Genomic DNA, 113,743 nt, shown 5'->3' with positions numbered 1-113,743 from the left:
TGCAACCTGGTGTGGCAGCTTATTTCGCTCTACCTGATGTTCTTTTACACCGACGTGATGGGCTTACCGGCTTACTACGTTGGGCTGATGTTCCTCGTCACCCGCCTGGTCGACGGCGTCGCCGACGTGCTGATGGGGCTGGTGATTGATAATACCTCCACCCGCTGGGGGCGCTGCCGCCCCTATTTGCTGATTGGCGCGGTGCCGTTTGGCCTGCTGTGCATTCTGGCCTTCTACGTGCCGGATTTTGGCACCACCGGCAAGCTGGTTTACGCCTTTGTGACCTACCTGTGCCTATCGTTTCTGTATACGCTGGTCAATATCCCGTTCTGCGCGATGCTACCATTCCTGACCAACGACTCCGGCGAACGCACCACGCTCTCGACCGTGCGTATTTTGCTCGGTTCCCTCGGCGCCACCCTCGTCGCCGTCGCCACCCTGCCGCTGGTGAGTGCGTTGGGTAACGGTAACCAGGCGCACGGTTTCTTCTACACGGCGATCGTGTTCGGCGTGATTGCCACCTTCTTCCTGCTGGTGAGCTTTCGCAACGTGAAAGAGAGCATCAGCATTACCCAGGAGCGCATGACCCTCAAGCGCGCGTGGACCAGCCTGCGTTCCAACCGCCCGTGGTTTGTTTTCGCCATCAACATCTTTCTGATGTGGGGCGCATTTTTCTTCCAGACCGGCGCGCTGGTGTACTTCTTCCACTATTACGTCGGCAACGTAGAGCTGACGGCGGTGGTCGCCGGTATTTCCACCTTCGTGCCGCTGCTGGGCACGCTGACGGTGCCCATGCTCGCGAAGCGGATGAAAAAACGCCACGTCTATCTGGTGGCGAGCGCCATCAATCTGCTGGGGATGGGGGTGATGATTGTTGCCGGGGCCAACAGCTGGGGGCTGGTTATCGGCGCGGTGATCCTGTCGCTGGGCGCGGGACAGCGCACGGCGATTTACTTCTCGATGCAGGCCGACCCGGTGGACTACGGCGTATGGAAAACCGGGATTAATACCGCCGGTATTCTCACCTCGATCAATGGTTTCCTCGGTAAAGTCGCCATGGCGGGCGCGGGGGCGATTATTGGCGTCCTGCTCTCTTCCAGCGGCTACGTTGCTAACGAGGTGCAAAGCAACAGCGCGATGCTGGCGATTAAGGCCTGCTACCTGTATATCCCGGCCTTGTTGATCGTCGCTTCCATGATCTGCATCGGCCGTTTCTATCGGCTGGATGACGATTACGAGCGCATTCGCGCCGACCTGGATGCCGGGCGCGGCGCGCCGGCAGAGGCTCCCGCGGTGGCGATCGCCAAAACCGCGTAATCGCACCGCAGTAGCCCGGCCATCGGGCTACTGCCTCATCACATGCTGTAGCCCGATTTTTTAATCAGCTTATCCATCTGCGGCGCAATCTCGCTCTCCCACACCTGCTGCCAGTCGCTCTCCTGCACCTGATTCAGGGCGACGCTGACCGAGCGGTCTTTGGTATTCAGATGGCGAATCAGCACTTCGGTGATGTCCGCGGCCAGCGCGGTTTTCTGTTCATCGCTCAGCTCGCGGGGAAAACATTTAATATCAACGTGTGGCATCGGCAGGACTCCTTATAGTTGGAACCCTAAAGCTACCACATTCAGGCCGGGTCTATCGTCATTTCGTGCGCTAAAACAGCGGCTTGCTGCCCCCTTATCATCGGTTGCATATAAATCATCGGCGATTAAACTAAAAAAATCCCTCTGGAACTATGAACCAGATTCATCAATGGTCACTCCCTATGCTTAAAGACAATATCAACGATCTGATCTCCTTTATGGTCGTCGCGCGCGAACGTAGCTTTACCCGCGCGGCGGCGCAGCTGGGCGTGTCGCAGTCGGCGCTGAGCCACGCGATGCGTAATCTGGAGAGCCGCCTCGACGTCCGCCTGCTGACCCGCACCACGCGCAACGTCGCCCCGACCGAGGCGGGCGAAATGCTCTACCAGCGCCTCAGCCCGCATCTGCAGGAAATTGAGCAGGAGATTTCAGCGCTGCGCGATACCCGCGACCGCCCGGCGGGCAATATTCGCCTGACGGCCGGTGAGCATGCGATGAATACGGTGATCTGGCCGCGCATTAAGCCGTTTATGCAGCAGTATCCGGAAATCAACATTGAAGTGACCGTCGACAACGCCCTAACCGATATCGTTGACGAACGTTTTGACGCCGGTGTGCGGCTGGGGGAACAGGTGGCGCGCGATATGATTGCGGTGCGCATCGCCCCGGACATGCGGATGGCGGTGGTCGGTTCACCGGCCTATTTCACCCGCTACGGCATTCCGCAAACGCCGCACGATTTGCAGCAGCATCGCTGCATCAATATGCGCCTGCCGACCAAAGGCGGGCTGTACGCGTGGGAGTTTGAACAACACGGTGAGCCGCTACAGGTGCGCGTCGAGGGGCAACTGACGCTAAACTGCCTGCCGCAGCGTATTGAAGCCGCCGAAGCCGGTTTGGGGCTGGCCTACGTGCCGGATGACACCATCGCCGACAGCGTGGCCGCCGGGCGCTTACAGCAGGTGCTCACCGACTGGTGCGTACCGTTTGCCGGCTACTATCTTTACTACCCCAGCCGCCGCCAGCACACCACCGCCTTTGCGCTGCTGGTTGATGCGCTGCGCTACGCCTTGCCCGGCAAGACGACGGGCTAAATGGCTGACTTTGGCTGGAGGTTTTCATCAAACTCCAGCCGCTTTCTGTTGGGTTCCGCGGCGGTCAGCGGCTGCACCTCAGCCAGCGTCTTCTGGCAGCGTTCAACCAGCACCTGATATTCGCGGGTGCCCTGCTTTTTCCATGCCAGCTCCTGCTCGGTTAAGGCGCGAATGGCTTTTGCCGGGCTGCCGACAATCAGATGATTAGCGGGCATTTCCGCTCGCGCTTTGACGAACGCCGACGCCCCGACGATGCTGTTCTCACCGATGGTCGCGCCGTCAATGATCACCGCGCTCATTCCGACCAGCGCGTTACGGCCAATCACGCAGCCGTGCAGAATCGCCCCGTGGCCGATATGACCGTCCTCTTCCACTACCGTGTCCTGGCCGGGAAAGCCGTGCATCACGCAGTTATCCTGAATGTTGGCCCCGTCTTTAACCACGATGCGGCCAAAATCGCCGCGCAGGCTGGCATTCGGCCCCACGTAAACCCCTTTACCGAGGATCACATCGCCGATCAGCACGGCGGTGGGGTGAACGTAGCTTTCGCTCGGTACAACCGGGATCATCCCATCAATCTGATAAATCGGCATTTTAGCTCCTGTTACGCGTCCGTTAGCCCACCGAAGCGTTGATAGTAGAGCGGCCCCGGCGCGGGCAGTTCACCCACCGAGCTTTCGCCTTTTTCACTGACGAAAGCCTGCGCGCCGGGCGCAACGCGTTGATAAATATTGATACACAGCTGGCGCGCCGTCTGCCCCAGCCAGTGCGCGGGCAGCAGTTCTTCCGGCAGCAGCGGATCCTTCAGCACCACGCGGCGGTAAAAGTGAATCAGCAGCAGACGGATCTGGAAGCAGCGCTCCGGCGTTAACGCCTCCGCTTCGGCATCGCGTAATAGCGGCAGCAGCGGGCGGAACAGCGTGATAAACGCCTCGTACATGGCGTTCTGTTCAGTCAGATGCCAGCACTCCTCCACCCGCTCGCGCAGCGCGGCGCGGGAAAGCGCCAGCGGCGAATGCGCTTCAAAGAAGATGACGTTTTCCGCCACGCCCGCTTCGTGCAGCAGCGACTGTACGTCCGCCAGCTTTTGCGACGGCGAGGCCAGCAGGCTCGGTGCCAGCACGCCAAAACCTTGCCATAACAGCTGCTTTTTGACCTCGTTGAGGGTGTTTTTCTCCAGCCCTTCGGAAAGCAGCAGCAGCCAGGTGCCGTCCCACTCCGGGGCGCTGGCGCGATAGATTTTGCTCTCAGCGCGCCGCGTCAGGCGCAGCCCTTTATCGCTGAGACGGTAGAAACTGCGACGGCCAATGCGCACCACGTCCAGCCACTCTTCTTTGTTGAGGCGAAACAGCGCGGTACGCACAAAGCGTTCGCCGAACCCCAGCCCTTCCAGCAGCGCCGCGACGCTGCCGAGCCAGACTTCTCCGCCGCGCTGGGATAAACAGTCGCCGTACAGCGAGGCGATCAGCGAAGTGCCGCTGATGGGCATCGCCGTCACCGCCTGCTGAATAAAACTATCGAGTTTTTCCATATGATTCATACTGTTGTTATTTTTGTCCTTTTTGAATCATAGCACAGGAATCATGCCGGGACATGGCAGGATCGGGTAGCCCGGCCGAACGTAGTGACGCCGGGGTTTTGCACGGAACCGTCCCGGCGTCACTACGCTCGGCCGGGCTACATTTGCTTAGCCGTTGGCGGCCGCTTTACGCAGGTCAAACACGCGGCACGCCTTGCCTTCCGAGCGCGGAATGCTGCCGCAGTTGACGATGCTGACGTCGGTAGAAATGCCGACCATCGACTTAATGCGGTGGCGCAGATGATGGCAAATCTGGCAGCGCTGCTCGTGGCTTAACACCAGACTACTCTCTTTCAGCTCTACGCGAACGGAAAGTGAATCAAGATGCCCACGGCGGTCGACCTCCAGCTGATAATGCGGGGCCAGATGTTCAATCTTGAGGATCTCTTCTTCCAGCTGCGATGGGAAGACGTTAACGCCGCGAATAATCAGCATATCGTCGCTGCGGCCGCTGATGCGGTCCATGCGTCGCATGGTGCGCGCGGTGCCCGGCAGCAGTCGCGTCAGGTCGCGAGTGCGGTAGCGGATCACCGGCAGCGCTTCTTTGGTCAGCGTGGTAAACAGCAGTTCGCCGTGCTCGCCGTCGGCGAGCGGCGTACCGTCGTTCGGGTTGACCACTTCCGGGAAGAAATGGTCTTCCCAGATGGTCGGGCCGTCGCCGGTTTCAATGCATTCCATCGCCACGCCCGGCCCCATCACTTCCGACAGGCCGTAGATATCCAGCGCGGTAATGCCGAGGCGGCGTTCGATCTCCGCGCGCATGCCGCTGGTCCACGGTTCCGCGCCGAATACGCCGGTACGCAACGAACAGCCGCGCGCGTCGCCGCCCATCTGGCGCTCCAGCTCTTCAATCAGATTCAGGCAGTAGGACGGCGTCACCATGATCATATCGGGCTTAAAATCGCGGATCAGCTGCGCCTGTTTTTCAGTCTGGCCGCCGGACATCGGGATCACCGTCGCGCCTAAACGTTCCGCACCGTAGTGCGCGCCGAGGCCGCCGGTGAACAGGCCGTAACCGTAGGCGACGTGGATTTTGTCTTTCGCCGTACCGCCTGCGGCGCGCAGCGAACGGGCGACAATATTAGCCCAGGTATCGATATCATTTTGCGTATAGCCGACGACCGTCGGCTTGCCGGTGGTGCCGGACGACGCATGAATACGCACCACCTGCTCCATCGGCACCGCAAAGGTGTCGAACGGATAGTTGTCACGCAGGTCCTGCTTGGTGGTGCACGGGAACTTGCTCAGATCGCTCAGTTCACGAAAATCATCCGGATGCACGCCCGCCGCGTCGAACTTGCGGCGGTACATCGGTACATTCTGGTAGGCGTGCTGTAACGTCCACTTCAGGCGCGCGGTTTGCAGAGCCTGTAATTCGTCACGCGATGCAGTTTCAATCGGATCTAATGTTGTTGTTGTCATGTTGTAGGGCACTCGCAGGTCAATTAGCTCACACACGCTCGAGGATCAGGGCAATGCCCTGACCCACGCCAATACACATCGTACACAGCGCATAACGTCCATTGCGTCGTTCTAGCTCCAGCGTCGCCGCCAGCGCCAGCCGCGCGCCGCTCATCCCCAACGGGTGGCCTAAGGCGATGGCGCCGCCGTTCGGGTTCACATGGTCGGCGTCATCCGCCAGCCCCAGCTGTCTCAGCACGCCCAGCGCCTGGGCGGCAAAGGCTTCGTTCAGTTCGATAACGTCCATATCGTTAATATTCAGCCCGGCGCGCTCCAGCACTTTGCGCACCGCCGGAACCGGCCCCAGTCCCATGTATTTCGGCTCAACGCCCGCCGTGGCCATGGCGACGATGCGGGCGCGCGGCGTTAAGCCCTGCGCCCGCGCCTGCTGTTCGCTGGCGATAATCAGCGCCGCAGCGCCGTCGTTCACGCCGGAGGCATTACCGGCGGTCACCACGCCATGCTTGCGGAACGGCGTCTTCAGCGCGGCCAGCTGCGCCAGCGTGGTGTCCGCACGCGGATGTTCATCATCGCGCACCGCGCTGACCGCGCCCTTTTTACCGATAATCTGCACCGGCACGATTTCCTGCGCCAGAATGCCGTCGCGCTGGGCTTTGGCCGTGCGCTGCTGGCTGCGCCAGGCAAAAGCATCCTGATCGGCACGGCCGATATTTAACAATTTAGCTACATTCTCCGCCGTTTCCGGCATGCTGTCTGTGCCAAATTGTTGCTGCATGAGCGGGTTCACAAAACGCCAGCCGATGGTGGTATCAAACATCTCCGCCTGACGCTGGAACGGCGCGGTCGCTTTGCCCATCACAAACGGCGCGCGGGACATCGACTCTACGCCGCCGGCGATCAGCAAATCCGCGTCGCCGGCTTTAATCGCCCGCGCGGCAAAGCCAATCGCGTCCAGCCCGGAACCACACAGGCGGTTAATAGTGGTGCCGGAAACGCCGTGCGGATAGCCCGCCAGCAATGTTGCCATATGCGCCACGTTGCGGTTATCTTCCCCGGCCTGGTTGGCGCAGCCGAAGATCACATCATCGATACAGTCGGGGTCCAGCTGCGGGTTGCGGCACAGCAGTTCGCGCAGCGGGATCGCCGCCAGATCGTCGGCGCGTACGCCCGACAGCGCGCCGCCGTAGCGGCCAATCGGGGTACGAATTCCGTCACAAATAAAGGCGTCACGCATTAGAGTTCTCCTGTGATCGTGCCGCCGATGCGGTGCGATTTGCCGCGAAACAGGGCCACGATTTTTTGCTGCTGGTTGATAATTTCAATGTCATAGACGCCGGTCAGCTTGCCCTGCTGTTTCACCCGCGCGGTGGCGGTCAGCAGCTCACCGACAAAGGCGGGACGCAGGAAATCGATACTGGCGGCAGAAGCCACCGCCGCCAGCCCCTGGCTGTTACAGGCATAGGCGAATGCGGTATCGGCGAGCGAAAACAGCTGTCCGCCGTGGCAGGTTTGATGGCCGTTCAACATATTCGGTGACACGGCCATGGTCATCTGCGCGTAACCCTCATCCATTTCGACAATCCGGATACCCAGCGTTTTCGCGCAGGTATCGTTCTCGTACATGGCGCGAGCGTTGCGCCAGGCTTGATTACTCATGACGTATCTCCAGTAATGCTTTTTCGCGCAGCAGCGCGCTCGGGCGATAGCGTTCTTCGCCGTAATACCGTTGCAGGTTTTCCAGCAGGCGCAGCACCCGCCGCCAGCCGAGCGACTCGCCCCAGGCAATCGGGCCGTGCGGGTAGTTGACGCCCAGACGCATAGCGGTATCGATATCGTCCGCGCTGGCGACGCCTTTTTGCACCGCGTCCAGCGCTTCATTGGCCAGCATTGCCACCGTGCGCCATACCAGCAGGCCCGGGTAATCGGCGATATGCAGCACTTTCTTGCCCTGCTGCTGGAAGTCGTACACCGCTTTATCGGTCGCCGATGGCGGATTGGTAGCGGCGCTAGCCAGCACTACCGTATCGCCCGCCGCATAGTCATAGACCACGACCGGGCGCTGGTACTGCATGCTTAAGGCCAGCGCGGTTTCGCCGGTGGTTTCCAGCAGCAGCACCTCGTCCAGTTCGGTGACAACGTCACGCTTAATATTCTTTGCAGCAGATTGTGCTGATACCGCAGCCAACGCCAGCTCCGGCGGTGCTTCAACAGGCCAGCGATAGATGCCGTGACCGCTCTTCTTACCCAGACGCCCGGCGAGGGCCAGCTCCTGTTGCAGCAGCGACGGTAGAAAACGGCGGTCCTGCCAGAAGGCGTTAAACACCGAACAGGTGACGGCAAAGTTGACGTCCTGGCCAATCAGATCGGTCAGCGCCAGCGGCCCCATCGGGAAGCCGCCGCCGTCGCGCAGCGCCGCGTCTATCACTTCCGCGGGCGCCACCTGCTCTTCCAGCGCGCGCCAGGCTTCGGCGTAGTACGGTCGCGCCACGCGGTTGACGATAAACCCCGGCGTGGAACGGCAACGCACCGGCTGTTTGCCCCAGTGGCTGACGCACTGGCAAAGTTGCTCCACCACTTCGCTGGAGGTGGCAAGGCCGCTCACCACTTCCACCAGTTTCATCACCGGCGCAGGGTTAAAGAAGTGCAGACCCGCCACCCGTTCCGGGTGTTTAATGCCCGCCGCAATCGCAGTAATCGAGATAGACGAGGTGTTGCTGGTCAGCAGCGTCGACGGCGCACAAATCTCTGCCAGCTCGCTGAACAGCGCCTTTTTTATCTCCAGACGCTCGGATGCGGCTTCAATCACCAGCTGTGCTTCGGCCAGATGGTTTAATTCCGTGGCCGGTACAATACGCGCCAGCAGCGCCTGCGCCTGTTCGGCGCTCATTTTGCCGCGGCTGACGCGGCCTGCCAGGCGCTGGACAATACCATCGATGGCGCGGGCGATCGCGGTACTGGAAATGTCATACAGCAGCACCGTATGTCCGGCGCTGGCCGCCACTTCGACGATCCCGGCGCCCATCGTGCCGCCGCCAATCACCGCGACGGTGTGAAGAGTTTGCGTCATGGTTATTTCCCGCTGAACTGAGGTGGACGTTTGGCGAGGAAGGCGCTGACGCCTTCGCGATAGTCGTCGCTGCGCCCGGCCATACGCTGGTAGTCGCGCTCCAGCTCAAGCTGCTGATCCAGGCTGTTCGTTTCGGCCAGCTGCAACGCTTTCTTAATCAGCCCCAGGCCAAAGGTCGGCTGGCTGGCAAAATGACGCGCCATCGCCCGCGCGGTGTCCTGCAACTCGGCGTCCTCTACCGCCTGCCAGATCAGGCCCCACTGCGCGGCCTGCTCGGCGCTGAGATTGTCGCCCAGCATCAGCAGCCCCACGGCGCGGGCGCGAGTGGTCACCCGGGGTAACACCCAGCTGCCGCCGCAGTCCGGCACCAGGCCGAGCTTGCTGAATGCCATCACAAATTTGGCCGAACGCGCGGCCAGCACGATGTCGCAGCCCAGCGCCAGCGTAGCGCCCGCGCCCGCCGCGACGCCGTTCACCGCGCAGATAACCGGCTTTGGCAGCGCGGCTAAGCGGCGCACCAGCGGGTTGTAAAAGCGTTCTACCGACACCCCTAAATCCGGTGCGGGGCCGCTCGGGTCGACGTTACGGTCGTTCAAATCCTGCCCGGCGCAAAACCCGCGTCCGGCCCCGGTTACCAGCAGACAACGAATGGTATCGTCGCGTTCCGCCTGCTTCAGGCAGTCGGCCAGCTGCTGATGCATCAGGTCGTTAAAGCTATTCAGCCGTTCCGGGCGGTTCAGGGTGATCGTCATCACGCCCTGTTCAACTTCACTGAGAATGAATGCGTCCACGATTAGCGTCCTTTGAATTCAGGCGTACGTTTTTGTAAAAAGGCCGCAATGCCTTCACGACGATCGTCAGTGCCGCTGAGCAGCGTAAACAGCTGACGCTCCTGCACCAGACCGGCCTGCAGCCCCACTTCTTGCGCCGCGCGTAACGACTGTTTCGCCGCCCGCAGCGCCAGCGGCGAGTGGCGGGCGATAGTCGCCGCCAGCTTCAGCGCGTATTCATCGGAGAGGTTCGCCGGGTGAATGTCACTGACCAGCCCGGCCTGCTGCGCGCGTTCGGCGTCAATGCTTTCACCGCTCAGCACCATACGGCTGGCCAGCGCTTTCCCCACGCTGCGGATCAGGCGCTGGGTGCCGCCCGCCCCCGGCATGGTGCCGAGGGTGATTTCCGGCAGGCCAAAGCGGGCGTTATCCCCGGCAATCACCAGGTCGCACAGCAGCGCCAGTTCACAGCCCGCGCCGAGCGCATAGCCGTTGACCACCGCCATCAGCGGCTTATTGAAGGCATCGATCCGCGCCCACAGACGCGGCCGAATATCATCAAAGGTGGCGGGTAAATCGTTACCTGCCATTTCGTTAAGATCGGCACCGCCGGCAAAATAGCGGGGGTTACCGCTGATAACGCAGACGCTGACCGTCGCGTCCGCCGCCGCGCTTTCCAGCGCCTCGGCAATCTGCGTCAGCAGGGCATTATTTAAGGCGTTACGTGCCTGCGGGCGGTTCAGCGTCAGCTGCAACACGCGGTCGTGACGGGTAATCAGCAGTTCGCTCATGCCATCCCCCGGGCGTCAAAATCGACCACGACGTCGCCGCTGGTCGGCAGCGCCTGGCAGCTGAGCACGTAACCCGCCGCCACTTCGTCGGCCTCAAGGCTGTAGTTGGCGGCCATCGCCACATCGCCGCGCACCACTTTGCATTTGCAGGTCGCGCACACGCCGCCCTTGCAGGCGAACGGCAGGTCAGCGCCCTGACGCAGTGCGGCATCGAGAATGCTGTCATCTTCGGCGCTGAGCGCAATCAGGCGATCGCGACCGTCCTGGCGGATGGTCACCGTGCGGCCCTCCGCCTGTACGCCGGTAGCGCGTTTCACGCTGCTGCCCGGGGTGTTGAAGCGCTCAAGGTGAATGGATTTCTCCGGCACGCCCAGCTCGCGCAGCGCGATTTCCGCGTCGTCCATCATCGCCGACGGGCCGCAGATAAAGGCGTCGTCAAAGCGGCTGAAATCCAACAGGTGTGCCGACAGCGCGCGCAGCTTGTCGCCGTCGATGCGCCCTTGCAGCAGATCGCTGTCCATCGACTCCTAGCTGAACAGATGCACCACCTGTAAACGCTGCGGGTAGCGATCTTTCAGGTCGGCCAGCGCCTGGCGGAACATCATGCTATGACTGCTGCGGTTGCCGTAGATCAGCGTGAAGCGGCTGGCCTGTTCGGTGGCCAGCGTGGCTTCGATAATCGCCATCATCGGGGTAATCCCGGAACCGGCAGCAATCGCCAGATAGTGCGCTTCGCGCCCGGCCTGCGGCTGATAGCCGAAGTGGCCCTGCGGCACCATCACCTCAAGTTCCATGCCCTGCTGGATATCGCGCTGGGCATAGCGGGAGAAGCGGCCGCCGTCGATGGCTTTCACCGCCACGCTGATTTCGGACGGCGAGCGGCTGCGGCAGATGGAATAACAGCGGCGCAGTTCCTCCCCGCCAATGCGGGTTTTTAGCGTCAGGTGCTGGCCCGGGCGGAAGGCGTACGCGTTACGCAGGCCGTCGGGAATGGCAAAGGTGATGGTGACCGCATCGCGGGTTTCCGCCTCGACGTTCGCCACGGTAAGCGAATGAAATGTTGTCATCGCGACCTCACATACATTTAAAGTAATCCAAGGGTTCACGGCAGCTTTCGCAGCGGTACAGCGCTGTGCAGGCCGTGGAGCCGAATTCGCTAATCAGCGAGGTGTGGGCACTGCCGCAGCGCGGGCAGAGCACATCTTTCGGCATTTCGCCCGCGTGGCAAGCGTGGGCCTGCGGTGGGCTGATGCCGTACTGCCGCAGACGCTCGCGGGCGTCCGGCCTCATCCAGTCGGTGGTCCAGGGCGGGTCGAGCTGCAGCACAATGTGCACCGGCATGTAGCCATGCTCGACCATCACCGCGCGAATTTCCCCCAGCAGATGCTCGGTCGCCGGGCAGCCGGAGTACGTCGGCGTAAAGCCAATCACCCAGCCGTCGCCGTGACGCTCAACGCAGCGCACCATGCCGAGGTCGGTAATGGTCAGTACCGGCACTTCCGGGTCAGGGATCGCGCTCAGTAATTCCCAGACGGTATGCACCTCCGGGGGCGCGATGGCGGTGAGTCGTTGCATAGCCACCTCCGATTACCACTGCTGGCCGGGATACGACCGCTGTAAATACTGCATCTCCGCCAGCATCGGGCCGAGATGTTCGCTGTGCAGCCCCTGCTTGCCGCCACGACGAAACGCCGCTTCTTCCGGGATCGTCAGGCCGGAATCCAGCAGCGCGGTATGCACCGTGGCCTGCCATTCGGCCTGAAGTTCGCGCGGGTCGACGGCAATGCCCTGCTCGCTCAGGCTGATTTCCAGCTCGTCGGCCAGGAACAGCTCGCCGGTGTAGCGCCACAGGGTATCGACCGCCTGCTGCATCCGCTGGGCGGAAAGCGCGGTGCCGTTGCCCAGACGCTCCAGCCAGCCGCGGCTAAACCGCTGGTGATAGCGCACCTCTTTCAGCCCTTTGGCGGCAATCGCGGCCAGCTGCGCATCGCGGCTGTTCACCAGCCGGCTGAACAGCGCCACGTGCCAGACATCGATAAAAAACTGGCGGGCGATGGTATCGGCAAAGTTACCGTTGGGCTGTTCGACCAGCAGCAGGTTGCTGAACTGGCGTTCGTCGCGGCCAAAGGCCAGCGTGTCTTCGTCACCGCTGCCGTTAAGCTCGGCGGCGTAGCTGAGGAAATTGCGCGCCTGGCCCAGCAGGTCAAGGCCGATATTGGCCAGCGCCAGATCGATCTCCAGCTCCGGCGCGTGGACGCACCAGGCGCCTAAACGCTGGGCCAGCACCAGGCCGTTATCGCCAAGGCGCAGCGCGTATGCGGCAACGGGATTTAGATTGTTCATCGTTGCCTCACATATGTTCCATGCCGTCAGGCACGGTGTAGAACGTCGGGTGACGGTAGACTTTGCTTTCGGCGGGGTCGAAAAACGCCCCGCGCTCTTCCGGCTGAGAAGCCACGATTTCGCTCGCCTTCACTACCCAGAGGGAGCAGCCTTCGCTGCGGCGGGTGTAGGCGTCGCGCGCGTTTTCCAGCGCCATCTGGTCATCGGCGGCGTGCAGGCTGCCCACATGACGGTGCGACAAACCCTGCTTGCTGCGGACAAACACTTCGTATAACGGCCAGTACGTTTTGCTCATCTTTTTTCTCCTCAGGCGGCATCGCGAGCGCGTTGTTTTTCGGCATGAGCCAGCGCGGCTTCGCGCACCCATGCCCCCTCTTCCCAGGCTTTACGCTTGGCGCCCAGACGTTCGTGGTTACAGATGCCGCGCCCGTTGATCACCTCATTAAGCTCCTGCCAGTCAATTTCGCCGTAGCGATAGTGCCCGGTGGCTTCATCAAATTGCAGGTCGGCGTCCGGCACGTTCATGCCCAGGATCTCAACCTGCGGGACGGTGTTGTCGACGAAGCGCTGGCGCAGTTCGTCGTTGGAGTGCAGTTTGATCTTCCACGCCATGCTGCGGGCGCTGTTCGGCGACTGGTCGTCGCTCGGCCCAAACATCATCAGCGCCGGCCACCAGAAGCGGTTAATCGCGTCCTGCAGCATCTGACGCTGTTCTTCACTCCCCGCCGCCAGCGCCATGCAGGCTTCAAAGCCCTGCCGCTGATGGAAACTCTCTTCTTTGCAGATTTTGACCATCGCCCGGGCATACGGGCCGTAGGAAGTCCGGCACAGCGCCACCTGGTTAACGATCGCCGCGCCGTCGACCAGCCAGCCGATAACGCCGATATCCGCCCAGCTGAGCGTCGGATAGTTAAAGATCGAGGAGTACTTCATCTGCCCGTCGAGCATCTTCTGGTAGATATCTTCGCGAGCGCAGCCGAGGGTTTCCGCCGCGCTGTAGAGGTACAGACCGTGCCCGGCTTCGTCCTGCACCTTGGCCAGCAGAATCGCTTTACGGCGAAGCGTCGGTGCGCGGGTGATCCAGTTGCCTTCCGGCAGCATGCCGACGATTTCCGAGTGCGCGTGCTGGCCAATCTGGCGGATGAGCGTTTTGCGGTAGGCATCCGGCATCCAGTCCTGCGGCTCAATGGCGGTTTCCTGCGCAATGCGCTGGTCAAAGCGTTGTTCTTCTGTCACGTCATCACCTTATGATTCCGATAAATTCAACAAATCAATTTTTGTGAATCATTTTGTTTTGTAAAAGTTACATCTTAGTTAAATAAAACCACAAATTTTGTTTGTGAATTCTGTGATGTGCACCGCAAAGCCTTTTGGTTTATTTAGATAAAACAGCAACATAATCAATACCCGCACAGTGCCCACGATTGCATTGTTAACAAATTATTAAATTCGGGCTTGCAATTCGTGATTCATAAAAGAACTATTAAAGGCGTGATTACGTAACATATCTGGAGAATAACCATGCAGCAGTTAGCCAGCTATTTGTCCGGCACCTGGCAAACCGGCCGGGGCCGCGCCCGCCCCCTTCACCACGCCATCAGCGGCGAACCGCTGTGGGAAGTGACCAGCGAGGGGCTGGATATGGCGCAGGCGCGCCGCTACGCGATTGAGCACGGCGGCAAGGCGTTACAGGCGATGACCTTTATTGAACGCAGCGCAATGCTGAAAGCCGTCGCCAGATATCTGATGGAACTCAAGGAGGATTTCTATGCCATCTCCGCCGAGACGGGCGCCACGCGCGGCGACAGCTGGGTGGATATCGAAGGCGGTATCGGCACCCTCTTCACCTACGCCAGCCTGGGTGGGCGCGAGCTGCCGGACGACACCCTGTGGCCGGAAGATGAACTGATCCCGCTATCCAAACAGGGCGGCTTTGCGGCGCGTCACCTGTTGACCTCTAAATCCGGCGTTGCGGTGCACATTAACGCCTTTAACTTCCCCTGCTGGGGGATGTTAGAAAAGCTGGCGCCAACCTGGCTTGCCGGGATGCCTGCCATTATCAAACCGGCCACCGCCACCGCTCAGCTGACCCAGGCGATGGTGAAAGCGATTATCGACAGCGGGCTGGTGCCAGACGGCGCAATCAGCCTGATTTGCGGCGGCGCGGGCGACCTGCTCGACCACCTCGACAGCCAGGATGTGGTGACCTTTACCGGCTCGGCGCATACCGGGCAACAGCTGCGCGTGCACCCGAATCTGGTGGCCAAATCGGTGCCCTTCACCATGGAAGCGGACTCGCTGAACTGCTGCGTACTGGGCGACGATGTCACTGCAGAACAGCCGGAATTTGCGCTGTTTATTCGCGAAGTGGTGCGCGAAATGACCACCAAGGCCGGGCAGAAATGCACCGCCATTCGCCGCATTATCGTGCCGCAGGCGCAGGTGAAAGCGGTGAGCGAAGCGCTGATTGCCCGTCTGCAAAAGGTGGTGGTTGGCGACCCGGCGCAGGAAGGCGTGAAGATGGGCGCGCTGGTGAACCGCGAGCAGCGTCAGGACGTGCAGGATAACGTCGATCGTCTGGTGGCGGCAGGATGCGAAGTGCTGCTGGGCGGGAAAGCCGATCTTCACGCCGCCGGCGCGTTCTTCCCGCCCACGCTGCTGTTCTGCCCGCAGCCGGACGAAATCGCGGCGGTACATGCTATTGAAGCCTTCGGCCCGGTAGCGACGCTGATGCCGTATCAGGACCGCGAACACGCGATGGCGCTGGCCCGCGCGGGTGAAGGCAGCCTGGCCGGTACGCTGGTGACCGCCAGCGGCGAGCTGGCGCGGGCGTTTATCCTCGGCGCGGCCCGTGCCCACGGGCGAATTCAGGTGTTGAATGAAGAGTCGTCGGTCGAATCCACCGGCCACGGCTCCCCGCTGCCGCAGCTGGTGCACGGCGGCCCGGGACGCGCGGGCGGCGGCGAAGAGCTCGGCGGCCTGCGCGCCGTGAAGCACTATATGCAGCGCACTGCCGTTCAGGGCAGCCCGACCATGCTCGCCGCGATTGGCCAGCAGTGGGTACGCGGCGCGCGAGTGGCGGAAGATCGCGTTCACCCGTTCCGTAAATATTTTGAAGAGATCCAGCCCGGCGACAGCCTGCTGACGCCACGCCGCACGTTAACCGAAGCGGACATCGTCAACTTTGCCTGCCTGAGCGGCGACCACTTCTACGCCCATATGGACAAAATTGCCGCCGCCGACTCGATCTTCGGCGAGCGCGTGGTGCACGGCTACTTCCTGATTTCCGCGGCGGCGGGCCTGTTCGTCGATGCGGGCGTCGGCCCGGTGATTGCCAACTACGGCATGGAAAACCTGCGCTTTATCGAACCGGTGAAACCGGGCGATACCATCCAGGTGCGTCTGACCTGCAAGCGTAAAACCGTCAAGCGCCAGCGCAATGCCGACGAGAAAGCCACCGGAGTGGTGGAATGGGCGGTAGAGATTTTCAACCAGCATCAGCAGGCGGTAGCGCTGTACTCCATTCTGACGCTGGTTGCCCGCCAGCAGAGCGATTTCCCCGCGTAATTGCCTACCACCGACAACAGCCGCCAATGCCTCTACGGAGGCATTTTTTGTCACTGGCAAAACTGACAAACAACCTGGCAAGCGCAAGCAAACGTCCGGTGACCAACGGCTGTTAGGTTAAGAGACTAAAGCCGCACGGCACACCATAACGATAAGATGAGGTCACAATGGCAAAAGGCTCGATTCGTTCAAACCCTAAAACAGCGCTGGCGCTGGCTGTCGCCCTGCTGTGCGCCTGGCAAGCTCCGGTATTGGCCCACGGCGGCGAAGCGCACATGGTGCCGATGGACAAAACGTTGCAGGAGTTTGGCGCTGACGTTCAGTGGGATGATTACGCCCGGATGTACACGCTGATCAAAGACGGCGCGTTCGTGAAGGTTAAGCCGGGCGCAAAAACCGCCATCGTGAACGGTAAGACGCTGAATCTGCAGGTGCCGGTGGTGATGAAAAACGGAAAAGCCTGGGTTTCCGATACCTTTATCAACGACGTCTTCCAGTCGGGCCTCGACCAGACGTTCCAGGTGGAGAAAGCTCCCCACCCGCTGAACTCCCTCTCCTCGGCGGAGATCGGCGAAGCGGTAACCATTGTAAAATCCGCACCGGAGTTCCAGCCCAATACCCGTTTCACCGAAATCTCGCTGCACGAACCGGATAAAAAAGCGGTCTGGGACTTTGCGCTGCACGGTACGGCGGTGAACGCACCGCGCACCGCCGACGTTGTCATGCTGGACGGCAAGCACATCGTCGAAGCCGTGGTCGACCTGCAGAACAAAAAAATTCTCTCCTGGACGCCGATTAAAGACGCTCACGGCATGGTGCTGCTCGACGATTTCGCCAGCGTGCAGAACATTATCAACGCCAGTAGCGAATTTGCCGACGTGCTGAAAAAACACGGTATTAAAGACACCAGCAAAGTGATTACCACCCCGCTGACCGTGGGCTATTTCGACGGCAAAGATGGTCTGACGCAGGATGCCCGCCTGCTGAAAGTGGTGAGCTACCTCGATGTCGGCGACGGCAACTACTGGGCGCATCCGATTGAAAACGTGGTGGCCGTGGTCGACCTTGAGCAGAAAAAAATCATCAAGATTGAAGAAGGCCCGGTGATCCCCGCGCCGATGGTGCCACGTCCGTTCGATGGCCGCGACCGCGTTGCGAAAGCGATGAACCCGCTGGAGATCATCGAGCCGGAAGGCAAAAACTACACCATTACCGGCGATAGGATTCACTGGCAGAACTGGGATTTCCACCTGCGGCTGAACTCCCGCGTGGGGCCGATTCTGTCCACCGTGACCTATAACGACAATGGCAAAAAACGTCAGGTTATGTATGAAGGATCGCTCGGCGGGATGATCGTTCCTTACGGCGACCCGGACGTTGGCTGGTACTTCAAGGCCTATCTGGATTCCGGTGACTACGGCATGGGTACGCTCACCTCGCCCATCGCCCGGGGTAAAGACGCGCCAAACAACGCCGTGCTGCTGGATGAAACCATCGCCGACTATACCGGTACGCCAACCACCATCCCGCGCGCGATCGCCATTTTCGAACGCTACGCCGGGCCAGAATATAAACACCAGGAGATGGGCCAGCCCAACGTCAGCACCGAACGCCGCGAACTGGTGGTGCGCTGGATCAGTACCGTGGGTAACTACGATTACCTCTTCGATTGGGTATTCCACGAAAACGGCACCATCGGCATCGACGCCGGAGCGACCGGGATTGAAGCGGTGAAAGGCGTGAAAGCGAAGACCATGCACGACCCGAGCGCCAAAGACGATACCCGTTACGGTACGCTGATCGACCATAATATCGTCGGCACCACCCACCAGCATATTTACAACTTCCGTCTCGACCTGGACGTCGACGGTGAAAATAACACCCTGGTGGCGATGGACCCGGAAGTGAAGCCAAACACCGCGGGTGGCCCGCGCACCAGTACCATGCAGGTGAACCAGTATACGATTGAATCTGAACAGCAAGCGGCGCAGAAATTCGACCCGGGCACCATACGTCTGCTGAGCAACACCAGCAAAGAAAACCGCATGGGGAATCCAGTTTCTTATCAGATTATCCCGTATGCAGGCGGCACTCACCCGGCGGCGACGGGTGCGAAATTCGCGCCAGATGAGTGGATCTACCATCGTCTGAGCTTTATGGATAAGCAGCTGTGGGTCACCCGCTACCATCAGCAAGAGCGCTATCCGGAAGGCAAATACCCGAACCGCTCCGTGCACGACACCGGGCTGGGGGCGTATGCGAAAGATGACGAATCGCTCAGCAACCAGGACGACGTGGTGTGGATCACCACCGGCACTACCCACGTGGCGCGCGCCGAGGAGTGGCCGATTATGCCCACTGAATGGGCGCACGCGCTGCTGAAGCCGTGGAACTTCTTTGACGAAACGCCGACGCTGGGCGAGAAGAAAAAGTAAACCATCAGGTGAAAGCGGCCTCTGAAACGGGGCCGCTATTTCGCTCGGCGGCGTTTAGCTGAGGCAGGAAATATACTTTTCACCACAGCGACGCACAATCTGGTCGGCATTTTCCACGATGTCTCTGCCTTTAAACGCGCCATACAGTTGCCTGAATTTCACGCCGTTCAGGCGCTGGACCATGGCGCTGACCGTGGCGGCGGGCAGCGGAAGCAGGTTGGGATAGCTCCACATAAACGACACACCGCGAGCGCCGGGGGTAACCTGCACAATATCGCCGGAAAGGATCGCGCCATCCTCTTTCGCCCAGTGCAGCACGCAGCCGCCGGCAAAGTGGCCGCCAAGGCGGATGACGCGCACATCACGCATCAGTTCAACGGTATCGCCGTCCCAGAATGTGATCCACGGGCTGTCGCGCATGACCCATTCCCGGTCATCAGCATGCAGGTAAATCGGCGCGTTAAAAGCGTCAGCCCAATCCTGCATGGTGGTGTAGTAATGCGGATGCGAAATAGCAATGGCCTTTAGCCCTCCGAGCGCGGCGATGAGCGTTCGGGTGGCATCATCCAGCGTGGCGATGCAATCCCACAGTATGTTGCCCTGCGGAGTACGAACAAGAAACGCGCGCTGATCGATGCCAAACCCCGGCACCGTGCGGAGGCTGAAGAGATCGCGACCATGCTGTTCCCAGGTGTTGGTATGCGACGCGCAAACCGCGTCAAACTCGACCCATTCCTGCCCGCTCGCCGGGACATACTGGCGTTCATCCTCACAAATTTTGCAGCACGGCGGATGCCTGCCGCTGACGTCGTAGGAGGTTCCGCAGGTTTTGCATAATACGATCATCACGATTGCCCCGTTTATCTCGCCAATGAATGAACGGCCCTTTAGAACTGATAACTGTAGTTCACGCTGGCAAACCACAGGTAGGGATTATCATAGCTACCCTTGAATGGCTCTGGCGACTGCACATGTGAAGACTGCATATGCAGGTAGGAGACGGCGAAGCCGATGTTGCTCTGCGGGGTCATCTGATACTGCGCGCCGGTGGCAAAGCGCCATTCATCACCGGTCGGCAAGGAGAGCGAGACATCGCTCTGTGATTGATAGATGGAACTGTCGAACGCGACGCCTGCATTCAGTCGCCACTGCTCGGTCGGGCGATATTGCACGCCGAGCGCCGTATGCCAGGAGTCTTTTAATCGGTTTGTCTTGTCGGCGTCGCGCCCGGCAACGGCAATCTGCGGGCTGCCAAACTGGCTCCAGTCCTGCCAGCCAAGATCGCCCATCACCGACCACTGTTTATTGATATCGTGTACCAGGCTCAACATAATTTGCTGAGGCGCGTTCACCTGCGCCGAAATGGGCAGGTCGTATTCGATATTGGCTAAATTCGGGAAGCGGGCTTTACCATCGATATTAAAGTCGTATTCGGTTTTACTGGTCCAGGCAATACCCGCGCGGGTCTGATCGGTCAGGTCCATCAGCAAACCCAGACGATAGCTGAGCGCCCAGTCGTGATCCATCTCTTTTTCATCGTTGCCATCCACGTTACGGGTCAGCGACAGAAAGCCATAGTTCACATTCACGGAGCCGCCAACCGATACACGATCGTTCAGCTTATAAGCCAGAGAGGGGCTTAAGGTCATAGCCACCATGGTGCTTTTTTTAATCAGCCGGTCGCCCGCCCAATGACCGAAATCGATACCCAGTCCATAGTTTCCATACATGCCAATACCGGCATAGAGGTCATCATTTAATTTCTGCGCGTAAAAGGCGCTACCATTGGGAATAAAACCCATGATATCGCCAGGACTCTGGCGGCCTGAGTCATTATCCAGTTGATAGGAAATGTCGCCGTCCATCGCCTGCAGGCCACCGGTAAACATGTGGTCAGGCAGTCGGGTCATCCCTGCCGGGTTAGTGACGATTGTCGAAGCGTCCTGCGCACGGGCGGCCTGGCCAGCACCTGCCAGCGCGGTATCCTCGGTCGCCATTTCATAGAAATACAGCCCGCTTGCCTGAGTCGTTACGGGAAGGCATATCGCCAGGCAAAACAATGTCGATTTTTTCATGTGTCCTCTACCGGTTATCGGCAATTAAAGCGTTTTTTTCCCATCTGACGGGGCTGCGGGATCGGCATACCAGTTCTCTTTCGCGACCATCACGCTGCCTTCAGGCTGCATAACAAAGTTCGGCGACATGATCTGCACGTTAAATTCATTGAAAACATCCTGAATATTACTGTGCAGCTCGTTGCGCGCGACGGCCAGTGACTGCTCCGGTAACAGCCTGACCTGAAGTTCATAGGCGATGTACCAGTCCATCAGCTCCAGCTGACGCACCACGGGCGGGCGCGTCAGGTCAACACACCCTGCTCGCTTGGCCGCCAGCTCAAGCATGGCGTGAACCTGCCGCCAGGGGGTGTCGTAGCCGATGGTGACGCTGACGGTTAAATTGACGCTACCATCGTTATTTTGTGCGCTGAGATTGGTGATCTTGCCGCTGACCACCACGGCGTTAGGCACGGTGACCACGTAGTTTTCACGGGTAATAATTTTGGTGGCGAGCATACCAATTTCGCTGACTTTGCCTTCATTATCCGCCACGCGAATAACGTCTCCTTTGCGCAGCGCGCGGGAATAAATGAGGACCAGGCCGCTCATCGCATGGTTCATCACCCCCGCCGACCCCAGCGTTAACATCAGGCCAAAGAAGACGCTGATACCCTTAAACGCCAGTGAATTTGCCCCGGGTAAAAACGGGTAAGCGGCGGACAGCGCAAATAACCACACCATCACCGAAATCAATTTGCGGGTCGCGCCAACCGTTTCGGGATGCAGGCCGGGAAACTGCAAGCGCCCCGCCTCAACCTGATTCAGCACCATCTTAAGCAGCTTGAGAATAAAGGCGGTGATGAGGAAAATAATCAACACAATCAGCAGGCCGGGTAACGACGAAACGATGGATAAAGCAATCTGACGCACCACGCGCAGCGACCAGTCACCCAACGACGTTGCCCAGACGCGAGTCCAGGGGAACAGGCCAAAGGCCCAGCTCAACCATGCATAAAAGGCCAAAACAGCGAGAATAATCATCAGCAGAGCGAATAATCGAGCCTCCACAACGCCGATATAGCGACGCCAGCTTTGTGGGATTTTGCTGCGATGTTCCACCACGCGGCGACGGAAATAGCGATTTACCCAGCGGTAAGCGCGCCATGTGCCGTAGAAAAAACCGGCTAAAACCAGCAATCCCGCCAGCGTTTTAATAGCGGAAAGCGCCAGCCAGCCGGTGTCATACTGATCGCGAAGCGCTGCGCGCTGCGTTTCCATGCGCGCCAGCACGCGCTGCACGGCCTGATCCAGGGTGAGATCGTCGCCCTCATCCAGATCGCCCTGGGTCAGCAACATAACCGGTTTACCATTCATCACGATCAGTCGGCCCTGCTGGTTATAGCGCGTCACGGGAATGATTTTTAGCGGCTCACTGACATCCGCCTTTGTGAAGCCGCGCAAGGTATTTCGAATACGTAAAACCCGCTCTTCCGGCGTGGTGAGGCCAAATTTCGCCTGCAGCATGACCATCGGTTGATGGAAGATATAAACCGTACGGGCTCGCTCGGCGTCGGTGGGTTCCTGACGGGGTTCTGCGGCAAGAGAATAAAACGAGATAATCGATAACATTGTCGAGATAATTGCGAGCACAAGCTTGTTCATACCCACCACCGAGTAATGTGAAATTATCATTATTATTCAAGCAACCAGTCGATCGGCAGATCCTGTATTTTCTGAGCATAGACCAGCGATTCACATCTGCAATCTCTTCCCGTGAGCGTAGCCGCCATTGCTCAACGTCCTGTCTGGCGCTATCCGATGCCCTCGCCGAAAAAAACGCATGATATCGTCAAATAATGCATGCGCAAGATTTCAGGGATTTATAAATAAATAATTATAAAGATTACATTTTTGCAGATTTGACTATTCTTATTACCGTCGTCACGACCGAGAGCGGAATATCATCAAGACCACAGACTCCCACGTTTTTCATCACCAGCTCAACGTTACGCTGTGGCGAAGTTCAGTGCGTTCGCAGCGCCCGCTTTTTTAGCTGCAACACAGCCCCAGAATTGATATACTGGATATAATCACAGTGCAAGGGGCAAATAATGGCCGTTGAAATAAAATACGTTGTCGTAAGAAAAGGTGAAGAGAAAATGACATTTGCCAGTAAGAAAGAGGCTGACGCTCACGACAGGCTGCTCGACATGGCAGAAGCGTTCACCGATTTACTGCTGCAAAGCGGAATGTCGATGGATGAAAACCAGGCGGAGGATCTTGGGCTTTACCTGGCCGAGCAAAAAGTAACCGTGCAGCATATTTTACGCACCAGCAAGCTCCCGGAACGCGATTCCGCAACCACAGCCGACGTTCCAGAGCCTGATACGGCTGGCAGTAAAAAAATCAAAGCCGTGAAAGCGGCCTGAATTCCAGATAGCCGTAAGCAGAAAACTGCTCGCGGCTTTTTTTGCCCGTAGATTTTTGTAACCGCTTTATATTATTACGGCACAATATTGCGTACTTAGAACACCCTACCACACACGCAAGAACCCGCTTAGTTGCCTGATGGCGTGTTCTCAGCTAGTAACGCACGCACACCGACTTGGTTTCGCACCAGTCGTTCAGCCAGTCCGGTCCGAAATCACGCCCGGTTCCCGACTGCTTCATGCCGCCAAACGGCAGGTTGGCATCAATCAACGTATGGCTGTTGACCCATACCGTACCGGCCTGCAGTCGGTCGGTATAGCTCAGCGCCTGGGTCAGATCGCGGGTCCAGACGCTGGCGGTGAGGCCAAAGTCGCTGTCGTTGGCCAGCCGCAGGGCCTCTTCGCCGTCGCTGACGCGCACCAGATTCACCACCGGGCCAAACACCTCTTCGCGGGTTAAGCGTAGCTTAGGGTCTGGGTTGATGACCAGCGTCGGCGGAATGTAGAAACCCTGCGCATCCGGGCCGACGTTGCCGCTAATCAGCTCCGCATTGTGCTGGCGAGCCTCGTCCAGATAGGCCGCCACTTTCGCGCAGTGTGCCTGAGACACCACCGGGTTAATCTGCGTGGTTTCGAGCATCCCCGGCCCCACCTGAAGCGATTTCACCGCCTGCTCAAAGCCGCTGGCCAGCGTGTCGAACAGCGGTGCTTCAATATAGATCCGCGAACTGGCCGCGCACACCTGCCCCTGGTTAAGGAAACTGCCGGTCATCAGCCCTTCAATTACCCACGCCGGGTCGGCGTCTTTCAGCACGATCGCTGGGTTTTTACCGCCCAGCTCCAGCGTCACGCGAGTCAGACGGTCGGCGGCAACGCGGGCAATCTGTTTGCCGGTAGCGGTAGAGCCGGTGAAGCTCACCTTCGCCACCTGCGGGTGTGCCGTTAACGCCGCACCGCACTCCGCGCCGCTGCCGGTCACGACGTTGAAGACCCCTTCCGGCACGCCCGCCTCCACGGCCAGCTCGGCCACCCGCAGCAGGGTCAGCGGCGTGGTTTCGGACGGTTTAATCACGATGGAGCAACCGGCGGCCAGCGCAGGCATCACCTTCCACATGCCGATCATCAGCGGGAAGTTCCACGGCACGATCCCCGCGACCACGCCGACCGGTTCCTTTTTAGTCCACGCCTGATAGCGCGCGCCCTGCGGGAACGGTATCGACACCTCGAGGGTGCGGCCGCTGACCTTGGTGGTCAGCCCTGCGGTGTAGCGCATCCAGTTCAGAGTACAGCCCACTTCGAAAGCGCGGGAAATGTTAATCGATTTGCCCTGCTCCAGCGTTTCCAGCTGGGCCAGCTCTTCGCCATGTCGCTCCACCAGGTCGGCAAAGCGCAGCAGAATACGTTCGCGCTCGGCAGGCGCGCGTCCGGCCCAGCAGCGAGAGACAAACGCGCGCCAGGCGGACATCACCGCGCGGTCGACGTCCGCCGCGTTAGCATCGGCGGTAGACGCAATCGCCCTGCCGGTGGCCGGATCCCAGACGGTGAGACGTTTTTCACTCTGCGCCGCCTGCTGCGCGCCATCAATAAACAGGCCATGCTGACGGTCTAAAAACTGCTGCACGCTGGCGAGCAGCGCAACCTGTGCTGAGGACATATCGTCTCCTTATTCTTCGCGGTGAGTCACTTCAGTCTACGGCGGGTCTGGGGAAGCCGCTTTTGTCTCTGTGACATTCGCTGTTGCGGCTGTGACAGATGCCGCAATTAAGCAGATTGGGTGAGCAGAAGTGTGTTGCAGGTAATAGTTCTTTCGTATATTCCCGCTCCCGGCCTTGTGCAAAGAAACATAAATGCAACAATAACCACACATTTTGATTGCAGAGATGGCGTATGGCGGCGGTAAACGGCGGTGAGAAATACCATGACTGGCTGGCGAAGATTAACCAGGTCTGCGGGCAGTTTGCCGCGCGACCGCTGGAGGGCGATTTCCACGGCGAAATTGATACCAGCTATGCGGGTAGCCTGAAGCTCAGCACCGTCACCACCGGGAACGTTAATCTGTACCGCACGCGCGAGGAAATTCGCAGCGATAACGATGCCTGGTTCTATACCGTCTTTCAGCTCTCCGGCGAGGTCAGTATTGAGCAGGACGAGCGTCAGGTACGGCTACAAAGCGGCGATATGACGCTGATTGACGCCTCGCGCCCGTGTTCACTTCTGTGGCAGCAAACGTCGCGTCAGGTCTCGCTACTGCTTCCCCGCCAGCTGTTGGAAAACCAGCTGCGCGGCAGCGCAATTCGCATCGCCACCCGCCTGGAGCGTTCACTGCCGATGGTGCAGCTCAGCCAGCGTCTGCTGCACGAGAGCATGAGCAGCCCGCAGCTTTCGGCGAGCGAAAGCGAAGCGGCCCTTGACGCGATGGTCTGTCTGCTGCGCCCGATGCTGCATCAACAGGATGCCCAGCCGTCGCGGCGCGAAAAGCAGTATCAAAAAATCATGGTATTGATCGACGAGGCGATCCAGGAAGAATATCTGCGCCCGGAATGGCTGGCCAGCGAAACGGGGATGTCGGTCAGGAGCCTGTACCGACTGTTTGCCGATAAAGGTCTGGTGGTGGCGCAGTACATCAAAAATCGCCGTTTAGATCTCTGCGCCCAGGCGCTGCTGAACGCGCGCGACGATGAAAAGCTTGCCGGAATCGGCTATCGCTGGGGGTTCAGCGACCACAGCCACTTCTCTACCGCCTTCAAGCAGCGGTTCGGCATGTCACCGGGCGAGTATCGTAAGCGCGGCCGCTGAGTCGGCGTAATCAGTTATCTTCAACCAGCTGTGCGACGTCGTTGCTGTTGATTTCACGCGCGTTGCCGTCCTGATCGGTATAGCTGGTCATGCCGGTCTCTTTATCCAGCTGCGGTTTACCGTGGGTCACAATCGTTTGCCCGCTTTTGGTGGTCATCACGTAATTGGTGGTGCAGCCCGCCAGCGCCAGTACCATCAGACCTGCACACAGAGCGTATAAAGACTTTTTCATGGTTTCTCCGTTGATTGTCCCCACGCAAAGTGGGTTTAAGTGCGAGCATTGTAGGCCGGGCGGCGCGAAATGGAATCAGCGGGATGTAACAGAAGGTATATTAAGGCGTTACGGGAGGCGTCGAGCGCCTCCCGTGGCGGAGATTACAGCGCAATACGGATCACGTCATCCGGTGCCGTCGCCTCTTTCTGACGGGTAGACTCCTGCTTCACGCTGACAAACAGCGTTTTGCCGTCGGCGGACAGCGCCAGGCTGTTCGGGAAGGTCGGGGTCTGAATGGTTTTAGTCACCTTATACTCTTTCGCGTCGATGACCGTCACGGTACCCGCTTTACGCTGGGTCACGTAGACTTCGTTACGCGCCGGGTTGAACAGCACCGCCAGCGCTTCTTTGGTATCGACCTTCGACAGCACCTTACCGTCCTTCAGGCTCACCACCAGCAGCTCAGGCTGTTTCGAGTCGGTAATGAACGCGCGCTGGCCGGCAGTATCCAGGCTCAGGTTAATATAGAAGTGCTCTTTACCGTCGTCCTGCAATTTCTGACGGTTGATGATTTTGTTGCTCGCGGTATCAATGGTCACCAGCTCACCGTCGGCGTTGGTGACGTACAGACGCTGTTTCTCTGCGTCAACCGCCAGCCCGGTGCCGAAGCTGCCGGTGCCTTCAATGGTGGTTTTCAGCGCAATTTTATCGCCATCAACCACCCACACGGCGCTGCCGTCTTTACCGATGCCGGTAATATAAACGGTATTGGTCTTCTCGTTGACCGCCAGCTGGCGCGGCTGCAGCGGTTTTACCGTTTCACTACGCTGGCGTCCGTCCAGCACCAGGCGCCCTTTCACGTCGCCGGTTTTGGCATCAATCGCGGTGACCGCGCCGTTGATGGTATTGCCGAACCACAGAGTCTGCGTCTGCGCATTCAGCGTCGCGCCAAACGGTTTGAGATCGTTATGGATCGTTTGGGTCACTTCCAGCGTAGTGGGGTCCAGTCGATACACGACGCCGCCCTTATCGGTTTTACGACTCTGTGAGGTGGCCAGCCAGAGCGCATTTTCCTGCTGGCTGTAGGCCATTTCATATGCCCCTTTACCGACCGCTTTGCGCAGCATTTCATCTGCGGCCTGCGCGCTAAAGCTACCCGCCAGCAGTAAAGCACTCAACAACAGAGAACGGCGCAGGCGCGGTGCGGACAATTGACGTAATGACATGACGACTCCCTTTGATGAACTTAATTGTTTCTGCTCACATGGCTTCTGCCTTCGCAGCGTCATGGCGCTACGTTTTGTAGATGCGAATAGTAATCATTAATTCATGTAAAGTGGAGCTTTTCTTTCTCCGGCCAGCCAAATAGTTTCGATTATCTCACCTGAAATTAACCATTTATGCTGCTAAAGTTTTCAATATATTTACAAAAGTATTACTCTATTCAGGTCTGTTCCATTTGGTACATTTTGCGAGTTTTTCATGAAAATCATTTCCGTGCGCTCGGCGACGCTGCCTATGCTGCTGTTGCCGCTGGCTTTTTCTCCGTTTTCCTCGGCCGCCGACGAACAAACGTTGATTGTGACCGCCGCTCCTCAGACCGTTTCCGAACTGGATACCCCCGCCGCGGTAAGCGTGGTTAACGGCGAGGAGATGCGCCACGCCGCGCCGCGCGTCAATTTGTCGGAGTCGCTCGGCGCAGTTCCGGGTTTACAAATTCAGAACCGCCAGAACTACGCTCAGGATCTGCAGCTGTCGATTCGCGGTTTTGGTTCACGTTCGACCTATGGCGTGCGCGGCATCCGTATGTACGTTGACGGCATCCCTTCCACCATGCCGGATGGCCAGGGCCAAACGTCGAACATTGATATCGGCAGCGTGGACCATATTGACGTGCTGCGCGGCCCCTTCTCCGCGCTGTATGGAAACTCGTCCGGCGGCGTGGTTAACGTCACCACCGAAAGCGGCAAACAGCCCACCACCCTGGAGGCCAGCAGCTACTACGGCAGCTACGGCACCTGGCACTATGGCATGAAGGCCAGCGGCGCGGTCGGCGACGGCACCCACGCGGGCGACGTGGATTACACCGTGTCGACGAATCGATTCATCACCAGCGGCTATCGCGATCACAGCGCGGCGCGTAAGAACCTCGCCAACGCGAAACTCGGCGTGCGGATCAACGACGTCAGCAAGCTAACCCTGCTGTTTAACAGCGTTGACATCAAAGCCAACGACCCGGGCGGCCTGGATTACGATGAACTGCATCAGCACCGCGAGCAGTCGCCGCGCGGCGAGCAGTACAACACGCGTAAAAGCGTGAAGCAGACCCAGGCCGGCCTGCGCTATGAGCGCCAGCTGAGTGAACAGGACGATCTGAGCGTGATGATGTACGCCGGTGAGCGCCAGACCACCCAGTACCAGTCAATCCCGCGCGCGCCGCAGCTGAACCCGACCCACGCGGGCGGCGTGATCGATCTCGATCGTCACTATCAGGGTATTGATACCCGCTGGACCCATCGCGGCGAACTGCTGGTACCGGTGAGCTTCACCACCGGGCTGAACTACGAAAACATGAGCGAGAAGCGCCGCGGTTACGAAAACTTCAGGATGGACGGCACGACGCCGGTGTATGGCGAGAAAGGCAACCTGCGCCGCAACGAACGCAACCTGATGTGGAACGTTGACCCCTACCTGCAAACCCAGTGGCAGCTAACGGAGAAGCTCACTCTTGATGCAGGCATACGCTACAGCTCCGTCTGGTTTGACTCCAACGACCATTACGTTACCGCGAAAAACGGCGACGATAGCGGCGACGCCAGCTACCACAAATGGTTACCGGCTGGATCGTTAAAGTACGCGGTCACCGACGCGTGGAACGTCTATCTCTCGGCCGGTCGCGGCTTTGAAACCCCGACCATCAACGAGCTGTCCTACCGTTCCGACAACCGCAGCGGCCTGAACTTTGCCCTGCAACCGTCGACCAACGACACGGTGGAAATCGGTAGCAAAACGCGCATTGGCAATGGCCTGCTAACCGCAGCGCTATTCCAGACCGATACCGATAATGAGATTGTCACCGACAGCAGCAGCGGCGGGCGCACCAGCTACAAAAACGCGGGCAAAACCCGTCGTCAGGGGGCTGAACTGTCTTTAGATCAGCAGCTTGCTGAGAACTGGCGCGCCAAAGCGGCCTGGACCTGGCTTGATGCCACCTACCGCACCAACGTCTGCGATGACGCCAGCTGTAACGGCAATCGGATCCCGGGAATTGCCCGCAATATGGGCTTTGCCTCGCTGGGCTATGAGCCGGAAAGCGGCTGGTATGCCGGGGCCGACGTGCGCTACATGAGCGATATCATGGCCAACGATGAGAACACCGCCCGCGCGCCGTCGTGGACGGTCGTCGGCGTGAACACCGGCTACAAATTCGATATCGGTAACTGGAATCTCGATGTCTTTGGTCGCGTTGACAACCTGTTCGACCGCCAGTATGTCGGTTCCGTTATCGTTAACGAGTCCAACGGCCGTTATTACGAACCGGCGCCGGGACGTAACTACGGCGTTGGCGTAAATATTGCGTGGCGTTTTGAATAAAAAGTCCGCACGTTTCCGGGGAAACCCGGAAACGTATTTATCGTTTCATCGTTAGTAGCGGTACTGGCGCTGTAAAACCCCCATTGATTCATCAACAATCTGCGACATCACGGTATAACTGGTTGCTGATTCTTTTTTCTCCAGCACCGAAAGTAATTGTTGATATAAATTTTCTTGCTGAATCGATTCTGTCGCATTCAAATATAAATAATGGAAACTGGGGCCCACGCGAACCCATAAATGTTCGATCATAATCATTAATGTGGGCATTTCCGCGTATTCATATATTCGAAAACGAAACTGATAGTTTGCTTTCAGCATTTGGGTGATATCGCCGCTCGCCTTCGCCTCACAGAATAATGTAAACAGGCGATGAAGTTCACGTAACTTTTCTGTGGTTATGTTTTCGGATGCCTCGGCGGTCGCCATTCCTTCAAGACTTTTGCGTATCTTCGTTATTTCCTGATAGTCTGAATCGGTTAACGCCGGAACCAAAAACGCCTGCGCCGGTGCCGCCCGTAGCGCGCCACAGGAAACCAGCCGCAGCAACGCTTCGCGTACTGGCGTAATGCTGATGCCCTGATTCACGGCAATTTCACGCGTCACTAATCGTGCGCCGGGTTTTAATGCGCCGACGATAAGTGCATTCTTGATATTATTCTCAACTTGTTGTGTCAAACTGATACGTTGTGCTTTAGCAAAATCCAGCATGTTTTTTTATAACCCCACGAATAATTGGCCCAGAGCCAATTATAATTAATAGCTGGGGTTTTCTATTTTTGGAAAAAAAATACAACATATATTTTCAAAGCGTTTCTGAAACAGGGCTACAAATAACGGAGAGCGCTTCACCAGATGGCGCTATTAAAGCGCCAAAGGCAATCGCATCAGGATAACGGAAGGTTAAGGCGGACAACCAGATAAACACAAATGTGACCGCTATCGTTAATAAACCGGCAGTCGTTGGGCGGCCCGAGTTCCAGACAGTCACCGGCCTGCATACGGTGCGCGGTTTCCCCTTCCATAAACAGCAGTTCCCCCTGCTGCACCCAGATAAGCTGACGCGCCATGGCATAAGCCGACGCGGGCATCGGAATATCGCTGCCCGCAGGCAGTTCAATCTGGACCAAATCCACCGGCAGCTCGCCGCGCGGCGAGACGTGACGCCGCAGATAGTGGCTTTGCGGGTCGTGCCAGACGGGTTGGTCCGCGAAGCGCAGCAGTTTGCCTTCCTGAATCTCGGCGCGGGCAATCAGCGTTGACATGCTGATGCTGAACGCGCCGGAAAGCCGCGCCAGCAGCGCCGCCGTGGGGCTACTTTCGCCGCGCTCAATCTTGTGGATCATCGCTCTCGACACGCCGGCGCGTTCGGCTAAATCGCTCAGCGACCAGCCCCGCGATTCACGCTCAATGCGAATTCTTGCACCGATCCGTTGATTTAAGTTGTCTTCAATAGTATTCATATCGTTATACTATAGTGAACAACACACAGGGTGCAACTATGGCTATTCGTTTTGCGACAAAAGAAGACTGCGCCGCGATTGCGGTCATTTATAATCACGCCGTGCTGCACACGGCGGCTATCTGGAACGATAAAACCGTCGATACCGACAACCGTATTGCCTGGTTTGAAGCTCGTCAGCTTGGCCACTTTCCGGTGCTGGTGAGTGAAGAAGACGGCGTGATTACAGGCTACGCGTCCTACGGCGACTGGCGCGCGTTTGACGGCTTTCGCCATACCGTTGAACACTCGGTCTACGTGCACCCCGACCATCAGGGCAAGGGTCTGGGCAATATCCTGCTCGGCAGGCTGATTGAAGAAGCAAAGTGCCGCGGCAAACATGTGATGGTGGCGGGCATTGAGTCGCAAAACCATGCTTCCCTGCATCTGCATGCAAAACACGGATTTGTCACCACCGGGCAAATGCCGCAGGTCGGCACCAAATTTGGCCGCTGGCTGGATTTGACCTTTATGCAGCTGCAGCTGGATAACCGCAGCGACCCGGACGGTAGCGCATGAATCAATCCCTCACGCTGACGTTTCTGGTCGCCGCGGGGATTGGCCTGGTTATCCAGAACACGCTGATGGTGCGAATCACTCAGTCGGCCTCGACGATCCTGGTGGCGATGCTGCTGAACTCGCTGGTTGGGATCGTGCTGTTTGTCAGTATTCTGCTGATCAAATACGGCCTGTCGGGCATCAACGAACTGGTGTCTACCATCAAGTGGTGGACGCTGATCCCCGGCCTGCTGGGCTCGTTCTTCGTCTTTGCCAGCATCAGCGGCTATCAGTACGTGGGGGCAGCGACCACCATCGCCGTCCTGGTCGCCAGCCAGCTGATTGGCGGGCTGGTAATGGACGTCATGAGAAGCCATGGCATCCCCTGGCGAGCGCTGGTTGGGCCGGTATGCGGGGCGGTGATGCTGATTATCGGGGCGTGGCTGGTGGCGCGGAGACAGTTCTGAACCAGCCTGGCCGGGCTACGCGTCATCGCAGCCCGGCCAGATCGGTTTACAGAATGGTTCCACCCTGGGTGAGCTGTTCCTTGCGCGCTTCTTCCTGTTCACGATGGTGCTGACCGTGATGGGAAATCGTCACCCGCAAACGCTGCTGCTGAGTAAAACGATCTTCACGGCTCAGGTCCGCATCGTCGCTCAGCTCCACCAGCAGCTCATTCATGTGCGTAATCACGTTCCCTTCAATCGCGGCGTCAACGCGCGCGATAACCTCATCCAGATGTGACATACCTGCTCCTTAATTAATTTTCACCTTCGAGAAATCGCTGCCCATCAGGCTCACGCTGTAGCCGGTGACGTTACTGCGCGTGGCGTAAAACGTTTTGCCGTTCGCCAGCGCAATCCACGGTACCTGCTGTCCTGCGCCTGGCCGTAGAGCGCGGCACGTTTGGCCGGGTCGCTCACCACCAGCGCCTTTTTCACCAGACCATCATACTCTTTATTACACCAGCGCGCGGCGTTGGAGCCGGTTTTAATGCTGTCGCAGCCCAGCAGCGTATTGGCAAAGTTATCCGGGTCGCCGTTGTCCGACATCCAGCCATACAGCGCGCTATCGTGTTCCCCTTTACGGATACCGGAGAGATATTCACCCCACTCATAGGTCACGATTTTGGCCCGCACGCCCACTTTGGCCCAGTCGTTCTGGATCATTTCCGCAATCCGTCGTGAATTCGGGTTATACGGACGCTGCACCGGCATCGACCACAGCGTCACATCCACGCCCTTCTCCAGCCCCGCCTGCTTCAGCAGCGCTTTGGCTTTTTCCGGGTCATAGCCGTAATCTTTCAGCGCTTTATCAAAGCCCATCATATTCGGCGGAATCGGCGATTTTGCCACCGTCCCGGAGCCCATAAACACCGCATTGACGATCGCCAGCTTGTCGGTGGCGTAGTTCAGCGCCTGGCGCACCAGTACGTTATCAAACGGTTTTTTCTCGGTGTTAAACGCCAGATAGCCGACGTTCAGCGCTTCTACCGAATGTAGCGCCAGATCGTGATTTTTTTTAATCACCTCAAACTGTACCGGCGACGGTGCCGGGATAATCTGGCATTCGTTGGTTTGCAGCTTCGCCAGACGCGTTTCGACGTTTGGCGTGATGGCGAAGATCAGATGCTTCGTCGGCACCGGGCCGTCCCAGTAGTTTGGGTTTGCGAGGTAGCGGATCTGAGAATCGGCTTTATATTGCTGAAGCACGTACGGCCCGGTGCCGATTGGCCAGTTATCCACGTTCTCCGGCGTGCCCTTTTTCATCATCGCATCGGCGTATTCCGCCGACAGAATCGAGGCGAAATCCATCCCCCAGTCGGCGAGGAATGCGGCATTCGGCTCGCTCAACTCAAACTGCACGTGGTAGTCATCGACCTTTTTCACCGATTTAATCAGCTTATCAAGGCCGACATCGTGGAAATACTCGTAATTCCCCTGCGAAACCTTATGGTAAGGGTGATCGCTATCCTTCTGCCGCAGTACGGAGAAGATCACGTCATCGGCGTTAAAGTCGCGGGTCGGGGTAAAGAACTTGTTGCTGTTGAACTTCACGCCCTGACGCAGCGTGAAAGTATAGGTCAAACCGTCCGGCGAAATCGTCCAGTCGGTCGCCAGTGAGGGGATCGGCGTATTTTTAACCGGATCGAAGTTGATCAGCCGGTTATACAGCGTTTGCGAACTGGCGACAAAGGTCGGGCCGGAGCTGGCGATTTGCGGGTTGAAGGACTCCGGTGACGCCTCGGAGCAGTAGACGAGCGTGTCAGTGTTTGCCGCCCAGGCGGCGCTTGCCGGTAACAGCGCGCTGAGCGCCAGCGCGAGGAGCGTTTTCCCTGTGGTCATGGTGATTAGCCTTTCGATTTTATTATAAGGATGTCCGTGCTCATCAGAGCACGGCCGCCGATAACTGGCAAATAACCAATTAACATAAATAATGCTATCAACATCAATATATTAAGCTCAGAGCACCTCTTCCATCACCCAGACGCTCACGCTACCGCCATGGCAGGTAAAGGTCGCGCAGCCCTGGTCATCGGTCTCAACGACTTCTTCACGGTTATTGAGAAAATCCTTCCAGCGTTTATGGCCGTAGTTTTCCCCAAGCGTCACCGTTTTCTCCCCCTCGTCCCCGTTCGACAGTACCACCACGCAGCCGGGCATTTCATCGGTGCCGCTGCGGCTAAACGCGATGCAGTTAGGATGATCGAACCATAGCGTCTGTACCCCGTGGGCAAAACGCTGGCGGGCATCGATCAGCTCATGCAGCTGCGCGATGACCGGCATGTCGATGACATAGGTTTCGCCATCGCCGCCGTTATCCTCATAGTGCGCGCCAAACAGGTCAGGATAAAACACCGAAGGCACGCCGTTTTCACGCAGCAGGATCAGCGCATAGGCCAGCGGTTTAAACCAGGCTTCAACCGGCGCTTCCAGCGCCTGCAGCGGCTGAGTATCGTGATTAGCCACCAGCGTCACCGCATGAAACGGATCCACTTCAACCAGGGTACCGGTGAAAATCTGGCTCATATCGTAATCACGCCCCATACGCGACGCTTCATGGAAGTGCATTTGCAGCGGCGCATCGAACAGCATCGTTTGCCCCGCAACCTGGTCGATATACTGCTGCAATTTATCCACTTCATGGGACCAGTATTCCGCCACAATAAACAGCGGCCGGGGCGCAACGTCCTGTACGTGCTCAATCCACTCTTTATAGAACCACGCGGGAATGTGCTTGACCGCATCAAGACGAAAACCATCGCAGTGGGTTTGCTCAAGCATCCAGCGCGCCCAGTATTTGAGTTCTTCGGTGACCGCGTGATTGCGAAAATCGATGTTCTCCCCCATCAGATAGTCAAAATTGCCCATTTCATCATCGACCTGATCGTTCCAGCCTTCGCCGGTATAGTCATTAACGATTTTGAAAATGCCGTCTTCGTCAGGCGACTCGATGTGGTCAATACCGCTAAAACATTTGTAGTCCCAGATAAACTGCGAATATTTCCCCGCGCGGGCCGGAAAGGTGTAGCGCGTCCACGCCTCGCACTCGACGATCTCCTCATTAATCTGCGTGCGATCGTCCGCATTCACGCGCTGCACGCGGATACGCTCTTTTTCGTCAGCCCCCATTTTGTGGTTCACCACCACGTCCATCAGCACGGCAATGTCGTGCTGCTGTAGGGCATCAACGGCGGCCAGTAGCTGCGACTTATCGCCATATTTGGTGGCGACTGACCCTTTCTGATCAAATTCCCCCAGGTCAAAAAGGTCGTAACTGTCATAGCCGACGGAATATCCCCCGGACGCACCTTTACTGGCGGGGGGTAACCAGACCATATTGATGCCGATTTCCTGCAAATTCGGCGCCAGGGCTGAGACTTCCGGCCACAGTTCACCGCCGGTTGGGTAATACCAGTGAAAACACTGTAATAAGGTGGGGTTGCGCATACCCGTTCTCCATGTGAGGCGACATAAAAACTATAGTGGGAAATAAACGCAGCGCGAGATTCTGATAAGGGCTGGCTGGCGATAAAAGCGATTTACTCAGGGTTTGAGCATAAGATTTAGCTTAAGTAAAAACATTCAATGCCACGAGAATTACCCTATTTACCCCTCTCTTTCACCGTTTGTTGCATTCTGCTTTGCGTAAAGTAATGCCGTGAAGAAGTCTATGGGACAGGAACGTGGCAAAAACTCTTTTACGCAGCGGAAGTCTTGATGACTTTCAGGCCGTAGGCGGCGGCGGGCAAACCGTATTTCATTCTGCGCTTCAGGTGCGCGAAACCCTGCGCTTACGTAAGCAGAGCGCGCTGGTCGACTGCCTGGCGATACCGCAGCTCAATGATGAAGGTGACCGGGTAGACTGGTATTCGCCGATTGATGGCGCCGCCATCAGCTGGAAAGCGGCGGATGAACGCCTGCGCACGCGTGCGCTGCACTACTTAGAAGGTTTGCAGGACAGCGCGCGCACGCTCAGCAAAAAATGCCTGCAATCGGAGAAAACCGCGCAGCAGCTGTTTGGCGCGCTGCTGGAAAAAGCGCTGCAGTTTCCCGGGGAAAACCATCTGTTTCTGGTCAACGGCAAACCGGTTATCAGCTTCTGGGGCTTCGTAAGCCTCAATGAAAGCGCGCGGGAAGACGTTTTTGACTGCCTGCGCTACGTTGAGCAACCGCAGCCGGAGGCGCTACCGATAACCGTTCTCCCGGAGGTTGAAGAGCCCGAGCCGGTCGCCATCGCCTTTAGCGAGGCCGATGCGCCGCTCATCTCAGCGCAGGAACCCCTGCTCAACGCCGCGACGCTGCCAGCAGAAGAACCTGATACACCGCCTGCCCCTGCTGAACCCGCACCCCAGCCAGCGGCGAGCAAAAATCATCGCCCGCGCTGGCTGTGGGGGCTGCCGATTGTCGCCGCCCTCGCCGCCGTGGCGGTCGCCGTTCCAGTGATGATTCCCTCAACTCAGGCCGAGTCCGAACCGCAGGTACAGACCACCGAAGTACCAGCGCAGTCGCCCGCTCCGGCAATGCCGAGCCTGATTGCCGCTCTGCCGCTGCATCAGGCCAGCATCAAAGCGGAGCCAGCGGTAGTCAAAGAAGAACAAAAACCGGTGGTGATTGCCGCCATCCCAAAAGATGCGCTGGTGATGGATGCGGGCCAGATGCGTGCAGGGACCACGCGTTTTCTCAACGGCAGCTGGCGCGCAATCATGGATATCAGCGACGCTCACTCCGGCAAAGCGCCGATCCTGCGCTATCAGATCCAGAACAATAAAGGCTCCGTACGGCTGGTGCGCGAGGGCAATATCGTCTGCAAAGCGACGGTCTTCTCCGGCCTGCATCAAAACGGCGAACTGATGATCAAAAGTCGCGGTCATGCCCAGTGCAGCGACGGCGCGCGTTATCCGCTGCCGGAAATCAGCTGTAAACCGGGCGACAGCAACGTTGCCGTCTGCACCGCACGCTTTGACGCCAGAACGGTGGTGCCGCTGACCTTTAAGAAGACGGGAGCCTAGTCATGCTGGTTACTCTTTGCGATTACAAACAGAGCGTGACGCTGATTGCCAACAGCGGCGTCCAGTTCCTCGATTTTGGCCTCAGCCCGCAGGAGTCGCTGCAAAACGGCCGCTTCGTGCGTAAAACCGCCAACGGCCCGCTGCTGCGGCTGGATTATGACGTCGTCAATCAGCGCTACACCCTGCCCGGCGAGACCGGCCACGCGCCTGAAGTGGTGAAGCCGGAATCGACGCTGGCCTTACAGCACTCCCTCACCCTGTTAGACGGCATCTGGCTACCGCTGCCGTTCCTGCGCTTTAACCCGCCGCGCACCTTCGTTGAAGGGCCAGATAACTGGGCGCGAGTGCAGATCCGTCGCCTGGCCGAACCGGACAGCGCGGGCAATACTCACCGCATCACCCTGGCGTTCGATAGCCAGATTGGCGGCGATGATACCAACCTCCTATCACCGGTTGCGGGCGATCTGCTCAACGGCACCCGCTTTGCGCTAGCGTGGCGCGACGATGAGATCGGCGATTTCCTCGACCAGACGTGGATTGACGGCTGGCTGCGCGAAGTGTTCCAGCAGAGCGTCGCCGCCCATGAAGCGCGCAGCGAACGCGATGTCGCGCAGGCGCTGCGCAGCTTTGAGTACCAGGGCCACTGGCTGAACATCCTGGCGCTGCTGGGTGAACAGCTGACGGTGCCGGAAATTAAAATCGTCACCGCCACCCTCAGCACCCCGGCAATTCCGGTGGATTTGATCCTCGACGTCGGCAACACCCACACCTGCGGCGTGATCGTTGAAGATCACGGCGACGCGAACGACGGCTTACGCCAGACCGCCGAGCTTCAGGTGCGTTCGCTCAGCGAACCGCAGTACCTCAACGAGCCGCTGTTCACCAGCCGCGTCGAGTTCTCGGAGTCCCGCTTTGGGAAACAGCACTTCTCGGTTGAAAGCGGCCGCGAAGATGCCTTTATCTGGCCATCGCTGGTCCGCGTTGGCGATGAAGCCCGTAAGCTGGCAATGCAGCGTTCCGGCACCGAGGGCTACAGCGGGATTTCCAGCCCACGCCGCTATCTGTGGGATGAAACCCCAGCCGTTCAGGACTGGCGCTTTAGCCAGATGAATGGCAAAACCCAGCGCGAACCGCTGGCGACCGCCTTCCCGCTGATGAACCTGATGAACGACGAAGGCCAGCCGCTGTTTACCCTTCCGCCGGATGAGCGGATGCCGGTTTTCTCGCCGCAGTACAGCCGCAGCACCCTGATGACCCATATGCTGTGCGAGCTGCTGTCACAGGCGATCGGGCAGATTAACAGCGTCGCCACGCGCCTGCGCCTCGGCTTCCCCGCGTCGCCGCGCCAGCTGCGGACGCTGATACTCACCCTGCCGTCAGCCATGCCGAAGCAGGAACGCGAAATCTTCCGCCGCCGGATGTTCGAAGCCATCGCGCTGGTGTGGAAAGCCATGGGCTGGCATCCGCAGGATGACGATTTTGCCAGCGTCCGGGTGCAGGAAAAATGCATCGTTCCCATCCCCAAAATTCATATGGAGTGGGACGAAGCCAGCTGCGGCCAGCTGGTGTGGCTGTACAACGAAGCGATCTCCCATTTCTCCGGGCAAACCGAGGCGCTGTTCGCGGCGATGGCGCGACCGGATCGCCCGCCGGAGCCGGGCATGACGGCGGGCCGCGCGCTGCGTGTCGCCTCGCTGGATCTCGGCGGCGGCACCACCGACATGGCTATCGCCCAGTATCAGCTTGACGATGGCATGGGCGGCAACGTCAAAATCACCCCGCAGCTGCTGTTCCGTGAAGGATTTAAAATTGCCGGTGACGACGTGCTGCTGGATATTATCCAGCGCTGCGTCCTGCCCGCGCTGCAAACCCAGCTGCAAAAAGCCGGCGTTGCCGACGCCCAGGCGCTGATGGCGACGCTGTTCGGCGACTCCGGCAGGCTGGATACGCTGGCGGTATTGCGGCAGCAAACCACGCTTCAGCTGTTTATGCCCATCGGGCACGCCATTCTGGCGGCCTGGGAGCAAAGCGATGTGCAGGATCCGCTGGCCGGGCTGCACGCTACCTTCGGTGAGCTGCTGAGCCAGGCGCCGACCCGCAACGTGATGAACTATGTCGGCCAGGCCGTGGAGCATGCGTTGCCTGCCGGCAGCGCGCCGTTCGACCTACTGGACGTACCGCTGGAAGTGAATTTCAGCCGCTTACGGGAAGCGATGCTGGCCGGAGAATTTACCCTCGCCGGGCCGCTGCACGCGCTGTGTGAAGCGATCTCGCACTATGCCTGCGACGTGCTGCTGATTACCGGGCGTCCCGGCTGCCTGCCGGGCGTTCAGGCGCTGATCCGCCACCTTCAGCCGGTGCCGGTGAACCGTATGGTCTGGCTCGATAAATATCACGTGCATGAATGGTATCCGTTCAGCCAGCAGGGGCGCATCGGCAACCCCAAATCCACCGCCGCCGTCGGGGCGATGCTGTGCAGCCTGGCGCTGGACCTGCGTCTGCCGCACTTTAACTTTAAGGCCGCCGATATCGGTGCCTACTCCACCGTGCGCTATCTGGGCGTGCTGGATAAAACCGTCAACACCCTGCGTGACGAGAATATCTGGTATCACGACCTCGATCTCGACAAGCCCGGCGCGAAGCTGGACGCCCGCCTGCACTTCCCGCTGCGCGGTAACGTCACCCTCGGTTTCCGCCAGCTGGCGAATACCCGCTGGCCCGCCACGCCGCTGTATACGCTGAGCATCAACTCGCCGGAGCTGGCGAAAGCCATTGCCGGCGACGGCGTACTGCAGGTTCGCCTGAAGCTCGAAGGCGGCAGCCGCCACGAAGCGCCGCAGTCCTTTATGCTCAGCGACGCCTGGCTACAGGACGGCACGCCGGTCTCGCCGGATGCCCTGACCCTGAAGCTCAATACCCTGGCCGACCGCCGCCACAGCGGCAGCCACTACTGGATCGACAGCGGGAGCGTATTTCTGAAATGACCACTTTAGCCGCAGTAATCGACTGGCTCGCTGCCGCCCGACAAACCCATCCCGCGCTGGATGACGATGCCGATGCGCTGCTGATACGCCTGCTGGCGCTGGAAGCCCAGCAACATGCGCAGCAGGATACCTGCGCCCAGCGCGCCAGTATTGCGCTGTTCGGCCACTCTCAGGCCTCTAAAGCTCACCTGCTGCGCACCCTGTGCGGCAACGGCGACGGTCGTCTGACGGTGCAGACCGGCAGCAAAACGCTGGACTACTTCAGCCATATCAACCCCGGCCACGCCCTCACCCAGATGGCGGTGCGTTTCAGCCGCGAACAGCCGACGCCGGATGATGCCTTCCCGCTGCGGCTGGCGCTGATCGACGAAGCCGAGCTGGTCCAGCTGTTTATCGCCCATGCCGGGCAGAAAAGCACTATTCGCCCACCGGATAGCCGCCTGATAGCCTCTCGTCTGCGCGGCTGGCAGAGCCTGCGACAACCGCAGCCGGTGCCGGGAATCACGGCAGCAGAAGTGGCCGCTATCGCCCGTTTCTGGCGCGATACCCTGCCCACGGCCTACCAGACGATCGATGATGAGTTATGGTACCAGTTTGCCCACCTGCTGCCGTCACTGGATCTGACCGCTCGCGCTCGCGCGTGGTCGTTGCTGTGGGGCGAACAGCAGGAATTAACCCAGCGCTGGCTGACGCTGGCGCATACTCTGCATCAGTTGGGTAACCGCCGGGAAGTCATGGCACCGCTCAGCCTGCTGGTAGATGCCTTTACCCTGCCGATGGATGCCTTCCTGACGCCGGGTGGCGAGAGCGATGACGCGGTGCTGGTTCACCCGCTCACCGCCGACGGCTATCAGAACGCGGTCAGCGTGCCGGTAGCGACGCTGGCGCTGCTGGCCGTCGAACTGGTGCTGAACGTGGAGCAAGGCGTGCTCGACAACGTGGACATCGTTGATATTCCCGTGCCGCCGTTAACCGATGACGCCCCGCTGTGGGCCAGCAAATGCCGCTGGCTGCTGGAATACTATCGCCAGCATCGTCAGCCGGACATCCTGCTGGCCTGTAACGCCACCGCCCAGCGTGCCGCCATTCCCGCCACCGCCAAAGCGCTGCTGCGCTGGGTTAACGAAACCCAACCCAGCCAGGAGGACAAGCTGCCGGGGCTGATATGGGCGATTACGCCAGAGGACGATCGCTTCGTGCACAAGCGTCATTTTGATGAGGCTATCCAACAGCTGGTTGGCAAACCGGGCCAGCGCTGGGGCACGTTACAGGCGCTGGACCACAGCAGCCTGCAGCGGCTGATCGAATGGCTATCGCAGGCGACCCAGCCCGCGCTACGCCAGCGCCGCTTTACCGCGATGGCAAACGGCCATCAGCAGCAGCTGGTTAATCTGTGCCAGCCGCTGCTGGATGACACCACGCCCGACGCGACGCAGGCTGAAGCGATGATTCGCGAAATGCAAACTCATGCTTCACGCCACGGTGAGTTACTGGAGAGTCTGCTGCCCGCGCTGCCCGCGTTCGATGCTTTGTGTCAGGTGCAGCAGCAGCGAGAAGAAAAAGCCAGCGGGCTGTTCAACGAGGCGGTGGATCTGTTCGCCGCGCCAGAAACCGTCAGCCCGACGACGCCGTCGTATCAGGACCGGGGTTCGCAGGTTTACGCCATGTGGTGTAAACATCTGCGCCAGTGGAGCCGCCAGCCGCACCCGCTACTAACGGCGGACACCCAGCAGCGGCTGACGCTGGCACTGCTCGCCGCCAGCCAGCGACAAAGGCTGGCGCAGCAGCTACGCCACGCCTGCGCGGAGCATCAGGCCGGTGCCGCGCAGCTGCGGGCGATCGTCGGTAACTTTATTCACTGGCTGGGCTATGCTGAGCTGCCCGCCAGCCAGCGTCCGGCCAGCCGCATTGCGAAAGGCTGCGCGATATTCGCCCTCGACGCGGCAGCTTCCGGCACTCGCCTGACCCAGCTGGGTGAACAGCCGGTACACGCCGCGACCCGCTATGTGTACGACTGGCTGGTCGCGCTGTATGCCCGCAGCACCGAACCGGGCGAGACGGTCAATCTTCTCCAGCTTAGCGAAAGCACACAGCGCGAGCTGCGCGCGCGGCTGGCGTAACCCTCGGCGGCACAAGGATGTGAACCGCTTTCAAAAGCTGAAAAAAAGCGTGCGAAATCTGCATCATGCATATCCAGCGCACTTGCGCCTCTCTACACTCAGAGCGTTACCCGAGTCGGTAAGAGGTTTCCATGACGATCACCTGTCCCCTGTTTATTAACGGCGAAGCGTGCGCCGCGCAAGGAAATGCGACCTTTACGCGCCACCATCCACAGCATCAGACTGCCGCCAGCACGGCGCCCGCAGCCACCCTCGCCGACGCCACGCACGCCGCCGATGCCGCCGCCGCGGCGTTTCCCGGCTGGCGCGATACGCCACCCGGTGAGCGACGCCGTCTGCTGCTTGCAGCCGCCGAACAGCTTGAACAGCGCAGCGAGCCGTTTATCGCCGCCATGAATGCCGAAACCGGCGCCACGCCGCACTGGGCGGGGTTTAACGTGCACCTTGGCGCAGAGATTCTGCGTGAAGCAGCGGCGTTAACCACCCAGATTGAAGGCCAGGTGATTCCTTCCAATATTCCGGGCAATCTGGCGATGGCGACGCGTCAGGGCGCAGGCGTGGTGCTGGGGATGGCGCCGTGGAACGCGCCGATCATTCTGGCGGTTCGCGCCATTGCCACCCCGCTCGCCTGCGGCAATACGGTGATCCTGAAAGGATCCGAACTGTCGCCAGCCACTCAGGGGCTGATTATTGAGTCACTGGCCGCGGCCGGGTTCCCGGCGGGCGTCGTCAACTATCTGACCTGCGCGCCGCAGGATGCGCCAGCGTTTGTTGAAACGCTGATCGCCCATCCGGGCGTCAGACGCATCAACTTTACCGGTTCCACGCCGGTGGGACGCATTATCGCCCAGACCTGCGCGAAATACCTGAAGCCGGTGGTGCTGGAGTTGGGCGGGAAAGCGCCGCTGCTGGTGCTGGACGACGCCGATATTCCCCAGGCAGCCGCAGGAGCCACTTTTGGCGCGTTCGCCAACGCCGGGCAGATCTGTATGTCGACTGAACGCATTATCGTGCAGGAGACCATTGCCGAACCGTTTATTGCCGCACTGGTGAAGCGCGTGAAAGCCCTGCCTGACGGACTCCTCGGCTCGGTGGTAGAGATGAAAACCGTCGAGCGCTGCAATGCGCTGATTGACGATGCGCTGGCGAAAGGCGCGGCGCTGCTGACCGGCGGCAAGGCCGACTCCACGCGGATGACAGCGACGCTGCTCGACGGCGTGACGCCCGCGATGCGTATCTGGAATGAAGAGTCATTTGGGCCGGTCAAAGCGGTCATTCGCGCCCGCGACGAGCAGGACGCGGTGCGCATCGCCAATGACAGCGCCTACGGTCTGTCGTCGGCGGTGTACAGCCGGGATACCGCCCGCGCGTGGAACGTGGCGCAAAATCTGCAAACCGGGATCTGCCACATCAACGGCCCCACGGTGCACGACGAAGCACAGATGCCCTTCGGCGGCACCAAAGATTCGGGATATGGCCGCTTCGGCGGACGCGCGGGTATTCATGAGTTCACCGAGCTACGCTGGATAACGATGCAGACGCAGCCGAGAGAACTGCCGTTTTAGCCCGCCGGTAAGCCGGAGAACCTTCCGGCTTACGCTGCTTATCACCGCTCCCAGCGCGTTTGCCACTCCCACAGGCGGTTGGTATTCACATCATTCAACTGCCGCGACGCGCTCGCGTTGCCCTTAAATGGCCGGGTGGTGGTGGCCGCCGCGCCCCACGGCGACAGGCTATCGTAGCCGCTGTCGACGGTGCTGTTCACAATCAGCACCTGGCCGTTGGCGGTCTTGCCCGGTAGATAACCGGTTTTGCCAGCACCCTGATCCCACGCCCGACCCAGTTTGGCTTTAAAGGTGCCTTTATAGCCATCGTCGGTGGTAAACCGGCTGTTGATCACCAGGAACCCATAAGGGTTGTCCGGCAGCGTATTGGGGGCTAGCACGTAGGCTTCCGGCGATTTGCGGCTGGAGACGGTATGGAAATGGACGCCGTCAAACACCGCGTTGGCGCGGCCGAAGACATAGTCAACGTCGCCTTCGATATAGCTATCCTGCACGTAAACGCGATTAATGCGATCGGTCAGCGCATCGTTGCGGCGGTTGCTGACGTTGAGATACAGCGTATCCTGGCGGCCCAGCAGGCGGACGTTTTGCAGCTGGACGCGGTCGCCGTCGGTGCGCAGCGCCACGCCCTGATGGGTGCCGCCGTCCACCGTATCGAGCAGACTGTTAGCAATGGTTAAATTGACCAGCTGGAGATCGTTACTCTGCGACCAGAATACCGCCGCACAGTTGGTGCCAATCAGCGCCGTGGTTTTCCCGGCGCACAGCGCGTACTGATAATACGCTGGTGAAGTCGGCGGATAGTGGTCGGCATTCACCGTCTGACGGTATTTCGCCGGGCTGAACTGTGAGTCCAGCGCCAGCTCAATACGTACCTCTTCAGGCGCTTTCCCCGCGCCAAAAATGGTTATCGGCGGCGCATCGTCGGGAATGTACACCGTGCCGGTATAGACGCCCGGTTCAATACGGATGTACAGCCGTTCGTGGCCCGTGTGCTGGGCCAGCGCCGCGTCAATCGCCTGCTGAACGCGGGTGTACGGCGCACCGCTTGGCGCCACGCGCCACGGGGTATCAACGTCAGTTAAGGCAATAGAGGGCGGCTGCCATGCCCCCAGCGGCTGGCTGAGCAGCCCGCCCTGAGCAAAATAGTTTTCGGTGGTATACGGCGCAGCTTCCTGCGCCGTCAGCAGTGGTCTTGTCGCCGTGCCTGTTGACTCGGCGGTGGCGCAGCCCTGTAGCACCAGCGGCATACAGAGCAGCGTCGTCATGCCCAGATAAGGTATTTTTGACATCGGTTCTCCATTAACAACGTTAAATAGAAACTGAGAACCGATAATAATGGAACGCTATTTTATTTTAATCTCGCGCGATCACGCTTTCTCACATCAGAAAAGCGCGCATCAATTCAACCCCATGGAAACGTCCTGCCCGGGTTGAAGTTATCGCGCCTGTTCAGCGTCCAGCTCATCAAAAACCTGCTGTGCCAGATGCATCGTGGCGTTTGCCGCCGGCAGACCACAATACAGCGCCGAATGCATAATCAGCTCCTTCAGCTCATCGCGCGTCACGCCGTTGTTAAACGCCGCGCGCAGATGCATTTTCAGCTCGGCCTCGCGGTTAAGCGCAATCAGCATGGCGATGGTGATCATGCTGCGGGTGTGGTGGTCCAGCCCTGGACGGGTCCAGGTTTCCCCCCAGGCGTAGCGGGTAATGAAATCCTGAAACTCTTCGTTCAGCGGCGTTAATTTTTGCAGCGTTCGATCCACGTGGGTATCGCCAAGCACCTTGCGGCGCACCGCCATACCTTCCTGATAACGTTGTTTATCTTCCATTACGCCTCCAGGAAAAATGCGAGCAGCGCCGCGGTAAACTCGTCGCTGGCTTCAACGTTCGACAAATGCGAGGCCGGTAAATCCACCTGCAAAGATCCGTCGATCTGCTGATGTAAATAATCCGCGTCGGCGACCGTGGTCACCGGGTCGTACTCACCGGCGATGATCAACATCGGTACGCTAATCGCCGCCACTTCACCGCGCAGGTCGGCCGCCGCCAGCGCTTCACAGCATTCGGCATAACCTTCAGCGTCCGAGGTGGCCAGCTGATGACACAGCTGTTCAACCTCTGCCGGCTGATGCTGGCGGAAATCCGGGGTAAACCAGCGGTCCGCCGCCCCGGCGGCCACCACGCCCATCCCCTCTGCCCGCACGGTGCGCGCCCGCGACAGCCAGTTGGCCTGCTCGCCGATCCGCGCGGCGGTGTTGGCCACCGCAACGGCGGTAACGCGTTCTGGCGCAAAGCGCGCGAGCCACAGGCCGGTCAGCCCGCCCATCGAAATGCCGCAGAAAAAGGCGCGTTGAATGTTCAGATGGTCGAGGAGCGTAATCACGTCCTCACCCAATTGTGACAACGTCACCTTTCCGCGTTTTTGCGTTTGCCCGTGGCCATGCGTGTCGTAGCGCAGCACGCGGAAGCGTTCAGTCAGCGCAGGTATCTGCGCGTCCCACATGGCGTGAGTCGTGCCAAGCGAGTTGGAGAGCACCAGCACCGGTGCCGTTTCTGGTCCTTCAAGGCGATAATGGATGTTCATTTCCCTGCTCCTGATAGCGCGCCAGAACCTGGCGCACAAAGTGGTCGGCGCTGCCGAGTGCGGTCGCGGGATCCAGCAGCTGCGTAAGTTGCGCGGAAGAAAGGTGCTGGCTTACCAGCGGGTCCTTTTCCAGCAACGGTTGTAGCGGGCAACCCAGCGCAATTGCCCGATGACAGATTTTCTCTACCTGATGGTGCGCATCGGCTTTGCCAATAAAAGCCGCCAGGGCCTGAGTCACCGACTCGGCCATAATCAGCCCGTGCGTGATATCCAGATCGGCGCGCATTTTTGTCGCATTAACCTGCATACCGCGCAGCAGATATTCACTGTTCTCCAGCACGCCGCCGGCCAGCATCACCAGCTCCGGCAGCGTTTCCCATTCCGTCTGCCAGCCTCCCAGCGCGCGTTCATGCTGCTGAATCTGCGCGCCGTACAGCGTCGCCATCAGCCCCGGAATACGCTGTACGGCGGCCAGAATGGCCGCGCAGCTCACCGGGTTACGCTTATGCGGCATGGCGGAGGAACCGCCCCGGCCTTCGGCAATCGGTTCGCTGACTTCAGCCACTTCGGTCTGCATCAGCAGCGAAAAATCGTTGGCGAATTTCCCCAGCGTGCCGCTAAGACCGGCAAACCAGCTGGCAACCTCAATAATGCGGTCACGCTGGCTGTGCCAGGGGGTATCGGGCAGTGAAAGGTTGAGGGTTTCGGCCAGCCGCTGCGCCACGTCGGGGCCGTAATTTTTCAGCGAGGCCAGCGTGCCAGCCGCACCGCCAAACTGAAGAGCCAGCACGCGCGGGCGCAGCTGGTCCAGCCGTTCCTGCCAGCGCAACAGCGCGTCGAGGGTGCCGGCCAGCTTCAGGCCAAAAGTAATGGGGAGCGCATGCTGCATCCAGGTCCGGCCCGGCATCAACGTCTGTTGATAACGCGCCGTTTGCTCGGCCAGCACCTGCGTGAGGCGGCGAAGCCGGGTTTGCGTCTCGTCCAGCGCCTTGCGCAGCTGTAACACCAGCCCGGTATCGATCGCGTCCTGGCTGGTTGCCCCCCAGTGGACATAGCGCGCGGCGTCCGCATCCTGTGTTTTCACGCGCTGGGTCAGCTGTTTAACCAGCGGAATGGCCAGATTCCCGGCGTTGGCCGCCGCGTTCGCCAGCGCCGGGAAATCCAGCGACTGGGCGTGACAGGCAGCGGCGATCGGCGCTACCGCAGAATCGGGGATCACCCCACACTGCGCCTGGGCGGCGGCCAGCGCCGCCTCAAAGTCCAGCATCCCCTGCACCGTTTGCTCGTCGCTGAAAAAATCCGTCAGCGCCTGGGTACGCAATAGCGGGGTCAACAAACTCATTCCAGCTCCTTATACGCGTTCAATAATCAGCGCGATCCCCTGGCCGACGCCGATACACATCGTGCACAGCGCATACCGCCCGCCGGTACGGCGCAGCTGGTAGGCGGCGGTCATCGCCAGTCGCCCACCGGAAGCCCCCAGCGGATGGCCCAGCGCGATCGCCCCGCCGTGCGGGTTAACGTGAGCGGCGTCGTCCGGCAGACCTAAATCGCGCAGCACCGCCAGCGCCTGCGCGGCGAAAGCTTCATTCAACTCGATGACGTCCATCTGCGCCAGCGTTAAACCCGTCTGCGCCAGGACTTTTCGTACCGCCGGGGCCGGGCCGAAGCCCATAATCCGCGGCGCTACGCCTGCGGTTGCCACGCCGACGACGCGAGCCAGCGGCTGTAGGTCATTCTGCACCATCGCCTGTTCGTTAGCCAACAGCAGCGCGCAGGCGCCATCGTTGACGCCGGACGCATTCCCGGCGGTCACGGTGGCATCCGGGCGCACCACCCCTTTTAGCTTCGCCAGCGCCTCAAGCGAGGTGCTGCGCGGGTGTTCATCCTGGCTAAAGCACAAAGGTTCGCCTTTGCGTTGCGGGATCCACACCGGGATCAGCTCATCGTTAAACGCGCCGCTGGCCTGCGCCTGGGCGGTACGCAGCTGGCTACGCAGCGCGAAGGCATCCTGATCGGCGCGGGAAATGGCGAAATCCGTCGCCACGTTTTCCGCCGTCTCCGGCATCGAATCCACGCCGTACAGCGCTTTCATTTGCGCGTTAATAAAGCGCCAGCCGATGGTGGTGTCTTCCATCTTCATTGCGCGGCTGAACGCGCTTTCCGCCTTGCCCATCACGAACGGCGCGCGCGACATGCTCTCAACGCCGCCCGCAATCATCAGCTGGGTTTCACCGCTTTTAATGGCCCGCGCCGCCACGCCGATGGCGTCGAGGCTGGAGCCGCAAAGGCGGTTAACCGTGCTGCCCGGCACCGTTTCCGGCAGCCCGGCCAACAGCAGCGCCATCCGCGCGACGTTGCGGTTATCTTCACCGGCCTGGTTGGCACAGCCGTAAATCACATCGTCAATACGCGCCGGGTCCAGCCCGCGATTGCGCTCCAGCAGCGCCTTCAGCGGCAGTGCCGCCAGGTCGTCGGCGCGAACGTCAGCCAGAGTACCACCAAAACGACCGAACGGTGTGCGTGCCGCGTCGCAGATAAATGCTTGATTCATCGTCATTCCTTAAGCGGTTTCCGCGACCGCGTCGTAAGTCAGGGTCACAGGCGTAATACGCTGTAATTCATCGAAGGAGATACCGTTGAAAATTTCACGCACCACCGGGCCGCTGGCGGTGATATCAATGACGGCAAGATCGGTATAAATGCGACTGACGCAGCCGACGCCGGTGAGCGGATAGGTGCAGTGTTCAACTAACTTACATTCGCCGTCGCGGGTCAGGTGATCCATCATCACAAATACCTGACGCGCGCCGACGGCCAGATCCATCGCTCCACCCACGGCGGGAATCGAATCCGGTGCGCCGGTGCTCCAGTTGGCAAGGTCGCCGGCGGCTGACACCTGGTAGGCTCCCAGCACGCAAATATCGAGATGCCCGCCGCGCATCATGGCGAAGGAGTCGCCGTGGTGGAAATAGCAGCCGCCCTGCAGCAGGGTTACGTACTCTTTACCGGCGTTAATCAGCTCTGGGTCTTCGTCCCCCGGCTGCGGTTTCGGCCCCATCCCCAGCAGGCCGTTTTCGCTGTGCAGAAATACTTCTTTGTCCGACGGAAGATAGTTGGCGATGCGGGTCGGCAGGCCAATGCCCAGATTGACGTAGGCCCCTTCCGGGATATCCTGCGCCACGCGTTTGGCCATATCGTCACGAGAGAGTTTTTGCATTATCGGCTCCTTAAGCGCGCTGTGCCTGAGCGGTGAAAGATCCCTGTGCGAACACGCGCTGCACAAAGATGCCTGGCGTGACGACATTTTCCGGGTCCAGTTCGCCCAGCGCCACCATGCTGGCGGCTTCCGCGATGGTGGTTTTCGCCGCCGTCGCCATGATCGGGCCAAAGTTACGCGCGGCTTTGCGATACACCAGGTTGCCCCAGCGGTCGGCCTGATGGGCCTTAATCAGAGCAAAATCGGCGCTAATCGGGTATTCGAGCACGTAGTGGCGACCGTCGATTTCGCGGGTTTCTTTGCCTTCCGCCAGCGGCGTGCCGTAGCCCGTCGGGGTGAAAATAGCGCCAAGCCCCGCGCCTGCGGCCTGAATGCGGGCGGCCAGGTTCCCCTGCGGGACCAGCTCCAGCTCCACTTTGCCGCGGCGATACAGGTCGTCGAAAATCTGCGAGTCGACCTGGCGAGGAAATGAGCAGATCATTTTGCGTACGCGCCCGGCTTTCAGCAGCGCCGCGAGGCCGATTTCACCGTTCCCAGCGTTGTTATTGATAATGGTCAGCTCGCGCGCGCCCTGTTCAATCAACGCGTCGATCAGCAGCGTCGGCTGCCCGGCAGGTCCGAAACCGCCGATCATAATGGTCGCCCCATCGTGGATACCCGCGACGGCATCCGCCAGCGTCGGCACACTTTTATCAATCATCAGGTTGCTCCTCGTTGTGCGGCTATCGCACTAATATTCGTTGTTCGCACAAAATGTGACCCGCTTAACGATGTCGGTCAAGGGCGATAATCGAAATATGGTGCGATAATCGAACATCGTGTATGTTTAGGCTAAGAATGTGATCGGCGGCATAATCGGAGAGAAAAATGGAGAAACATCCAGACGATATTTTGACGGGCGATAGCGACCCGTTTAAAGGCGACCCTAACTTTATGGCTTCGCTGGCGCGCGGGCTGGAGGTGATTCAGGCCTTCACGCCGCAGCGCCGAACGCTGTCGATTTCACAAATCAGCCAGAAAACCGGTATCCCGCGCGCGGCGGTGCGCCGCTGCCTGTATACCCTTGGCAAGCTGGGGTTTGTCTACGCCGAAGACGGTAAGAATTTTCAGCTGCGCCCGCGCATTTTGTCTCTGGGGCACGCCTGGCTGGCCTCTACGCCGCTGGCGCGCGCGGCGCAGCCGGTACTGAAGCATTTAAGCGATATGCTCAATGAGTCGTGCTCGATAGCCACCCTCGACGGTGACGATATCCTGTATATCGCCCGCGCGTCCAGCTCGCGCATCATGACCATCGATCTGGACATCGGCAGCCGTCTGCCCGCGTGGTCAACCTCGATGGGCCGCGTGCTGCTGAGCTATCAACCGGAAGAAAAGCTGAACGATATGCTGGCGCGCATCACCATGATTCGCTACACCCCGCAGACCATTTCGTCAGTCAGCAAACTGCGCAGCGAGCTGAAGGCGGTGCGCCAACAGGGTTATGCGTTAAACGATCAGGAGCTGGAGATGGGGCTGCGTTCGCTGGCGGTACCGCTGTTTAATACGCAGGGCCAGGTTGAGGCGGCGCTGAACGTCGGCGTCCATGCCGGACAGGTGTCGGCCAGCGATCTGCTCGAGCGGGTGCTGCCCGAGCTGCAAAAAGCCGCGTCAGAGCTGACGCTTCTGCTGCGCTAGCGGCTGCGCTTGGCGTGACGCTCCCAGTTCTCCTGCTTCGCCGCCGCTGATTTACGCAGCGCCACATAGCATGCGCCGCTGCCGCCATGATGCGGCAGCGCGCTACAGAAGGCCTGAACTTCGTCGAATTCGGTTAACCAACGGGCAAGGTAGCTGCGAATAATATTGGCGTGCGAGCCGTCTTCTTTGCCTTTACCGTGAACGATCAGGACATTACGCAAATTATCCTGCTCGGCCTGAAGAATGAAGGCGAACAGGCGCTGGCGGCACTGCTCAACCGTCTGTTGCCGTAGCTCAAGGCTGGCCTGCTGGCTGTACTTCCCCTGCCGCAGTTTATCGAGAACGCCGGTCTGTAGTCCCTCGCGCTTATATTCCAGCGGGGTAGCCAGCGGGATGATGTCGAGGAAACCGGTGGTGAGAAAATTATCCAGCTGCAGCGTATCAATCTGCTGGCGGGAACGGGAGTTACGCGCTGGCTGCCAGTGAACATCACTGTGCTGCTTCAGCGGCTGGACATCCTCCATGGCGTCAAGAAACAGCGTTTTGTCATCAGGATTCATGAGAACTCCCCCTTATTACAAAGGCGGATACTATAGCCGCCCGGCGATGCTGGCTCAACGCTTTTCCCTTTCCACCAAAACGGTCGGCACGCAAAATTGACAACGCCGCAATATATTTTTTCAGCTTATAATTTAACCGAAACTTAAACATTATAAATCCCCAATTAATGATGGGAAGCTATTCAGAATACGTGAAATAAATCACCAAGAATTATCTGGAAAATAAATACAGAACCGTTATAAATAGTATTACCCGCTGTGCGGAGCAAAATGTGGGAAACGGTATGGACACACCTGTGTGGTTGCTGCGGGGTCTGGCGATGTCGACAGACCCCGATTTTTATTCTGCGACAGCCTGGGCTTCTCTTTATCCTGCCGCTAAATGAATGACTTCCCCGCTGCGTTTACCCGGATATATTCTTGCCAATTGTTGATCCTATTATTCGTTTTTACCGCAAGACAGTAACGATTATAAATACACCTCAGGTTTTATAAGGTTATACATCTGAGGTATAGAGTCGCCCGCCGCTCGCATGCTATGGTGTCAAACAGGAATAATTTGCGTGAACATATATAGAGAGTGCGCATGCTGACTTTGCTGGAAGATAAAATTGCCACGCCGCTCGGGCCGCTGTGGATTCTGTGTGATGAAAACTTTCATTTACGCGCCGTTGAGTGGGAAGAACACAGCGACCGTATGGAGCAATTGCTGGATATCCATTACCGGGCGGAAGGCTATACCCGCGTGACGTCGCGCAATCCTGGCGGCCTGAGCCAACAGCTGGCGAACTATTTTGACGGCGATCTGGCGATTATTGAATCACTGCCAACGGCCACTGCCGGTACGCCATTCCAGCGCGAAGTCTGGCAAACTTTGCGCACCATACCCTGCGGTCAGGTGATGCACTACGGGCAGCTTGCCGAACAGCTTGGCCGGCCAGGCGCCGCACGCGCGGTCGGTGCCGCTAACGGTTCTAATCCGGTGAGCATCGTGGTGCCCTGCCATCGCGTGATTGGTCGTAACGGCACCATGACCGGTTACGCCGGTGGCGTGCAGCGTAAAGAGTGGCTTTTGCGGCACGAAGGTTATCTGCTGCTTTGATTTTCTGTGCCCTTTACAGCGGCGTCAGGCGCTTTTCCGCATAAACGCGCCTGAAAATTTATAAGCTATATCAATTAGATATATCTCAATTCTTGCTATCCCGTTTTAATCTTGGGTGAATACGCGCGTCGAGACTTACCTGCTCACCAAAAAGATGTTAAAATTGACCAATATCAATTACGGCTTGAGCAAACCTATGATCCCGGAAAAGAGAATTATACGACGCATTCAGTCTGGCGGTTGCGCGATCCATTGTCAGGATTGCAGCATCAGCCAGCTTTGCATCCCGTTCACTCTTAATGAGCATGAGCTTGATCAGCTGGATAATATTATCGAGCGCAAAAAGCCCATCCAGAAAGGGCAAACGTTATTCAAAGCCGGCGATGAACTGAAGTCTCTGTATGCGATCCGTTCCGGCACCATTAAGAGCTACACCATTACCGAGCAAGGCGATGAGCAGATCACCGGCTTCCACCTGGCGGGCGATTTAGTTGGCTTCGACGCCATCGGCACCGGGCATCACCCGAGCTTCGCTCAGGCGCTGGAAACCTCTATGGTTTGTGAAATCCCGTTTGAGACCCTTGACGATCTCTCCGGCAAAATGCCAAACCTGCGCCAGCAGATGATGCGTCTGATGAGCGGTGAGATCAAAGGCGATCAGGACATGATCCTGCTGCTGTCGAAGAAAAACGCGGAAGAGCGTCTGGCGGCCTTCATCTATAACCTGTCGCGCCGCTTTGCCCAGCGTGGTTTTTCACCGCGTGAATTCCGTCTCACCATGACTCGTGGCGATATCGGCAACTATCTGGGGCTGACGGTAGAAACCATCAGCCGACTGTTAGGCCGTTTCCAGAAAAGCGGTATGCTGGCGGTGAAAGGCAAATACATCACTATCGAAAACAGCGATGCGCTGGCGATCCTCGCGGGCCATACCCGTAACGTTGCCTGAGTCACGTTTCCGTAGTGAGTAGAAACCCCGGCATGCCGGGGTTTTTTATTATGTGGATTTAGTCAAATACGCCGTTAATCACCGAGGTAACGATCGCCGTACTTAGCGCAATCAGCACCAGATTATCGCCAATCACCTGCCATTCGTAACCCGGATAATACGGCAACTGGTTCAGCATCGAGCCGGGAACCGTTTTCTTTGCAATACCCGGCGGCAGCGGCTTGCCGCGCGCCAGATTTTTGGCGATGCCCGGCGGTAATGATTTATAGCCGGTCAGACCATAGTTGACGGCAAGCTGCCTGGCCGTGGCGTAGCTAATGTCGCGGTCGACGTGGTCAGGTTTGCCGTAATTTTTGCGCGATGACGAGCCGTGATCCTTATCCTGGCCCTTATCCCACTGCTGGCTATTGCCTTTGTTACTATTGCTACTGTGATTGCTATTGCCGTGATTACCGTTACCTTTACCATGCCCGTTGCCAGGATCGGCCAGCGCAGGCGTAGCGCAGAGCGACAACGCAACAACGGCAGCAACCGTTTTTAAGAGTGAAGTACGCTGAGACATCGTCATTTCCTTGTGTACGGGGGAACCTACCAGAAATCTATATCATTCTGTGCAAAAGAACCTACGCAATAAATCTGAATTTATCGAACTTCCGCGCTGCCTGGCATAAGGTTAATTTATCCTGTTTATTGATCTTGCGAAGGTTCGCCCCTGTTTCAATCCCGCTATATGAGTTATCTTTTACTTACAAACTGTGGTTACAGCTGTAAGGAGACCCTGTATGGCCAGATATCAAAATATGCTCGTGGCGATCGACCCGAACCAGGACGACCAGCCTGCGCTACGACGCGCTGTGTATCTTCATCAACGGATTGGCGGCCGCATTAAAGCCTTTTTGCCGATCTATGACTTTTCCTATGAAATGACCACCCTTCTGTCTCCTGATGAGCGCACCGCAATGCGCCAGGGCGTAATTAGCCAGCGCACCGCATGGATCCGCGAGCAGGCGAAATACTACCTGGAAGCCGGCGTTCCACTGGAGATCAAAGTGGTATGGCATAACCGTCCGTTCGAAGCCATCATCCAGGAGGTCATCAGCGGCGGTCACGATTTGCTTCTGAAAATGGCCCACCAGCACGACAAGCTGGAGTCGGTGATTTTCACCCCTACCGACTGGCACCTGCTGCGTAAATGCCCCTGTCCGGTATGGATGGTTAAAGACCAGCCGTGGCCGGAAGGCGGTAAGGCGCTGGTAGCCGTCAATCTCGCCAGCGAGGAAGAGTACCACAACGCGCTGAACGAAAAGCTGGTTCAGGAGACCATCGAACTGGCCGAGCAGGTCAACCATACCGAAGTACACCTGGTCGGTGCCTACCCGGTCACGCCAATCAATATCGCTATTGAACTGCCTGATTTCGACCCTAGCGTCTACAACGACGCGATTCGCGGTCAGCACCTGCTGGCGATGAAGTCGCTGAGGCAAAAATTTGGCATCGATGAGAAGTTCACCCACGTCGAGAAAGGGCTACCTGAAGAGGTGATTCCGGATCTGGCGGCCCATCTGGATGCCGGTATCGTGGTGCTGGGCACCATCGGCCGCACCGGTATTTCGGCGGCGTTCCTGGGGAATACCGCGGAACAGGTCATTGACCATCTGCGCTGTGACCTGCTTGCCATCAAGCCGCACGACTACCAGACTCCGGTTGAGATGGACGACGACGAAGACGATTAAGCGGTGCAGTAATGCGAAAAACCGGCCAGTGGCCGGTTTTTTTATATCCTGTGGTGATGTTCACCGGAAATCTCTCAATGGAGCCCTAGTCGCCAGGCAAAATCGATCTCTTCTTTGAGTTCAATGGCCGAAAGCGCCATCAGGTCAGCGAATTCCAGCTCAAGCTGCTTAACGCGTTTCAGGTACTGTGCGGGGGTTAAAGATGTGGTTTCGCGACGAAGATATTCGATGGCCAGTTGTGCAGGCGTTAACAAGGTATCCATAATTTCCTCTGTAGGTTTGGACGACGTAGAGCAGTATAACACCTTTTACTGCGCAATTTTTGACCAAAGGCAATCATGAACCAAATAAAAGGCCGCAATCTCTCGCGAAGATGGCGGCCTTAATTTTTCGCGCGGTAATTACAGCGCTTTCAGAATGGCGTCCACGCTGGCTTTCGCGTCGCCGAACAGCATCTGCGTATTTTCTTTAAAGAACAGCGGGTTCTGTACCCCGGCATAGCCGGTATTCATGGAGCGTTTAAAGACGATAACGTTTTGCGCCTTCCACACTTCCAGCACAGGCATCCCGGCGATCGGGCTCTTCGGATCGTCCTGCGCGGCCGGGTTAACGGTGTCGTTCGCGCCGATAACTAGTACGGTATCGGTGTCGGCGAAGTCGTCGTTAATTTCGTCCATCTCCAGCACGATGTCGTAAGGCACCTTCGCCTCCGCCAGCAGTACGTTCATGTGGCCCGGCAGACGCCCGGCAACCGGGTGAATACCAAAGCGTACTTTGATCCCGCGCGCGCGCAGCTTCTCGGTGATTTCGGCCACCGGATACTGCGCCTGCGCCACCGCCATGCCATAACCCGGAGTGATAATAACCGAGTGGGAGTTTTTCAGCATTTCAGCGGTTTCTTCCGCGTTAATCTCGCGGTGTTCGCCCACTTCTTCATCACTACCGGTAGAAGAACCGTCGGTACCAAAACCACCGGCAATAACGCTAAAGAACGAACGGTTCATCGCTTTACACATAATGTAAGACAGGATTGCACCGGAAGAACCCACCAGCGCACCGGTAACGATCAGCAGGTCGTTGCTGAGCATAAAGCCCGCCGCCGCCGCCGCCCAACCGGAGTAGGAGTTCAGCATGGAGACCACAACCGGCATGTCCGCCCCGCCGATGGACGCCACCAGATGCCAGCCGAAAGCCAGCGCGATAACGGTCATCACCAGCAGGCACAGCACCTGGGTGCCTACGCTGTCGGTGCGCACGAAGGCCACCATCAGCAGGAACGAGACCACCAGCGCCGCCAGGTTCAGCTTATGGCGGTTCGGCAGCATCAGCGGCTTAGAGGACATCTTGCCGCACAGCTTGCCGAACGCCACGATAGAGCCGGTAAAGGTGACCGCACCGATGAAGATACCGAGGAACACTTCGGTCAGGTGAATATTGACCAGAATCTGTTCCATGCCAGTTTCATGCTGCAGGTAGCTGTTGAAGCCCACCAGCACCGCGGCCAGACCGACAAAGCTGTGCAGCACCGCCACCAGCTCCGGCATTTCGGTCATTTCAACTTTCTTCGCCAGACGGATACCGATCGCCCCGCCGATGATCATCGCCAGCAGGATCCACGCCACGTTGCTGGTATCCGGCCCGAAGATGGTCGCGATCAGGGCAATCGCCATACCGGCAATGCCGTAGTAGTTGCCCTGCTGCGAGGTCTCGTGTTTGGAAAGCCCGGCCAGGCTGAAAATAAACAGGATTGCGGCAACAATGTATGCAGCTGTAACTAATCCTCCAGACATTTGTTACCCCTTATCCTTTGCGGAACATTTTCAGCATGCGCTGAGTGACGGTGAAACCACCAAAAATATTAATGCTGGCGATCAGTACCGCGATAAAACTCAGGAAGCTTACCCAGCCACCGTGGCCAATCTGCAGGAGCGCGCCGACCACAATAATCCCCGAAATGGCGTTAGTGACCGACATCAGCGGCGTGTGCAGCGCATGCGACACGTTCCACACCACGTAATAACCCACCACGCAGGAGAGCGCGAAAACGGTAAAGTGGCCAAGGAACTCTTTCGGCGCGACGCTGGCCAGCCAGCCAAACAGAATGATGACCAGCGCGATCAGCGCGTATTTACGCCACGGCGATGCCGGTTTCTCCGGCTCTTGTGGCGCGGGCGCGGCTTTCGGTGCGGCCTGCGGTTGTGCGGACACTTGAATCGGCGGCGCCGGCCAGGTGACTTCCCCTTCACGGATCACGGTTACGCCGCGCACTACCACGTCGTCGAAATCGATAGTGATGTTGCCGTCTTTCTCTTTGCACAGCAGCTTCAGCAGGTTCACCAGGTTGGTGCCGTACAGTTGAGAAGACTGCGTCGGGAGGCGTCCGGCCAGGTCGGTATAGCCGATAACCTTCACGCCGTTTGGCGTGATGAAGATTTCATTCGGTACGGTGTATTCGCAGTTGCCGCCGTTCTGTGCGGCCAGGTCGACGATCACGCTGCCTGGGGTCATAGAATCGACCATTTCACGGGTGATCAGCTTCGGCGCCGGTTTACCAGGAATCAGCGCGGTGGTGACGATGATGTCGACCTCTTTCGCCTGCGCGGCGAACAGGGCCATTTCCGCAGCGATAAACGCCTCGGACATCACTTTGGCGTAGCCGTCTCCGCTGCCGGCTTCTTCTTTGAAGTCCAGCTCGAGGAATTCGGCGCCCATGCTCTGCACCTGCTCTTTGACTTCCGGGCGGGTGTCAAAGGCTCGCACGATGGCGCCAAGGCTATTGGCCGCGCCGATAGCGGCAAGACCCGCTACCCCTGCGCCAATCACCATCACTTTCGCCGGTGGAACTTTACCCGCCGCGGTGATTTGACCGGTAAAGAAACGCCCAAACTCGTGTGCAGCTTCAACAATCGCGCGATAGCCGGCAATGTTGGCCATCGAGCTTAACGCATCCAGCGACTGTGCGCGGGAGATACGCGGCACGGAGTCCATGGCCATGACGTTAATTTTACGCTCGGCCAGTTTTGCCATCAGCTCGGCGTTTTGCGCCGGCCAGATGAAGCTAATCAGCGTGGTGCCGGGATTCAGCAGCGCAATCTCTTCATCCAGCGGTGCGTTCACCTTGAGGATAACGTCGGATTGCCAGATAGCATCACCGGAGACAATCTCAGCCCCGGCCTGCACAAAGGCTTCGTCATCAAAACTGGCTAGTTTTCCTGCACCACTTTCAATGGCCACGCTAAAACCGAGCTTCAGCAGCTGCTCAACCGTTTTCGGCGTTGCTGCAACTCGCGTTTCCTGGGCCCACCTCTCTTTTGGTACACCAATACGCATAACTATTCCCTTATATCGGTTCTTATTTGATGGTTTGCCGTTTTGTCAGTTTGTCGCGGATAACTCGTAAGTGACCTAACAGGCGAACAACCTGAATAAATAAAACAGTAACAAACTGACTATAACCTACTGAAAATACCGATTGTGATCTAGCGCCGAAAAACACTATTTTTGCATTAAATGCCAAATACGGAGTTCCGGCCGCTACAAATAGCGATATTTGCCCCGATTTGAGTAGCGAGCCTCATAATTCGCTTCTTCTCCGAGGGAAAACATGATTTTTCGCGGGCGAGATAATGCGGTTAACATTCCATTAACTTAAAAAAGTCATATGCTTGACCGCTTTTTCCGGTCAAGCGCCCGTTTTTTCAACATATCAGGAAAAGTTATCCAAAACCGTCACCGGGTTCGCATCTGAAGTTAAAAATGACGCAGACAGTAGCGTCATTTCAATGCCATAATCAGACGTTTTCCCATTAACTACATGACCCGAATTTGGTTTGCGCAAGGCGAAGGATTATTTTTATGAAGCTTAAGAACACCCTCCTCGTGTCCGCCATGCTGTCTGCCGCGGCAATGTCCGCTCATGCAGCCACCGAGCTGACCCCGGAGCAAGCGTCCGCACTGAAGCCCTATGACCGCGTGGTGATCACCGGTCGCTATACCGCCATTGGCGATGCGGTCAACGCCATGTCCCGTAAAGCGGACAAAGAAGGCGCAGCCTCTTTCTATGTAGTCGATACCTCTGACTACGGCAACAGCGGCAACTGGCGCGTCACGGCTGACCTCTATAAAGAAGATGCGCCAAAAGCCGACGCACCGAAAAACCGTGTTATCAACGGCGTGATGGAGCTGCCGAAAGACCAGGCCGTCATGCTGGTTCCTTACGATACCGTCACCGTGCAGGGCTTCTACCGCAGCCAGCCGGAAGTGAACGACGCCATTACTAAGGCAGCCAAAGCCAAAGGCGCGGCCTCCTTCTTTATCGTCCGTCAGGTCGATGCGAACGACGGTGGCAACCAGCGTATTACCGCCTACATCTATAAAGCCGATGCGGAAAAACGCGTTCTGCAAAGCCCGGACGCCATCCCGGCAGATTCGGAAGCGGGCCGTAAACTGCTTGCCGAAGGTGGCGAAGCGGCGAAAAAAGTGGAAATTCCGGGCGTCGCCACCACCGCAGCAGCGGGTTCCGGCACCGGTGTGGGCCTGTTCTTTGAAACCCAGTCCTCTAAAGGCGGCCGTTACAGCGTCACGTTGCCGGACGGCACCAAAGTTGAAGAGCTGAATAAAGTCACCGCGGCGCAGATGATTCCGTTCGACAGCGTCAAGTTCACCGGTAACTATGGCAACATGACCGAAGTCTCTTACCAGGTGGCGAAACGCGCCGCGAAGAAAGGCGCGAAGTACTACCACATTACTCGCCAGTGGCAGGAGCGCGGCGGTAACGTCACCATCAGCGCAGACCTGTACAAGTAAGCAACAGCAAAAGGCGGCCCAGGCCGCCTTTTTTATGCATTTCCCTCATACATTCTTGCATGTATGCATCGCTCTCCGTAAAATCGCCGCCTTCAGCGCAATCCTCCATTTTTATGCGATTTCGCCAAATAAATATTCTGGTTCTTCTCCTTCCACGACAGGATTCACATGGAAAAGAAATTAGGGCTGAGCGCCCTGACCGCTTTGGTTCTGAGCTCGATGCTTGGCGCGGGCGTTTTTAGTCTGCCGCAAAACATGGCCGAGGTCGCCAGCCCCGCAGCGCTGCTCATCGGATGGGCCATTACCGGCGTTGGCATCCTGTTTTTAGCGATCGCCATGCTGGTGCTGACGCGCATTCGCCCCGACCTCGACGGCGGTATTTTTACCTACGCGCGCGAAGGATTTGGCGAACTGGTTGGTTTCTGTTCCGCATGGGGCTACTGGCTGTGCGCGGTGATTGCCAACGTCTCCTATCTGGTGATTGTCTTTTCCGCGCTGAGTTTCTTTACCGATACCCCTGAACTGCGTCTGTTCGGCGACGGTAACACCTGGCAATCCATTGTCGGGGCCTCGGTGCTGCTGTGGGTGGTCCATTTCCTTGTGCTGCGTGGCGTACAAACGGCCGCCAGCATCAACCTGGCCGCGACGCTGGCCAAGCTGGTGCCGCTGGGGCTGTTTATCGTGCTGGCGGCAATCGCCTTTGAAAGCGACACCTTTACCCTTGATTTCCACGGGTTCGATCTTGGCGTGCCGGTATGGGAACAGGTGAAAAACACCATGCTGATCACGCTGTGGGTCTTTATCGGCGTAGAAGGAGCGGTGGTGGTGTCGGCGCGCGCGCGCAATAAAAAAGACGTGGGCCGCGCCACGCTGCTGGCGGTAGTCTCGGCGCTGGCGGTCTATCTGCTGGTCACGCTGCTGTCGATGGGCGTGGTCGCGCGTCCTGAGCTTGCGGAAATGCGCAACCCGTCGATGGCCGGTCTGATGGTCCGGATGATGGGTTCCTGGGGCGAAATTGTCATTGCCGCTGGGCTGATTATCTCCGTTTGCGGCGCCTATCTGAGCTGGACGATTATGGCTGCGGAAGTGCCGCTGCTGGCCGCCACGCATAAAGCGTTCCCGCGCATCTTCGCCCGTCAGAACGCCAATAACGCACCTTCCGCCTCGCTGTGGTTAACCAACCTCAGCGTGCAGGCCAGCCTGGTGTTAATCTGGCTGACCGGCTCCGATTACAACACGTTACTGACCATTGCCTCCGAAATGATCCTCGTGCCGTACTTCCTCGTCGGGGCGTTTCTGCTGAAGGTGGCGCGCCGTCCGCTGCATAAAGTGATTGGTATCGGTGCCTGTATTTATGGCTTATGGTTATTATATGCGTCCGGCCCGATGCACCTGCTGCTGTCGGTGGTGCTGTATGCCCCGGGCCTGTTAGTCTTTCTCTATGCGCGCCGCACGCATCAGGATAATATCCTGCTCAAGCGGCGCGAATTAGCCTTAATTGGCCTACTTCTGGTTGCCGCCGTACCGGCAACGTGGATGTTGATGGGGTAACGTGCGAAGCCCCATCGCTGTAAACTTATGGAGATAACGATGGGAAACTTGCTATCACGCCCCGTTCTGATAACCGGTGGAGGCCGCCGCATCGGCCTCGCCCTTGCCCACCATTTTCTCACCCAGCAGCAGCCGGTCATCTTAAGCTACCGCACCCACTACCCAGCCATCGACGTGATGCAGCGGGCCGGTGCGGTATGTCTCCAGGCCGATTTCTCCAGCGATGAAGGCATTGATGCTTTTGCTGACGCGGTGAAATCGCACTGCACCGGGCTACGCGCCATCATCCATAACGCCAGCGGCTGGCAGGCGGAAAGCCCATCTACGCCGCTGAGCCAGGTGCTCAACGCCATGCTGCAAATTCACGTGCATGCGCCCTACCTGCTGAACCACGCGCTGGAGGGACTGCTGCGCGGCCACGGGCACGCCGCAAGCGACATTATTCATTTCACGGATTACGTGGTGGAACGCGGCAGCGATAAACATATTGCCTATGCCGCCAGTAAAGCGGCGCTGGACAACATGACCCGCTCTTTCGCCCGCAAGCTGGCGCCCGAGGTGAAGGTGAACGCTATCGCCCCGGCGCTGGTGCTGTTTAACGACGGTGACGATGCCGAATATCGGCAAAAGGCGCTGAATAAGTCGCTGATGAAAATCGCCGGCGGCGAGAAAGAGATTATCGACCTGGTCGATTATATTCTCGGCAGCTGCTATGTTACCGGCCGCACCTTCGCCGTCGACGGCGGGCGGCCGCTGGTTTAGCGCTTAGTGAAAGCGCCCCCACAGGAAAATCAGCAGCCAGGCGCTCACGCCCCAACAGGCCACGGCGCCGGCTAACGCCAGCGGTAGCCGCATCATCCCCGTGAAGTACCACAGCGACAGCAGGTAGAAAAAATAGGGAATAATCGACCACATGCCGAAAACGATGGTCGCCCGTAGCGCTTCGGTGCCCCGCTCGCTGGCCACAATATAGTGCGCAATCAGCGCAAAGGTAGGAAACAGCGGGATCAGCCCGGCAATCGCATAATTTTTGGTTTTTGCCAGGATGCCAATCAGCACCACCACCAGCGCCCCAAGCAGCGCCTTAATTAACAACCCCATCTTATTATTCACCAATAAACAACATGTTGGTCCAGCATAGCGGATGTGGTTGTCTTTATGAACGAAAATTCAGAAGCGTGCTCGCAATAAAAGCAGCATAAAAAGGGGCGTAGGGGAAAAGGTTGTAGAATTCGCGGCAAGCCGGCTTTGCCGGTGAGGCGCAGTGTTGCGGGGGCTTGATCCCCGGCGGCGTTGTTGCTGGGTAAAAGAAAACCCCCGCACATTGTTGGCGTTAACCGGGCAACATAAGGGGGCAGTTCTTGAAACCCCAACAGTTCAAGAATAGCCGTGAACCGTTGCCATTGCAACAGAAGGCGGCTATATGACGCTGATGCAGTTTGCCGTTATTTTCTGGCACGATCTGGCCGCTCCCGTCATCGCTGGCGTGATGGTCAGCCCGATCGTGAGCCACTGGCGTAGCTGGAAATAATCGCTGGATGGGCGTCATTACCGCCGCGGTGGCGGCATGCGCCCGAACGAGGCCGCAGGGTTCAGGCCCTGCGGCCTTTTTTGTGGCAGCAAACCCGCGCGCGGTGTATCGTAGCCGTTTTGTCAGCCAGTGCGTAGAGTCATGAATAAGATCGTTTATGTAGAGGATGATCCGGACGTAGGTGCGCTGATCGCCGCCTACCTAGGTAAGCATGATATGGACGTCGTGGTTGAGCCTCGCGGCGATAACGCCGAGGCGACAATTGCCCGAGAAAAACCGGACCTGGTGCTGCTGGATATTATGCTGCCGGGAAAAGATGGCATGACATTGTGCCGCGATCTGCGCGGCCAATGGGCTGGCCCCATCGTGCTGCTCACTTCATTGGATAGCGACATGAACCATATTCTATCGCTGGAAATGGGTGCGAACGACTACATCCTCAAAACCACCCCGCCTGCCGTGCTGCTGGCGCGCCTGCGACTGCATCTGCGCCAGAATCCGGGGACCGGAAGCCAGTCGGCCACGGCACAGCCGGCCCTGACGCCGCATAAGGCTATTCGTTTCGGCACGCTGGCGATCGACCCGGTGAACCGCCAGGTGCTGCTAAACGGAGAAAGCATTGCCCTGTCCACCGCCGATTTCGATCTGCTGTGGGAGCTGGCGACGCATGCGGGGCAAATTATGGACCGCGACGCACTGTTGAAAAACCTGCGCGGAGTAAGCTATGACGGGATGGATCGCAGCGTGGACGTCGCCATTTCGCGGCTGCGTAAGAAGCTTCAGGACAGCGCCACCGAGCCCTACCGCATTAAGACCGTGCGTAACAAAGGTTATCTGTTCGCCCCGCACGCCTGGGAATAACCAACAGCATTTTATGCTGGTTTAAAAAATATAACCCTCGAGAATGGCGTCACCAGCAGGCTAAAAAACAGCGTATTTATACTGCCATCAGGCTGATATTTCGCCTAATGGCAGCATTATCTAAAATCAGACCCTCTTCAACTGCAGATCGGCGGTATTCACCCCGTCAGCAAAACCATTTTCCAGCAGCGCGAGGGTCACGCGGTAGACCTCCTCTGCGCTAATGCTGGCGCTATCGAGCGGAAAGCTCAGCACCGCGTCGCGAATCACCGTCATGGAAAGCCCCAGATCGGCCCCCATTCGTACCGTCGAGTTAACGCAGTAGCCAGCCACCGCGCCAATCACCGCCACTTCGTGAATATCGGCCCGCTGTAGCCAGCCGTGAAGCTCGGTAGAGCTGAACGCCGATGAGGTCGTTTTGATAAACACCACTTCATCCGCCTGCGCTTCAAACCCGATGACCGGCTGAAATTGGGCGCTATCGCGATGGAGCGGCGAGTCTGGCTCAAGGGTTTCGTGACGGACGTGCAACACCGGTTTTCCCGCCGCGCGAAACGCCGCGATCGCCGTACGCATATTGTCGATGCTGTTGGTAGGGAAATATGTCATTCCGCGTTCGATGCGTTCAGGAACAAAACCCTGCATGTCGATAATCAGTAAAGCCTGCATAGCACCCTCATCCGGCCAGAAAAGAAACAAATTACACTGCGCGTGCAATGATAACAACCTGCTGATTTTAAGGTGTGAGAAGGATAATTCAGGGCGGGGTGCAAAACGGCGTTAGGGCGCCTCAGTTTCCTGTATGCTGAGGCGCGTTTATTTATACGCTGTGCTGATAGCGGGCTTCAAAACGGCTGGATTCCCTTTTATCCAGCTTCATGAAATAGAACGTAACAAGAAACAGCCCCACCATAAATGGTATTTCATAGAGCTCTTCCATCAGGTCTGCATAGTGCGGATCGCGAACAAACAGCGGCGCCAGAAAACGGTGATGTTCAACGGTGTCAGAAATTAAAAACGTGATCGCCGTAACCGCCATCAACCACACCGGCTTTGGCATTTCTTTAATACGTCGGGCGATATCTTTGCGTAACGCCGATGACAATAAAGACAGCAGCAGGCCGCCCACCAGAACCACAGAAATTACTCTAAAGATGATATGCGGGGCCTCGGGGAAATAAACACGCCCCCAACTGGTGCTACGCCCTAACAAGACCAACCACCACAATACTGCCCACAGCCAGAACTGTTTCTCCCCCGCCGTTCTTTCCAGCGGCTTAATATACCAGGCGGTAAACAACGCGCCGAACAGCAGCCACAGCGCCTGCCCGTTTTCAATATCAGCCACCAGCGCACCGTTATACAGCGGAATATGCCAATCGGCCGCCAGCGGGAACAGTGCCGAGAGGATGACCAAAGCCACTACGGGCAGCGTCAAATGCGTATCAAATTTCATAATCGCCATTTAGGTTAAGAATCTACTGACGATAGTAAAATTTAAAATTAACGTTTCATTAGCATCAAATGCGATCTTCTTAAGGTTATCTTAATATTCGCATCTTTCGCGAAAAAAGACGGCATGATGCTGGTTTTTCTAGCGCAGCAGCACCTTGCCGACCAGATACGTGGTGGCCTGCCCGCCAATATACACGCGCCCACCTTCTAGCCGGCAGCGTAAATCCCCACCTCGTTCTGCACCCTGATGGGCCAGCATCCGTGTTTTTTGCAGTTTTTCCGCCCAGTAGGGAATCAGCATGCTATGCGTAGAGCCGGTGACCGGGTCTTCCGGTACCGCGTCACCAGGACAGAATACGCGGCTGACAAAATCATATTCCCCATCACCGGGCGCGGTAACGCAAACCATTTTTCCCAACGGGATCATCGCGTTGATATCAGGTTGTAGCGCCGCTATCTGTTGCTGATTGTCCATCACCACCAGATAATCACGTGCAAGGCGTACCTCCCTGAAGGCGGTGATGCCTAAGGCTTCCAGCAACAGTGGCGGCGGTGTTACCGGCTCAGCGTGCCATGCGGGAAAATCCAGCGTCATCCATTCACCGCTGCGCGTTACCGTTAGCGGGCCAACGAAGCGGGTCGCAAAATGAATAATGCTGCCCGCGTAATTAAGATGTTCAAAAATGACGTGCGCGGCGGCGAGAGTGGCATGACCGCACAGGTTGATTTCGCCCAGAGAGGTAAACCAGCGCAGCTCAAAACCATTATCTTTAACGATAAAAAAAGCGGTTTCTGACTGATTATGCTGCTTCGCCATTTTTAATAGCGTCTCATCTGGCAACCACTCTTCCAGAGGGCAGACCGCCGCAGCATTACCACCGAACGTGGTACAACTGAAAGCATCCACCAGATAAAAATCAATTTCTTGCATTAAATCACACCTATCCTTTTTCTCGGTAAAACCAGCACCTGCATCACAGGTGCTGTTATAACCTCAATGAGGTATTTAAATTCTATTAAGCAGAATATTAAGCATCCGCCGTAAGGGCTCCGCCGCGCCCCATAACAGCTGGTCGCCAACCGTCAACACAGAGTATATGGGTTCACCGTTGAGCGCCATTTTCTTATAGCGCCCGATACCGACCTGAAGCGAGCCACTAATATTAGCAGGGGTCAACTGATTAACCGTGTCCTGCTTATTATTCGGCACATAATTAACCCACGGGTGCGAGTCCGTCACCAACCGCGCAAATTCTTCCTCACTCACTTCACGTTTGAGTTTTAGCGTAATTGCGGCACTATGGCACCGAATAACGCCAACCCGGATGCATAAGCCATTAACCGGAATGGTTCCCTGCGGAAGCCCCAGAATTTTATTTGTTTCGGCTTCGCCCTTCCATTCTTCCCGGCTATTACCATCGTTTAAGTCACTATCGATCCAGGGAATAATACTGCCCATTAACGGCGCGCCGAAGCTGTCCGTTGGCATACCCGGGCTGCGAATCAGCTCGCTGACCTTATCGACTAATGGCAGCACCGACCCGGAATGCTCCAGTTCCGCATCGGATAAATGCCTGCTGATATAGGCACTTTGGGCGATCAGTTCCCGAACCTGCTTTGCACCCGCCCCGGATGCGGACTGGTAGGTCATCACGCTCATCCATTCGATGAGATCGGCTTTTATCAAACCGGCCAGCCCCATCAGGCTTAAGGTAATAGAACAATTCCCACCAACATAAAGTTTAACGCCATCGTTTATCGCGCGGTCGATATTCTCACGATTAACCGGGTCGAGAATAATACAAGCGCGGTCATCCATCCGTAGCGCGGAGGCAGCATCGATCCAGTACCCATTCCAGCCATGTTCAATTAACGCAGGGTACATTGCTTTCGTATAATCTCCGCCCTGACAGGTTATGATAATATCCATCCCGGCCAGGGCTTCAATGGAATACGCATCTTTCAGTATAAAGCGAGTACCATCGATAACGGGCCCGACCTCACCCGCGCTTGAGGTACTAAAAAAGCTGGCAGTAATATGATGAAAATCCGCTTCATCGATCATCCGCTGAAGCAAAACAGAACCCACCATCCCACGCCAACCAATAATGCCAACCTGCTTCATTTTTTAACCTTATTTACGTTACAGAGATGTTAATGCTGGTAATAAGTTATATCCAGTCAACGGCTCGCTGTCATCAAAAAACATCACCAGTAGCGCTATAATTAGAATGTTTAATAACGGGTTAGCGAAAGTAATGGGTTATCCCCCAGCCGGCATAAAATAATAAAAGACAGAGCGATTAAAAAACGTTCGCTTTATTTTTATACTCTGCCGTGATTATCTTCAGCCCAGGCGGCAGGCAAAATCAGACATCAGAATGCGAAAAGGGTTTATGCGGTATACTCTGCCAGGAGACGTGCGCTGGGCGGCAGCGCTAAACCGCCGCTCACCTCGGACATCAGCGGGTACCATGGTGATCAGCACAAAAAGGCATTAGCTAACATATTGAAAGTTCGGTGGTTTTAAATGAAAAAGCTGTTTGTGCAGTTTTACCTGTTGCTGTTTGTCTGCTTTCTGGTCATGACCATGCTGGTCGGGCTGGTCTACAAATTTACCGCCGAGCGCGCGGGCCGTCAGTCGCTTGATGATCTGATGAAAAGCTCGCTGTATTTGATGCGCAGTGAGCTGCGCGAAATTCCGCCGTGCAACTGGAGTAAAACGCTCAACGAGCTGGATCTGAATCTGTCGTTCGACCTGCGTATTGAGCCACTCAGCAAATTCCAGCTGGGTGATAGCGCCATGCAGCACCTGCGCGCAGGCGATATCGTCGCACTTGACGATGAATATACCTTTATTCAGCGCATTCCTCGCAGCCACTATGTATTGGCCGTAGGGCCGATCCCCTATCTCTACTTTATGCACGAGATGCGCCTGCTGGATATTGCGCTGATGGCGTTTATCGCCATTTCGCTGGCCTTCCCGGTGTTTATCTGGATGCGCCCGCACTGGCAGGACATGCTGCGTCTGGAGAACGCCGCCCAGCGCTTCGGCGATGGGCATCTCGGTGAGCGTATCCACTTTGACAGCCTATCGAGCTTTGAACGGCTGGGCGTCGCGTTTAACCAGATGGCCGATAATATCAACGCGCTGATCGCCAGCAAAAAGCAGCTGATCGACGGCATTGCGCATGAGCTACGTACGCCGCTGGTGCGCTTACGCTACCGGCTGGAGATGAGCGAGAATCTGACCGCGGCCGAATCGCAGGCGCTGAATCGCGAAATCGGCCAGCTTGAAGCGCTGATTGAAGAACTGCTAACCTACGCCCGCCTCGATCGCCCGCAAACCGAGCTGTCGCTTACCACGCCCGACCTCCCCGGCTGGATTGCCGCGCACGTTGAAGATGTGCAGGCGGTGAACCCGCAGCGCGACATCACGCTGAATCAGCTGACGCCCGGCGACTATGGCGCGCTGGATATGCGCTTGATGGAGCGCGTGCTTGATAACCTGATTAATAACGCGATGCGCTACAGCCAGACGAAAATCCAGGTGAGCCTGACGCGGAACGGCAGCCTGGCCTGCCTGGAAGTTGAGGATGATGGTCCCGGCATCGCGGCCGACGAACGCGAGCGCGTTTTCGAGCCGTTTGTGCGCCTTGACCCCAGCCGCGACCGTGCCACGGGCGGCTGCGGCCTCGGCCTGGCGATCGTCCACTCCATCGCCACCGCGATGGGCGGCCACGCAAGCTGCGACACCAGCCCGCTGGGCGGCGCGCGTTTCCGCTTGCAGTGGCCCATCTACCACCACATCTCCCTGCCCGCGGCTAGCTGACCGCGGTTTGCACGGTGCCGCATCCTGGCTTATAGTGTGAAGACAAAGTATGTTGTAACTAAAAAGGCAGGGCAATCACTATGACCAGCTACGATCTTGTTGAACGGTTAACCGATACCTTTCGCCAGCTTGAACGCCACCTCGCCGAGCTGCGTAATGAGCTTTCGGCATGTCGGCTGCTCACGGCGCGCATTTTCGTGCTGCCGGAGGTGCGTAAAGAATCCGAGCATGCCCCGCTATCGCAGATTCAGGTGGAGCAACACCTCGGGCAAACGGCCTTCGCCATGGCGCTTCAACACTTCAGCCACCTGTTTATCCAGCAGCAGTCGGAAAACCGCAGCAGTAAGGCGGCGGTGCGTCTGCCCGGCGCGATCTGTCTCCAGGCCAGCAGCGAGCAGCACGACGCGGTAAACGCGCGCGTACAGCAGATTAACTGTTTGAAGGCAGAACTGGAGCAGATCATCACCGTGGATTCCGGCCTGCCGCCGGTGGCCCGCTTTGAGTGGGTGCATCGCTATATTCCCGGGCTAATTACGCTCAACGCCTACCGCTCGCTCGCCCTGCTCTCCGACCCCAGCACCATCCGTTTTGGCTGGGCCAATAAGCATATTATCAAAAACCTGACCCGCGACGAGGTGCTGGCACAGCTGGAAAAAAGCCTGAAATCGCCCCGCGCCGTGCCGCCCTGGACCCGTGAGCAGTGGCAGGCGCGTCTGGAGCGCGAGTATCAGGATATTGCCGCCCTGCCGCAGCAGGCCAGGCTGAAGATTAAGCGCCCGGTGAAGGTACAGCCGATTGCCCGCGTATGGTACGCGGGCGAACAAAAGCAGGTGCAGTATGCCTGCCCCAGCCCGCTGATCGCCATCGTCTCCGGGCGCGACGGCGTCAGCGTGCCGGATCTCGGCGAGCTGCTGAACTACGATGCCGATAACGTCCAGTATCGGCATAAACCGCAGGCGCAGCCGCTACGCTTGATTATCCCGCGCCTGCACCTGTGGCTGGCCACGGATTAAGCCTTGCCCGGCAGGCTGCCGACCATCTCCTGCGGGCGCACCCAACGGTCGAACTCTTCGGCGCTGAGATAGCCTAACGCCAGCGCCGCGTTTTTCAACGTCAGCCCCTCTTTGTGCGCTTTTTTGGCAATTTCAGCCGCCTTATCGTAGCCGATATGGGTATTGAGCGCGGTCACCAGCATCAACGATTCGTTAAGCAACTGGTCGATGCGGGCGCGGTTCGGCTCGATACCTACCGCGCAGTGCTCGCTGAAGCTTTCCATCCCGTCCGCCAGCAGACGCACCGATTGCAGGACGTTATGAATAATCATCGGCCGGTACACGTTCAGCTCAAAGTTGCCCGACGCCCCCCCCATATTTACCGCCACATCGTTGCCCATCACCTGACAGCAGAGCATGGTCATGGCCTCACACTGGGTTGGGTTAACCTTCCCCGGCATGATCGATGAGCCGGGTTCGTTTTCCGGAATCGACAACTCGCCGATTCCGCAGCGCGGGCCGGAGGCCAGCCAGCGCACATCGTTGGCGATTTTCATCAGCGACGCCGCCAGACCTTTCAACACACCGTGGGCATGCACCAGCGCATCGCAAGTGGCCAACGCTTCAAACTTGTTCGGCGCGGTAACAAACGGTTGGCGGGTCAGCGTTGCCAGCTCTTGCGCCACCCGCACCGCATATTCCGGATGCGTATTCAGCCCGGTCCCCACCGCCGTACCGCCCAGCGCCAGCTCGCTCAAATGCGGCAGACTCTGTTCCAGATGGCGGCGATTATGTTCCAGCATCGCCACCCAGCCGGAAAACTCCTGGCCCAAAGTAAGCGGCGTGGCATCCTGAAGATGGGTGCGGCCGATTTTGACAATATCGCCAAAACGCTCAGACTTCTCACGCAGCGTTTTCTGTAACACCGCCAACTGCGGCAGCAAATGCTCGCGCAGCGCGATCACCGCCGCCACGTGCATCGCCGTCGGGAACACATCGTTAGAGCTTTGGCTTTTGTTGACGTCGTCGTTGGGGTGCACTAATCGCGACATCCCGCGCTCGCCGCCCAACAGCTCGCTGGCGCGGTTGGCCAGCACTTCGTTCATGTTCATGTTGCTCTGCGTGCCCGACCCGGTTTGCCAGATCGCCAGCGGGAACTCATCCGGGTGCTGGTTGTTCAGCACCTCATCCGCCGCCGCAATAATGGCGCCGGCTTTGTCGGCCTTCAGCAGGCCTAAATCCTGGTTTACCTTAGCCGCCGCGCGCTTGGTCAGCGCCAGGGCATGGATCAGCGAAAGCGGCATTTTCTCGGTGGAGATACGAAAATGCTCGAGGGAGCGCTGGGTTTGCGCCCCCCACAGTTTATCGGCTGGCACCTCGATAGGCCCCATAGAATCGCTTTCGCGGCGTGACGTTGTCATTACTTTCTCCTTGAATTCAAAGTGATTGTGAACTGACAGTGCTCAGGCAGGCTAAGATAAGTATGGTGCAAATAAAAACCGCCCCGAAGGGCGGTAAAAGATTACTTCACGCAGCGGGCGCACTGTGACGCCTGAATCTGCTGGAAGAAGTCGTTTCCTTTGTCATCCACCAGGATGAACGCCGGGAAGTCTTCCACTTCAATTTTCCAGATAGCTTCCATCCCCAGCTCCGGGTACTCAACGCACTCGAGGCTCTTGATGCTGCTTTGCGCCAGCACCGCCGCCGGGCCGCCGATGCTGCCGAGGTAGAAACCGCCGTGCTTGTGGCAAGCGTCGGTCACCTGCTGGCTACGGTTGCCTTTTGCCAGCATGATCATGCTGCCGCCTTCCGACTGCAGCTGATCGACGTAGGAGTCCATACGCCCTGCGGTGGTCGGGCCGAGGGAGCCAGAGGCATAACCTTCCGGAGTCTTCGCCGGGCCCGCGTAGTAGATCGGGTGATCTTTAATGTACTGCGGCAGGCCTTCGCCTTTGTCCATCCGCTCTTTCAGCTTGGCGTGGGCAATGTCGCGCCCGACGATGATCGTGCCGCTGAGCGACAGACGCGTCGAGACCGGATACTGCGACAGCTGTTTGAGGATCTCGCTCATCGGACGATTGAGGTCAACCTTCACCGCTTCACCTTCACCGGCTTTACGCAGCGATTCCGGGATATATTTACCCGGGTTGCTCTCCAGCTTCTCGATCCAGATACCGTGGCGGTTAATTTTGGCCTTGATGTTACGGTCGGCCGAGCAGGAAACGCCCATCCCCACCGGGCAGGACGCGCCGTGACGCGGCAGGCGCACCACGCGAATATCGTGGGCGAAGTATTTACCGCCAAACTGTGCGCCAAGCCCCAGGTTCTGCGCCTCTTCCAGCAGTTCCTTTTCCAGCTGGACATCACGGAACGCCTGACCGTGCTCGTTACCTTCGGTCGGCAACCCATCATAGTATTTGGTCGAGGCCAGCTTGACGGTTTTCAGCGTGGCTTCAGCGGACGTGCCGCCAATCACAAACGCAATGTGGTACGGCGGACAGGCCGCGGTGCCCAGGGTACGCATCTTCTCCACCAGGTAGTTTTTCAGCTTCGCCGGGGTGATCAGCGCCTTGGTTTCCTGGTACAGATAGGTTTTGTTCGCCGAGCCGCCACCTTTCGCGATGCACAGGAATTTGTATTCATCGCCGTCCACGCTGTAAAGGTCAATCTGCGCCGGCAGGTTGGTGCCGGTGTTGACCTCTTTGTACATATCCAGCGGGGCGTTCTGCGAATAGCGCAGGTTGTCTTCGATAAAGGTGTCGTAGACGCCGCGCGCCAGCGCCGCTTCATCGCCGCCGCCGGTCCAGACGCGCTGGCCCTTCTTGCCCATAATAATGGCGGTGCCGGTGTCCTGGCAGGTGGGCAGAATGCCTTTTGCCGCGATGTCGGAGTTACGCAGGAACTGCAGTGCCACGTACTTGTCGTTTTCGCTGGCTTCCGGGTCGTTCAGGATGTCGGCCACCTGCTGCTGGTGCGCGGGGCGGAGCATAAAGGAGGCGTCGTGGAAGGCATGTTTGGCGAGAAGCGTCAGCGCTTGCGGGGCAACTTTGAGGACTTCCTGCCCTTCAAATTCTGCGACGGAAACGTAGTCGTTACTCAACAGATAATATTCGGTTTCGTCCTTTTTTAACGGAAAAGGATCCTGATAATAAAAAGGTTTATTCGACATTGTGCTCTCACTTACTGCTTTGATGATGTGGTGAAGGGCAGTCTATCCATTTGCCCAGGTTAAAAGCGAGTTACCCTATCGTACACAATTTTTTAACAAAAACTGAGACTAGTACGACTTTTTATTTCTTGAGGATACGACAGCGCATTTTTTTGCTTTAATACGTCGCAAAGAATCCACATTGAAACAGGGCTTGATAATGCAAAAACTCATCAACTCAGTGCAAAACTATGCCTGGGGCAGCAAAACTGCGTTAACGGAACTCTACGGAATGGCCAATCCTGACGGTCTGCCCATGGCGGAACTGTGGATGGGCGCGCACCCGAAAAGCAGCTCAAAGATAACCGATAGCGAAGGATCCGTACATTCACTGCGTGAGGTAATTGATGCCGACAAGGTCGCGCTGCTGGGCGAAAACGTCGCCGCGCGTTTTGGCGAGCTCCCTTACCTGTTCAAGGTGCTTTGCGCCGCGCAGCCGCTCTCTATTCAGGTGCATCCGAGCAAAACGGCCGCGGAAGTCGGTTTTGCCAAAGAAAACGCGGCGGGTATCCCGCTGGACGCGGCCGAGCGTAACTACAAAGATCCGAATCACAAGCCGGAGCTGGTTTTTGCCCTGACGCCGTTCCTGGCAATGAACGCCTTCCGCGAGTTCGCTGACATCGCGGCGCTGCTCGCGCCGGTGGCCGACGCCAGTCCGCTGATCGGCCAGTTTATCGCCGAGCCGACCAGCGAACGCCTCAGCGCCCTCTTCGCCGGGCTGCTGAATATGCAGGGCGAAGAAAAAGCCCACGCTCTGCGCGTGCTGCGAAGCGCGCTGGAAACTCAGCAAGGCGACGCCTGGGAAGCTATCCGCCTGATTGCCGAGTTCTATCCGGACGATAGCGGCCTGTTCTCCCCGCTGCTGCTGAACATCGTGAAGCTGAACCCGGGCGATGCAATGTTCCTGTTCGCCGAAACCCCGCACGCCTATCTGCGCGGCACCGGTCTGGAAGTGATGGCCAACTCCGACAACGTGCTGCGCGCGGGCCTGACGCCGAAATACATTGATATCCCGGAACTGGTCGCCAACGTGAAATTCACCGCCAAACCGGCCAACGAACTGCTCACCCAGCCCGCACAGCGCGGCGCCGAGCTGGATTTCCCGATCCCGGTCGATGATTTTGCCTTCTCCCTGCACGACCTGGCCGCTGAAGAGGCCAGCCTCGCCCAGGACGGCGCGGCCATTGTCTTCTGCGTCGACGGCGAGTCGGTGCTGAGCAAAAACGACCAGCGTCTGGTGCTAAAACCGGGTGAATCTGCGTTCGTGGCCGCCAATGAGTCGCCTGTGCAGGTGAGCGGCAGCGGCCGTTTAGCGCGTGTATATAATAAGTTAAAGTAAATACTGAAGTTTGTGGACAGGCTTGCTACTCTTTGACATAGCCTTATGACTTAACTAGGCGGCCTTATCGCCTGGTTTCATTTTTATGGACAAATACGATGAAAAAAACGCGGGTTGCTGCAGGTGTCATTGTCGCTTTAGGGGTTATCTGGACAGCGGGATCCTGGTACACGGGTAAACAGCTTGAATCACGTATCGCCGAAATGGTGGCGCAGGCCAACGCGCAGCTGAAGCTGAACGCGCCGGAAGCGGGCCTTGAACTGAGCTACCAGGATTACCAGCGCGGCGTGTTCAGCAGCCAGCTGAAAATGGTCGTCAAACCGCTGGCCGGGGCGCAAAACTCATGGCTGAAGCCGGGCCAGAGCGTGCTGCTGGACGAAAACGTCAGCCACGGTCCTTTCCCGCTGGCGTCGCTGAAATCCTTCAACCTGGTCCCGGCGATGGCATCGGTTAACACGGTGCTGGTTAACAATGACGTCACCAAACCGCTGTTTGATATCGCCAAAGGGCAGTCGCCGTTTGATATCAACACCCGTATTAGCTACAACGGCGATACCGCCTCCGCCATCTCGCTTAAGCCGCTGGATTACGAAAAAGAGACCGATAAGGTGACCTTTAGCGGCGGTGAGTTCCTGCTCTCTGCCGACAGCCAGGGCAGCCTGGTGTCACTGACCGGTGAAGCGAAAAGCGGCCAGGTGAACGCGGTGAACGAATACGATCAGAAAGTGCAGTTCACTTTCAACGATCTGAAAACCGACGGTTCCAGCAAGCTCACCACCTTTGATGAGCGCATCGGTGACCAGAACCTGAGCGTCGAGCGACTCGCCATTGCCGTGGAAGGAAAAGAGCTGGCTGAACTGAACGGTATGCGTATTGCCGGTAAGTCCGAGCTGACCGCCGACGGCAAAAAGATCAACAGCCAGTTAGACTACACGCTCAACAGCCTGAAGCTGCAAAATAAAGATTTCGGCAGCGGCCAGCTGACGCTGAAAGTTGACGGCATTGACGGCGTGGCGATGCACCAGTTCAGCCAGCAGTATCAGGCGAAAACGCAAGCGCTGATGGCACAGCCGGATCTGGCACAGAATCCGGAAGTCTACCAGCAGAAAGCGGTGGATGCCCTGTTCAGCTCGCTGCCGCTGTTGCTGAAAGGCGACCCTGTTGTGACACTGTCACCGCTGAGCTGGAAAAACGCGAAAGGCGAAAGTTCGCTGAACCTGTCGCTGGCGCTGAAAGATCCGGCGCAGGCCACCGGCGAAGCGCAGACGCTGGCGCAGCAGGTTGACCGCGGCGTGAAGTCGCTGGACGCGAAGCTCGTCATTCCGACCGACATGGCCACCGAACTGATGACTCAGGTCGCCCAGCTGGAAGGTTATCAGCAGGATGAAGCGGCTAAACTGGCCAAACAGCAGGTACAGGGGCTGGCGGCGATGGGCCAGATGTTCCGCCTCACCACCACGCAGGATGACGCTATCACCAGCAGCCTGCAGTACGCCGCAGGTCAGGTCACGCTGAACGGGCAGAAAATGCCGCTAGAGGATTTCGTCGGTATGTTCGGGATCCCTACGCTGGCCGATCCGGAAGCACCGGCTATCGTACCGGCACCGTAATCGTCAGTCATTCTCGCAAATGACAAGCCCCTCGATGAGGGGCTTTTTGTTATTTCCGCGCCACCAGCCGCGGCGGCATAATCAGATTCCGCGCCGCCCCCTGACCGGTATCAATACGCTGTAAAATACGCTCGGCCACGCTGTGGCCCATTTCCCGCGCGGGGGTAGTGACCCAGGTCAGCGGGACGTCGTCCAGCGCCGCTTCCGGCACGTCCGCAAATGCCGCCAGCGCCACGCGCTGTTCAAAATAGCTCTCGACGCTGTCTTCCCCGCTCTGCCTACCCGCGCGCATCAGGCCGAACCACGCCCCCATGGCTATCACGCTGTTGTAGCACAGCACCGCCGAAATGGTCGGGTTATGGCGCAGCAGGCCGGTAATGGCTTCCGCCGCCTGTTTCTGGCTGGACTCGCACTCCAGCACCCAATCGCTGTGAAACGGCAGGCCGTACTTGATGAGCGTGGCGCAGTAGCCGCCTACCCGCTCCGCGCGCGTCAGCGACGAACTTTGCCCGCCTAGCCAGGCAATACGCTGATGACCGCGACGAATCAGATGCTCGGTCACCAGTTGGGCGGCCTGCATATTGTCCGGGCGAATAATATCCACCTCGTCGAGATAGCTTGCGCGCGAGGCAAACACCAGCGGCGTGCCGGTTTCCGTCGCCTTCGCCCGTAGCTCCGCCGCCCGATCGACCGAACCGGCAATGACTACGCCGTCGACCCCCTGTGAGACCAGGGCATCGAAGCGCTGGAGCATCTGCTCGCCGCGTTTGCCGCCCTGGGTGAGAAAGACCATTTTGCCCTGTGACTCCAGCGCCGCGGTCATGCCCGCCGTAAGCTCCGCATAAAACGGCGATGAGAGGTCGCCGACAATCAGGCCAATCACTCCCGTTTGCCCACCGCGCAACGACACCGCCTGGCGGTTACGCACAAATCCCAGCTGATCAATCGCCTGATACACCCGCTCGCCCGTTGCCGACGAGATTCGCCCCTTGCCGCTCAGGACCAGCGAGACGGTGCTGACAGAGACGCCTGCCGCCAGCGCAACATCGTTAATGGTGACTTTCTTTGCAATCGCCATAGCTCCTGCGCGACTCCTTCTGCTTACGAGATAAAACGTTTTATCAATGGATATACTTTATAAACTGTATTATCACTTGCTTTTGTGATTTGTTTCTCACTAAAAAATGGTAAAACGTTTTATCTTCCTGTCCCGTGATTCAAAGAAACCCTTTTTTCAGGATAAGGAGTCGTTTCATGACGGCAAAAACCGCACCCAAAGTCACCCTCTGGGAGTTCTTCCAGCAGCTTGGCAAAACCTTTATGCTGCCGGTTGCGCTGCTCTCCTTCTGTGGGATTATGCTCGGCATCGGCAGCTCATTAAGCAGCCATGACGTCATTACGCTGCTGCCCTGGCTCGATACGCCGTTCCTGCAGGCGCTCTTTATCTGGATGAGTAAAGTCGGTTCGTTCGCCTTTAGCTTCCTGCCGGTGATGTTCTGTATCGCCATCCCACTGGGGCTGGCCCGCGATAATAAAGGCGTTGCCGCCTTCGCCGGTTTCGTCGGCTACGCGGTCATGAACCTGGCCGTTAACTTCTGGCTGACGGCGAAAGGCATTCTGCCCACCACCGACGCGGCGATTCTGAAAGCCAATAACATTCAGAATATTATCGGCATTCAATCTATCGACACCGGGATCCTCGGCGCGGTCATCTGCGGGATCATCGTGTGGATGCTGCATGAACGCTTCCACACCATCCGTCTGCCGGACGCGCTGGCCTTCTTCGGCGGCACCCGCTTCGTGCCGATTATCACCACCGTCGTACTGGGCCTGGTCGGTCTGGCAATTCCGCTGGTGTGGCCGATTTTCGCCATGGGCATCAACGCGCTGGGTCACGTGATCAACAGCGCCGGCGACTTTGGCCCGATGATTTTTGGTACCGGCGAACGCCTGCTGCTGCCGTTCGGTCTGCACCATATTCTGGTGGCGCTGATTCGCTTTACCGAAGCGGGCGGCACCATGGACGTCTGCGGTCACAGCGTCAGCGGCGCGCTGACTATTTTCCAGGCGCAGCTGAGCTGCCCGACGACGCACGGCTTCTCCGAAAGCGCGACGCGCTTCCTGTCACAGGGCAAAATGCCGGCCTTCCTCGGCGGCATGCCGGGCGCCGCGCTGGCGATGTACCACTGTGCGCGTCCAGAGAACCGTCATAAAATTAAAGGGCTGCTGATTTCCGGCGTTATCGCCTGCGTGGTCGGCGGCACCACCGAACCGCTGGAATTCCTGTTCCTGTTCGTGGCGCCGGTGCTGTACGTCATTCACGCGCTGCTGACCGGTCTGGGCTTCACCATGATGGCGATTCTGGGCGTCACCATCGGCAACACCGACGGCAATATCATCGACTTCGTGGTGTTCGGTATCCTGCACGGTCTGTCTACCAAGTGGTATCTGGTACCGGTGGTTGCGGCGGTCTGGTTTGCCGTGTACTACGCGATTTTCCGCTTCGCTATCGTGCGCTTTAACATCAAAACCCCGGGTCGCGATATCGACACCGCGCCGGCCGCGGAGCAGGCCACAAGCGGTGTGACCGGTAAATCTGGCTACAACGTGCCGGCAATCCTGGCGGCACTGGGCGGCGCAGAGAACATCGTTTCACTCGACAACTGCATCACGCGCCTGCGTCTGTCGGTCAGCGATATGGATAAAGTGGATGTCGACACGCTGAAGGCTAACCGTGCCATTGGCGTCGTTAAACTCAATCAGCACAACCTGCAGGTGGTGATTGGCCCGCAGGTACAGTCGGTTAAGGATGAAATGTCGGTACTGATGAATACCGTACAGGCGTAAACCATTTTGCCCCCGTTCGTAACGGGGGCAAACTATCTCACCTCTTCTCTTCGTTAGGATCCTCACATGTTTGATTTCTCAACGGTGATTGACCGGCATGGTACCTGGTGCACGCAGTGGGATTATGTTGCCGACCGTTTCGGCGACGCCGATCTGCTGCCGTTTACCATTTCGGATATGGACTTCGCCACCGCACCCTGCATTCTTGATGCCCTGAGCACGCGTTTATCCCACGGCGTATTTGGCTACAGCCGCTGGAAGAACGACCAGTTTCTTCCCGCCATCGCCCACTGGTACGCCCATCGCTTCCACAGCGCCATCAACACCGAGAGCATCGTTTACGGGCCGTCGGTTATCTACATGGTTGCCGAGATGATCCGCCAATGGTCCAACCCCGGCGACGGTATCGTGGTTCACACTCCGGCCTATGACGCGTTCTTTAAAACGATTGAAGGCAACCAGCGTCAGGTCGTCGGCGTTGCGCTGGAGAAACAGGACGGTGAATGGTTCTGTGATATGACGAAGCTGGAGGCCGCGCTGGCTCAGCCGCATAACCGCGTGCTGTTACTGTGCAGCCCACAGAACCCGACCGGTAAAGTGTGGACGCGCGAAGAGCTACAGACCATGGCCGCCCTGTGTGCGAAGCATGATGTACGGGTGATTAGCGATGAGATCCATATGGACATGACCTGGGGCGAGCATCAGCACATTCCGTGGTGCGACGTGGCGCAAGGGCCGTGGGCGCTGTTCACTTCGGGCTCTAAAAGTTTCAATATTCCCGCCTTTACCGGCGCATATGGGTTGATTGATGACGAAGGCGCGCGCAACGATTACCTCAACGCGCTTAAAAGCCGCGACGGGCTCTCTTCCCCGTCGGTACCGGCGCTGGTCGCCCATATTGCCGCCTATCAGCAAGGCGAACCCTGGCTGGACGCGCTGCGCGACTATTTGCAGGGCAATATGCGCTATATTCAGCAAACCCTGAACGCCGCCTTCCCGGAGCTGCAATGGCAAATGCCTCAGGCCACCTATCTGGCGTGGATTGATTTACGTCCACTACAGATTGACGACCGCCAGCTGCAGGAGGTGCTGATCAAACAGCAGAAAGTAGCGATTATGCCCGGCTATACCTACGGCGAGGAAGGCAACGGATTTATCCGTCTGAACGCGGGCTGCCCGCGCGTGAAGCTGGAACAAGGCGTCGAGCGTCTGACCGCCGCCATACGGACCCTACGCTAGTTCTCACAGCGCAACGTCGCCCGGCGTTGCGCTGCGTTAATGCATTAGTTCTCAACTGTTAATATCAGATCCTGCCATTCACACTTCTTAGACATAGCACAATTACGCAATCTCAGATAATTCCTAATCACTATGCTCCGCCCCCCGTAGTTTCAAGTAAGAAATATTAATAAATTTTTTTAGAGAGTCTTAAAGTGATTAACCGTAAAGCCACTGCCTTAACGTTGACTGCGATTAGCATTTTATTTTCATCTGCCACATTGGCCGATACCACGGAAACGGCTAGCGCCGATATGCACGTCTCCCTGACCGTCGAAAAATCCTGCCAGATTAGCGTCGGTGATATGGATTTTGGTTCACGTGCCAGCGATAGCGGCCAGGCAACGGCAATTAGCCAGGCCAGCGTGGTCTGTACCCATGGCACGGAATACCAGCTCAGCAGCGCCGCTGACCATGACTACGAAATGATGGACGGAAACGGCGATAAAGTGGATTACACCATTTACGGCGATCCCACCGGTACCGACCTTTCTAAAACGCCGGTAGGCAGCACAGGCACCGGTAGCGTTCAGCTGATCCCGATTTACGGCCGCGTCACCGCCGATGCCCTTGCTCAGGCCCCGGCTGGCAGCTATTCCGACTCCGTCACCCTGACCGTCGCCTACTAACCACAACCGAAGGGTGAAACCGATGAAACAGCGACTGATTGGCGCGGCGATCGCTGCCGCTAGCGCTCTGTTGGCCCTGCCTTCAGCGGCGGCTACCCTACAGGTTTATCCGGTCAACATCGGTTTCTGCGCGGGGGAAACCGCGCAGGCCGTTTACGTTAAAAATACCGGCAGCGCGGCGATTGGCGCGCAGATCCGCGCTTATGCCTGGCATCAGCACAATAACCAGGAAGTGCTCAGCGAGACCGAAGATCTGCTGGTCAGCCCGCCGATGACCCACATTCCCGCTGGCCATCAGCAGTTGATTCGCGTGATGGTTCCCACGCCGCCTGCAGGCAGCGAGGAACAGGCCTACCGCCTGGTGGTCGATGAACTGCCCGGCGCCAGTAATATGGCCCCCAAAGATGGCGTGCGCTTTTTACTGCGTTACTCCATTCCGGTGTTCGTTAACTGCAACGCGCAGTCGCCTTCCGCGCAAAACCTGGTCTTTAGCCTCGACCGCTCGGCTCGTCCGGTGATGCTCAAGGTGCGCAATAACGGCGCGCAGCATATTAAGCTCGGCAATATCACCCTGCTCTCCGGCAGCCATCATCAGGCGATGAATCAAGGATTACTGGGGTACGTTTTACCCCACAGTGAAAAGGAATGGCCTTTACCCAACGGAATCAGCAGTGCGTCATCCTTGTCACTTAATTTGAATGATAATGAGCAAAAACAGACCTTCAGCCTTACGCCTTAAAACGCTACCCTTCTGGTTTCTGGTCTGTTTTCACGCACACGCCGCGACTGCTGAGACGCTCTATCTGACCGCCGTCATTAACGGCCAGCCCATTAAGGGTTTTGTGAAGGCCAAAAAAATTGATAATAAGCTAATGATTGCCGCCAGCGATGCCCGCAAGCTGGATATCAAAACCGCGTCGCTGCCCGAGGCGCAAGGCTACGTCGATTTCAGCCCCCAGGATGGACTGAACGTGACGTTCGATCCCCTGAACCAGAGCGTCAATATCGTCGCCAGCCAGCGCTGGCTTGGCCGCGACAGTCTGTTGACCAACGATAACGGTTCACACCTGATTCATTCTGCCCAACTATCGCCGCAGGTGCGCGGCCTGGCCCTGAACTACAACGTGTTTACCGGCCATGAAAACGGCGAACAGGATGCCGCGCTCTCCAGCGAATTTCGCACCTTTGGTCTTGGCCCGGGCTTTTTCTCAACGTCGATGAACACTCAGGACTCCAGCGGGCCGGACGACGCCAAAAACGGTACCCGGCGACTGATGAGCAGCTGGAACTATCAGAACGTCGACAAACTGTTTTCCGTGACGCTCGGCGACAGCTTTACCTCGACGCAAAGCTGGACCCACAGCGTTCGCTTTGGCGGGGTGAGTCTGGCCCACAACTACGCCACGCAGCCCAACTTCAGCACCTCGTCGCAGGATATTCTGACCGACAGCGTCACGCTGCCGTCAACCGTCGATCTGTACGTGCGCGGCATCAAGACCTCTTCGCAAAAGGTCGAACCCGGTCAGTTTACCCTCAATACGGCCCCCATTTTTACCGGCAACGAGGGGGCGCAGGTGGTGATTACCGATATCAACGGCCAGCAGCGGGTGGTTAATCTTGACCTGTACGGCGCCACGCAGCTGCTTTCGGCGGGGCTGACCACCTGGGGCGTTAGCGCGGGTTGGGTGAGAAAAGATTATACGGAACGCTCATTTCGCTACGACAGCCAGCTGGTTGGGGTCGGCGACTGGCGCTACGGGCTGAGTAATAGGGCCACGCTGGAAGCCCACACGGAACAAAGCGCTGCACTGCATAATCAGGGGATGGGCTGGGATTATCTGCTGGCACCTGAGCTGGGCATTATTCACGCCAACGTGGCGAGCGGTCAGTATCGCCAGGACGGTGGGCATCAATGGGGTGCGGGCTGGCAGTGGAACAACCGTCGGCTCAATCTGTCCTTCAACCACTCACAGGCGGACAGCGGCTTTCGCGATATTTCGTCGATTGCCGATAACAGCCTCATCATCCGTGAAGATTCCGCCTTTGCCAGCGTCACCTTCGATGCCCCCGGTACCCTCGGCGTGAGCTGGGTGCGGCAAAATGACGGCGATTCTTCGTCGCAGTATATCGGACTGTCGTGGTCGAAAAGCCTGCCTCATCAGGTAAATCTCTCCTCCAGCATTACCGAAGCGCTGGGCGATGAACGTAATACCACGGTGTACCTGAATTTCAGTATGCCGTTGCATAACCGCAAGGATTATCTGTCGTTGCAAAACAGCCACGATCGCGACGACAACGCCGCTCAGGTCGGCCTGTCGCGCTCGCTGGATTCGAACAAACCGGGCTGGGGCTGGAATCTGTCGGCGCAGAACGGTAAAAACAGCGATCTGCACGCCAGCCTGCAACAGCGTACCAACTGGAGCGACATGGCGCTCGGCATGAATCGGCAGACCCGTGATAACGCCCTGTACGGCTCACTTTCCGGCGCGCTAGGCCTGTTTTCCGGAGATCTCTACGCCACGCGCATGCTGGGCAGCGCCTTTGCTATCGTCGACACGGCGAATGTGCCGGACGTGCCGGTATATCTCGAACATCGCCCGGTAGGCCATACCGATAACCACGGCAAATTGTTCCTCAATAACCTCAACCCCTATCAGGAAAACCGGATTGATATTGATGCGCTCGGGCTGGCAGAGGATTATCGCGCACCCTACACCGAAGAGGTCGTGATCCCGCAAACCGGCCGCGGCGCGCTTGCCCGGTTCAGCATTTATCAAACGCGGGCGGTGCTGCTGACGGTGAAAACGGCCGCGGGTAAAAACGTGCCGTTTTCGGCCCAGGTCAGGGTTGAAACTCGCCGCGGCGAAGCGCCGACGCAGGGAACGCAGCGCACCATCAGCGGCTATGACGGCAAAATCTATCTTGAAGATCCTCCTGCAGGCGGCTGGCTCGACGTGCAGTGGGCATCATCGTCCTGCCGCGTAGCGCTGCCGCAGAAATTTACCTCAACGCATTCACTGGAGACGTTCGACGTACGATGTCAATAAATCGCCTTTTCGGCCTGGCGGCCCTATTATTCACGCTGATGTTAACCCTGAGCCCAGACGCCAGGGCGGCTAACTGCTGGAACGGCAGCCCGGCCGGGTTAAACTTTGGCACCGTTACGCCGGGGCAAAGCAGCGCCACCAGCACCAAACTGCCATTTACCTGCAATAACTACGACGGCCATAGCGAATTTGTCCGCGCCTGCCTGAAACTGATGGCCAACGACCCGATCCCCATGAGCCAGAACGCGCCGTCGACGATGCCGCTCTATTTTTCGCTATATTCCCTTTACGATGTGCATCATCCGCTGAGCCAGAACGGCGACGTCTACGCGCAGATTGATCTGGAACTGGCTGCGGGGCAAGGCAATGTCGAACACGATATCCCGCTGATTGGCAAAATCAACCCCGGGCAGACCAACGTCAGCGCCGGCGATTATTATGATTACGCCACCAGCGTGCAGATAAGCTATGCGTCGGCGACCTCCATGCAGTCGCTGCCTTCATGCAGCGGGCTTTCCGGCACCACCGTGACCGATCAAATTAGCGCCACCGCCACGGTTAAAAACGGCTGCGAGATCGTCAACGTCGACGATCTGGCCTTCGGCAATAAAAGCCCGGTTGAGGGCAGTCAGCTTCAGGCCGATGCGACGGCCAGCATCGCTATCCAGTGCCCTACCGGCACCCGCTACGCGTTAAGCATCGGCGATGGTTTACACCCGGACGGTAGCCAGCGTCGGCTCTGCAACAACGGAGAATGCCTTCGCTACGACCTTTATCAGAATGCCGCCCACACGGTGACCTGGGCACCGGGTAGCCCGCAAAAAGAGTACGCCAGCGACGGGCAGCCACAGCAGGTGGTGGTTTATGGCAAGGTGCCGGCGCAGCAATGGCCTTCGGCGGGGGTTTATACCGACACGGTGGTGGTGACGTTGACCTACTAAGCCGGTGATATCGCTGCTGATGTGCGGCGAAAAGTCTGCTTTCTCCTTTCGCCTTTCCGCGTAATATGGAACCCGCACTGAATTGAGAAAACGCCAGCCCATGAACTATTCGCCAACGCTGCAGACCCTGCTTCTGAACGACGCCCTGAGGATGGAGGCGCTTCTCGCCCTTCGTCATCTTCAACTGCCCGACGGCTGGATTGGCGCTGGATTTGTGCGCGACGCCGTTTGGGCATATCGGCATAAACACCTACGGTCTCCCGTGCCGGCGGACGTGGATGTGGTCTGGTTTGATGATAAGCAGCGCTCTGAAGCGCAGGATCGCGCGCTTGAGGCAGCCCTGAAGCGACTTAGCCCCGCCTTTAACTGGTCGGTAAAAAATCAGGCGCGAATGCACCAGCGCAACGGCGACGCCCCCTATCGCTCAACGGAGGATGCGCTACGTTTCTGGCCCGAAACCGCAACGGCGGTGGCCGTAAGGCTGACGGACAACCATCGTATTGAGACGATAGCGCCCTATGGGCTTGAGGATCTGTTTGAACTGCGGCTACGCCCGACGCCGCGCTTTGAGAGTGAAAAACGCGCGATCTTCTTGCAGCGGGTGGCGGAGAAGCGATGGCTGGAAAGGTATCCTTTGTTACACATTCCTGACAGCGACTAATCGACTTTGCCAGTAAACGGCGCAAATCGCGCCGCTACAAATCGCCATATCACGCTAAACAGCGTGGATTTGAATATCATATTCCCGGAAAGCGTCGGCATATTGTTTACTCACGCTCTCCTCGACCACCAGAATATCAATCTGGTGACTTTCGGCGACGATATAGCGCGCGACGGCAGGAATTTTGTTGGAGGTTAAGCCAACGATAATCTCGCTGCACTGCTGAATAACCGCTTTTTTAAATTCACAATCCGCGTAGTCAAACCCGGTCAGGCCCGACTCGGGCGCCATGGCGCAGCCGCCGATAAAGCCCTGTTCGAACAGGATGCCCTTTAGCTGTGCCAGCGCCGGAGCGCCCACGCAGCCGCCGGACGCGCGCTGCACGCCGCCGCCCAGCATAATCACTTCACACAGCGGTTTCTTAAGCAGCGCGGTGGCGATTTCCGGCGAGTTGGTGACGACCGTCAGCGCGACGGTTGTCGGCAGCGCTTCAGCCATCGCCAGATTGGTTGTCCCGGCGTCAATAAAGACGCAGCCGTTGGGTTTGACGAGTTGCGCACATTTTTGCGCGATTATGCTCTTTGTGTCCGCTTTGGTGGTTTTCCGCTCGACGTAATTTCCCGCCTCAGGCAGCGTCGCCACGGCTCCGCCATAGACCTTCTTACAGATGCCTTCTTTGCTAAGTCCATGTAAATCACGGCGAATAGTGTGTTCTGACACGCCTAACTGCGCGGCAAGCTCCACGCAAACCACCCTGCCTTTCTCCGCCAGAATCTGGCGAATCAGGGCTTGCCGTTGATCCGGAAAAGCTGCATAATCGAGCAAAACAACTCCTTAATTCATTATAACGAGCAACAAGAAGCATAATCGTGCATTCCTGATGCTGCTGTCAACGTCCTGTCACTGGCGATAAGGTTGTCACTATGCAATCAAACCTGGATATCAGTAACGATCGGTTTTTACGAGGACTACCGCAGAGCCTCAACCACACGGTTACGCTTCTGGAACGTCAAACCAGTTTGTGGTTTAGCAAACAGAAGATCGCCCAGGCTGAAGACCTGTTTATCCGCTATTACGACGAATCGCGCAAAGGTGAGCTGAAAACCGTGTATGCCGCGTTGTTAGCGCAGGCCGCCGCGGAAAAGATAGCGATTCAATCCGCAATCACTGCGTGTTTAACCGCTGTCGTTGCCGCCGTGGTCTACCTCCCCAAACGCGCCATTCGCCTGACGCTGGGCATGTTGATTTACTGGCTGACGCAATACCACGGCGGGCAGCATCACGGCCTGCCGTCGTCCCGTGATGCCAGAGATTTAATCGCCGGAATTATAAACGACGAAGTGATTAAGCTGGGTTAATTCAGCCCGATTACCGTATCTCAACAAGCTAAAATGGAAGTCATGATGAACACTCATACTATTGGCGACATTATTCTCGACGAAGCGACAATTGCCGCAGGTGTACGCGACGTCGCGGCACGGCTCAACCAGGATTATACCGATGCTGTAGTCATTACCGTGGTGCCCGGCGGGATCCTCTATACGGCGGATCTGACCCGGCAGCTCAGTTTCGACATAAATATGGATTATATCTCCTGCCCGCATACTCCCGGCGAACGCCACAATAGTTCGACGATTGTCTATCGCCAGAACATTGAGATTGCGAACCGGCACGTCATTCTCATTGATGATGCCATTGAATCCGGAGGGACCATGAAGCGCCTCGTCGAGTTACTCCAGGATAATTTCCAGCCGGCCTCCGTCGCCGTGGCCGTCCTGTTTGTCAAACCGGGGCGCGTCAACATTCCGGCAAAATTATACTATGCCTATGAAATGGAAAATGACGATCTGCTGGTGGGCTATGGGATGCCATGGGAAGATAAATACCGCAACCGGCCGAATGTGGCGAAACTGATCACCAGATAAAAGCATCCGGGCATTGGCGTTCGATTCATCAGGCTGAACGATAAACTGCGGCAAATGCCCGCATCATTCCGCTAATGCCCTGTTACATTAGCTTTTTTCGATACTTTCAATCGGTTATAGCCCTATGGTATAATGATTTGCACTTTAACTAAAATAAGAGTGCTGCCATGATCGATACCAACCTGCCTTTAACTGACGTTCACCGCCACCTTGACGGTAATATTCGCGCCCAAACCATCCTCGATCTCGGCCGCCAGTTTAATCTGTCGCTGCCTGCCTCTACGCTGGAAACGCTGCTGCCGCACGTCCAGGTCACTAGCAATGAACCCGATCTGGTCAGCTTCCTCAGCAAACTTGATTGGGGGGTTAAAGTGCTGGCGTCCCTGGAGGCCTGTCGTCGCGTTGCTTATGAGAACGTCGAAGATGCTGCGCGCAACGGCCTGCACTATGTTGAGCTGCGTTTTTCTCCGCGTTATATGGCCATGAACCACCAGTTGCCGGTTGACGGCGTGGTCGAAGCGGTGATTGCCGGGGTAAAAGAAGGGTGTAAGGCATTTAACGTTGAGGCGCGGCTGATTGGCATCATGAGCCGTACCTTTGGCGAAGCGGCCTGCGAAGAGGAGCTGAACGCCCTGCTCGCGCATCGTGATGGCATCACCGCGCTCGATCTGGCCGGCGATGAGCTCGGCTTCCCCGGCTCTCTGTTCCTCGAACACTTCAAACGCGCACGTGATGCCGGCTGGCACATTACCGTCCATGCCGGCGAAGCGGCGGGCCCGGAAAGTATCTGGCAGGCCATTCGCGAGCTTGGGGCCGAACGTATTGGTCACGGCGTGAAAGCCGTTGAGGACCGCGCGTTAATGGACTTCCTGGCTGACAAACGCATTGGCATTGAATCCTGCCTGACCTCCAATATTCAGACCAGTACCGTCGCCTCGCTGGCGCAGCACCCACTGAAAACGTTCCTCGAGCACGGCGTGCTGGCAAGTCTGAACACGGACGACCCGGCGGTACAGGGCATCGATATTCAGCATGAATACCGCGTTGCCGCACCGGCCGCGGGCTTAACCCCGGCGCAGATTCGCCAGGCGCAGATTAACGGCCTGGAGATGGCGTTCCTCTCGGCGGCGGAAAAGCAGGCGCTGATCGGCCGCGTACAGCGCGGTTAATCATCTTCCCGGCGGCATTCGCTGCCGGGATTTTCCAGCCGCTTTACACCAGCGTCAGCGCGGCGCGATGTTTCGCAGATTCGATGCCGAGCTCAATCAGCTCCATAATCTGAATCGCCTGGCCTGCCGGCACCGGGTTGTCGCCCATACCGTTCAGCGCATCTCGAATCGCGGCATAGTACGCGGGATAATTACCCGGCAGCGTCAACCAGGTTTCCTCCACCCGTTCTTCATCCTCCACCGTGGTCAGAACACCGTCACGCATATCATAGCCCCAGTCGGTCTGCGGCAGGCGTTCGCCGTTTTTCAGGCGATCTTCCTGTGGGTCGAGGCCAAATTTCACATAGCTGCCCTGCGTACCGTGGACGATATAGCGCGCCGTTTCCGCCGCGGCAAGCAGCGTGCCGTGAAGCACCACCCGGCGCTGCGGATAGGTCAACACCGCATGGAAGTAATCTGTAGCCTGTGCACCCGGGCGCAGCTGGCCAAGATCGACATACAGGCTTTGCGGCAGGCCGAACAGGTTGACGGCCTGATCCAGTAAATGAGGTCCTAAATCGTACCAGATTCCGCTCCCCGGCCCGGCCAGCTCGCGCCATCGGGCGCGCACCTGCGGGCGATAGCGGTCAAAATGAGATTCAAAATAGGTAACGTCGCCCAATTTACCTTCATTGATCAATGCATTAACGGTGAGGAAATCGCTGTCCCAGCGACGGTTATGGAACACAGACAACAGCTTCCCCTGCTGCTTAGCCAGGCTCTCCAGCTCGCGAGCCTGTGACAGCGTCACGGTAAACGGTTTATCGACCACCACGTTCTTTCCGGCTTCCAGCGCGGCTTTAGCCAACGGGAAATGGGTATCGTTCGGCGTCGGAATAACGATCAGGTCAATGCCGGGATCGTTAAACAGCGCCTGAGGGTCTGATACCACGCTCACCGCCGGCCAGTCGGCGCGCACTTTTGCGGCGTCGCTGCTGGAGACCGCCGCCAGCGTCATCCCCGGCGTGCCGCTGATGAGCGGCGCGTGAAACGTTTTACTGGCATAGCCGTAGCCCACTAACCCTACGCGGATTTGGTCACTCATATTGCAGCCTCACTTCTGAATTTAGGGGTAACTGATTTTGTAATCGATTTCTTATTTCACCTCAACTCATGTTTTCGTACAACAGTTTAATAACATTATGGCCCAATTGATTAATAAACAACCATGTGTGGGATCGATTCCGCAGAAAACTTGCGTTGTGGCACGGGCGCGCTAAGATCTTGCCCTGGCGTTGTTTTATCAATGGATTGTTAGATAAATCTCATGAATTCCGTATTGTCTCGTATTGTTGAATTGATTGGTTGGGTTATTCTGGGTTTTTCCGTTCTTCTGCTGTTTGTCGCACACCACATCGACGACTATAAGTCGCCGGAACCCACGGCCACCGCATCACTGCAAAAAAAGTAACTTCGACACGTTAAAAAGTGATTCGGATCGCATCCGTGTAACCGGTTTCTGAAACCGATTGCATGTCACATCACCTCTCTTTACACTCCCCTTATCACACAGATAAGGAGTGTTACATGTCTGCTTTTCCGCAAAATTTTCTCTGGGGTGCAGCAACGGCTGCCTACCAGGTGGAAGGGGCTTATAACGAAGACGGCAAAGGCCCGTCGATTTGGGATATTTTCTCTCATCAGCCTGGGACCACCTACCAGGGTACCAACGGTGACGTCGCCGTCGATCACTACCATCGCGTCAATGAAGACGTGCAGCTGATGGCCGAAATGGGGTTGCAGAGCTATCGCTTTTCCATCTCCTGGCCTCGCCTGCTGCCCGAAGGCCGTGGTGAAATCAACGAAGCCGGCGTGAAGTTTTATAGCGATCTCATCGACGCCCTGCTGGCGCACAATATTGAGCCAATGATTACCCTCTATCACTGGGATCTGCCGCAGGCGCTTCAGGATGAAGGCGGCTGGGAAGCGCGTTCCACGTCGGAGGCGTTTGAAGAGTATGCGCGCCTGTGCTATTCGCGCTTTGGTTCACGGGTAAAAAAATGGGCCACCTTTAACGAAACCATCGTATTTATTGGCCACGGCTATATCACCGGCAGCCATCCGCCGTCGGTTCGTAACCCGGCGCGCGCCATTCAGGCCTGTCACCACGTGTTCATCGCCCACGCGCTGGCGGTGAAAGCGTTCCGCGGAATGCAGATCAACGGTGAAATCGGATTTGTGAACGTCCTTCAGCCGCACTCGCCGCTGACCAATAGCTCGGAAGATATCGCTGCGACCAAACTAGCCGATGCTATTCATACCCACTGGCTTTACGATCCAGTACTTAGGGGCCGCTATCCGGATGAGCTGCTGGCGCAATCGCAGGCGCTGTGGGGCGTGCCGCGTTTCGCACCGGGCGACGACGAGCTGCTGCGCAATAACCGTTGCGACTTTATCGGCCTTAACTACTACCGTCGTGAAACCGTTTCCGCCCAGCCGCCGAAGGAAAAAGTCAGCGGCGAACAAGGCGTTGAGGGGCTGTTCTACTTCGTGCGTAACCCGGAAAGCGTGTATACCGAATGGGGCTGGGAAATCTGGCCGCAGGGGCTTACCGACGGCATCATGATGATCAAAGAGCGCTACGGCGATATCCCTATCTATATTACCGAAAACGGTCTGGGCGCCGTTGACCCGATTATTGATGGTGAGGTGGTTGACGATCCGCGAATCGACTTCCTGCGCGTGCATATTGATGCCCTGGAAAAAGCGATTGAGCTTGGCGCCGATGTACGCGGCTATTATCCGTGGTCGTTTATCGATTTACTGAGCTGGCTCAACGGTTATAAAAAGCAGTACGGTTTTGTTTACGTCGACCATAAAAACAATCTGGCGCGTAAACGTAAAAAGAGTTTCTTCTGGTACAAAGAGGTGATCGCCAGCCGCGGCGAAAAACGGTAATCCCTTCCCCTTCAGGGCGTCTGGCGGCGCCCTGACTGCTTAAAAACGCACTAATTTTGGGGCGAAATCAATAAGCACATTTTCTGTCATTGTAATTCATTTCTATTAGCCAAATAATCCATAATATCCCATCGAGGTTGAGCCGGACGCGCTGAACTCTCTATTAAAACGGATGTCGATAAACACATTGGCTATAAATGCCGCATTAACCGTATCGTGTTCTGCCCTTTACCCGGTGGAGCCCGGTGTATGGTGAGCTTTAACATTATAATGGATGCCCTCAAATGACCGTTCTGGATTATTTATTAAAGTTCCGCAAAGTCAGTTCACTGGACAATCTTGAAAAACTGTACGACCACCTCAACTATTCCCTGACCAACACCGAAGAGCTGATCAACATGTACCGCGCCGCCGACCACCGTCGCGCTGAGCTGGTTTCTGGCGGTCGCCTGTACGATGTCGGCCAGGTGCCGAAGAACGTTTGGCGATTCGTGCAATAATAGTTTTTTCCTCAGCGCCAGTTGCTTATACTCCTCGACCTGTATTTTCCCCATGACTGGCGCTGATTTTCAGGAGACATAATGTCAGATAATTCTGCAGAACGTATTGGCGGATGGCTGCTTGCCCCATTAGCATGGCTGCTCGTGCAGCTTTTAAGCATCACCATCACGCTGGGAAAGTTTGGCTACGTCCTGCTCAATCCGCATACGCTGGCGCTGGTCAAAGAGATGGACGGCAGTAACAGTCTGTTTCTCGGGCTGTCATTCCTGTCGTTTATCGCCATGTGGTATTACACCCTGTGGTTGACCATTGCCTTCTTTAAGCGCCGTCGTAACGTACCTAAGCACTACATTATCTGGCTGATGATTGGCGTGCTGCTGGCCGTTAAAGCGTTTGCGTTCTCGCCAATTTCCGACGACCTGGCCGTCCGCCAGCTGCTGCTTCCTCTGTTGGCCGCCGCGTTGATTGTGCCGTACCTCAAGCGTTCGCAGCGGGTTAAACGCACCTTTGCTCACGCGTAATAACCCCACTGTTAACCTGTTGTCGCGCGAGGCGCTTTGTCAGATAATAGGTGGCTTTTTTTGTTACAGGTCGAATGATGACTGATTATTTATTGCTCTTTATCGGTACCGTACTGGTAAATAACTTCGTCCTGGTGAAGTTCCTTGGGCTGTGCCCGTTTATGGGCGTTTCCAAAAAACTGGAAACCGCTATCGGAATGGGGCTCGCGACGACCTTCGTCATGACGCTGGCGTCTATCTGCGCCTGGCTTATCGATACCTGGATCCTTATCCCGCTGGATTTAGTCTACCTGCGGACGCTGGCCTTTATTCTGGTCATCGCGGTGGTCGTGCAGTTCACTGAGATGGTTGTGCGCAAAACCAGCCCGGCGCTGTACCGCCTGCTGGGCATTTTTCTGCCGCTGATCACCACCAACTGCGCCGTGCTGGGCGTGGCGCTGCTGAATATCAACCTCGGCCACAACTTCCTGCAGTCGGCGCTGTACGGTTTCTCCGCCGCCGTGGGCTTCTCGCTGGTGATGGTGCTTTTCGCGTCCATTCGCGAGCGGCTGGTGGTTTCCGACGTTCCCGCCCCTTTCCGCGGCAACGCCATTGCGTTAATCACCGCGGGTTTAATGTCGTTGGCCTTTATGGGCTTTAGTGGGTTGGTGAAGTTGTAATGATGACCTTCTGGATTGCTGTCGCTGCAATCAGCCTGTTAGGGCTGATTTTTGGCGTCGTTCTCGGGTACGCCTCGCGCCGTTTTGCCGTTGAGGACGACCCGGTAGTTGAAAAAATAGATGAGCTGCTGCCGCAAAGCCAGTGCGGCCAATGCGGCTATCCCGGCTGTCGCCCCTATGCTGAGGCGGTGAGCAACGGGGAAAAGATTAACTGCTGCGCTCCCGGCGGCGAAGCCGTCATGCTAAAAATTGCCGAGCTGCTGAACGTTGATCCGCAGCCTATCGGCGGCGATGCGGCCCCCGAGCCAGCCCGTATGCTGGCCGTTATTGATGAAAACAACTGTATCGGCTGCACCAAGTGCATCCAGGCCTGTCCGGTGGACGCCATTATTGGCGCCACGCGCGCCATGCACACGGTAGTCAGCGATCTGTGTACCGGCTGTAATTTGTGCGTCGCACCGTGCCCGACTCAGTGCATTGAGTTACGCCCGGTAGAAACGACCACCGCAAGCTGGAAATGGGACCTGCAAACGATCCCGGTACGAAATATTCCTGTGGAACACCATGCTTAAGCTATTCTCCGCCTTCAGAAAAGACAAAATCTGGGATTTCAACGGGGGTATTCACCCGCCTGAAATGAAAACGCAGTCCAACGGGACGCCTCTGCGCCAGATCCCGCTGGCTCAGCGTTTTGTCATTCCTCTGAAGCAGCACATTGGCGCCGAAGGTGAACTGTGCGTTCAACCCGGCGATCGCGTCCTGCGTGGGCAGCCGCTCACCCGCGGCTGGGGCCGAATGCTGCCCGTTCACGCGCCCACTTCCGGCACGGTTGTCGCCATTGAGCCCCACGCCACCGCGCACCCTTCTGCGCTACCGGAAATGAGCGTCATCATTGAGGCCGACGGTGAAGACCGCTGGATGGCCCGCGACGGCTGGCACGACTACAAAAACCGGAGCCGCGAAGCGCTGATTGAGCGAATCCACCAGTTTGGCGTCGCCGGTTTAGGCGGCGCGGGCTTCCCGACGGGGAGCAAACTGCGCGGCGGCGGCGATAAAATTGATACGCTGATCATCAACGCCGCCGAATGTGAGCCGTACATTACCGCCGACGATCGTCTGATGCAGGACTGCGCGGCGCAAATTGTCGAAGGTATCCAGATTCTGGCGCATATTCTGCAGCCCGAGCAGGTACTGATCGGCATCGAAGATAACAAACCGCAGGCCATCTCAATGATGCGTGCGGTGCTGGCGGGCTGCCACGGCATCAGCCTGCGGGTCATTCCGACCAAATATCCCTCCGGCGGCGCGAAACAGCTGACGCAGATTCTGACCGGCAAACAGGTGCCGCACGGCGGACGCTCTTCGGACATCGGCATACTGATGCAAAACGTCGGCACCGCCTACGCCGTGAAGCGCGCGGTGGTTGACGGTGAGCCGCTGACCGAGCGCGTGGTGACCCTCACCGGCGAATCCGTCTCCCTGCCGGGCAACGTCTGGGCGCGCCTCGGCACGCCGGTAAAACATCTGCTGAGCCACGCAGGTTTCTGCCCGACCAGTGACCAGATGGTGATTATGGGCGGCCCGCTGATGGGCTTTACCCTGCCATGGCTTGACGTCCCGGTAGTGAAAATCACCAACTGCCTGCTGGCGCCGTCAGCCGCAGAAATGGGCGAGCCGGAAGAGGAAAAAGGCTGCATTCGCTGCAGCGCCTGCGCCGACGCCTGTCCGGCCGACCTGCTGCCGCAGCAGCTTTACTGGTTTAGCAAAGGCCAGCAGCACGATAAAGCCACCGCGCATAACCTGTCGGACTGTATTGAATGCGGCGCATGCGCCTGGGTGTGCCCGAGCAGTATTCCGCTGGTGCAGTATTTCCGCCAGGAAAAAGCAGAAATCAGCGCCATCCGCCAGGAAGAACAGCGCGCGGCTGAAGCCAAAGCGCGTTTTGAAGCGCGTCAGCAGCGTCTTGAACGTGAGAAAGCGGCCCGCGAAGAACGTCATAAAAAAGCCGCCGTACAGCCTGCCGCCAAAGACCAGGACGCCATTCACGCCGCGCTGGCGCGGGTGCGCGAAAAGCAGCAGCAGGCAACGCAGCCGATTGTTATTCAGGCTGGCGCACGGCCGGATAACAGCGCCGTTGCCGCCGCACGCGAAGCGCGTAAAGCGCAGGCTCGCGCCGCTCAGGCTGAGAAACGTCAGGGCGCAAGTGAAGTCGCCGATCCGCGCAAAGCGGCGGTTGAGGCCGCTATCGCCCGCGCCAAAGCGCGCAAAGCCGCCCAGCCGGTTGATGCTGAGTCGGTGGTTAGCGAGAGTGAAGCCGTTGACCCGCGTAAAGCGGCGGTCGAGGCTGCTATTGCCCGCGCCAAAGCGCGCAAAGCCGCCCAGCCGGTAGATGCAGCACCAGCGGCTAGCGAGAGTGAAGCCGTTGACCCGCGTAAAGCGGCGGTCGAGGCCGCTATCGCCCGCGCTAAAGCACGCAAAGCCGCCCAGCCCGTTGATGCTATACCGGCTGCTAGCGAGAGTGAAGCCGTTGACCCGCGTAAAGCCGCGGTCGAGGCCGCTATTGCCCGCGCCAAAGCGCGCAAAGCCGCGCAGTCAGTTGACGCGACGCCGGTTGCTAACGACAGCGAAGCCGTTGACCCGCGTAAAGCGGCGGTCGAGGCTGCTATCGCCCGCGCCAAAGCGCGAAAAGCCGCACAAAATGATATCAGCGAGCCTGCCGCCAACGACGATCCACGCAAGGCCGCGGTAGCGGCTGCTATTGCCCGTGTTCAAGCCAGGAAAGCCGCTCAGGCCGTTAACGAGGATTAAATGGTTTTCAAGATCGCAAGTTCCCCCTACACCCACAACCATCGCCAGACATCGCGGATCATGATGCTGGTGATCGTCGCCGCCCTGCCCGGCATTCTGGTGCAGAGCTGGTTTTTCGGCTGGGGAACCTTTATTCAGCTGATCCTGGCAATTGCCAGCGCCTGGCTCGCCGAGGCGCTGGTGCTGCGTCTGCGCAAGCAGAACATTTCCCGTACGCTGGCCGATAACTCCGCGCTGCTGACCGGCCTGCTGCTGGCCATCAGTATTCCCCCCTTCGCCCCGTGGTGGATGGTGGTGTTGGGCACCGTCTTTGCCGTCATCATCGCCAAGCAGCTGTATGGCGGCCTGGGGCAGAATCCGTTTAACCCGGCGATGATTGGCTACGTGGTGCTGCTGATCTCCTTCCCGGTGCAGATGACGTCCTGGCTGCCGCCGCACGGGGTTGCCGCCGCGACGCCGGGCTTGATGGACGCGGTGCAGATGATCTTCACCGGCCAAACCGCTACAGGTCAGGATATGAATGCGCTGAAGCTGGGGATTGATGGCATCAGCCAGGCGACGCCGCTGGATACCTTCAAAACCGCGCGTCATGCCGGTCATTCTGTGGACAGTATTCTGAGTTCCGCTATCTATCACGGCGCGCTAGCCGGGGTGGGCTGGCAGTGGGTGAACATCGCCTATCTCGCTGGCGGCCTGTTCCTGCTGTGGCAAAAAGCCATTCGCTGGCATATCCCGGTCAGCTTCCTGCTCAGCCTGGCGGTCTGTTCAACGATCGGCTGGCTGCTGCACCCGGATAACGTCGTCTCACCGCAGATGCATCTGCTGTCTGGCGCGACGATGCTGGGGGCCTTCTTTATTCTGACCGACCCGGTGACCGCCTCGACCACCAACCGTGGGCGTCTGATCTTTGGCGCGCTAGCGGGCCTGCTGGTATGGCTGATTCGCAGCTTCGGCGGCTACCCGGACGGCGTGGCCTTTGCTGTGCTGCTGGCTAACATCACCGTACCGCTGATCGACTACTACACGCGCCCGCGCGTTTACGGACACCGCTGAGGATAACGATGTTAAAAACCATGCGTAAACACGGTGTCACGCTGGCGCTGTTCGCCGCAGGCTCTACGGGGCTGACGGCGGCTATCAACCAGTTAACCAAACACACCATTGATGAGCAGGCGGCAAAGCAGCAAAACGCGCTGTTTCAGCAGGTGATCCCCGCCGACAGCTATAATAATTCCCTGCTGGAAAGCTGCTTTATCGTCGACGCCCCCGAATTAGGTAAAGGCACACACCGCATCTACATCGCCCGCAAGGACGATAAACCGGTGGCCGCCGTGCTGGAAGCCACCGCGCCAGACGGTTATTCCGGAGCAATTCAACTGCTGGTCGGCGCCGACTTCAGCGGCACCGTGCTAGGCACCCGCGTCACCGAGCATCATGAAACGCCGGGTCTGGGAGATAAAATTGAACGCCGCCTCTCGGACTGGATCACCTTCTTTAGCGGAAAGAAAATCGCCGGCCCTGACGACAGTCAATGGGCAGTGAAAAAAGACGGCGGGCAGTTTGACCAGTTTACCGGCGCAACGATTACCCCGCGCGCGGTGGTCAACGCGGTAAAGCGCGCCGGGCTGTATGCTGAAACGCTGCCGAATCAACTGTCACAACTGCAAGCCTGTGGAGAGTAAACATGAGCGAGGTTAAAGAGGTCATTGTCCAGGGGCTATGGAAAAATAACTCCGCGCTGGTTCAGCTGCTGGGCCTGTGTCCACTTCTGGCGGTCACCTCTACCGCTACCAACGCCCTGGGGCTGGGGCTGGCGACAACGCTGGTGCTAACGTTGACCAACCTGGCCGTCTCCTGCCTGCGTCGCTGGACGCCGGCGGAAATTCGTATCCCTATTTACGTGATGATCATTGCCTCGGTGGTGAGCGCCGTGCAAATGCTGATTAACGCCTACGCGTTCGGTCTGTATCAGTCCCTCGGGATCTTTATTCCGCTGATCGTTACCAACTGTATCGTGGTGGGCCGCGCGGAGGCTTTTGCCGCCAAAAAAGGCCCGGCGCTGTCCGCGCTTGATGGTTTTGCCATTGGCATGGGCGCCACCTGTACCATGTTCGTGCTGGGTTCCCTCCGCGAACTGCTGGGCAACGGGACGCTTTTTGACGGTGCTGACGGCCTGCTGGGCAGTTGGGCGAAAGTGCTACGTATTGAAGTGTTCCATACCGATACCCCCTTCCTGCTGGCGATGCTGCCGCCGGGCGCATTCATCGGCCTGGGCATGTTATTAGCCATCAAATACCTGATTGACGAACGGACCCGACAACGTCGCGCACAGGCGGCTGCCGCTGACAGCGTGGGCGTTGATACGGCAGAGAAAGCCTGATGAATAAAGAGAAACGGCTGGAAATTTTGCGTCGCCTGCGGGACAACAACCCGCATCCGACCACGGAACTGAATTTTACCTCTCCCTTCGAGCTGCTGATTGCGGTATTGCTGTCAGCGCAGGCCACCGACGTCAGCGTCAACAAAGCCACGGCCAGGCTCTACCCGGTCGCCAACACGCCGCAGGCGATGCTGGATCTGGGCGTAGACGGCGTGAAGGAGTACATCAAAACCATCGGCCTGTTCAATAGTAAGGCGGAAAACGTCATTAAGACCTGCCGCATGCTGCTGGAACTGCACGGCGGCGAAGTACCGGAAGACCGTGCGGCGCTGGAGGCTCTGCCCGGCGTCGGGCGCAAGACCGCCAACGTGGTGCTCAACACCGCTTTTGGCTGGCCGACGATTGCCGTCGACACGCATATTTTCCGCGTCTGTAACCGCACAAACTTTGCACCGGGCAAAAACGTTGAGCAGGTAGAGGAAAAGCTGCTGAAGGTGGTTCCCGCTGAGTTCAAAGTCGACTGCCACCATTGGCTGATTCTGCACGGCCGCTACACCTGTATCGCGCGCAAGCCGCGCTGTGGTTCCTGCATCATCGAAGATCTCTGTGAATACAAAGAGAAAGTCGAGCTTTAGTTCATTTTTTACCGCATGGCAAGTCGATGCCATGCGGCCTCCCACTCACTCGATCCGCGTTTAATTCCATATAATTATTCAGTAATTGGCATTTTTATCGCTTATATAACGCTTTGACAGGTTAACTACGTCATCATTAGCGAAAATTTCTATACAAACGCTGACAAGAACATCCGAGCAACATAATGTTGCATTTATGTTTCTTTACGCAGCGAACACATCTATCATCACAATGTGTCACTTTAATGGCGCAAGATGATCATCCAGCATTTTTTCAGAATCCAGCCTATATCACTATATATAAGCGTCATCAGCAGAAGATATGGTTACAATCCGCGTTTCGCCCCATTCCAGTAGAAGAAAAAACCGTCTATTTTTAAACAATGAAATTTAACGCTAAATAACATTTGAAAAGCTGGTCGATTGTACCAGCCTTTTTAATTGTAACAGAGTATTGCAAAAGCCTTGTCTGAAGACGCAGGATAGTGAACATTACTTCCCGTTTCCCTCCAGAATAACTATAAGGCGGGTGCCAAAAAGAGCATCTCCGCCCAGTACACCCCCCATGAAATGGGATGTAAATAAGAGGTATATGTGTCTACTGCAAACAATAAACCAACGGAAAGCGTAAGTTTAAACGCCTTCAAACAGCCTAAAGCGTTCTATCTCATCTTCTCTATCGAGTTGTGGGAGCGTTTTGGTTTCTACGGCCTGCAAGGCATCATGGCCGTTTACCTGGTTAAACAGCTGGGTATGTCCGAAGCGGACTCCATTACTCTGTTCTCCTCCTTTAGTGCGCTGGTTTACGGTCTGGTTGCCATCGGCGGCTGGCTCGGCGATAAAGTGCTGGGGACAAAACGCGTTATCATGCTGGGGGCCGTGGTTCTCGCCATTGGTTATGCCCTGGTCGCATGGTCTGGCCACGACGCCGGCATCGTGTATATGGGTATGGCGGCTATCGCCGTAGGTAACGGCCTGTTCAAAGCCAACCCGTCTTCCCTGCTTTCTACCTGCTATGCCAAAGACGACCCGCGTCTGGACGGTGCATTCACCATGTACTACATGTCCGTCAACATCGGTTCGTTCTTCTCTATGCTGGCAACTCCGTGGCTGGCCGCTAAATACGGCTGGAGCACCGCGTTCGCACTGAGCGTCGTGGGTATGCTGATCACCGTGGTGAACTTCGCATTCTGCCAGCGCTGGGTTAAACAGTACGGTTCCAAGCCTGACTTCGAGCCGACTAACTACCGCAACCTGCTGCTGACCATCGTTGGCGTGGTTATCCTGATTGCTGTCGCCACCTGGCTGCTGCACAACCAGGGCGTCGCGCGTATGGTTCTGGGCGTTATCGCTCTGGGTATCGTCATCATCTTCGGTAAAGAAACCTTCGCAATGACCGGTGCGCCGCGTCGTAAAATGATTGTTGCCTTTATCCTGATGCTGGAAGCGATCATCTTCTTCGTGCTGTACAGCCAGATGCCGACGTCTCTGAACTTCTTCGCGATTCGTAACGTTGAGCACTCTATTCTGGGCATCGCGTTCGAGCCGGAGCAGTATCAGGCGCTGAACCCGTTCTGGATCATCATTGGTAGCCCGATTCTGGCCGCTATCTACAACAAAATGGGCGATACCCTGCCGATGCCGACCAAGTTTGCTATTGGTATGGTGCTGTGCTCCGGTGCGTTCCTGATTCTGCCGCTGGGCGCGAAATTCGCTACCGACGCGGGTATCGTTTCCGTTAACTGGCTGATCATCAGCTACGGTCTGCAGAGCATCGGTGAGCTGATGATCTCTGGTCTGGGTCTGGCGATGGTTGCACAGCTGGTGCCACAGCGCCTGATGGGCTTCATCATGGGTAGCTGGTTCCTGACCACCGCTGGCGCAAACATCATCGGCGGCTACGTTGCCGGCATGATGGCGGTACCGGAAAACGTGACCGATCCGGTGATGTCTCTGGAAGTGTATGGCCGCGTATTCCTGCAGATTGGCGTCGCCACTGCCGTGATCGCCGTGCTGATGCTGCTGACCGCACCAAAACTGAACCGCATGACTCAGGACGACTCAAAGCCTGCTGCAAACGGTAAAGTCGCTTCCGCATAATGTCATCGGGAAACAAATAATTTTGGGCCGCTAACGCATGTTAGCGGCTTTTTTTTTTATCTGCGCAGGCACTAACATACCTTCATATCTATTGGCCGCCCTTCTGCCAGTAGGTTACAAAAATAATCATAGTCTGAAGGAGTTACCCATGAAATTGTTCTACAAACCCGGCGCCTGTTCTCTTGCATCGCACATCACGCTGCGGGAAAGCGGAAAGGATTTCACGCTGATCGGCGTCGACCTCATGCACAAACGTATGGAAAACGGTGACGATTTCCTGAAGGTCAACCCGAAAGGCCAGGTCCCCGCGCTGCTGCTGGACGACAATACCCTGCTGACCGAAGGCGTGGCGATTATGCAGTACCTCGCCGATGGCGTCGCCGATCGCCAGCTGCTGGCACCGGTAGGCAGCATCAATCGTTATAAAACGCTGGAGTGGATGAACTTCATCGCCACCGAGCTGCACAAAGGCTTTACGCCGCTGTTCCGCCCGGATACCCCGGAAGAGTACAAGCCGACGGTGCGCGCGCTGTTGGATAAAAAACTGGCCTATATTGACGAGTCGCTGGCTGACGGTCAGTGGATCAGCGGTTCTCGCTTTACGATTGCCGATGCTTACCTGTTTACCGTGCTGCGCTGGGCGTTTGCGGTGAAGCTGGATATGGCGGGATACAAAAATATTGCGGCCTATATGGAGCGCGTCGCGGCGCGTCCTGCGGTGGCGGCAGCCATGACGGCTGAAGGTCTGAAGTAATATTAGTGCGCTGGCTCCCCGGAGTCGGCGCTTCGCACCTCGTCCGGGCTACCACTAACTTATAGCCCGGACGAGCAACGCGACGCCGGGAACTGCGCCGAACGAAAAGTTTACAGCTGAGTCGCGCTAAAACAATGTACGGGCTTCGCAATACGATCCTGCGCCGCCACTACCTGTAACTCATACTCACCCATCTCTTTCGTCGTCACCATAATCTCGTACACCGCCGCCGTCACATGCTCCAGCGCATCGCGCAGCGTCGCCCCCTGTAAGAGCTTAACCAGCAGCAGGCCGCTGGTCACGTCGCCGACGCCTACCGGATGCCGCGCGCCGAAATCAATCAGCGGACGGCTGATATGCCACGCTTCATCGGCGGTCACCAGCAGCATCTCAAAGCGGTCTGTACTGTATCCTGCGCGTGCCAGGTGTTTCACCAGCACGATTTCCGGCCCTTGGGCGATAAGCTCGCGAGCCGCTAGCACCGCGCCGTTTACGTCCGTCACCTCATGACCCGATAGAATTTCCAGCTCAATCAGGTTGGGCGCGATAATATCGCTCGCCGGCAGCGCATAACGCGTATGGAACTCCGCCACGCCCGGCGCGACGATGCAGCCCTTTTCCGGATGCCCCATCACCGGATCGCAAAAGTATTTCGCCTGCGGATTCGCCGCTTTAACCTGGCGTACGATACCGAGAATATGCTCGCCCTGTTCCGCAGAGCCTAAATAGCCGCTCAGTACCGCGTCACAGCGCTTAAGCTGGTCGATAGCCGCAATGCCCTGCACAATCTCCGTCAGATGCGCAGGCGGCATCACGCAGCCCGTCCACTGACCGTACTGGGTATGGTTGGAAAACTGCACGGTATTCAGCGGCCAGACGTTAGCACCGAGGCGGCGCATCGGAAATTCGGCGGCACTATTGCCCGCATGTCCAAAAACGACGTGGGATTGAATGGCGAGGATGTTGTTCATTCGTTCTACTCAGACGACAAAAAAAGAAGGGGGCGTAGTTTCCCACGCCCCCTGTTTCTGAAAATTACTTCCAGCAGATCAAACAGTAATTCTTCTTACCACGGCGTAACAAGGTGTAACGCCCGAACAGAATATCGCTGTCCTGGAAGAAGTATTCCGGGTCGGCCTGCTTTTCACCGTTGATGGTGACTGCGTTAGAGGCGATGGTTTTACGCGCCTGTCCGCGAGATGGCTGCAGCTCTGAATCCACCAGCGCCTGCATCAGATCGGCGCCTTTGTCCATTTCGACCATCGGCACGCCGTCCTGCGCCAGCTGCTCGAAGTCAGCTTCGCTCAGCGCGCTCAGGGAGCCGCTAAACAGGCTGTCGGTGATGCGTTTTGCCGCCACCAGGCCTTCTTCACCGTGCACCAGACGAGTCACCTGCTCGGCCAGTACGTACTGGGCGCGTGGGGCTTTACCGCTGTTTTTGTCTTCTTCTTCCAGCGCATTGATCTCTTCAATGTCCATAAAGGTGAAGAACTTGAGGAAGCGGTAAACGTCAGCATCCGCGGTGTTGATCCAGAACTGGTAGAATTTATACGGGCTGGTTTTCTTCGGATCCAGCCAGACTGCGCCGCCTTCGGTCTTGCCGAACTTGGTGCCGTCCGCTTTGGTGATCAGCGGCACGGTCAGACCAAATACCTGGTTCTGGTGCAGACGACGGGTCAGATCGATACCGGAGGTAATGTTGCCCCACTGGTCAGAGCCGCCAATCTGCAGCGCTACGCCGTGCAGTTTGTTCAGGCAGGCAAAGTCATAGCCCTGCAGCAGGTTGTAAGAGAACTCGGTGAAGGAGATCCCCTGGTCATCACGATTCAGACGCTGCTTCACGGCTTCTTTGTTAATCATCTGGTTAACAGAGAAATGCTTACCGATGTCGCGCAGGAAGGTCAGCACGTTCATGCCGCCAAACCAATCATAGTTGTTGGCTGCGATAGCGGAGTTGTCGCCACAGTCGAAATCGAGGAACGGTGCAACCTGTTTGCGGATTTTATCCACCCACTCCTGCACGGTATCTTCGGTGTTCAGCTTACGCTCGGCGGCTTTAAAACTTGGGTCGCCAATCAGACCGGTGGCGCCGCCCACCAGCGCTACAGGCTTGTGGCCCGCCTGCTGGAAGCGTTTCAGGCATAACAAGGGAACAAGATGCCCCAAATGCAAGCTGTCAGCGGTAGGATCGAAGCCGCAATAGAGCGCGATCGGGCCTTGCGCCAGTCGCTCTGCTAACGCTACCTCGTCCGTTACCTGGGCTACCAGCCCCCGCTCTTGCAGTTGTTTAATCAAGTTACTGCTTGCCATCAAATTCTCCATGTATATACGACTGCACCTTTGCCGGTACACGACTTTTCGCCAGACGCGAAAGCTCTATAGAATAAAGCGCTGATGCCCTCAGCGCTAGCGCTTAACACAACAAATTTCAGGGATTATGGCGCCAGCCGGTCGATTTTCCACGCGCCGTCTTCACGCTGGTATAAAAAACGATCGTGCAGGCGGTGCTCACCGCCCTGCCAGAACTCCATTTGTTCGATGGAGACGCGGAAACCACCCCAGAAGCTGGGCAGCGGTACGTCGCCCTGCTGGAATTTCTGTTTCAGCTCGAGGAATTTGCTTTCGAGGATCCCGCGCGCGGAGATGCGGCTGGACTGTTTAGATACCCAGGCGCCAATCTGGCTGTCGCGCGGGCGGCTGTGGAAATACTTCACGACTTCAAGGGTCGACAGGCGTTCCGCCTTGCCAATCACCATCACCTGGCGATCCAGCATATGCCACGGGAACAGCAGGCTAATTCGCGGGTTGTTCTCCAGCTGGTGCGCCTTACGGCTGCCGAGGTTGGTGTAGAACACCAGCCCTTTTTCGTCATAGTGCTTCAGCAGAACGATACGCTGATACGGCTGACCGTTTTCATCGACGGTCGCCACCACCATCGCCGTGGGATCGGCGAGTCTGGCGTCGCAGGCCTGAGAGAGCCAGCGTTCAAAAAGCGGCAGAGGTGCATCAGGAAGGTCGTGGCGACGCAGGCCGCCACGGGTATACTCTCGGCGCAAATGCGCGATTTGCTGTAGATCGTCGTTGTCAGACATGGCGTTTGGACTAGTCATCATTAGGTGACGTTATTGTGCGCCGCTCGCCTGAAAATCTCAACGCTTGGGATTTTGCAACTGACAGTTATTCAGCACGATACGATCACGTTTATAGACGGTCGCCTCGTTGCCTTTCGACCAGAAGACGTAGATACCATCGGTATAGCGCGCGCCGGAAGCCGAAACGCCCTGCGGGAGATTCAGCTGCTGATTATCATAGATGAAGCTCACCTGCTGGCGCGGGTTATTGAGATGTACGGTTAACGGTTTCTCGTCACACTGGTACTCCAGCGTGTCGGTTTGCATCCGCTCCATAAACTGGTTGTAAGTGCTACAGCCAGCGAGCAGCAAAGGGAGGGCGACGATAAGAATTTTTTTCATTTTTTCGGGGCCTTTAGACATTCCAGGTCAGGGAGTGATTGTCCCACTCCCGTTTTGCGTAAGTCTATCGCCCCAATGTAAAAGAAGATGTCAGTTAACTCTTATTATGGCGTGGATTTGCGGGAAAAATCGCCCCCAGCACGGTCGCTTGCGATGCCCCGGTCACCGAGGGGAGATTTCCCGGCAGCCCGGCAACGGTACGCCACGCGAGCCACGCAAAGGCCAGCGCTTCCATATCGTCACCGCTAATGCCGTACTCATCGGTGGTCGCCACCTCGGTACCGGCCAGCAGCCCCGCCAGACGCGCCATCACCAGCGGGTTACGGCTGCCGCCGCCGCACACCAGCAGACGTTCGCAGCCGCCGCTGAGCAGCACCTGCTCGCTGATGGTCACCGCCGTCAGCTCGGTCAAGGTTGCCTGCACGTCCTGAGCCCGCAGCGCCGGGTAGCGGGCCAGGAACTGCGCCAGCCAGCCGTAGTTGAAATACTCTCGTCCGGTGCTTTTCGGCGCCGGCGCGGCAAAATAGGGATCGCTCAGCATGTCCTGCAACAGCGGCAGAATCACCTTGCCTTCGTTCGCCCATTCCGCGTCTTTATCGTACGGTTTACCCAGACTGCGCCAGATCCACGCGTCCATCAGCATATTTCCCGGGCCGGTATCAAAGCCGCGTACCGGCTGGTCAGGGATTAACAGGGAGAGATTGGCGATACCGCCAATATTGAGAATCATACGGCGTTCGCTGGGGTGTGCCAGTAATGCCAGGTGGAACGCCGGAACCAGCGGCGCACCCTGCCCGCCCAGCGCCATATCGCGACGGCGGAAATCACCCACAACGCTGACGCCGGTCCGCGCGGCGATAATGTTGTTATCGCCAATCTGCATGGTATGCGGCGCATCACCGGTGGGTTCGTGCCACACGGTTTGCCCGTGACAGCCAACCGCCACAATGTCCTGCGCGGCAAGCTTCTCCTGGTCCATCAGCGCCAGCACGGCATCGGCGAACAGATTTCCCAGCCGGTTATCCAGTTGTCCAAGCTGTGAAAGCGTCAGCGGCTGCCCCTGGCAAATAGCCAGCACCGACTCTTTCACGGCGATAGGAATGGGCCAGGAAAGACTCGCCAGCTGCGTCACGCTATTTTCGTCAATGACCGCCAGCACCACATCCACGCCATCGAGGCTGGTTCCTGACATTACGCCAATATATCGCCCGGATTTCATACGCCGTCCTTAGTCAGCTATGCAAAGTTAACACTCCAGCATAAAGTGGCACGTAATGCTATTAACCAATAAGAATTTTTAACAATAAAGGCCGCGCTTTTACCCACTATCGGTCATCTGACGTCGTTTGCCTTGCGTTTAGCATTGGTTAAGTGAGTAGAGTTTATTATCAGTAATAATAAATGCGGAATATATGACCGCCCCCTTCAAATACCATATAATTGTTTAGTACGGATGCTCATGAGAGCGATTCTTAGTGAACTGGAGATTCATAAATGATGTTACGCGTATTGGCTGTTTCAATGATTGGTTTATCCCTGGCCGGATGTGTCAACAGCAGCGGTTTGTCAGGTGATGTTTACTCTGCATCCGAAGCGAAACAGGTCCAGAACGTGACCTACGGTACGATTGTACACGTTCGTCCGGTACAAATTCAGGGTGGCGATGACAGCAACGTGATCGGCGCTATCGGCGGTGCGGTACTGGGTGGTTTCCTGGGTAACACCGTTGGCGGTGGTACCGGTCGTTCTCTGGCAACCGCAGCGGGTGCTGTGGCGGGCGGCGTAGCCGGTCAGAGCGTTCAGGGCGCGATGAACAAAACCCAGGGCGTCGAGCTGGAAATTCGTAAAGATGACGGCAACACCATTATGGTCGTGCAGAAACAGGGCGATACCCGCTTCTCCGCTGGCCAGCGTGTTGTGATGGCGAGCAACGGTAGCCAGGTCACCGTTTCCCCGCGTTAATGTTCTCCGGGTGCGCGCGTGCAATGTGCGCGCACCCTTTCATATCAATATATCGCAATACTTATATTCATAATGCAAATATATGATAGCTATTCAGCTAATCTATTATTTGCGCGCGGACAATATTTGTTTACGTGAAATCAATTAAGCTTGAGTTCTATAGGGCCAGGATGCCCGGTTGCTTGCAGTGCTTAGCGTACACAGGACTCATATATGCTTTTAAAATTTCCCCTGCAGCGTTTTTTGATTTATATCACAATCTGCCTGATTGGTATTCTTTTACTCAATCACTTTTCTAATGTTTTTATTCGCCACGTACCGGCGATTGCCCCTATTCTTTTCCCCACGCTTACGATGTTTCTGATGGTTTTCCATACCATGATTGCCGTATTCATGGTGATGAAATACTTATGCGATCGGCGGCGTCTGTATCTGATGGCCATCGCGTGTGCCTTTGGCGGTTCAGCATTGTTGATGCTAGGGACGCTAAACAGCTACCCTTCGTGGTTCCTGTGCAGTGCATCAGATAACATTAACTATAACGATGCTTTAATATTTTATTTCTTCCGTAATATTATTATGGCGGTGTTATTTATTACATCAGTCGTGCTGTATGCGTTGAAATCGCGTGATATGCACAGCATGAGAAATCACATTATAATATTAGGCGGATTGTTTGGTTTCACGATTTTAATGCTGATATTATCCTGGTTTTACTCCAGTCATGATTCGTTACTAAGCGTAAAACTGGTTGATAATAGTACTTATCAATACAGCGAAATATGGAACAACATCATCAACTGGGCATTAGTTCTGATATGGCTGGCAACACTATTTACGCTGATATTTACGACGCAGCTCAACAACATTTTCTGGTACAGCGGTGCATTCTTCTGCGCCTGTTATATCTTTACCTTATTGGTCCTGATGTCTGGCCAGGATACCGCCAGCTACAGCTGGTATCAGGCGCGGTTGTTTGAAACCATTTCCACGCTGTTTCTGATCTTCGTGCTGTTCTGTGATGTGTTTACCCTCTATCGCCAGTCCAATACCAAGTACCTGAATTCGTACCAGAACTCGATACGCGATCCGTTAACGCGACTGTTCAATCGCAGCTATTTCTATGATTCGTTTACCGCCCTCCAGCCGACGATCGCCAACGGACATCCTGTGTCGGTTATCGTCAGCGATCTGGACCACTTCAAGCGCATCAACGATAAATACGGCCACCTACAGGGCGATAAGGTCATCCAGTTTGTCGCGAAAGTGCTGCAGGATTCCGTGCGCCAGAATGACATTGCGGCCCGTATCGGCGGCGAAGAGTTCGCGCTGCTGCTGGTGAACACCTCGCCGGAGGTCGCCCGTACGGTTGCCGAGCGTATTCGTCTGGCGATCAGCCAGCACGATACGGGCAGCAGTAATTCTCAGCTACCTGAATCAATTACCATCAGTATGGGGGTCTTTACCGCCACCGATCTGTCGGTACCGATAGAAGAGTGCGTTCGTCGTGCCGATGAAGCGATGTACCGCGCGAAAGCGGGGGGACGTAACCGGGTGGTGGTCTGGGAGTAGATAAAAAAACCCGCGAGTGTCGCGGGTTTTTCATATTAGTCGCGGGACTGAAGCTCGATGATGTTCTGCTCCAGCTTACGGATAAGCGCGGTTAACATCTCCAGCTCATCAGCGGAGATACCGGCCAGGATATCGCCGCGCGTGTGGCTAATCACCGCCTCCATTTCCTGAATCAGAGGCTCGGCCTTCTCCGTCAACTTAATACGTTTAGCACGACGATCGTTGGCGCAGGTCTGGCGGGAAATCAGCCCCTTCTCTTCCAGCTGGTCCAGGGTTCGTACCAGAGACGGCTGCTCAATGCCGATCGCTTTAGCCAGTTGGATTTGCGACTGCTCGGGGGGAAGCTGATGAATATTATGCAGCGTGACCCAGTGCGTCTGCGTGAGTTCCAGAGGTTTGAGGCGATGGTCAATCAGAGCACGCCAAATGCGCACCAACCGTGCCAGATCAGAACCTAATGGCGATTCCAATTTCATCTCCTTATAATTAGCTTGCTAAGTTATTATACTGATTTTAGAATAGTGTGCAGTATTTAAATTAGCAAAACAAATGTATTGCCACGTGCACGCAAACCAGATCTATGCTTTACACTGTTTCAAATCATGTGATTTTATGTCAAAACACGACACACTATCGAGCTATAACTCTTCAATTGCAAAGGATTTCTGCTTGTGAAGTCGATTCTGCATATACCGGGACTGCCTCTGCAAGACCTTGTCGTCGGTGCTTCGATTTATTTTCCCCCTGTATTTAAAGCGGTCCTGCTCGGCTTCCTGTTGTGGTTGGTTGTGCATCGTCTGCTGCGCGATTGGATGTACGCGGGTGACATCTGGCACCCGCTGTTAATGGATCTCTCCTTCTTCGCCCTCTCGGTCTGCCTTGCGCTGCTGCTCCTGGTCTGGTGGTAAAGTAAACCAATGAAAAAAATAAAATATTTCTCAACGCTGCTGATTGCTGCCCTCGCGATTGTTGCCGTCTGGCTGGTGTGGAACTACTACATGCAGTCGCCGTGGACCCGCGACGGCAAAATTCGCGCCGAGCAGGTCGACATTACGCCGCAGGTATCGGGCAGTATTCTGACTCTCAACGTCAAGGATAATCAGTTTGTGAAGGCGGGAGACGTACTGTTCCAGATAGACCAGACGCCGTGGAAAATCGCCATCATGAATGCGGAAGCGAAAGTCGCCAAAGCCCAGTCGGACCTGCTGCGGGCAAAACATGAAGTCGAGCGCCGTCGCGGCCTGTCGCAAAACTTTATTTCCGCTGAAGATATCGACACCGTCAACATCGCGTTGAAGGTCGCGCAGGCCAATGCCGACGCCGCCAAAGCCGAACTGGAGCACGCCCGCTGGCAGCTCTCGCAAACCGAGGTTAAAGCGCCGGTTGACGGCTGGGTCACCAACCTGACGACCCGCGTCGGCAACTACGCCGCTGTCGGTCACCCGGTGTTCGCGCTGATCGACAGCCATTCCTTCTACGTTGTCGGCTATTTTGAAGAAACCAAGCTGCGCCATATCCGTGAAGGCGACCGCGCCGATATCGTGCTCTATAGCGATGACAAAAAGTTACAGGGTCACGTATCAAGCATTGGCCGGGCGATCCACGATCAGAGTCTCGCCACCGACGGCAAGCTGGTTGCCGACATCAAGCCAACCATTCCATGGGTCCGGCTGGCTCAGCGGATCCCGGTGCGCATCGAACTTGGCGCGCTGCCCGCCGATACGGTGCTGGTCGCCGGGACCACCTGTACAGTCTCGATAGCGAGTGACGGACAATGACGTTTCCGGCGCTGACCTGGAAGTCACTGCCCTGGTTTAAAGCCACGGTACCGCAGTGGCGTTATGCGCTGCGTAACGCGATTGCCATGTGCCTGGCGCTGAGCTTCGCCTACTGGCTGAATCTTGATGAACCCTACTGGGCAATGACCTCCGCGGCGGTGGTAAGCTTTCCCACCGTCGGTGGCGTTATCAGTAAAAGTCTTGGGCGCGTTGCCGGCAGCCTGCTGGGGGCCTGCGCCGCGCTGATTATTGCCGGGCACACGCTCACCGACCCGTGGCTGTTTCTGTTCGCCATGTCCGGCTGGCTGGCGCTCTGCACCTGGGCCTGTGCGATGTACACCAACAACGTCGCCTACGCCTTTCAGCTCGCAGGCTATACCTGCGCCATCATCGCTTTCCCGATGATCAACGTCGTTGATGCCACCAGGCTTTGGGACATCGCCCAGGCGCGCGTCTGTGAAGTGATTGTCGGGATTTTATGCGGCGGGCTGATGATGATGATCCTGCCCAGCACCTCCGATGGCAGCACGCTGCTCACCGCGCTGAAAAACATGCATGCACGGCTGCTGGAACACGCCAGCATGCTGTGGCAGCCGGTCACCACCGATGCCATCCGTAGCGCGCACCAGAGTGTGATCGGCCAGATTCTGACCATGAACCTGCTGCGCATCCAGGCGTTCTGGAGCCACTATCGTCTGCGTCGCCAGAACACGCTCTTAAACTATCTGCTCCACCAGCAGCTGCGTCTGACCAGCGTGATTTCCAGCCTGCGCCGTTTAATGCTCAACTGGCCCAACGCGCCGCAGAACTTACGCCCAGTGCTGGAATCCTTGCTACAAGCGTTGGCCCGGCCCGATTGCGACGCCTACACCGTGGCGCGCATCATCGCCCCGCTCGCGCCCAGCGATCCGCAGGATTACCGCCACCATGCCTTCTGGGATCGGCTGCGCTATTTTTGCCGCCTCTATCTCACCACCAGCCATTGGCTGCAGCGGCTGGAAAACGCCACTGCGGTGACCGAATTTAGCGTGCCCGCCGCCCCTGCGTTAATGCGCCATACCGACCACGCCGAAGCGGCCTGGAGCGGAATGCGCACCTTCTTCGCGCTGGTCAGCGTCGGCGCCTTGAGTATCAGCACCCAGTGGGAATCGGGTGCCGCGGCGCTAACGCTGGCGGCTATCTGCTGCGTGCTCTACTCCAACGTCCCGTCTCCGTTCAGTTCACTTACGCTGCTGATGCGCACGCTGATCCTGCTGTCGATTTTCAGTTTTGGCGTTAAGTTTGGCCTGATGGTGCAAATCAGCGATTTGTGGCAGTTCATGCTGTTCCTGTTCCCGCTGCTGTTGACCATGCAACTGTTAAAACTGCAAATGCCTAAGCAGGCGCGGCTGTGGGGTTCGCTAATCGTTTTTATGGGGTCGTTCATCGCCGTGACCAATCCGCCGGTCTATAACTTTGGTGATTTTCTTAACGACAACCTCGCAAAAATTATCGGCGTAGGGCTGGCATGGCTGGCCTTTGCCGTGCTCACCCCCGGCTCAGATGCGCGCAAAAGCCGCCGCCACATTCGTGCGTTACGGCGTCACTTTGTCGATCAGCTCAGTCGCCACCCATCCAGTAGCGAACACGAGTTTGAATCGCTGGTTTATCACCACGTTAGCCAACTGAGCGCCAGCCAGGATGAGCCCGCGCGACGCTGGCTGCTGCGCTGGGGCGTGGTCCTGCTGAACTGTTCGCACGTGGTGTGGCAGCTGCGCGCCTGGGAAGCACGCTCCGACCCGCTTTCGCAGGTGCGCGATATGTGTATTAGCCTGTTGCGCGATGTCATGAGCGAGCGTGGGGTTCAGCAGCGGCCGCTGGCCGCTACGCTTGAGGAGCTTCAGCGGATATGCAATAGCCTCGCCCATCACCACCAGCCTGCTGCCCGCGAGCTGGCGTCTATCCTCTGGCGGCTGTATTGTTCGCTGTCGCAGCTTGAGACGGCGCCTGCACCCGGTACGCTAACCGAGCAAACGGCATAATTGAAAAGAGAGCCCGGCGATGCCGGGCTACCATGCTGATGAATTACGGGACATCGTAACCCAACGCGGCTTTACGAATGCGGAACCACTGCTGACGCGTCATATCAAGAGACTGGGCAACAATCGCCGAACGGACACGCTCAATCTTACCGGAACCAATAATCGGCAGCGGCTGCGACGGCAGACGCATCACCCACGCATAGACCACCTGCTC

The 113,743-nt window shown here is 57.5% G+C and carries 106 protein-coding genes and 2 pseudogenes (2 of these 108 cut by a window edge); 54 read left to right on the top strand and 54 right to left on the bottom strand.

The features are described 5' to 3' along the window. Positions 1-1,317 carry the 3' portion of a glycoside-pentoside-hexuronide (GPH):cation symporter gene (locus ACK5JN_RS09135; RefSeq protein ID WP_416869874.1) on the top strand. Its footprint begins 63 nt before the window's first position, so the window shows 1,317 of its 1,380 coding nt (coding positions 64-1,380); its start codon lies off the left edge, out of view; the stop codon is at positions 1,315-1,317. A gap of 38 nt (positions 1,318-1,355) precedes the next feature. Here the strand turns inward: ACK5JN_RS09135 and pptA are convergent, their stop codons facing one another. After that, positions 1,356-1,583, bottom strand: coding sequence for a tautomerase PptA (gene pptA / locus ACK5JN_RS09130; RefSeq protein WP_416869873.1), 228 nt, complete (start codon positions 1,581-1,583; stop codon positions 1,356-1,358). 182 nt (positions 1,584-1,765) lie between these two features. On the opposite strand from pptA, the gene ACK5JN_RS09125 reads away from it, so the two are divergent. After that, a complete protein-coding gene (locus ACK5JN_RS09125; protein ID WP_416869872.1) occupies positions 1,766-2,677 on the top strand; it encodes a LysR family transcriptional regulator in 912 nt (303 codons plus the stop codon). On the opposite strand, the gene paaY is transcribed toward ACK5JN_RS09125, so the two are convergent. The 13 genes and pseudogenes from paaY to paaA form a co-directional block, all read right to left on the bottom strand. Then, positions 2,674-3,270: a phenylacetic acid degradation protein PaaY gene (gene paaY / locus ACK5JN_RS09120; protein WP_416869871.1), complete on the bottom strand. Its 597-nt coding sequence runs from the start codon at positions 3,268-3,270 to the stop codon at positions 2,674-2,676. The two genes, ACK5JN_RS09125 and paaY, sit on opposite strands and share 4 nt — an antisense overlap. Before the next feature lie 11 nt (positions 3,271-3,281). Continuing rightward, entirely contained in the window at positions 3,282-4,208 is a 927-nt protein-coding gene (paaX, locus tag ACK5JN_RS09115; protein WP_416869870.1) for a phenylacetic acid degradation operon negative regulatory protein PaaX, read from the bottom strand. Positions 4,209-4,364: 156 nt separating this feature from the next. Further along, positions 4,365-5,678 carry a phenylacetate--CoA ligase PaaK gene (paaK, locus tag ACK5JN_RS09110; RefSeq protein ID WP_416869869.1) on the bottom strand — a complete coding sequence of 438 codons (1,314 nt, stop codon included), beginning with the start codon at positions 5,676-5,678 and terminating at the stop codon, positions 4,365-4,367. A 28-nt stretch (positions 5,679-5,706) separates the two neighbouring features. Continuing rightward, entirely contained in the window at positions 5,707-6,912 is a 1,206-nt protein-coding gene (gene pcaF / locus ACK5JN_RS09105; RefSeq protein ID WP_416869868.1) for a 3-oxoadipyl-CoA thiolase, read from the bottom strand. Continuing rightward, positions 6,912-7,334: a hydroxyphenylacetyl-CoA thioesterase PaaI gene (gene paaI, locus ACK5JN_RS09100; RefSeq protein ID WP_416869867.1), complete on the bottom strand. Its 423-nt coding sequence runs from the start codon at positions 7,332-7,334 to the stop codon at positions 6,912-6,914. Before paaI ends, pcaF (ACK5JN_RS09105) begins: the two co-directional genes overlap by 1 nt. Beyond that, positions 7,327-8,745, bottom strand: coding sequence for a 3-hydroxyacyl-CoA dehydrogenase (locus ACK5JN_RS09095; RefSeq protein ID WP_416869866.1), 1,419 nt, complete (start codon positions 8,743-8,745; stop codon positions 7,327-7,329). Before ACK5JN_RS09095 ends, paaI begins: the two co-directional genes overlap by 8 nt. A gap of 2 nt (positions 8,746-8,747) precedes the next feature. After that, complete coding sequence (paaG, locus tag ACK5JN_RS09090) at positions 8,748-9,536, bottom strand: 2-(1,2-epoxy-1,2-dihydrophenyl)acetyl-CoA isomerase PaaG (RefSeq protein ID WP_416869865.1); 789 nt, start codon at positions 9,534-9,536, stop codon at positions 8,748-8,750. A gap of 2 nt (positions 9,537-9,538) precedes the next feature. Continuing rightward, positions 9,539-10,306, bottom strand: coding sequence for a 2,3-dehydroadipyl-CoA hydratase PaaF (gene paaF / locus ACK5JN_RS09085; protein ID WP_416869864.1), 768 nt, complete (start codon positions 10,304-10,306; stop codon positions 9,539-9,541). Beyond that, positions 10,303-11,373: pseudogene (gene paaE / locus ACK5JN_RS09080) on the bottom strand (1,2-phenylacetyl-CoA epoxidase subunit PaaE). The gene paaF and the pseudogene paaE overlap by 4 nt, the downstream one beginning before the upstream one ends. Positions 11,374-11,380: 7 nt before the next feature. Next, positions 11,381-11,881 (bottom strand): 1,2-phenylacetyl-CoA epoxidase subunit PaaD, encoded by a 501-nt coding sequence (paaD, locus tag ACK5JN_RS09075; RefSeq protein ID WP_416869863.1) that lies wholly within the window; start codon positions 11,879-11,881, stop codon positions 11,381-11,383. Positions 11,882-11,893: 12 nt separating this feature from the next. After that, positions 11,894-12,649, bottom strand: coding sequence for a 1,2-phenylacetyl-CoA epoxidase subunit PaaC (gene paaC / locus ACK5JN_RS09070; RefSeq protein WP_416869862.1), 756 nt, complete (start codon positions 12,647-12,649; stop codon positions 11,894-11,896). Positions 12,650-12,656: 7 nt separating this feature from the next. Further along, positions 12,657-12,944 (bottom strand): 1,2-phenylacetyl-CoA epoxidase subunit PaaB, encoded by a 288-nt coding sequence (paaB, locus tag ACK5JN_RS09065; RefSeq protein ID WP_416869861.1) that lies wholly within the window; start codon positions 12,942-12,944, stop codon positions 12,657-12,659. A gap of 11 nt (positions 12,945-12,955) precedes the next feature. Beyond that, complete coding sequence (gene paaA / locus ACK5JN_RS09060) at positions 12,956-13,885, bottom strand: 1,2-phenylacetyl-CoA epoxidase subunit PaaA (RefSeq protein ID WP_416869860.1); 930 nt, start codon at positions 13,883-13,885, stop codon at positions 12,956-12,958. A gap of 285 nt (positions 13,886-14,170) precedes the next feature. Between paaA and paaZ the strand changes: the two genes are divergently transcribed. Both paaZ and tynA read left to right on the top strand, forming a co-directional pair. Continuing rightward, positions 14,171-16,216, top strand: a complete 2,046-nt coding sequence (paaZ, locus tag ACK5JN_RS09055) for a phenylacetic acid degradation bifunctional protein PaaZ (protein WP_416869859.1) — start codon at positions 14,171-14,173, stop codon at positions 16,214-16,216. 167 nt (positions 16,217-16,383) lie between these two features. After that, entirely contained in the window at positions 16,384-18,651 is a 2,268-nt protein-coding gene (gene tynA / locus ACK5JN_RS09050; protein WP_416869858.1) for a primary-amine oxidase, read from the top strand. A 54-nt stretch (positions 18,652-18,705) separates the two neighbouring features. On the opposite strand, the gene ACK5JN_RS09045 is transcribed toward tynA, so the two are convergent. From ACK5JN_RS09045 to ACK5JN_RS09035, 3 genes are read right to left on the bottom strand one after another with little or no spacing between them, the layout of a single operon-like run. After that, positions 18,706-19,497, bottom strand: a complete 792-nt coding sequence (locus ACK5JN_RS09045; protein WP_416869899.1) for an MBL fold metallo-hydrolase — start codon at positions 19,495-19,497, stop codon at positions 18,706-18,708. Between the two features lie 41 nt (positions 19,498-19,538). Next, positions 19,539-20,726, bottom strand: a complete 1,188-nt coding sequence (locus ACK5JN_RS09040; protein WP_416869857.1) for an OmpP1/FadL family transporter — start codon at positions 20,724-20,726, stop codon at positions 19,539-19,541. A 24-nt stretch (positions 20,727-20,750) separates the two neighbouring features. Then, a complete protein-coding gene (locus ACK5JN_RS09035; protein WP_416869856.1) occupies positions 20,751-22,370 on the bottom strand; it encodes a mechanosensitive ion channel family protein in 1,620 nt (539 codons plus the stop codon). Between the two features lie 449 nt (positions 22,371-22,819). Between ACK5JN_RS09035 and ACK5JN_RS09030 the strand changes: the two genes are divergently transcribed. Continuing rightward, positions 22,820-23,137 (top strand): YebG family protein, encoded by a 318-nt coding sequence (locus ACK5JN_RS09030; protein WP_416869855.1) that lies wholly within the window; start codon positions 22,820-22,822, stop codon positions 23,135-23,137. Between the two features lie 154 nt (positions 23,138-23,291). On the opposite strand, the gene ACK5JN_RS09025 is transcribed toward ACK5JN_RS09030, so the two are convergent. After that, positions 23,292-24,791, bottom strand: a complete 1,500-nt coding sequence (locus tag ACK5JN_RS09025) for an aldehyde dehydrogenase family protein (protein WP_416869854.1) — start codon at positions 24,789-24,791, stop codon at positions 23,292-23,294. Between the two features lie 233 nt (positions 24,792-25,024). Between ACK5JN_RS09025 and feaR the strand changes: the two genes are divergently transcribed. Next, positions 25,025-25,933, top strand: coding sequence for a transcriptional regulator FeaR (feaR, locus tag ACK5JN_RS09020; RefSeq protein WP_416869853.1), 909 nt, complete (start codon positions 25,025-25,027; stop codon positions 25,931-25,933). A 10-nt stretch (positions 25,934-25,943) separates the two neighbouring features. Here the strand turns inward: feaR and ACK5JN_RS09015 are convergent, their stop codons facing one another. Beyond that, positions 25,944-26,165 (bottom strand): YgdI/YgdR family lipoprotein, encoded by a 222-nt coding sequence (locus tag ACK5JN_RS09015; RefSeq protein ID WP_064545563.1) that lies wholly within the window; start codon positions 26,163-26,165, stop codon positions 25,944-25,946. A 143-nt stretch (positions 26,166-26,308) separates the two neighbouring features. Then, positions 26,309-27,373, bottom strand: coding sequence for a YncE family protein (locus ACK5JN_RS09010; RefSeq protein ID WP_416869852.1), 1,065 nt, complete (start codon positions 27,371-27,373; stop codon positions 26,309-26,311). A gap of 256 nt (positions 27,374-27,629) precedes the next feature. Between ACK5JN_RS09010 and pqqU the strand changes: the two genes are divergently transcribed. Continuing rightward, the gene (pqqU, locus tag ACK5JN_RS09005; protein WP_416869851.1) at positions 27,630-29,741 is read left to right on the top strand and encodes a TonB-dependent receptor PqqU; all 2,112 of its coding nucleotides are present in this window, start codon (positions 27,630-27,632) and stop codon (positions 29,739-29,741) included. A 51-nt stretch (positions 29,742-29,792) separates the two neighbouring features. Here pqqU and ACK5JN_RS09000 read toward each other — a convergent pair whose 3' ends face one another. Both ACK5JN_RS09000 and ACK5JN_RS08995 read right to left on the bottom strand, forming a co-directional pair. Next, complete coding sequence (locus ACK5JN_RS09000; protein WP_416869850.1) at positions 29,793-30,452, bottom strand: GntR family transcriptional regulator; 660 nt, start codon at positions 30,450-30,452, stop codon at positions 29,793-29,795. A 176-nt stretch (positions 30,453-30,628) separates the two neighbouring features. Beyond that, positions 30,629-31,204: a helix-turn-helix domain-containing protein gene (locus ACK5JN_RS08995; protein ID WP_416869849.1), complete on the bottom strand. Its 576-nt coding sequence runs from the start codon at positions 31,202-31,204 to the stop codon at positions 30,629-30,631. 38 nt (positions 31,205-31,242) lie between these two features. On the opposite strand from ACK5JN_RS08995, the gene ACK5JN_RS08990 reads away from it, so the two are divergent. Next, positions 31,243-31,761: a GNAT family N-acetyltransferase gene (locus ACK5JN_RS08990; protein ID WP_416869848.1), complete on the top strand. Its 519-nt coding sequence runs from the start codon at positions 31,243-31,245 to the stop codon at positions 31,759-31,761. After that, positions 31,758-32,207, top strand: coding sequence for a DMT family transporter (locus ACK5JN_RS08985; protein WP_416869847.1), 450 nt, complete (start codon positions 31,758-31,760; stop codon positions 32,205-32,207). The genes ACK5JN_RS08990 and ACK5JN_RS08985 overlap by 4 nt, the downstream gene beginning before the upstream one ends. Positions 32,208-32,253: 46 nt before the next feature. On the opposite strand, the gene ACK5JN_RS08980 is transcribed toward ACK5JN_RS08985, so the two are convergent. The 3 genes and pseudogenes from ACK5JN_RS08980 to amyA all read right to left on the bottom strand — a co-directional run bounded on the left by ACK5JN_RS08980 (position 32,254) and on the right by amyA (position 35,690). Next, positions 32,254-32,487, bottom strand: a complete 234-nt coding sequence (locus ACK5JN_RS08980; protein ID WP_416869846.1) for a DUF2526 family protein — start codon at positions 32,485-32,487, stop codon at positions 32,254-32,256. 9 nt (positions 32,488-32,496) lie between these two features. Next, positions 32,497-34,085, bottom strand: a pseudogene (locus tag ACK5JN_RS08975) (ABC transporter substrate-binding protein). A gap of 117 nt (positions 34,086-34,202) precedes the next feature. Continuing rightward, positions 34,203-35,690, bottom strand: a complete 1,488-nt coding sequence (gene amyA / locus ACK5JN_RS08970) for an alpha-amylase (RefSeq protein ID WP_416869845.1) — start codon at positions 35,688-35,690, stop codon at positions 34,203-34,205. 236 nt (positions 35,691-35,926) lie between these two features. Between amyA and ACK5JN_RS08965 the strand changes: the two genes are divergently transcribed. From ACK5JN_RS08965 to ACK5JN_RS08950, 4 genes are all read left to right on the top strand, one after another. Continuing rightward, on the top strand, positions 35,927-37,252 hold the full coding sequence (locus tag ACK5JN_RS08965) for an SrfA family protein (protein WP_416869844.1): 1,326 nt from the start codon (positions 35,927-35,929) through the stop codon (positions 37,250-37,252). 2 nt (positions 37,253-37,254) lie between these two features. Next, positions 37,255-40,236: a virulence factor SrfB gene (locus tag ACK5JN_RS08960; RefSeq protein ID WP_416869843.1), complete on the top strand. Its 2,982-nt coding sequence runs from the start codon at positions 37,255-37,257 to the stop codon at positions 40,234-40,236. After that, positions 40,233-42,356 (top strand): virulence factor SrfC family protein, encoded by a 2,124-nt coding sequence (locus ACK5JN_RS08955; protein ID WP_416869842.1) that lies wholly within the window; start codon positions 40,233-40,235, stop codon positions 42,354-42,356. The genes ACK5JN_RS08960 and ACK5JN_RS08955 overlap by 4 nt, the downstream gene beginning before the upstream one ends. Before the next feature lie 131 nt (positions 42,357-42,487). After that, positions 42,488-43,921, top strand: a complete 1,434-nt coding sequence (locus tag ACK5JN_RS08950; protein ID WP_416869841.1) for an aldehyde dehydrogenase — start codon at positions 42,488-42,490, stop codon at positions 43,919-43,921. A 41-nt stretch (positions 43,922-43,962) separates the two neighbouring features. On the opposite strand, the gene ACK5JN_RS08945 is transcribed toward ACK5JN_RS08950, so the two are convergent. The 7 genes from ACK5JN_RS08945 to ACK5JN_RS08915 form a co-directional block, all read right to left on the bottom strand. Continuing rightward, on the bottom strand, positions 43,963-45,213 hold the full coding sequence (locus ACK5JN_RS08945) for a putative acyl-CoA thioester hydrolase (RefSeq protein WP_416869840.1): 1,251 nt from the start codon (positions 45,211-45,213) through the stop codon (positions 43,963-43,965). 147 nt (positions 45,214-45,360) lie between these two features. Next, positions 45,361-45,753, bottom strand: coding sequence for a 4-carboxymuconolactone decarboxylase (pcaC, locus tag ACK5JN_RS08940; protein ID WP_416869839.1), 393 nt, complete (start codon positions 45,751-45,753; stop codon positions 45,361-45,363). Beyond that, a complete protein-coding gene (gene pcaD, locus ACK5JN_RS08935; protein WP_416869838.1) occupies positions 45,753-46,508 on the bottom strand; it encodes a 3-oxoadipate enol-lactonase in 756 nt (251 codons plus the stop codon). The genes pcaC and pcaD overlap by 1 nt, the downstream gene beginning before the upstream one ends. Next, positions 46,486-47,850 (bottom strand): 3-carboxy-cis,cis-muconate cycloisomerase, encoded by a 1,365-nt coding sequence (locus ACK5JN_RS08930; protein WP_416869837.1) that lies wholly within the window; start codon positions 47,848-47,850, stop codon positions 46,486-46,488. Before ACK5JN_RS08930 ends, pcaD begins: the two co-directional genes overlap by 23 nt. A gap of 9 nt (positions 47,851-47,859) precedes the next feature. Continuing rightward, a complete protein-coding gene (gene pcaF, locus ACK5JN_RS08925) occupies positions 47,860-49,062 on the bottom strand; it encodes a 3-oxoadipyl-CoA thiolase (RefSeq protein WP_416869836.1) in 1,203 nt (400 codons plus the stop codon). A gap of 9 nt (positions 49,063-49,071) precedes the next feature. Beyond that, entirely contained in the window at positions 49,072-49,728 is a 657-nt protein-coding gene (locus ACK5JN_RS08920) for a 3-oxoacid CoA-transferase subunit B (RefSeq protein WP_416869835.1), read from the bottom strand. A gap of 10 nt (positions 49,729-49,738) precedes the next feature. Next, complete coding sequence (locus ACK5JN_RS08915; RefSeq protein WP_416869834.1) at positions 49,739-50,428, bottom strand: 3-oxoacid CoA-transferase subunit A; 690 nt, start codon at positions 50,426-50,428, stop codon at positions 49,739-49,741. Positions 50,429-50,595: 167 nt separating this feature from the next. Here ACK5JN_RS08915 and ACK5JN_RS08910 point away from each other — a divergent pair, with 167 nt between their 5' ends. Then, positions 50,596-51,402 carry an IclR family transcriptional regulator domain-containing protein gene (locus ACK5JN_RS08910; protein WP_416869833.1) on the top strand — a complete coding sequence of 269 codons (807 nt, stop codon included), beginning with the start codon at positions 50,596-50,598 and terminating at the stop codon, positions 51,400-51,402. Here the strand turns inward: ACK5JN_RS08910 and smrA are convergent. Next, positions 51,399-51,962, bottom strand: a complete 564-nt coding sequence (gene smrA, locus ACK5JN_RS08905) for a DNA endonuclease SmrA (RefSeq protein ID WP_416869832.1) — start codon at positions 51,960-51,962, stop codon at positions 51,399-51,401. The two genes, ACK5JN_RS08910 and smrA, sit on opposite strands and share 4 nt — an antisense overlap. Positions 51,963-52,548: 586 nt before the next feature. Between smrA and ogt the strand changes: the two genes are divergently transcribed. After that, the gene (gene ogt / locus ACK5JN_RS08900) at positions 52,549-53,064 is read left to right on the top strand and encodes a methylated-DNA--[protein]-cysteine S-methyltransferase (protein ID WP_416869831.1); all 516 of its coding nucleotides are present in this window, start codon (positions 52,549-52,551) and stop codon (positions 53,062-53,064) included. Positions 53,065-53,260: 196 nt separating this feature from the next. Then, entirely contained in the window at positions 53,261-54,013 is a 753-nt protein-coding gene (fnr, locus tag ACK5JN_RS08895; RefSeq protein WP_061708991.1) for a fumarate/nitrate reduction transcriptional regulator Fnr, read from the top strand. Between the two features lie 58 nt (positions 54,014-54,071). On the opposite strand, the gene ACK5JN_RS08890 is transcribed toward fnr, so the two are convergent. Next, on the bottom strand, positions 54,072-54,575 hold the full coding sequence (locus tag ACK5JN_RS08890) for an anti-virulence regulator CigR family protein (RefSeq protein ID WP_416869830.1): 504 nt from the start codon (positions 54,573-54,575) through the stop codon (positions 54,072-54,074). A gap of 220 nt (positions 54,576-54,795) precedes the next feature. Between ACK5JN_RS08890 and uspE the strand changes: the two genes are divergently transcribed. Continuing rightward, on the top strand, positions 54,796-55,746 hold the full coding sequence (gene uspE, locus ACK5JN_RS08885; RefSeq protein ID WP_416869829.1) for a universal stress protein UspE: 951 nt from the start codon (positions 54,796-54,798) through the stop codon (positions 55,744-55,746). A gap of 74 nt (positions 55,747-55,820) precedes the next feature. Here uspE and ACK5JN_RS08880 read toward each other — a convergent pair whose 3' ends face one another. The 3 genes from ACK5JN_RS08880 to pntA form a co-directional block, all read right to left on the bottom strand. Continuing rightward, the gene (locus ACK5JN_RS08880; RefSeq protein ID WP_416869828.1) at positions 55,821-56,009 is read right to left on the bottom strand and encodes a YdiH family protein; all 189 of its coding nucleotides are present in this window, start codon (positions 56,007-56,009) and stop codon (positions 55,821-55,823) included. A gap of 138 nt (positions 56,010-56,147) precedes the next feature. Further along, the gene (pntB, locus tag ACK5JN_RS08875; RefSeq protein ID WP_416869827.1) at positions 56,148-57,536 is read right to left on the bottom strand and encodes a Re/Si-specific NAD(P)(+) transhydrogenase subunit beta; all 1,389 of its coding nucleotides are present in this window, start codon (positions 57,534-57,536) and stop codon (positions 56,148-56,150) included. A gap of 10 nt (positions 57,537-57,546) precedes the next feature. Continuing rightward, positions 57,547-59,076: a Re/Si-specific NAD(P)(+) transhydrogenase subunit alpha gene (gene pntA, locus ACK5JN_RS08870; protein ID WP_416869826.1), complete on the bottom strand. Its 1,530-nt coding sequence runs from the start codon at positions 59,074-59,076 to the stop codon at positions 57,547-57,549. A gap of 525 nt (positions 59,077-59,601) precedes the next feature. On the opposite strand from pntA, the gene ydgH reads away from it, so the two are divergent. The 3 genes from ydgH to folM all read left to right on the top strand — a co-directional run bounded on the left by ydgH (position 59,602) and on the right by folM (position 62,865). Continuing rightward, the gene (gene ydgH, locus ACK5JN_RS08865) at positions 59,602-60,552 is read left to right on the top strand and encodes a DUF1471 family protein YdgH (protein ID WP_416869825.1); all 951 of its coding nucleotides are present in this window, start codon (positions 59,602-59,604) and stop codon (positions 60,550-60,552) included. A 168-nt stretch (positions 60,553-60,720) separates the two neighbouring features. Continuing rightward, the gene (locus ACK5JN_RS08860; RefSeq protein ID WP_416869824.1) at positions 60,721-62,103 is read left to right on the top strand and encodes an amino acid permease; all 1,383 of its coding nucleotides are present in this window, start codon (positions 60,721-60,723) and stop codon (positions 62,101-62,103) included. A 39-nt stretch (positions 62,104-62,142) separates the two neighbouring features. Continuing rightward, entirely contained in the window at positions 62,143-62,865 is a 723-nt protein-coding gene (folM, locus tag ACK5JN_RS08855; RefSeq protein ID WP_416869823.1) for a dihydromonapterin reductase, read from the top strand. A 3-nt stretch (positions 62,866-62,868) separates the two neighbouring features. Here folM and ACK5JN_RS08850 read toward each other — a convergent pair whose 3' ends face one another. Then, the gene (locus ACK5JN_RS08850) at positions 62,869-63,204 is read right to left on the bottom strand and encodes a GlpM family protein (protein ID WP_416869822.1); all 336 of its coding nucleotides are present in this window, start codon (positions 63,202-63,204) and stop codon (positions 62,869-62,871) included. 322 nt (positions 63,205-63,526) lie between these two features. Here ACK5JN_RS08850 and ACK5JN_RS08845 point away from each other — a divergent pair, with 322 nt between their 5' ends. Then, positions 63,527-63,634 carry a type I toxin-antitoxin system toxin Ldr family protein gene (locus tag ACK5JN_RS08845; RefSeq protein ID WP_416869821.1) on the top strand — a complete coding sequence of 36 codons (108 nt, stop codon included), beginning with the start codon at positions 63,527-63,529 and terminating at the stop codon, positions 63,632-63,634. Between the two features lie 141 nt (positions 63,635-63,775). Next, a complete protein-coding gene (gene rstA / locus ACK5JN_RS08840; protein WP_416869820.1) occupies positions 63,776-64,495 on the top strand; it encodes a two-component system response regulator RstA in 720 nt (239 codons plus the stop codon). Positions 64,496-64,621: 126 nt separating this feature from the next. Here the strand turns inward: rstA and ACK5JN_RS08835 are convergent, their stop codons facing one another. From ACK5JN_RS08835 to asd, 4 genes are all read right to left on the bottom strand, one after another. Next, positions 64,622-65,164 carry an isochorismatase family protein gene (locus tag ACK5JN_RS08835; RefSeq protein WP_416869819.1) on the bottom strand — a complete coding sequence of 181 codons (543 nt, stop codon included), beginning with the start codon at positions 65,162-65,164 and terminating at the stop codon, positions 64,622-64,624. 151 nt (positions 65,165-65,315) lie between these two features. After that, positions 65,316-65,951, bottom strand: coding sequence for a hypothetical protein (locus ACK5JN_RS08830; protein WP_416869818.1), 636 nt, complete (start codon positions 65,949-65,951; stop codon positions 65,316-65,318). A gap of 138 nt (positions 65,952-66,089) precedes the next feature. Beyond that, complete coding sequence (locus ACK5JN_RS08825; RefSeq protein ID WP_416869817.1) at positions 66,090-66,881, bottom strand: PhzF family phenazine biosynthesis protein; 792 nt, start codon at positions 66,879-66,881, stop codon at positions 66,090-66,092. A gap of 75 nt (positions 66,882-66,956) precedes the next feature. Continuing rightward, the gene (asd, locus tag ACK5JN_RS08820) at positions 66,957-68,075 is read right to left on the bottom strand and encodes an aspartate-semialdehyde dehydrogenase (protein WP_416869816.1); all 1,119 of its coding nucleotides are present in this window, start codon (positions 68,073-68,075) and stop codon (positions 66,957-66,959) included. A gap of 405 nt (positions 68,076-68,480) precedes the next feature. On the opposite strand from asd, the gene rstB reads away from it, so the two are divergent. Further along, positions 68,481-69,782 carry a two-component system sensor histidine kinase RstB gene (gene rstB / locus ACK5JN_RS08815; protein WP_416869815.1) on the top strand — a complete coding sequence of 434 codons (1,302 nt, stop codon included), beginning with the start codon at positions 68,481-68,483 and terminating at the stop codon, positions 69,780-69,782. A gap of 80 nt (positions 69,783-69,862) precedes the next feature. Then, a complete protein-coding gene (gene tus, locus ACK5JN_RS08810) occupies positions 69,863-70,795 on the top strand; it encodes a DNA replication terminus site-binding protein (RefSeq protein WP_416869814.1) in 933 nt (310 codons plus the stop codon). Here the strand turns inward: tus and fumC are convergent. Both fumC and fumA read right to left on the bottom strand, forming a co-directional pair. Next, entirely contained in the window at positions 70,792-72,195 is a 1,404-nt protein-coding gene (gene fumC, locus ACK5JN_RS08805) for a class II fumarate hydratase (protein ID WP_416869813.1), read from the bottom strand. The two genes, tus and fumC, sit on opposite strands and share 4 nt — an antisense overlap. A gap of 101 nt (positions 72,196-72,296) precedes the next feature. After that, positions 72,297-73,943, bottom strand: coding sequence for a class I fumarate hydratase FumA (fumA, locus tag ACK5JN_RS08800; RefSeq protein WP_416869812.1), 1,647 nt, complete (start codon positions 73,941-73,943; stop codon positions 72,297-72,299). 199 nt (positions 73,944-74,142) lie between these two features. Between fumA and manA the strand changes: the two genes are divergently transcribed. Next, on the top strand, positions 74,143-75,321 hold the full coding sequence (gene manA, locus ACK5JN_RS08795; protein WP_416869811.1) for a mannose-6-phosphate isomerase: 1,179 nt from the start codon (positions 74,143-74,145) through the stop codon (positions 75,319-75,321). A 98-nt stretch (positions 75,322-75,419) separates the two neighbouring features. After that, positions 75,420-76,931, top strand: a complete 1,512-nt coding sequence (locus tag ACK5JN_RS08790; protein WP_416869810.1) for a YdgA family protein — start codon at positions 75,420-75,422, stop codon at positions 76,929-76,931. Between the two features lie 49 nt (positions 76,932-76,980). Here ACK5JN_RS08790 and ACK5JN_RS08785 read toward each other — a convergent pair whose 3' ends face one another. Then, positions 76,981-78,009: a Mal regulon transcriptional regulator MalI gene (locus ACK5JN_RS08785; RefSeq protein WP_416869809.1), complete on the bottom strand. Its 1,029-nt coding sequence runs from the start codon at positions 78,007-78,009 to the stop codon at positions 76,981-76,983. Between the two features lie 176 nt (positions 78,010-78,185). Here ACK5JN_RS08785 and malX point away from each other — a divergent pair, with 176 nt between their 5' ends. The 7 genes from malX (at position 78,186) to ACK5JN_RS08750 (ending at position 86,334) form a co-directional block, all read left to right on the top strand. Further along, positions 78,186-79,778, top strand: a complete 1,593-nt coding sequence (gene malX / locus ACK5JN_RS08780; protein ID WP_416869808.1) for a maltose/glucose-specific PTS transporter subunit IIBC — start codon at positions 78,186-78,188, stop codon at positions 79,776-79,778. Positions 79,779-79,844: 66 nt separating this feature from the next. Further along, complete coding sequence (locus ACK5JN_RS08775; RefSeq protein ID WP_416869807.1) at positions 79,845-81,017, top strand: MalY/PatB family protein; 1,173 nt, start codon at positions 79,845-79,847, stop codon at positions 81,015-81,017. Positions 81,018-81,277: 260 nt separating this feature from the next. After that, a complete protein-coding gene (locus ACK5JN_RS08770; protein WP_416869806.1) occupies positions 81,278-81,685 on the top strand; it encodes a spore coat U domain-containing protein in 408 nt (135 codons plus the stop codon). 22 nt (positions 81,686-81,707) lie between these two features. After that, positions 81,708-82,424 carry a molecular chaperone gene (locus tag ACK5JN_RS08765; protein WP_416869805.1) on the top strand — a complete coding sequence of 239 codons (717 nt, stop codon included), beginning with the start codon at positions 81,708-81,710 and terminating at the stop codon, positions 82,422-82,424. After that, on the top strand, positions 82,390-84,732 hold the full coding sequence (locus ACK5JN_RS08760) for a fimbria/pilus outer membrane usher protein (protein WP_416869804.1): 2,343 nt from the start codon (positions 82,390-82,392) through the stop codon (positions 84,730-84,732). Before ACK5JN_RS08765 ends, ACK5JN_RS08760 begins: the two co-directional genes overlap by 35 nt. Continuing rightward, positions 84,723-85,673, top strand: a complete 951-nt coding sequence (locus tag ACK5JN_RS08755; RefSeq protein WP_416869803.1) for a spore coat protein U domain-containing protein — start codon at positions 84,723-84,725, stop codon at positions 85,671-85,673. Before ACK5JN_RS08760 ends, ACK5JN_RS08755 begins: the two co-directional genes overlap by 10 nt. A gap of 100 nt (positions 85,674-85,773) precedes the next feature. After that, entirely contained in the window at positions 85,774-86,334 is a 561-nt protein-coding gene (locus ACK5JN_RS08750; protein WP_416869802.1) for a nucleotidyltransferase family protein, read from the top strand. A 54-nt stretch (positions 86,335-86,388) separates the two neighbouring features. Here the strand turns inward: ACK5JN_RS08750 and ACK5JN_RS08745 are convergent, their stop codons facing one another. Beyond that, positions 86,389-87,159 (bottom strand): DeoR/GlpR family DNA-binding transcription regulator, encoded by a 771-nt coding sequence (locus ACK5JN_RS08745; RefSeq protein WP_416869801.1) that lies wholly within the window; start codon positions 87,157-87,159, stop codon positions 86,389-86,391. 98 nt (positions 87,160-87,257) lie between these two features. Between ACK5JN_RS08745 and ACK5JN_RS08740 the strand changes: the two genes are divergently transcribed. From ACK5JN_RS08740 to add, 3 genes are all read left to right on the top strand, one after another. After that, on the top strand, positions 87,258-87,692 hold the full coding sequence (locus ACK5JN_RS08740) for a hypothetical protein (protein ID WP_416869800.1): 435 nt from the start codon (positions 87,258-87,260) through the stop codon (positions 87,690-87,692). Between the two features lie 42 nt (positions 87,693-87,734). After that, positions 87,735-88,259, top strand: a complete 525-nt coding sequence (locus ACK5JN_RS08735; protein WP_416869799.1) for a phosphoribosyltransferase — start codon at positions 87,735-87,737, stop codon at positions 88,257-88,259. Positions 88,260-88,426: 167 nt separating this feature from the next. Beyond that, on the top strand, positions 88,427-89,428 hold the full coding sequence (gene add / locus ACK5JN_RS08730; protein WP_416869798.1) for an adenosine deaminase: 1,002 nt from the start codon (positions 88,427-88,429) through the stop codon (positions 89,426-89,428). Positions 89,429-89,471: 43 nt separating this feature from the next. Here add and ACK5JN_RS08725 read toward each other — a convergent pair whose 3' ends face one another. Beyond that, positions 89,472-90,512 carry an oxidoreductase gene (locus ACK5JN_RS08725; RefSeq protein ID WP_416869797.1) on the bottom strand — a complete coding sequence of 347 codons (1,041 nt, stop codon included), beginning with the start codon at positions 90,510-90,512 and terminating at the stop codon, positions 89,472-89,474. A 222-nt stretch (positions 90,513-90,734) separates the two neighbouring features. Here ACK5JN_RS08725 and blr point away from each other — a divergent pair, with 222 nt between their 5' ends. The 13 genes from blr to gstA all read left to right on the top strand — a co-directional run bounded on the left by blr (position 90,735) and on the right by gstA (position 102,723). Next, positions 90,735-90,878: a division septum protein Blr gene (gene blr / locus ACK5JN_RS08720; RefSeq protein WP_163449419.1), complete on the top strand. Its 144-nt coding sequence runs from the start codon at positions 90,735-90,737 to the stop codon at positions 90,876-90,878. 116 nt (positions 90,879-90,994) lie between these two features. Beyond that, positions 90,995-92,365 carry a GH1 family beta-glucosidase gene (locus ACK5JN_RS08715; protein WP_416869796.1) on the top strand — a complete coding sequence of 457 codons (1,371 nt, stop codon included), beginning with the start codon at positions 90,995-90,997 and terminating at the stop codon, positions 92,363-92,365. Between the two features lie 284 nt (positions 92,366-92,649). After that, positions 92,650-92,865 carry a transcription modulator YdgT gene (gene ydgT / locus ACK5JN_RS08710; protein WP_064545676.1) on the top strand — a complete coding sequence of 72 codons (216 nt, stop codon included), beginning with the start codon at positions 92,650-92,652 and terminating at the stop codon, positions 92,863-92,865. An 81-nt stretch (positions 92,866-92,946) separates the two neighbouring features. After that, positions 92,947-93,387, top strand: coding sequence for a DUF2569 domain-containing protein (locus tag ACK5JN_RS08705; RefSeq protein WP_416869795.1), 441 nt, complete (start codon positions 92,947-92,949; stop codon positions 93,385-93,387). A gap of 77 nt (positions 93,388-93,464) precedes the next feature. Further along, the gene (rsxA, locus tag ACK5JN_RS08700) at positions 93,465-94,046 is read left to right on the top strand and encodes an electron transport complex subunit RsxA (protein ID WP_416869794.1); all 582 of its coding nucleotides are present in this window, start codon (positions 93,465-93,467) and stop codon (positions 94,044-94,046) included. After that, positions 94,046-94,618, top strand: coding sequence for an electron transport complex subunit RsxB (gene rsxB, locus ACK5JN_RS08695; RefSeq protein WP_416869793.1), 573 nt, complete (start codon positions 94,046-94,048; stop codon positions 94,616-94,618). The genes rsxA and rsxB overlap by 1 nt, the downstream gene beginning before the upstream one ends. Beyond that, positions 94,611-96,854 (top strand): electron transport complex subunit RsxC, encoded by a 2,244-nt coding sequence (gene rsxC, locus ACK5JN_RS08690; RefSeq protein WP_416869792.1) that lies wholly within the window; start codon positions 94,611-94,613, stop codon positions 96,852-96,854. Before rsxB ends, rsxC begins: the two co-directional genes overlap by 8 nt. Continuing rightward, positions 96,855-97,907: an electron transport complex subunit RsxD gene (gene rsxD / locus ACK5JN_RS08685; RefSeq protein WP_416869791.1), complete on the top strand. Its 1,053-nt coding sequence runs from the start codon at positions 96,855-96,857 to the stop codon at positions 97,905-97,907. 8 nt (positions 97,908-97,915) lie between these two features. Further along, on the top strand, positions 97,916-98,536 hold the full coding sequence (gene rsxG / locus ACK5JN_RS08680; RefSeq protein WP_416869790.1) for an electron transport complex subunit RsxG: 621 nt from the start codon (positions 97,916-97,918) through the stop codon (positions 98,534-98,536). 2 nt (positions 98,537-98,538) lie between these two features. Further along, a complete protein-coding gene (locus tag ACK5JN_RS08675) occupies positions 98,539-99,234 on the top strand; it encodes an electron transport complex subunit E (protein WP_416869789.1) in 696 nt (231 codons plus the stop codon). Beyond that, positions 99,234-99,869: an endonuclease III gene (gene nth, locus ACK5JN_RS08670; RefSeq protein WP_416869788.1), complete on the top strand. Its 636-nt coding sequence runs from the start codon at positions 99,234-99,236 to the stop codon at positions 99,867-99,869. Before ACK5JN_RS08675 ends, nth begins: the two co-directional genes overlap by 1 nt. A 594-nt stretch (positions 99,870-100,463) precedes the next feature. Beyond that, complete coding sequence (gene dtpA / locus ACK5JN_RS08665; RefSeq protein ID WP_416869787.1) at positions 100,464-101,969, top strand: dipeptide/tripeptide permease DtpA; 1,506 nt, start codon at positions 100,464-100,466, stop codon at positions 101,967-101,969. Between the two features lie 148 nt (positions 101,970-102,117). Beyond that, complete coding sequence (gstA, locus tag ACK5JN_RS08660) at positions 102,118-102,723, top strand: glutathione transferase GstA (RefSeq protein WP_416869786.1); 606 nt, start codon at positions 102,118-102,120, stop codon at positions 102,721-102,723. 110 nt (positions 102,724-102,833) lie between these two features. Here the strand turns inward: gstA and pdxY are convergent, their stop codons facing one another. From pdxY to anmK, 5 genes are all read right to left on the bottom strand, one after another. After that, on the bottom strand, positions 102,834-103,694 hold the full coding sequence (gene pdxY / locus ACK5JN_RS08655; RefSeq protein WP_416869785.1) for a pyridoxal kinase PdxY: 861 nt from the start codon (positions 103,692-103,694) through the stop codon (positions 102,834-102,836). A 64-nt stretch (positions 103,695-103,758) separates the two neighbouring features. Continuing rightward, positions 103,759-105,033: a tyrosine--tRNA ligase gene (gene tyrS / locus ACK5JN_RS08650; RefSeq protein ID WP_416869784.1), complete on the bottom strand. Its 1,275-nt coding sequence runs from the start codon at positions 105,031-105,033 to the stop codon at positions 103,759-103,761. Between the two features lie 125 nt (positions 105,034-105,158). Then, complete coding sequence (gene pdxH / locus ACK5JN_RS08645; protein ID WP_416869898.1) at positions 105,159-105,815, bottom strand: pyridoxamine 5'-phosphate oxidase; 657 nt, start codon at positions 105,813-105,815, stop codon at positions 105,159-105,161. Between the two features lie 57 nt (positions 105,816-105,872). Continuing rightward, positions 105,873-106,196, bottom strand: coding sequence for a C-type lysozyme inhibitor (mliC, locus tag ACK5JN_RS08640; protein WP_416869783.1), 324 nt, complete (start codon positions 106,194-106,196; stop codon positions 105,873-105,875). Between the two features lie 94 nt (positions 106,197-106,290). After that, the gene (gene anmK / locus ACK5JN_RS08635) at positions 106,291-107,415 is read right to left on the bottom strand and encodes an anhydro-N-acetylmuramic acid kinase (RefSeq protein WP_416869782.1); all 1,125 of its coding nucleotides are present in this window, start codon (positions 107,413-107,415) and stop codon (positions 106,291-106,293) included. Positions 107,416-107,690: 275 nt separating this feature from the next. Here anmK and slyB point away from each other — a divergent pair, with 275 nt between their 5' ends. Both slyB and ACK5JN_RS08625 read left to right on the top strand, forming a co-directional pair. Further along, on the top strand, positions 107,691-108,158 hold the full coding sequence (gene slyB, locus ACK5JN_RS08630; protein WP_234502900.1) for an outer membrane lipoprotein SlyB: 468 nt from the start codon (positions 107,691-107,693) through the stop codon (positions 108,156-108,158). A 213-nt stretch (positions 108,159-108,371) separates the two neighbouring features. Further along, a complete protein-coding gene (locus ACK5JN_RS08625; protein ID WP_416869781.1) occupies positions 108,372-109,730 on the top strand; it encodes an MASE4 domain-containing protein in 1,359 nt (452 codons plus the stop codon). Between the two features lie 35 nt (positions 109,731-109,765). Here the strand turns inward: ACK5JN_RS08625 and slyA are convergent, their stop codons facing one another. Continuing rightward, positions 109,766-110,206: a transcriptional regulator SlyA gene (slyA, locus tag ACK5JN_RS08620; protein ID WP_416869780.1), complete on the bottom strand. Its 441-nt coding sequence runs from the start codon at positions 110,204-110,206 to the stop codon at positions 109,766-109,768. A gap of 195 nt (positions 110,207-110,401) precedes the next feature. On the opposite strand from slyA, the gene ACK5JN_RS08615 reads away from it, so the two are divergent. The 3 genes from ACK5JN_RS08615 to ACK5JN_RS08605 are packed head-to-tail and all read left to right on the top strand — an operon-like array spanning position 110,402 to position 113,529. Further along, positions 110,402-110,638 (top strand): DUF1656 domain-containing protein, encoded by a 237-nt coding sequence (locus ACK5JN_RS08615; RefSeq protein ID WP_416869779.1) that lies wholly within the window; start codon positions 110,402-110,404, stop codon positions 110,636-110,638. A 9-nt stretch (positions 110,639-110,647) separates the two neighbouring features. Next, entirely contained in the window at positions 110,648-111,508 is an 861-nt protein-coding gene (locus ACK5JN_RS08610) for an efflux RND transporter periplasmic adaptor subunit (protein ID WP_416869778.1), read from the top strand. Then, the gene (locus ACK5JN_RS08605) at positions 111,505-113,529 is read left to right on the top strand and encodes an FUSC family protein (protein WP_416869777.1); all 2,025 of its coding nucleotides are present in this window, start codon (positions 111,505-111,507) and stop codon (positions 113,527-113,529) included. Before ACK5JN_RS08610 ends, ACK5JN_RS08605 begins: the two co-directional genes overlap by 4 nt. 43 nt (positions 113,530-113,572) lie before the next feature. On the opposite strand, the gene ACK5JN_RS08600 is transcribed toward ACK5JN_RS08605, so the two are convergent. Beyond that, a protein-coding gene (locus tag ACK5JN_RS08600; protein WP_416869776.1) for an aldo/keto reductase crosses the window boundary here: on the bottom strand, positions 113,573-113,743 show its 3' end. 726 nt of this gene lie beyond the right edge of the window; the window shows 171 of its 897 coding nt (coding positions 727-897); its start codon lies beyond the right edge, outside the window; the stop codon is at positions 113,573-113,575.

It is taken from the genome of Kluyvera sp. (assembly GCF_047971185.1).
Taxonomy (GTDB): domain Bacteria; phylum Pseudomonadota; class Gammaproteobacteria; order Enterobacterales; family Enterobacteriaceae; genus Kluyvera.
Note: the sequence above shows the minus strand (reverse complement) of the source record. Positions and strands in the feature narration are given on the sequence as shown.

What these genes read in the sequence shown, in the direction of transcription:
- pptA (WP_416869873.1), bottom strand. Translation starts at nt 1,583, where the DNA reads ATGCCACACGTTGATATTAAATGTTTTCCCCGCGAGCTGAGCGATGAA.
- ACK5JN_RS09125 (WP_416869872.1), top strand. Translation starts at nt 1,766, where the DNA reads ATGCTTAAAGACAATATCAACGATCTGATCTCCTTTATGGTCGTCGCG.
- paaY (WP_416869871.1), bottom strand. Translation starts at nt 3,270, where the DNA reads ATGCCGATTTATCAGATTGATGGGATGATCCCGGTTGTACCGAGCGAA.
- paaX (WP_416869870.1), bottom strand. Translation starts at nt 4,208, where the DNA reads ATGGAAAAACTCGATAGTTTTATTCAGCAGGCGGTGACGGCGATGCCC.
- paaK (WP_416869869.1), bottom strand. Translation starts at nt 5,678, where the DNA reads ATGACAACAACAACATTAGATCCGATTGAAACTGCATCGCGTGACGAA.
- pcaF (WP_416869868.1), bottom strand. Translation starts at nt 6,912, where the DNA reads ATGCGTGACGCCTTTATTTGTGACGGAATTCGTACCCCGATTGGCCGC.
- paaI (WP_416869867.1), bottom strand. Translation starts at nt 7,334, where the DNA reads ATGAGTAATCAAGCCTGGCGCAACGCTCGCGCCATGTACGAGAACGAT.
- ACK5JN_RS09095 (WP_416869866.1), bottom strand. Translation starts at nt 8,745, where the DNA reads ATGACGCAAACTCTTCACACCGTCGCGGTGATTGGCGGCGGCACGATG.
- paaF (WP_416869864.1), bottom strand. Translation starts at nt 10,306, where the DNA reads ATGAGCGAACTGCTGATTACCCGTCACGACCGCGTGTTGCAGCTGACG.
- paaD (WP_416869863.1), bottom strand. Translation starts at nt 11,881, where the DNA reads ATGCAACGACTCACCGCCATCGCGCCCCCGGAGGTGCATACCGTCTGG.
- paaC (WP_416869862.1), bottom strand. Translation starts at nt 12,649, where the DNA reads ATGAACAATCTAAATCCCGTTGCCGCATACGCGCTGCGCCTTGGCGAT.
- paaB (WP_416869861.1), bottom strand. Translation starts at nt 12,944, where the DNA reads ATGAGCAAAACGTACTGGCCGTTATACGAAGTGTTTGTCCGCAGCAAG.
- paaZ (WP_416869859.1), top strand. Translation starts at nt 14,171, where the DNA reads ATGCAGCAGTTAGCCAGCTATTTGTCCGGCACCTGGCAAACCGGCCGG.
- tynA (WP_416869858.1), top strand. Translation starts at nt 16,384, where the DNA reads ATGGCAAAAGGCTCGATTCGTTCAAACCCTAAAACAGCGCTGGCGCTG.
- ACK5JN_RS09045 (WP_416869899.1), bottom strand. Translation starts at nt 19,497, where the DNA reads ATGATCGTATTATGCAAAACCTGCGGAACCTCCTACGACGTCAGCGGC.
- ACK5JN_RS09040 (WP_416869857.1), bottom strand. Translation starts at nt 20,726, where the DNA reads ATGAAAAAATCGACATTGTTTTGCCTGGCGATATGCCTTCCCGTAACG.
- ACK5JN_RS09035 (WP_416869856.1), bottom strand. Translation starts at nt 22,370, where the DNA reads ATGAACAAGCTTGTGCTCGCAATTATCTCGACAATGTTATCGATTATC.
- ACK5JN_RS09030 (WP_416869855.1), top strand. Translation starts at nt 22,820, where the DNA reads ATGGCCGTTGAAATAAAATACGTTGTCGTAAGAAAAGGTGAAGAGAAA.
- ACK5JN_RS09025 (WP_416869854.1), bottom strand. Translation starts at nt 24,791, where the DNA reads ATGTCCTCAGCACAGGTTGCGCTGCTCGCCAGCGTGCAGCAGTTTTTA.
- feaR (WP_416869853.1), top strand. Translation starts at nt 25,025, where the DNA reads ATGGCGGCGGTAAACGGCGGTGAGAAATACCATGACTGGCTGGCGAAG.
- ACK5JN_RS09015 (WP_064545563.1), bottom strand. Translation starts at nt 26,165, where the DNA reads ATGAAAAAGTCTTTATACGCTCTGTGTGCAGGTCTGATGGTACTGGCG.
- ACK5JN_RS09010 (WP_416869852.1), bottom strand. Translation starts at nt 27,373, where the DNA reads ATGTCATTACGTCAATTGTCCGCACCGCGCCTGCGCCGTTCTCTGTTG.
- pqqU (WP_416869851.1), top strand. Translation starts at nt 27,630, where the DNA reads ATGAAAATCATTTCCGTGCGCTCGGCGACGCTGCCTATGCTGCTGTTG.
- ACK5JN_RS09000 (WP_416869850.1), bottom strand. Translation starts at nt 30,452, where the DNA reads ATGCTGGATTTTGCTAAAGCACAACGTATCAGTTTGACACAACAAGTT.
- ACK5JN_RS08995 (WP_416869849.1), bottom strand. Translation starts at nt 31,204, where the DNA reads ATGAATACTATTGAAGACAACTTAAATCAACGGATCGGTGCAAGAATT.
- ACK5JN_RS08990 (WP_416869848.1), top strand. Translation starts at nt 31,243, where the DNA reads ATGGCTATTCGTTTTGCGACAAAAGAAGACTGCGCCGCGATTGCGGTC.
- ACK5JN_RS08985 (WP_416869847.1), top strand. Translation starts at nt 31,758, where the DNA reads ATGAATCAATCCCTCACGCTGACGTTTCTGGTCGCCGCGGGGATTGGC.
- ACK5JN_RS08980 (WP_416869846.1), bottom strand. Translation starts at nt 32,487, where the DNA reads ATGTCACATCTGGATGAGGTTATCGCGCGCGTTGACGCCGCGATTGAA.
- amyA (WP_416869845.1), bottom strand. Translation starts at nt 35,690, where the DNA reads ATGCGCAACCCCACCTTATTACAGTGTTTTCACTGGTATTACCCAACC.
- ACK5JN_RS08960 (WP_416869843.1), top strand. Translation starts at nt 37,255, where the DNA reads ATGCTGGTTACTCTTTGCGATTACAAACAGAGCGTGACGCTGATTGCC.
- ACK5JN_RS08955 (WP_416869842.1), top strand. Translation starts at nt 40,233, where the DNA reads ATGACCACTTTAGCCGCAGTAATCGACTGGCTCGCTGCCGCCCGACAA.
- ACK5JN_RS08950 (WP_416869841.1), top strand. Translation starts at nt 42,488, where the DNA reads ATGACGATCACCTGTCCCCTGTTTATTAACGGCGAAGCGTGCGCCGCG.
- ACK5JN_RS08945 (WP_416869840.1), bottom strand. Translation starts at nt 45,213, where the DNA reads ATGTCAAAAATACCTTATCTGGGCATGACGACGCTGCTCTGTATGCCG.
- pcaC (WP_416869839.1), bottom strand. Translation starts at nt 45,753, where the DNA reads ATGGAAGATAAACAACGTTATCAGGAAGGTATGGCGGTGCGCCGCAAG.
- pcaD (WP_416869838.1), bottom strand. Translation starts at nt 46,508, where the DNA reads ATGAACATCCATTATCGCCTTGAAGGACCAGAAACGGCACCGGTGCTG.
- ACK5JN_RS08930 (WP_416869837.1), bottom strand. Translation starts at nt 47,850, where the DNA reads ATGAGTTTGTTGACCCCGCTATTGCGTACCCAGGCGCTGACGGATTTT.
- pcaF (WP_416869836.1), bottom strand. Translation starts at nt 49,062, where the DNA reads ATGAATCAAGCATTTATCTGCGACGCGGCACGCACACCGTTCGGTCGT.
- ACK5JN_RS08920 (WP_416869835.1), bottom strand. Translation starts at nt 49,728, where the DNA reads ATGCAAAAACTCTCTCGTGACGATATGGCCAAACGCGTGGCGCAGGAT.
- ACK5JN_RS08915 (WP_416869834.1), bottom strand. Translation starts at nt 50,428, where the DNA reads ATGATTGATAAAAGTGTGCCGACGCTGGCGGATGCCGTCGCGGGTATC.
- ACK5JN_RS08910 (WP_416869833.1), top strand. Translation starts at nt 50,596, where the DNA reads ATGGAGAAACATCCAGACGATATTTTGACGGGCGATAGCGACCCGTTT.
- smrA (WP_416869832.1), bottom strand. Translation starts at nt 51,962, where the DNA reads ATGAATCCTGATGACAAAACGCTGTTTCTTGACGCCATGGAGGATGTC.
- ogt (WP_416869831.1), top strand. Translation starts at nt 52,549, where the DNA reads ATGCTGACTTTGCTGGAAGATAAAATTGCCACGCCGCTCGGGCCGCTG.
- fnr (WP_061708991.1), top strand. Translation starts at nt 53,261, where the DNA reads ATGATCCCGGAAAAGAGAATTATACGACGCATTCAGTCTGGCGGTTGC.
- ACK5JN_RS08890 (WP_416869830.1), bottom strand. Translation starts at nt 54,575, where the DNA reads ATGTCTCAGCGTACTTCACTCTTAAAAACGGTTGCTGCCGTTGTTGCG.
- uspE (WP_416869829.1), top strand. Translation starts at nt 54,796, where the DNA reads ATGGCCAGATATCAAAATATGCTCGTGGCGATCGACCCGAACCAGGAC.
- ACK5JN_RS08880 (WP_416869828.1), bottom strand. Translation starts at nt 56,009, where the DNA reads ATGGATACCTTGTTAACGCCTGCACAACTGGCCATCGAATATCTTCGT.
- pntB (WP_416869827.1), bottom strand. Translation starts at nt 57,536, where the DNA reads ATGTCTGGAGGATTAGTTACAGCTGCATACATTGTTGCCGCAATCCTG.
- pntA (WP_416869826.1), bottom strand. Translation starts at nt 59,076, where the DNA reads ATGCGTATTGGTGTACCAAAAGAGAGGTGGGCCCAGGAAACGCGAGTT.
- ydgH (WP_416869825.1), top strand. Translation starts at nt 59,602, where the DNA reads ATGAAGCTTAAGAACACCCTCCTCGTGTCCGCCATGCTGTCTGCCGCG.
- ACK5JN_RS08860 (WP_416869824.1), top strand. Translation starts at nt 60,721, where the DNA reads ATGGAAAAGAAATTAGGGCTGAGCGCCCTGACCGCTTTGGTTCTGAGC.
- folM (WP_416869823.1), top strand. Translation starts at nt 62,143, where the DNA reads ATGGGAAACTTGCTATCACGCCCCGTTCTGATAACCGGTGGAGGCCGC.
- ACK5JN_RS08850 (WP_416869822.1), bottom strand. Translation starts at nt 63,204, where the DNA reads ATGGGGTTGTTAATTAAGGCGCTGCTTGGGGCGCTGGTGGTGGTGCTG.
- ACK5JN_RS08845 (WP_416869821.1), top strand. Translation starts at nt 63,527, where the DNA reads ATGACGCTGATGCAGTTTGCCGTTATTTTCTGGCACGATCTGGCCGCT.
- rstA (WP_416869820.1), top strand. Translation starts at nt 63,776, where the DNA reads ATGAATAAGATCGTTTATGTAGAGGATGATCCGGACGTAGGTGCGCTG.
- ACK5JN_RS08835 (WP_416869819.1), bottom strand. Translation starts at nt 65,164, where the DNA reads ATGCAGGCTTTACTGATTATCGACATGCAGGGTTTTGTTCCTGAACGC.
- ACK5JN_RS08830 (WP_416869818.1), bottom strand. Translation starts at nt 65,951, where the DNA reads ATGAAATTTGATACGCATTTGACGCTGCCCGTAGTGGCTTTGGTCATC.
- ACK5JN_RS08825 (WP_416869817.1), bottom strand. Translation starts at nt 66,881, where the DNA reads ATGCAAGAAATTGATTTTTATCTGGTGGATGCTTTCAGTTGTACCACG.
- asd (WP_416869816.1), bottom strand. Translation starts at nt 68,075, where the DNA reads ATGAAGCAGGTTGGCATTATTGGTTGGCGTGGGATGGTGGGTTCTGTT.
- rstB (WP_416869815.1), top strand. Translation starts at nt 68,481, where the DNA reads ATGAAAAAGCTGTTTGTGCAGTTTTACCTGTTGCTGTTTGTCTGCTTT.
- tus (WP_416869814.1), top strand. Translation starts at nt 69,863, where the DNA reads ATGACCAGCTACGATCTTGTTGAACGGTTAACCGATACCTTTCGCCAG.
- fumC (WP_416869813.1), bottom strand. Translation starts at nt 72,195, where the DNA reads ATGACAACGTCACGCCGCGAAAGCGATTCTATGGGGCCTATCGAGGTG.
- fumA (WP_416869812.1), bottom strand. Translation starts at nt 73,943, where the DNA reads ATGTCGAATAAACCTTTTTATTATCAGGATCCTTTTCCGTTAAAAAAG.
- manA (WP_416869811.1), top strand. Translation starts at nt 74,143, where the DNA reads ATGCAAAAACTCATCAACTCAGTGCAAAACTATGCCTGGGGCAGCAAA.
- ACK5JN_RS08790 (WP_416869810.1), top strand. Translation starts at nt 75,420, where the DNA reads ATGAAAAAAACGCGGGTTGCTGCAGGTGTCATTGTCGCTTTAGGGGTT.
- ACK5JN_RS08785 (WP_416869809.1), bottom strand. Translation starts at nt 78,009, where the DNA reads ATGGCGATTGCAAAGAAAGTCACCATTAACGATGTTGCGCTGGCGGCA.
- malX (WP_416869808.1), top strand. Translation starts at nt 78,186, where the DNA reads ATGACGGCAAAAACCGCACCCAAAGTCACCCTCTGGGAGTTCTTCCAG.
- ACK5JN_RS08775 (WP_416869807.1), top strand. Translation starts at nt 79,845, where the DNA reads ATGTTTGATTTCTCAACGGTGATTGACCGGCATGGTACCTGGTGCACG.
- ACK5JN_RS08765 (WP_416869805.1), top strand. Translation starts at nt 81,708, where the DNA reads ATGAAACAGCGACTGATTGGCGCGGCGATCGCTGCCGCTAGCGCTCTG.
- ACK5JN_RS08760 (WP_416869804.1), top strand. Translation starts at nt 82,390, where the DNA reads ATGAGCAAAAACAGACCTTCAGCCTTACGCCTTAAAACGCTACCCTTC.
- ACK5JN_RS08755 (WP_416869803.1), top strand. Translation starts at nt 84,723, where the DNA reads ATGTCAATAAATCGCCTTTTCGGCCTGGCGGCCCTATTATTCACGCTG.
- ACK5JN_RS08750 (WP_416869802.1), top strand. Translation starts at nt 85,774, where the DNA reads ATGAACTATTCGCCAACGCTGCAGACCCTGCTTCTGAACGACGCCCTG.
- ACK5JN_RS08740 (WP_416869800.1), top strand. Translation starts at nt 87,258, where the DNA reads ATGCAATCAAACCTGGATATCAGTAACGATCGGTTTTTACGAGGACTA.
- ACK5JN_RS08735 (WP_416869799.1), top strand. Translation starts at nt 87,735, where the DNA reads ATGATGAACACTCATACTATTGGCGACATTATTCTCGACGAAGCGACA.
- add (WP_416869798.1), top strand. Translation starts at nt 88,427, where the DNA reads ATGATCGATACCAACCTGCCTTTAACTGACGTTCACCGCCACCTTGAC.
- ACK5JN_RS08725 (WP_416869797.1), bottom strand. Translation starts at nt 90,512, where the DNA reads ATGAGTGACCAAATCCGCGTAGGGTTAGTGGGCTACGGCTATGCCAGT.
- blr (WP_163449419.1), top strand. Translation starts at nt 90,735, where the DNA reads ATGAATTCCGTATTGTCTCGTATTGTTGAATTGATTGGTTGGGTTATT.
- ACK5JN_RS08715 (WP_416869796.1), top strand. Translation starts at nt 90,995, where the DNA reads ATGTCTGCTTTTCCGCAAAATTTTCTCTGGGGTGCAGCAACGGCTGCC.
- ydgT (WP_064545676.1), top strand. Translation starts at nt 92,650, where the DNA reads ATGACCGTTCTGGATTATTTATTAAAGTTCCGCAAAGTCAGTTCACTG.
- ACK5JN_RS08705 (WP_416869795.1), top strand. Translation starts at nt 92,947, where the DNA reads ATGTCAGATAATTCTGCAGAACGTATTGGCGGATGGCTGCTTGCCCCA.
- rsxA (WP_416869794.1), top strand. Translation starts at nt 93,465, where the DNA reads ATGACTGATTATTTATTGCTCTTTATCGGTACCGTACTGGTAAATAAC.
- rsxB (WP_416869793.1), top strand. Translation starts at nt 94,046, where the DNA reads ATGATGACCTTCTGGATTGCTGTCGCTGCAATCAGCCTGTTAGGGCTG.
- rsxC (WP_416869792.1), top strand. Translation starts at nt 94,611, where the DNA reads ATGCTTAAGCTATTCTCCGCCTTCAGAAAAGACAAAATCTGGGATTTC.
- rsxD (WP_416869791.1), top strand. Translation starts at nt 96,855, where the DNA reads ATGGTTTTCAAGATCGCAAGTTCCCCCTACACCCACAACCATCGCCAG.
- rsxG (WP_416869790.1), top strand. Translation starts at nt 97,916, where the DNA reads ATGTTAAAAACCATGCGTAAACACGGTGTCACGCTGGCGCTGTTCGCC.
- ACK5JN_RS08675 (WP_416869789.1), top strand. Translation starts at nt 98,539, where the DNA reads ATGAGCGAGGTTAAAGAGGTCATTGTCCAGGGGCTATGGAAAAATAAC.
- nth (WP_416869788.1), top strand. Translation starts at nt 99,234, where the DNA reads ATGAATAAAGAGAAACGGCTGGAAATTTTGCGTCGCCTGCGGGACAAC.
- gstA (WP_416869786.1), top strand. Translation starts at nt 102,118, where the DNA reads ATGAAATTGTTCTACAAACCCGGCGCCTGTTCTCTTGCATCGCACATC.
- pdxY (WP_416869785.1), bottom strand. Translation starts at nt 103,694, where the DNA reads ATGAACAACATCCTCGCCATTCAATCCCACGTCGTTTTTGGACATGCG.
- tyrS (WP_416869784.1), bottom strand. Translation starts at nt 105,033, where the DNA reads ATGGCAAGCAGTAACTTGATTAAACAACTGCAAGAGCGGGGGCTGGTA.
- pdxH (WP_416869898.1), bottom strand. Translation starts at nt 105,815, where the DNA reads ATGTCTGACAACGACGATCTACAGCAAATCGCGCATTTGCGCCGAGAG.
- mliC (WP_416869783.1), bottom strand. Translation starts at nt 106,196, where the DNA reads ATGAAAAAAATTCTTATCGTCGCCCTCCCTTTGCTGCTCGCTGGCTGT.
- anmK (WP_416869782.1), bottom strand. Translation starts at nt 107,415, where the DNA reads ATGAAATCCGGGCGATATATTGGCGTAATGTCAGGAACCAGCCTCGAT.
- slyB (WP_234502900.1), top strand. Translation starts at nt 107,691, where the DNA reads ATGATGTTACGCGTATTGGCTGTTTCAATGATTGGTTTATCCCTGGCC.
- ACK5JN_RS08625 (WP_416869781.1), top strand. Translation starts at nt 108,372, where the DNA reads ATGCTTTTAAAATTTCCCCTGCAGCGTTTTTTGATTTATATCACAATC.
- slyA (WP_416869780.1), bottom strand. Translation starts at nt 110,206, where the DNA reads ATGAAATTGGAATCGCCATTAGGTTCTGATCTGGCACGGTTGGTGCGC.
- ACK5JN_RS08610 (WP_416869778.1), top strand. Translation starts at nt 110,648, where the DNA reads ATGAAAAAAATAAAATATTTCTCAACGCTGCTGATTGCTGCCCTCGCG.
- ACK5JN_RS08605 (WP_416869777.1), top strand. Translation starts at nt 111,505, where the DNA reads ATGACGTTTCCGGCGCTGACCTGGAAGTCACTGCCCTGGTTTAAAGCC.